Origin of the sequence: Sedimentitalea sediminis (assembly GCF_042687825.1) — a bacterium.
GTDB lineage: Bacteria > Pseudomonadota > Alphaproteobacteria > Rhodobacterales > Rhodobacteraceae > Sedimentitalea.
Genome location: NZ_JBHUQE010000013.1, coordinates 1 through 93,757 on the forward strand (window position 1 = coordinate 1; position 93,757 = coordinate 93,757).

Annotated in this window: 92 protein-coding genes, 1 tRNA gene and 2 pseudogenes; 58 read left to right on the forward strand and 37 right to left on the reverse strand. The window is 61.7% G+C overall.

Translation table 11 applies throughout. The features are described from left to right. Window positions 1-64 precede the first annotated feature (64 nt). The 8 genes from lpdA to mdh all read right to left on the reverse strand — a co-directional run bounded on the left by lpdA (window position 65) and on the right by mdh (window position 11,668). Window positions 65-1,453 carry a dihydrolipoyl dehydrogenase gene (lpdA, locus tag ACFMPD_RS11660; protein ID WP_380994362.1) on the reverse strand — a complete coding sequence of 463 codons (1,389 nt, stop codon included), beginning with the start codon at window positions 1,451-1,453 and terminating at the stop codon, window positions 65-67. Between the two features lie 346 nt (window positions 1,454-1,799). Next, on the reverse strand, window positions 1,800-3,311 hold the full coding sequence (gene odhB, locus ACFMPD_RS11665; RefSeq protein ID WP_380994365.1) for a 2-oxoglutarate dehydrogenase complex dihydrolipoyllysine-residue succinyltransferase: 1,512 nt from the start codon (window positions 3,309-3,311) through the stop codon (window positions 1,800-1,802). 3 nt (window positions 3,312-3,314) lie between these two features. Next, window positions 3,315-6,275, reverse strand: coding sequence for a 2-oxoglutarate dehydrogenase E1 component (locus tag ACFMPD_RS11670; RefSeq protein WP_380994368.1), 2,961 nt, complete (start codon window positions 6,273-6,275; stop codon window positions 3,315-3,317). A gap of 168 nt (window positions 6,276-6,443) precedes the next feature. Beyond that, the gene (sucD, locus tag ACFMPD_RS11675) at window positions 6,444-7,325 is read right to left on the reverse strand and encodes a succinate--CoA ligase subunit alpha (protein ID WP_380994371.1); all 882 of its coding nucleotides are present in this window, start codon (window positions 7,323-7,325) and stop codon (window positions 6,444-6,446) included. Window positions 7,326-7,341: 16 nt separating this feature from the next. Continuing rightward, window positions 7,342-8,190: a glycosyltransferase family 25 protein gene (locus tag ACFMPD_RS11680; RefSeq protein ID WP_380994373.1), complete on the reverse strand. Its 849-nt coding sequence runs from the start codon at window positions 8,188-8,190 to the stop codon at window positions 7,342-7,344. A gap of 33 nt (window positions 8,191-8,223) precedes the next feature. Next, window positions 8,224-9,417, reverse strand: coding sequence for an ADP-forming succinate--CoA ligase subunit beta (gene sucC / locus ACFMPD_RS11685; RefSeq protein WP_380994375.1), 1,194 nt, complete (start codon window positions 9,415-9,417; stop codon window positions 8,224-8,226). Between the two features lie 273 nt (window positions 9,418-9,690). After that, window positions 9,691-10,434 carry a PEP-CTERM sorting domain-containing protein gene (locus ACFMPD_RS11690; protein WP_380994378.1) on the reverse strand — a complete coding sequence of 248 codons (744 nt, stop codon included), beginning with the start codon at window positions 10,432-10,434 and terminating at the stop codon, window positions 9,691-9,693. Between the two features lie 271 nt (window positions 10,435-10,705). After that, window positions 10,706-11,668, reverse strand: coding sequence for a malate dehydrogenase (mdh, locus tag ACFMPD_RS11695; protein ID WP_380994381.1), 963 nt, complete (start codon window positions 11,666-11,668; stop codon window positions 10,706-10,708). Window positions 11,669-11,828: 160 nt separating this feature from the next. Between mdh and ACFMPD_RS11700 the strand changes: the two genes are divergently transcribed. After that, window positions 11,829-12,584 carry a sulfite exporter TauE/SafE family protein gene (locus ACFMPD_RS11700; RefSeq protein WP_380994383.1) on the forward strand — a complete coding sequence of 252 codons (756 nt, stop codon included), beginning with the start codon at window positions 11,829-11,831 and terminating at the stop codon, window positions 12,582-12,584. 48 nt (window positions 12,585-12,632) lie between these two features. Here ACFMPD_RS11700 and ACFMPD_RS11705 read toward each other — a convergent pair whose 3' ends face one another. Then, on the reverse strand, window positions 12,633-12,950 hold the full coding sequence (locus tag ACFMPD_RS11705; protein ID WP_380994386.1) for a hypothetical protein: 318 nt from the start codon (window positions 12,948-12,950) through the stop codon (window positions 12,633-12,635). Between the two features lie 322 nt (window positions 12,951-13,272). Between ACFMPD_RS11705 and ACFMPD_RS11710 the strand changes: the two genes are divergently transcribed. The 14 genes from ACFMPD_RS11710 (at window position 13,273) to ACFMPD_RS11775 (ending at window position 24,108) form a co-directional block, all read left to right on the forward strand. After that, on the forward strand, window positions 13,273-14,130 hold the full coding sequence (locus ACFMPD_RS11710; RefSeq protein WP_380994389.1) for an HpcH/HpaI aldolase/citrate lyase family protein: 858 nt from the start codon (window positions 13,273-13,275) through the stop codon (window positions 14,128-14,130). 6 nt (window positions 14,131-14,136) lie between these two features. Beyond that, window positions 14,137-14,691 carry an NnrU family protein gene (locus tag ACFMPD_RS11715; RefSeq protein WP_380994391.1) on the forward strand — a complete coding sequence of 185 codons (555 nt, stop codon included), beginning with the start codon at window positions 14,137-14,139 and terminating at the stop codon, window positions 14,689-14,691. A gap of 10 nt (window positions 14,692-14,701) precedes the next feature. Then, on the forward strand, window positions 14,702-14,908 hold the full coding sequence (locus ACFMPD_RS11720; protein ID WP_380994394.1) for a DUF1737 domain-containing protein: 207 nt from the start codon (window positions 14,702-14,704) through the stop codon (window positions 14,906-14,908). Next, window positions 14,908-15,954: a MaoC family dehydratase gene (locus ACFMPD_RS11725; RefSeq protein ID WP_380994396.1), complete on the forward strand. Its 1,047-nt coding sequence runs from the start codon at window positions 14,908-14,910 to the stop codon at window positions 15,952-15,954. Before ACFMPD_RS11720 ends, ACFMPD_RS11725 begins: the two co-directional genes overlap by 1 nt. Window positions 15,955-16,057: 103 nt before the next feature. Continuing rightward, window positions 16,058-16,729, forward strand: a complete 672-nt coding sequence (locus ACFMPD_RS11730) for a DUF1194 domain-containing protein (RefSeq protein ID WP_380994398.1) — start codon at window positions 16,058-16,060, stop codon at window positions 16,727-16,729. A 163-nt stretch (window positions 16,730-16,892) separates the two neighbouring features. Further along, entirely contained in the window at window positions 16,893-17,279 is a 387-nt protein-coding gene (sdhC, locus tag ACFMPD_RS11735; RefSeq protein WP_380994400.1) for a succinate dehydrogenase, cytochrome b556 subunit, read from the forward strand. A 12-nt stretch (window positions 17,280-17,291) separates the two neighbouring features. After that, the gene (gene sdhD / locus ACFMPD_RS11740; protein WP_380994403.1) at window positions 17,292-17,663 is read left to right on the forward strand and encodes a succinate dehydrogenase, hydrophobic membrane anchor protein; all 372 of its coding nucleotides are present in this window, start codon (window positions 17,292-17,294) and stop codon (window positions 17,661-17,663) included. A gap of 24 nt (window positions 17,664-17,687) precedes the next feature. Continuing rightward, complete coding sequence (sdhA, locus tag ACFMPD_RS11745) at window positions 17,688-19,493, forward strand: succinate dehydrogenase flavoprotein subunit (protein ID WP_380994406.1); 1,806 nt, start codon at window positions 17,688-17,690, stop codon at window positions 19,491-19,493. A 20-nt stretch (window positions 19,494-19,513) separates the two neighbouring features. After that, a complete protein-coding gene (locus ACFMPD_RS11750; protein WP_380994409.1) occupies window positions 19,514-20,341 on the forward strand; it encodes a hypothetical protein in 828 nt (275 codons plus the stop codon). A gap of 67 nt (window positions 20,342-20,408) precedes the next feature. Next, complete coding sequence (locus ACFMPD_RS11755) at window positions 20,409-21,188, forward strand: succinate dehydrogenase iron-sulfur subunit (protein WP_380994411.1); 780 nt, start codon at window positions 20,409-20,411, stop codon at window positions 21,186-21,188. 197 nt (window positions 21,189-21,385) lie between these two features. Then, window positions 21,386-21,538: a hypothetical protein gene (locus tag ACFMPD_RS11760; protein WP_380994414.1), complete on the forward strand. Its 153-nt coding sequence runs from the start codon at window positions 21,386-21,388 to the stop codon at window positions 21,536-21,538. Between the two features lie 37 nt (window positions 21,539-21,575). Continuing rightward, window positions 21,576-21,791 carry a hypothetical protein gene (locus ACFMPD_RS11765; RefSeq protein ID WP_380994417.1) on the forward strand — a complete coding sequence of 72 codons (216 nt, stop codon included), beginning with the start codon at window positions 21,576-21,578 and terminating at the stop codon, window positions 21,789-21,791. A gap of 196 nt (window positions 21,792-21,987) precedes the next feature. Then, window positions 21,988-23,172: a type III PLP-dependent enzyme gene (locus ACFMPD_RS11770; protein ID WP_380994419.1), complete on the forward strand. Its 1,185-nt coding sequence runs from the start codon at window positions 21,988-21,990 to the stop codon at window positions 23,170-23,172. A gap of 87 nt (window positions 23,173-23,259) precedes the next feature. Beyond that, window positions 23,260-24,108 (forward strand): urea carboxylase-associated family protein, encoded by an 849-nt coding sequence (locus tag ACFMPD_RS11775; RefSeq protein WP_380994422.1) that lies wholly within the window; start codon window positions 23,260-23,262, stop codon window positions 24,106-24,108. Window positions 24,109-24,191: 83 nt separating this feature from the next. Here ACFMPD_RS11775 and deoD read toward each other — a convergent pair whose 3' ends face one another. The 3 genes from deoD to ACFMPD_RS11790 all read right to left on the reverse strand — a co-directional run bounded on the left by deoD (window position 24,192) and on the right by ACFMPD_RS11790 (window position 27,316). Further along, window positions 24,192-24,896 (reverse strand): purine-nucleoside phosphorylase, encoded by a 705-nt coding sequence (gene deoD, locus ACFMPD_RS11780; protein WP_380994425.1) that lies wholly within the window; start codon window positions 24,894-24,896, stop codon window positions 24,192-24,194. 18 nt (window positions 24,897-24,914) lie between these two features. After that, window positions 24,915-25,238 carry an H-NS histone family protein gene (locus ACFMPD_RS11785; RefSeq protein ID WP_380994427.1) on the reverse strand — a complete coding sequence of 108 codons (324 nt, stop codon included), beginning with the start codon at window positions 25,236-25,238 and terminating at the stop codon, window positions 24,915-24,917. 113 nt (window positions 25,239-25,351) lie between these two features. Beyond that, window positions 25,352-27,316 (reverse strand): protein meaA, encoded by a 1,965-nt coding sequence (locus ACFMPD_RS11790; protein ID WP_380994430.1) that lies wholly within the window; start codon window positions 27,314-27,316, stop codon window positions 25,352-25,354. Between the two features lie 148 nt (window positions 27,317-27,464). Here ACFMPD_RS11790 and ACFMPD_RS11795 point away from each other — a divergent pair, with 148 nt between their 5' ends. From ACFMPD_RS11795 to ACFMPD_RS11825, 7 genes are all read left to right on the forward strand, one after another. Beyond that, entirely contained in the window at window positions 27,465-28,877 is a 1,413-nt protein-coding gene (locus tag ACFMPD_RS11795) for a 1-acyl-sn-glycerol-3-phosphate acyltransferase (protein ID WP_380994432.1), read from the forward strand. 109 nt (window positions 28,878-28,986) lie between these two features. After that, window positions 28,987-30,276 carry a crotonyl-CoA carboxylase/reductase gene (ccrA, locus tag ACFMPD_RS11800; RefSeq protein ID WP_380994435.1) on the forward strand — a complete coding sequence of 430 codons (1,290 nt, stop codon included), beginning with the start codon at window positions 28,987-28,989 and terminating at the stop codon, window positions 30,274-30,276. Between the two features lie 214 nt (window positions 30,277-30,490). Beyond that, entirely contained in the window at window positions 30,491-30,709 is a 219-nt protein-coding gene (locus ACFMPD_RS11805) for a hypothetical protein (protein WP_380994438.1), read from the forward strand. After that, a complete protein-coding gene (locus tag ACFMPD_RS11810) occupies window positions 30,648-31,367 on the forward strand; it encodes a helix-turn-helix transcriptional regulator (RefSeq protein WP_380994440.1) in 720 nt (239 codons plus the stop codon). The genes ACFMPD_RS11805 and ACFMPD_RS11810 overlap by 62 nt, the downstream gene beginning before the upstream one ends. A gap of 82 nt (window positions 31,368-31,449) precedes the next feature. Continuing rightward, window positions 31,450-32,088: an acyl-homoserine-lactone synthase gene (locus tag ACFMPD_RS11815; protein WP_380994443.1), complete on the forward strand. Its 639-nt coding sequence runs from the start codon at window positions 31,450-31,452 to the stop codon at window positions 32,086-32,088. Between the two features lie 59 nt (window positions 32,089-32,147). Further along, window positions 32,148-33,677, forward strand: a complete 1,530-nt coding sequence (locus ACFMPD_RS11820) for an ATP-dependent DNA helicase (protein WP_380994446.1) — start codon at window positions 32,148-32,150, stop codon at window positions 33,675-33,677. Beyond that, window positions 33,674-34,408, forward strand: coding sequence for an SDR family oxidoreductase (locus tag ACFMPD_RS11825; protein ID WP_380994448.1), 735 nt, complete (start codon window positions 33,674-33,676; stop codon window positions 34,406-34,408). Before ACFMPD_RS11820 ends, ACFMPD_RS11825 begins: the two co-directional genes overlap by 4 nt. 28 nt (window positions 34,409-34,436) lie before the next feature. On the opposite strand, the gene ACFMPD_RS11830 is transcribed toward ACFMPD_RS11825, so the two are convergent. The 10 genes from ACFMPD_RS11830 to ACFMPD_RS11875 all read right to left on the reverse strand — a co-directional run bounded on the left by ACFMPD_RS11830 (window position 34,437) and on the right by ACFMPD_RS11875 (window position 43,332). Continuing rightward, window positions 34,437-35,195 carry a TIGR02186 family protein gene (locus ACFMPD_RS11830; protein ID WP_380994451.1) on the reverse strand — a complete coding sequence of 253 codons (759 nt, stop codon included), beginning with the start codon at window positions 35,193-35,195 and terminating at the stop codon, window positions 34,437-34,439. 2 nt (window positions 35,196-35,197) lie between these two features. After that, complete coding sequence (locus ACFMPD_RS11835) at window positions 35,198-36,121, reverse strand: sulfite exporter TauE/SafE family protein (protein WP_380994454.1); 924 nt, start codon at window positions 36,119-36,121, stop codon at window positions 35,198-35,200. Between the two features lie 96 nt (window positions 36,122-36,217). Then, on the reverse strand, window positions 36,218-37,357 hold the full coding sequence (locus tag ACFMPD_RS11840; protein WP_380994457.1) for an ABC transporter permease: 1,140 nt from the start codon (window positions 37,355-37,357) through the stop codon (window positions 36,218-36,220). Beyond that, a complete protein-coding gene (locus ACFMPD_RS11845) occupies window positions 37,357-38,451 on the reverse strand; it encodes an ABC transporter permease (RefSeq protein WP_380994460.1) in 1,095 nt (364 codons plus the stop codon). Before ACFMPD_RS11845 ends, ACFMPD_RS11840 begins: the two co-directional genes overlap by 1 nt. Before the next feature lies 1 nt (window position 38,452). Further along, a complete protein-coding gene (locus ACFMPD_RS11850) occupies window positions 38,453-40,015 on the reverse strand; it encodes an ABC transporter ATP-binding protein (RefSeq protein WP_380994463.1) in 1,563 nt (520 codons plus the stop codon). Between the two features lie 2 nt (window positions 40,016-40,017). After that, complete coding sequence (locus ACFMPD_RS11855; protein WP_380994465.1) at window positions 40,018-41,016, reverse strand: BMP family lipoprotein; 999 nt, start codon at window positions 41,014-41,016, stop codon at window positions 40,018-40,020. 150 nt (window positions 41,017-41,166) lie between these two features. Beyond that, the gene (locus ACFMPD_RS11860; protein ID WP_380994468.1) at window positions 41,167-41,586 is read right to left on the reverse strand and encodes a GNAT family N-acetyltransferase; all 420 of its coding nucleotides are present in this window, start codon (window positions 41,584-41,586) and stop codon (window positions 41,167-41,169) included. Next, complete coding sequence (gene tsaB / locus ACFMPD_RS11865) at window positions 41,583-42,185, reverse strand: tRNA (adenosine(37)-N6)-threonylcarbamoyltransferase complex dimerization subunit type 1 TsaB (protein WP_380994471.1); 603 nt, start codon at window positions 42,183-42,185, stop codon at window positions 41,583-41,585. Before tsaB ends, ACFMPD_RS11860 begins: the two co-directional genes overlap by 4 nt. Window positions 42,186-42,205: 20 nt before the next feature. Beyond that, complete coding sequence (locus ACFMPD_RS11870; RefSeq protein WP_380994474.1) at window positions 42,206-42,769, reverse strand: NifU family protein; 564 nt, start codon at window positions 42,767-42,769, stop codon at window positions 42,206-42,208. A gap of 107 nt (window positions 42,770-42,876) precedes the next feature. Beyond that, a complete protein-coding gene (locus tag ACFMPD_RS11875) occupies window positions 42,877-43,332 on the reverse strand; it encodes a universal stress protein (RefSeq protein ID WP_380994476.1) in 456 nt (151 codons plus the stop codon). Window positions 43,333-43,544: 212 nt separating this feature from the next. On the opposite strand from ACFMPD_RS11875, the gene ACFMPD_RS11880 reads away from it, so the two are divergent. From ACFMPD_RS11880 to ACFMPD_RS11960, 17 genes are all read left to right on the forward strand, one after another. Further along, window positions 43,545-44,390, forward strand: a complete 846-nt coding sequence (locus tag ACFMPD_RS11880) for an FkbM family methyltransferase (protein WP_380994479.1) — start codon at window positions 43,545-43,547, stop codon at window positions 44,388-44,390. A 144-nt stretch (window positions 44,391-44,534) separates the two neighbouring features. Further along, window positions 44,535-45,008, forward strand: coding sequence for a 50S ribosomal protein L15 (gene rplO / locus ACFMPD_RS11885; protein WP_380994482.1), 474 nt, complete (start codon window positions 44,535-44,537; stop codon window positions 45,006-45,008). A gap of 110 nt (window positions 45,009-45,118) precedes the next feature. Beyond that, on the forward strand, window positions 45,119-46,483 hold the full coding sequence (gene secY, locus ACFMPD_RS11890; protein WP_380994484.1) for a preprotein translocase subunit SecY: 1,365 nt from the start codon (window positions 45,119-45,121) through the stop codon (window positions 46,481-46,483). Window positions 46,484-46,957: 474 nt separating this feature from the next. Further along, window positions 46,958-47,326 (forward strand): 30S ribosomal protein S13, encoded by a 369-nt coding sequence (gene rpsM / locus ACFMPD_RS11895; protein WP_380994486.1) that lies wholly within the window; start codon window positions 46,958-46,960, stop codon window positions 47,324-47,326. Window positions 47,327-47,338: 12 nt separating this feature from the next. Continuing rightward, the gene (rpsK, locus tag ACFMPD_RS11900) at window positions 47,339-47,728 is read left to right on the forward strand and encodes a 30S ribosomal protein S11 (RefSeq protein WP_380994488.1); all 390 of its coding nucleotides are present in this window, start codon (window positions 47,339-47,341) and stop codon (window positions 47,726-47,728) included. Between the two features lie 115 nt (window positions 47,729-47,843). Beyond that, complete coding sequence (locus tag ACFMPD_RS11905; RefSeq protein WP_380994490.1) at window positions 47,844-48,860, forward strand: DNA-directed RNA polymerase subunit alpha; 1,017 nt, start codon at window positions 47,844-47,846, stop codon at window positions 48,858-48,860. A gap of 180 nt (window positions 48,861-49,040) precedes the next feature. Next, on the forward strand, window positions 49,041-49,463 hold the full coding sequence (rplQ, locus tag ACFMPD_RS11910) for a 50S ribosomal protein L17 (protein ID WP_380994493.1): 423 nt from the start codon (window positions 49,041-49,043) through the stop codon (window positions 49,461-49,463). A 140-nt stretch (window positions 49,464-49,603) separates the two neighbouring features. After that, a complete protein-coding gene (locus ACFMPD_RS11915; RefSeq protein ID WP_380994496.1) occupies window positions 49,604-50,998 on the forward strand; it encodes a trypsin-like peptidase domain-containing protein in 1,395 nt (464 codons plus the stop codon). Window positions 50,999-51,000: 2 nt separating this feature from the next. Then, window positions 51,001-52,308: a replication-associated recombination protein A gene (locus tag ACFMPD_RS11920; RefSeq protein WP_380994498.1), complete on the forward strand. Its 1,308-nt coding sequence runs from the start codon at window positions 51,001-51,003 to the stop codon at window positions 52,306-52,308. Between the two features lie 161 nt (window positions 52,309-52,469). Further along, window positions 52,470-52,850, forward strand: a complete 381-nt coding sequence (crcB, locus tag ACFMPD_RS11925; protein ID WP_380994501.1) for a fluoride efflux transporter CrcB — start codon at window positions 52,470-52,472, stop codon at window positions 52,848-52,850. Further along, window positions 52,847-53,890, forward strand: coding sequence for an RluA family pseudouridine synthase (locus tag ACFMPD_RS11930; protein ID WP_380994504.1), 1,044 nt, complete (start codon window positions 52,847-52,849; stop codon window positions 53,888-53,890). The genes crcB and ACFMPD_RS11930 overlap by 4 nt, the downstream gene beginning before the upstream one ends. Beyond that, window positions 53,887-54,573 (forward strand): HAD-IA family hydrolase, encoded by a 687-nt coding sequence (locus ACFMPD_RS11935; RefSeq protein WP_380994506.1) that lies wholly within the window; start codon window positions 53,887-53,889, stop codon window positions 54,571-54,573. Before ACFMPD_RS11930 ends, ACFMPD_RS11935 begins: the two co-directional genes overlap by 4 nt. Further along, window positions 54,570-55,274, forward strand: coding sequence for an ATP12 family chaperone protein (locus tag ACFMPD_RS11940; RefSeq protein ID WP_380994508.1), 705 nt, complete (start codon window positions 54,570-54,572; stop codon window positions 55,272-55,274). Before ACFMPD_RS11935 ends, ACFMPD_RS11940 begins: the two co-directional genes overlap by 4 nt. 211 nt (window positions 55,275-55,485) lie before the next feature. Then, on the forward strand, window positions 55,486-56,502 hold the full coding sequence (locus ACFMPD_RS11945; RefSeq protein ID WP_380994511.1) for an amino acid ABC transporter substrate-binding protein: 1,017 nt from the start codon (window positions 55,486-55,488) through the stop codon (window positions 56,500-56,502). Between the two features lie 134 nt (window positions 56,503-56,636). After that, complete coding sequence (locus ACFMPD_RS11950; protein WP_380994513.1) at window positions 56,637-57,905, forward strand: amino acid ABC transporter permease; 1,269 nt, start codon at window positions 56,637-56,639, stop codon at window positions 57,903-57,905. A 1-nt stretch (window position 57,906) separates the two neighbouring features. Beyond that, window positions 57,907-59,277 carry an amino acid ABC transporter permease gene (locus ACFMPD_RS11955; protein ID WP_380994516.1) on the forward strand — a complete coding sequence of 457 codons (1,371 nt, stop codon included), beginning with the start codon at window positions 57,907-57,909 and terminating at the stop codon, window positions 59,275-59,277. Window positions 59,278-59,289: 12 nt separating this feature from the next. Further along, complete coding sequence (locus tag ACFMPD_RS11960; RefSeq protein WP_380994518.1) at window positions 59,290-60,081, forward strand: amino acid ABC transporter ATP-binding protein; 792 nt, start codon at window positions 59,290-59,292, stop codon at window positions 60,079-60,081. 76 nt (window positions 60,082-60,157) lie between these two features. Here the strand turns inward: ACFMPD_RS11960 and ACFMPD_RS11965 are convergent, their stop codons facing one another. Continuing rightward, window positions 60,158-60,856 carry a cyclic nucleotide-binding domain-containing protein gene (locus tag ACFMPD_RS11965; RefSeq protein WP_380994521.1) on the reverse strand — a complete coding sequence of 233 codons (699 nt, stop codon included), beginning with the start codon at window positions 60,854-60,856 and terminating at the stop codon, window positions 60,158-60,160. Between the two features lie 256 nt (window positions 60,857-61,112). Between ACFMPD_RS11965 and ACFMPD_RS11970 the strand changes: the two genes are divergently transcribed. The 10 genes from ACFMPD_RS11970 (at window position 61,113) to ACFMPD_RS12015 (ending at window position 74,124) form a co-directional block, all read left to right on the forward strand. After that, complete coding sequence (locus ACFMPD_RS11970) at window positions 61,113-62,480, forward strand: MFS transporter (RefSeq protein WP_380994524.1); 1,368 nt, start codon at window positions 61,113-61,115, stop codon at window positions 62,478-62,480. 68 nt (window positions 62,481-62,548) lie between these two features. After that, window positions 62,549-63,946 carry a NarK family nitrate/nitrite MFS transporter gene (locus ACFMPD_RS11975; protein ID WP_380994527.1) on the forward strand — a complete coding sequence of 466 codons (1,398 nt, stop codon included), beginning with the start codon at window positions 62,549-62,551 and terminating at the stop codon, window positions 63,944-63,946. Between the two features lie 57 nt (window positions 63,947-64,003). Beyond that, window positions 64,004-67,735 carry a nitrate reductase subunit alpha gene (locus tag ACFMPD_RS11980; protein ID WP_380994530.1) on the forward strand — a complete coding sequence of 1,244 codons (3,732 nt, stop codon included), beginning with the start codon at window positions 64,004-64,006 and terminating at the stop codon, window positions 67,733-67,735. Beyond that, a complete protein-coding gene (narH, locus tag ACFMPD_RS11985; protein ID WP_380994533.1) occupies window positions 67,732-69,255 on the forward strand; it encodes a nitrate reductase subunit beta in 1,524 nt (507 codons plus the stop codon). Before ACFMPD_RS11980 ends, narH begins: the two co-directional genes overlap by 4 nt. After that, window positions 69,255-69,965, forward strand: coding sequence for a nitrate reductase molybdenum cofactor assembly chaperone (gene narJ / locus ACFMPD_RS11990; protein ID WP_380994536.1), 711 nt, complete (start codon window positions 69,255-69,257; stop codon window positions 69,963-69,965). Before narH ends, narJ begins: the two co-directional genes overlap by 1 nt. 11 nt (window positions 69,966-69,976) lie before the next feature. Further along, window positions 69,977-70,747 (forward strand): respiratory nitrate reductase subunit gamma, encoded by a 771-nt coding sequence (gene narI, locus ACFMPD_RS11995; protein WP_380994539.1) that lies wholly within the window; start codon window positions 69,977-69,979, stop codon window positions 70,745-70,747. Window positions 70,748-70,752: 5 nt separating this feature from the next. After that, complete coding sequence (locus tag ACFMPD_RS12000) at window positions 70,753-71,550, forward strand: peptidylprolyl isomerase (RefSeq protein ID WP_380994542.1); 798 nt, start codon at window positions 70,753-70,755, stop codon at window positions 71,548-71,550. Between the two features lie 138 nt (window positions 71,551-71,688). Beyond that, window positions 71,689-72,306, forward strand: a complete 618-nt coding sequence (locus ACFMPD_RS12005) for a carbonic anhydrase (protein WP_380994545.1) — start codon at window positions 71,689-71,691, stop codon at window positions 72,304-72,306. Further along, complete coding sequence (locus ACFMPD_RS12010; protein ID WP_380994548.1) at window positions 72,303-73,589, forward strand: molybdopterin molybdotransferase MoeA; 1,287 nt, start codon at window positions 72,303-72,305, stop codon at window positions 73,587-73,589. Before ACFMPD_RS12005 ends, ACFMPD_RS12010 begins: the two co-directional genes overlap by 4 nt. A 13-nt stretch (window positions 73,590-73,602) precedes the next feature. Further along, window positions 73,603-74,124: a DUF2478 domain-containing protein gene (locus ACFMPD_RS12015; protein WP_380994551.1), complete on the forward strand. Its 522-nt coding sequence runs from the start codon at window positions 73,603-73,605 to the stop codon at window positions 74,122-74,124. Window positions 74,125-74,192: 68 nt separating this feature from the next. Here the strand turns inward: ACFMPD_RS12015 and ACFMPD_RS12020 are convergent, their stop codons facing one another. Then, window positions 74,193-74,687 carry a SixA phosphatase family protein gene (locus tag ACFMPD_RS12020; RefSeq protein WP_380994554.1) on the reverse strand — a complete coding sequence of 165 codons (495 nt, stop codon included), beginning with the start codon at window positions 74,685-74,687 and terminating at the stop codon, window positions 74,193-74,195. Between the two features lie 5 nt (window positions 74,688-74,692). Between ACFMPD_RS12020 and ACFMPD_RS12025 the strand changes: the two genes are divergently transcribed. Then, window positions 74,693-75,133 (forward strand): hypothetical protein, encoded by a 441-nt coding sequence (locus ACFMPD_RS12025; protein WP_380994557.1) that lies wholly within the window; start codon window positions 74,693-74,695, stop codon window positions 75,131-75,133. A 275-nt stretch (window positions 75,134-75,408) separates the two neighbouring features. Here the strand turns inward: ACFMPD_RS12025 and ACFMPD_RS12030 are convergent. Then, a pseudogene (locus ACFMPD_RS12030) lies at window positions 75,409-75,501 on the reverse strand (IS5/IS1182 family transposase); the annotation flags it as partial. Between the two features lie 219 nt (window positions 75,502-75,720). Then, window positions 75,721-76,146, reverse strand: a complete 426-nt coding sequence (locus ACFMPD_RS12035; protein WP_380994559.1) for an ArsR family transcriptional regulator — start codon at window positions 76,144-76,146, stop codon at window positions 75,721-75,723. Window positions 76,147-76,317: 171 nt separating this feature from the next. On the opposite strand from ACFMPD_RS12035, the gene ACFMPD_RS12040 reads away from it, so the two are divergent. The 3 genes from ACFMPD_RS12040 to ACFMPD_RS12050 are packed head-to-tail and all read left to right on the forward strand — an operon-like array spanning window position 76,318 to window position 78,411. Beyond that, window positions 76,318-77,508, forward strand: coding sequence for an NAD(P)/FAD-dependent oxidoreductase (locus ACFMPD_RS12040; protein ID WP_380994561.1), 1,191 nt, complete (start codon window positions 76,318-76,320; stop codon window positions 77,506-77,508). Window positions 77,509-77,536: 28 nt separating this feature from the next. Next, window positions 77,537-77,968, forward strand: coding sequence for a DUF1641 domain-containing protein (locus ACFMPD_RS12045; RefSeq protein ID WP_380994563.1), 432 nt, complete (start codon window positions 77,537-77,539; stop codon window positions 77,966-77,968). A gap of 2 nt (window positions 77,969-77,970) precedes the next feature. Continuing rightward, window positions 77,971-78,411: an iron-sulfur cluster assembly scaffold protein gene (locus ACFMPD_RS12050; RefSeq protein ID WP_380994565.1), complete on the forward strand. Its 441-nt coding sequence runs from the start codon at window positions 77,971-77,973 to the stop codon at window positions 78,409-78,411. 530 nt (window positions 78,412-78,941) lie between these two features. Here the strand turns inward: ACFMPD_RS12050 and argB are convergent. The 10 genes from argB to rpmH form a co-directional block, all read right to left on the reverse strand. Next, window positions 78,942-79,805, reverse strand: a complete 864-nt coding sequence (gene argB, locus ACFMPD_RS12055; RefSeq protein WP_380994567.1) for an acetylglutamate kinase — start codon at window positions 79,803-79,805, stop codon at window positions 78,942-78,944. 58 nt (window positions 79,806-79,863) lie between these two features. Further along, on the reverse strand, window positions 79,864-80,514 hold the full coding sequence (gene yihA, locus ACFMPD_RS12060) for a ribosome biogenesis GTP-binding protein YihA/YsxC (protein WP_380994569.1): 651 nt from the start codon (window positions 80,512-80,514) through the stop codon (window positions 79,864-79,866). A gap of 205 nt (window positions 80,515-80,719) precedes the next feature. After that, window positions 80,720-82,537, reverse strand: a complete 1,818-nt coding sequence (gene yidC / locus ACFMPD_RS12065; RefSeq protein WP_380994571.1) for a membrane protein insertase YidC — start codon at window positions 82,535-82,537, stop codon at window positions 80,720-80,722. A gap of 125 nt (window positions 82,538-82,662) precedes the next feature. Then, window positions 82,663-84,210, reverse strand: coding sequence for a putative bifunctional diguanylate cyclase/phosphodiesterase (locus ACFMPD_RS12070; protein ID WP_380994574.1), 1,548 nt, complete (start codon window positions 84,208-84,210; stop codon window positions 82,663-82,665). A 68-nt stretch (window positions 84,211-84,278) separates the two neighbouring features. Next, complete coding sequence (gene ttcA, locus ACFMPD_RS12075; protein WP_380994577.1) at window positions 84,279-85,169, reverse strand: tRNA 2-thiocytidine(32) synthetase TtcA; 891 nt, start codon at window positions 85,167-85,169, stop codon at window positions 84,279-84,281. A 117-nt stretch (window positions 85,170-85,286) separates the two neighbouring features. Further along, on the reverse strand, window positions 85,287-86,492 hold the full coding sequence (trpB, locus tag ACFMPD_RS12080) for a tryptophan synthase subunit beta (protein ID WP_380994579.1): 1,206 nt from the start codon (window positions 86,490-86,492) through the stop codon (window positions 85,287-85,289). Window positions 86,493-86,640: 148 nt separating this feature from the next. Further along, window positions 86,641-87,522 carry a glutathione-dependent disulfide-bond oxidoreductase gene (gene yghU / locus ACFMPD_RS12085; RefSeq protein WP_380994582.1) on the reverse strand — a complete coding sequence of 294 codons (882 nt, stop codon included), beginning with the start codon at window positions 87,520-87,522 and terminating at the stop codon, window positions 86,641-86,643. Window positions 87,523-87,654: 132 nt separating this feature from the next. Then, complete coding sequence (gene yidD / locus ACFMPD_RS12090) at window positions 87,655-87,903, reverse strand: membrane protein insertion efficiency factor YidD (RefSeq protein WP_380994585.1); 249 nt, start codon at window positions 87,901-87,903, stop codon at window positions 87,655-87,657. Continuing rightward, a complete protein-coding gene (rnpA, locus tag ACFMPD_RS12095) occupies window positions 87,900-88,322 on the reverse strand; it encodes a ribonuclease P protein component (protein WP_380994588.1) in 423 nt (140 codons plus the stop codon). The genes yidD and rnpA overlap by 4 nt, the downstream gene beginning before the upstream one ends. 23 nt (window positions 88,323-88,345) lie before the next feature. Then, a complete protein-coding gene (gene rpmH, locus ACFMPD_RS12100) occupies window positions 88,346-88,480 on the reverse strand; it encodes a 50S ribosomal protein L34 (RefSeq protein ID WP_072775959.1) in 135 nt (44 codons plus the stop codon). A gap of 296 nt (window positions 88,481-88,776) precedes the next feature. On the opposite strand from rpmH, the gene ACFMPD_RS12105 reads away from it, so the two are divergent. From ACFMPD_RS12105 to ACFMPD_RS12125, 5 genes are all read left to right on the forward strand, one after another. Continuing rightward, window positions 88,777-89,508 (forward strand): TVP38/TMEM64 family protein, encoded by a 732-nt coding sequence (locus ACFMPD_RS12105; protein ID WP_380994595.1) that lies wholly within the window; start codon window positions 88,777-88,779, stop codon window positions 89,506-89,508. Between the two features lie 5 nt (window positions 89,509-89,513). Next, complete coding sequence (locus ACFMPD_RS12110) at window positions 89,514-90,932, forward strand: dihydrolipoyl dehydrogenase family protein (RefSeq protein WP_380994590.1); 1,419 nt, start codon at window positions 89,514-89,516, stop codon at window positions 90,930-90,932. A gap of 66 nt (window positions 90,933-90,998) precedes the next feature. Continuing rightward, window positions 90,999-92,345: a sensor histidine kinase gene (locus ACFMPD_RS12115; RefSeq protein WP_380994597.1), complete on the forward strand. Its 1,347-nt coding sequence runs from the start codon at window positions 90,999-91,001 to the stop codon at window positions 92,343-92,345. A gap of 96 nt (window positions 92,346-92,441) precedes the next feature. Beyond that, window positions 92,442-92,518, forward strand: a tRNA-Arg gene (locus ACFMPD_RS12120). A gap of 596 nt (window positions 92,519-93,114) precedes the next feature. After that, on the forward strand, window positions 93,115-93,465 hold the full coding sequence (locus ACFMPD_RS12125; protein WP_380994592.1) for a hypothetical protein: 351 nt from the start codon (window positions 93,115-93,117) through the stop codon (window positions 93,463-93,465). Window positions 93,466-93,468: 3 nt separating this feature from the next. Here the strand turns inward: ACFMPD_RS12125 and ACFMPD_RS12130 are convergent. Beyond that, window positions 93,469-93,757, reverse strand: a pseudogene (locus tag ACFMPD_RS12130) (transposase); the annotation flags it as partial.

Here is a 93,757-nt window from a genome sequence, read left to right on the forward strand (position 1 = left end):
ATACCAGATAAATAACGCGCAGCGCCGCAGAACCGCCGTCCCCGACATACCGGGTGTCGGAATGTCACGAGTGGATGGCACCGTCGCCACAGGCTAGCGCGGCTTCGCGCACGGCTTCGGAATAGGTCGGGTGCGCGTGGCAGGTCATGGCCAGATCCTGAGCAGCGGCACCGAATTCCATCGCGACGCAGACCTCGTGGATCAGATCGCCGGCACCAGGGCCGATGATATGCGCGCCCAGAATGCGGTCGCTGTCCTTGTCGGCCAGGATCTTCACGAACCCGTCGGCGGCGAAATTCGCCTTGGCCCGGCCATTGCCCATGAACATGAACTTGCCGACCTTATAGGCGCGTCCGGCCTCTTTCAGGGTCTCTTCGGTCTCGCCGACATTGGCGACCTCGGGATGGGTGTAGATCACGCCGGGAATGACGCCGTAATTGACATGGCCATGCTTGCCCGCGACCACTTCGGCGGCGGCCATGCCCTCGTCCTCGGCCTTGTGCGCCAGCATCGGGCCGTCGATCGCATCGCCAATGGCATAGATGCCCGGCACGTTGGTCTGCCATTGGGCGTTGGTCTTGATCTGACCGCGCGGCGACATCTCGACCCCCAGCGCATCCAGCCCGAGACCGTCCGTATAGGGCTTGCGCCCGGTCGCGACCAGCACCACGTCGGCGTCCAGTTCGTGTTCGCTGTCATCCTTGCGCAGCTTGTAGGTGACCTTGGCCTTGGTCTTGCTCGCCTCGGTTTTCTGCACCGCCGCGCCCATGATAAAGTCCAGCCCCTGTTTTTTTAGGATGCGCTGAAAGCTCTTTTGCACTTCGCCATCCATGCCCGGGGTGATCGCGTCGAGGAACTCGACCACGGTGACCTCGGCTCCGAGGCGGGAATAGACGCTGCCCAGCTCCAGACCGATCACGCCGGCGCCGATCACCACCATCTTTTTCGGCACCTTGCCCAGTTCCAGCGCGCCGGTCGAGGTGACGACGACCTTTTCGTCGATCTCGACACCGGGCAGCGACGAGGGTTCAGAGCCCGAGGCGATGATGATGTTCTTGGCCTCATGCACCTCGTCGCCGACCTTGACCTTGCCGGCCTCGGGGATCGAGCCCCAGCCCTTGAGCCAGTCGACCTTGTTCTTTTTGAACAGGAACTCGATGCCCTTGGTGTTGCCTTCGATCACGTCGTTCTTGTAGGCCTGCATCTGTTTCCAGTCGACCGAGGGGCTTTTGCCCTTGAGGCCCATCTTGGCAAAATTGTGCTGCGCCTCGTGCAGCGAGTGGCTGGCGTGCAGCAGTGCCTTGGACGGGATGCAGCCGACGTTCAGGCAGGTGCCGCCCAGGGTATCGCGCCCTTCGACGCAGGCGGTTTTCAGGCCCAGCTGGGCGCAGCGGATGGCGCAGACATAGCCGCCGGGACCCGAGCCGATGATGATGACGTCATAATTTGCCATGAAGGATGTCCTTTGTTGTGAGCCGGGACGGGCGTGGCCTCTGTCGCATGTGCGCGACGATCCCGGGATTGTGCGACCTTTAGAAAGCCAGCGTTTGTGCCGGGGCGATCTTTCCAGACAGGGTGCGGAGGGACAGGCGATGCGATGAATGCGCATCCGGAATGGGCTTCCGTCTGTCCCCTTGGGGGTCCATCGGTGGACCCTGTGCCCGGCCGGCGCATTTGGTGCGGCCGTGTTGTTCCGCCTGCAGCGCTGGATAGTCTCCCCGATTTTCCGATCATTTGGCGTGGTTGCGCTCCGGTGCCCCCGCGCCAACAGAACGCGCGGGGGCTACCGGGGTTTCAGATTACAGGTCCATCAGCAGGCGGCGGGGGTCTTCCAGCGCCTCTTTCACACGCACCAGGAAGGTCACGGCGCCCTTGCCGTCGACGATCCGGTGGTCATAGGACAGCGCCAGGTACATCATCGGGCGGATCTTGATCTCGCCGTTGATGACCATCGGCCGGTCCTGGATCTTGTGCATGCCCAGGATACCCGACTGCGGCGGGTTCAGGATGGGCGAGGACATCAGCGAGCCATAGACACCACCGTTGGAGATCGTGAAGGTGCCGCCCTGCATCTCGGCCATGGACAGTTTGCCGTCGCGGGCGCGCTTACCCTTTTCGCCGATCGCCTTTTCGATCTCGGCAAAGGACATCTTGTCGGCGTCCCGGATCACCGGCACCACCAGACCCTGCGGTGTGCCCGCGGCGATGCCCATATGCACGAAGTTCTTATAGACGATGTCGGTGCCGTCGATCTCGGCATTGACTTCGGGCACCTCTTTCAACGCGTGGCAGCAAGCCTTTGTGAAGAAGGACATGAAGCCCAGGCGCACGCCGTGTTTCTTTTCGAACTGGTCCTTGTACTGGCTGCGCAGGGCCATCGCCTCGGTCATGTCCACCTCGTTATAGGTGGTCAGGATCGCGGCGGTGTTCTGCGCGTCCTTGAGGCGTTTCGCGATGGTCTGGCGCAGGCGGGTCATCTTGACCCGCTCTTCGCGCGCCGCATCGTCGGCCGGCACGGGTGCCCGCGGAGCGGCGGCCGCGGCCGGGCTGGCCGGGGCGGGGGCGGCGGTCAGGGTCCGGGCGACGTCGTCCTTCATGATGCGGCCATCGCGTCCGGTGCCGGTTACCGCATCGCGGGACAGACCGGCCTCGGCCATGGCCTTTTTCGCCGAGGGTGCATCCTCGACATCGCGGCCGCTGCCGCCGGCGGCGGGGGCCGCCGCGGGTGCGGCGCTGGCGGGCGATGCTGCAGCCGCCGCGCCGGCGGCGCCGCCGATCACGCCCAGCTTGGCGCTGGCGTCCACGGTGGTGCCTTCGGGGGCGGTGATTTCAGCCAGTACCCCCGCGGCGGGTGCGGGGACCTCGACGCTGACCTTGTCGGTCTCCAGCTCGCACAGCATTTCATCCTGCGCGACAGAGTCGCCGACCGCCTTGAACCAGGTGCTGACCGTGGCCTCGGTCACGGATTCGCCCAAGGTCGGCACCATGACGTCGACGCTGGCCGGTGCATCGCCGGATGCCGGGGCACTGGCGGCGGCGGGGGCGGCAGCCGCCGGGGCGGCGGCGGCACCGGCGCCCTCGCTGAGTGTCGCCAGAAGGGCATCGACGCCGACGGTGTCGCCTTCGGCCGCGACGATCTCGGCCATTGTGCCGGCCGCGGGGCTGGGGACTTCGACGGTCACCTTGTCGGTTTCCAGTTCGCACAGCATTTCATCGACGGCCACAGCATCGCCGGGTTGCTTGAACCAGGTGGCAACGGTGGCTTCGGTGACGGATTCGCCCAGAGTCGGAACGCGGATTTCGGTGGTCATTGATTAATTTCCTTCAATCGTAAGCGCTTCGTTCACCAGCGCGTCTTGTTGGGCTTTGTGTTGGCTGGCCAGTCCGGTGGCCGGAGAGGCCGACGTGGCGCGACCGGCATAGACCGGGCGCTTGTGCTTGGCCTTGATCCGGTTCAGCACCCATTCGATGTTGGGTTCGATAAAGGACCAGGCCCCCTGATTTTTGGGTTCCTCCTGGCACCAGACCATTTCCGCCCCCTTGAAGCGTTCCAGTTCCTTGACCACCGACATTGCCGGGAAGGGGTAAAACTGTTCGACGCGCATCAGATAAACGTCGTCGATGCCGCGCTTGTCGCGCTCTTCCAGCAGGTCATAATAGACCTTGCCGGAACACATCACCACGCGTTTGATCTTTTTGTCCTCGACCAGCTTTGTGTCCGAGTTGCCCTTTTGCGCGTCGTCCCAAAGCACCCGGTGAAAGCTGGACCCGGTGGTGAAATCGGCTGCGTCCGAGATCGCCAGCTTGTGACGCAGCAGCGATTTCGGTGTGACCAGGATCAGCGGCTTGCGGAAACTTCGGTGCAACTGACGGCGCAGGATGTGGAAATAGTTGGCCGGCGTGGTGCAGTTGGCGACGATCCAGTTGTCCTGTCCGCACATCTGCAGGAACCGTTCCAGACGGGCCGAGCTGTGTTCCGGCCCCTGTCCTTCGAACCCGTGCGGCAGCAGCGTCACCAGGCCCGACATGCGCAGCCATTTGCTTTCGCCCGAACTGATGAACTGGTCGAACATGATCTGCGCGCCGTTGGCGAAATCGCCGAACTGCGCCTCCCACAGAACCAGCGCGTTGGGTTCGGCCAGCGAATAGCCGTACTCAAAGCCCAGGACCGCATATTCGCTGAGCATCGAGTCGATGACCTCGTATTGCGACTGGCCGCTTCGGATGTGATTCAGCGGGTAATAGCGCTCTTCGGTCTCCTGGTTAACAAGACCGGAGTGCCGCTGGCTGAAGGTGCCGCGCGTTGCGTCCTGGCCGGCCAGGCGCACCGGATAGCCCTCGGTCAAGAGCGAGCCGAATGCCAGTGCCTCGCCGGTGGCCCAGTCAAACCCCTTGCCGGTCTTGAACATCTCTTTCTTGGTTTCCAGCAGGCGGGCCACCGTCTTGTGCAACGGGAACCCGTCAGGAGCGGCGGTCAGGGCCTTGCCGACCTCGGCAAAGGTCTTCTTGGTGATCGCGGTCTTGCCGCGGACATATTCGTCCTTGTTCTTGTCCAGATGCGACCAGCGCCCGTCCAGCCAGTCGGCCTTGTTCGGCTTAAAATCCTTGCCGGCCTCGAACTCTTCGTTCAGATGCGCCTGAAAGGCGGCCTTCATGTCCTCGATCTCGCCTTCGGGGATCAGCCCGTCGGCCACCAACCGTTCGGTATAGAGGCTGAGCGTCGTCTTGTGGGTCTTGATCCGCTTGTACATGATCGGGTTGGTGAACATGGGCTCGTCGCCCTCGTTGTGCCCGAACCGGCGATAGCAGAATATGTCGATCACCACGTCCTTGTGGAACTTCTGGCGGAATTCGGTGGCCACCTTGGCGGCGTGCACGACCGCTTCGGGATCGTCGCCATTGACGTGGAAGATCGGCGCCTCGACCATCAGCGCGATATCCGTCGGATAGGGCGAGCTGCGGCTGAAATGCGGCGCGGTGGTAAAGCCGATCTGGTTGTTCACCACGATATGCATCGTGCCGCCGGTCCGGTGCCCCTTGAGCCCCGAGAGGCCAAAGCCCTCGGCCACGACACCCTGTCCGGCAAAGGCCGCATCGCCATGCAGCAGGATCGGCAGGACCGTGGTGCGTTCATGGTCGTTGTTCTGGTCCTGCTTGGCGCGGGCCTTGCCCAGCACCACCGGGTTCACCGCTTCGAGGTGGCTGGGGTTGGCGGTCAGCGACAGGTGCACGGTGTTGCCGTCAAATTCGCGGTCCGAGCTGGCGCCCAGGTGGTATTTCACGTCCCCGGAACCGTCGACATCCTCGGGCTTGAAACTGCCGCCCTGGAATTCGTTGAAAATGGCGCGATAGGGTTTCGCCATCACGTTGGCCAGCACCGACAGGCGGCCGCGGTGCGGCATGCCGATGATGATGTCCCTGACCCCCAGCGCACCGCCGCGCTTGATGATCTGTTCCATTGCCGGGATCAGGCTTTCGCCGCCGTCCAGGCCGAACCGTTTGGTTCCCATGTATTTCACATGCAGGAATTTCTCAAAGCCCTCGGCTTCGACCATCTTGTTCAGGATCGCCTTGCGGCCTTCGCGGGTGAACTGGATTTCCTTGCCGAAGCCTTCGATCCGTTCCTTGAGCCAGCCGGCTTCCTCGGGGTTCGAGATATGCATGTATTGCAGCGCGAACGTGCCGCAATAGGTGCGTTTGACGATTTCGACGATCTGGCGCATCGAGGCCATCTGCAGGCCGAGCACATTGTCGATGAAGATCGGGCGGTCCATGTCCGCCTCGGCGAACCCATAGGTCTTGGGATCGAGCTCGGGATGCGGGGTCTGGTCGCGCATGCCCAGGGGGTCGAGATCGGCCACCAGATGGCCCCGGATGCGATAGGCCCGGATCAGCATCAGCGCCCGGATGCTGTCGAGCACGGCGCGCTTGATCTGCTCATCCGTGACTTCGACACCGGTCGCGGCGGCCTTGTCGGCGATCTTCTTGCCAGCGGCCTTGGCTTCGGCGGGGGCGGCCCATTCTCCCGTAAGGGCCGCGGTCAGATCATCGGTGGGTTGCGGCGGCCAGTCTGCGCGCGCCCAGCTGGGGCCCTTGGCCTCGGCTTTGACATCCAGCTCCGCATCGCCCAGCTGGCGGAAAAACTCCGCCCAGGCAGCATCGACCGCGTTCGGGTCGTTGGCGTATTGGGCATAGAGCTGCTCCAGATACGCGGCGTTGTGACCCTGCATGAACGAAGATGCGTGAAAAACGTCGTTTGGACTGTGTTCGGTCATGTCATTACCTCTCATGGGCTGAACCGGTTCGGGCGTGACAGTCGCCTTGGAACCGGGAGCGGAGAATTGGTCCGCAGGACAAACCTGTGCCCGGGGCGCATGGCGCGCCCCGGGCGAAGCGATCTTGGTGGCTATTCAAGCCCGTGTGCAACGGGAAAAGCCAAGGGATCAGCCGATGGCTTCCAGCACGGCTTCTCCCAGCCCCGCTGGGCTTTCGGCAACCACGATACCGGCGGCTTTCATGGCTTCGATCTTGTCTTCGGCACCGCCCTTGCCGCCGGCGACGATGGCACCGGCATGGCCCATGCGGCGGCCCGGAGGCGCGGTGCGGCCGGCGATGAACCCGGCAGTCGGCTTCCAGCGGCCCTTTTTCTTTTCGTCGGCCAGGAACTGGGCGGCTTCTTCCTCGGCCGAGCCGCCGATTTCGCCGATCATGATGATGCTTTGGGTCTCGTCATCGGCCAGGAACCATTCCAGCACGTCGATATGCTCGGTGCCCTTGATCGGGTCGCCGCCGATGCCAACACAGGTGGACTGGCCCAGCCCCACATCGGTGGTCTGTTTGACCGCCTCATAGGTCAGGGTGCCCGAACGGCTGACCACGCCGCAGGAGCCGCGCTTGTGGATGTGGCCGGGCATGATGCCGATTTTGCAGGCATCCGGGGTGATCACGCCGGGACAGTTGGGGCCGACGAGGCGGCTGCTGGAGCCTTCCAGTGCCCGCTGAACGCGCATCATGTCCAGCACCGGAATGCCTTCGGTGATGGCGACGATGACTTCCATCTCGGCGTCGATCGCCTCGAGGATCGAGTCGGCGGCAAAAGGCGGCGGGACATAGATCACCGTTGCGTTGGCTTCGGTTACCGCCTTGGCCTCGTGCACCGAGTTGAAGACGGGCAGGCCGATATGCTCCATGCCGCCCTTGCCGGGGGTCACCCCGCCGACCATTTTCGTGCCATAGGCGATGGCCTGCTCGGTGTGAAAAGTGCCTTGGCTGCCGGTCAGACCCTGGCAGATGACTTTGGTATTCTCGTCGATAAGGACGGCCATTGTGTTCAACTCTCTCTTAGGTTGCTATCTGTTCGCCTTGTGCCGCGCCGGACGGAGACGCCGGATCAAAGCGGATGAGTGTGGGGCGCGCCCGTCCGCTGAGGACGCGCGCAATGACATGCGGTGGAAAGCGCAGTTCGTTCAGGCCGCGCCGAATCTTCTGGCGCCACAAGGCCCGGCCGGTCGGGCGCGGACGATGCAACCCCTGCGCCTGGCCGGGGTCGGGGTCGTTGCCCTGTTCGATCATTGCGGGCTGAACCTGGTGAATCGACATGTTTCGCGCCGCTGGCGAGGCCGCCGCATTGAACAGCAGTTGATCAATGCTGACGTCGAAAGGTTCCCGCGCCAGAAACGCCTTGGCTGCGGCACGGGTCAGCATATAGCCGGCCGAGCCGGAATGGCGCGAATACATCCGCCGGATCGTGCGTCCCCGATGGCAGACCGCCCGCCCGTCCAGGAGGACGTACAGCCCGTCGCTGCGCCAGCGTTCGAATTTCACGACATCGGCCCCTTTGGGCCACCAGCCGGTGTCAGACAGCCAACTGCCCAGATCCGTGGCGACAAAGACATCATCCTCAAGGATCAGAGCAAATTCCGCATCTGTATCCAGGAACTTCTGCCAGATTTGCGCATGGCTGAGCGTGCAGGCCATGTTCTGCAGCGTGAAAACGCCCCAGGGGCCTTCATCGCGGCAGCGTTTGCGCAGTTCGCCCTCGTCCACCTGACGCACGTCGATGGCATCGACAAACACCGCTGACACACCCGCCGCCAACAATTCGCGGGTCACAGCTCTGCGGCGCGCCGTGGCGCGCCGCAGGCTGATGACAGCCGCATAGACGTTGGGATGATGGTTTTGTACTGACATCAGGGGTCCGTGTGCCGCCGACCTGCCGCCGGCTCAGCCCTTGACGGCCTTGACGATCTTCTGGGCACCGTCCTTGAGGTTGTCGGCGGCAATCACGTCGACATCGGAGTTATTGATGATGTCCTTGCCCTTTTCGACGTTTGTGCCTTCCAGACGAACGACCAAAGGAACCTGCAGGCCGACCTCTTTCACCGCCGCGACAACGCCTTCGGCGATGACGTCACAGCGCATGATGCCACCGAAGATGTTGACCAGGATGCCTTTTACCTGCGGATCGCTGGTGATGATCTTGAACGCTTCGGTCACCTTTTCCTTGGTGGCCCCGCCGCCGACGTCGAGGAAGTTGGCCGGTTCCGCGCCGTAAAGCTTGATGATGTCCATCGTCGCCATCGCCAGGCCTGCGCCGTTGACCATGCAGCCGATTTCGCCATCCAGCGCGATATAGTTCAGGTCGAACTTGCTGGCTTCCAGTTCTTTGGGATCTTCTTCGGTCGTGTCGCGCAGCTCGGCGATGTCGGGATGGCGATAGACCGCGTTGCTGTCAAAGCCCATCTTTGCGTCCAGACATTTCAGATCACCGCTGTCGGTCACGATCAGCGGGTTGATCTCGAGCATCTCCATGTCTTTCTCGACGAACATCCGATACAGCGTGCCCATCAGCGCGACGCATTGCTTGACCTGCTTGCCGCTGAGATTCAGATTAAAGGCGATGCGACGGCCGTGGAACGGCTGATAGCCGGTGGCCGGATCGACACTGAACGACAGGATCTTTTCGGGGGTCTTGGCGGCGACCTCTTCGATGTCCATGCCGCCCTCGGTCGAGCAGACAAAGCTGATGCGGCTGGTCTGGCGGTCCACCAGCAGGGCCAGGTACATCTCGGTTTCGATGCCGCTGCCGTCTTCGATGTAGATGCGGTTGACCTGCTTGCCGGCAGGACCGCTCTGATGCGTGACCAGAGTGCGGCCGAGCATCTTCTTGGCTTCTTCAGCGGCCTCTTCGACCGATTTGGTCAGGCGCACACCGCCTTTTTCGCCGGCATCGGCCTCTTTGAATTTACCCTTGCCGCGGCCACCCGCGTGGATCTGTGCCTTGACCACCCACAATGGGCCGTCCATTTCTCCGGCGGCGGTCTTGGCTTCTTCGGCCCGAAGTACAACGCGGCCATCTGAAACCGGCGCACCGTAGCTGCGGAGAAGGGCCTTGGCCTGATATTCGTGGATGTTCATAAAACTGTCCCGTCTGACTGTGATCAAAGGCGGTATACGCAACCCGAATGCAGGCAGTTAAACGATATTTTGACGCAGGGGCGGGTTTTTCGCAAAAAAGCGACATTTGTGATCACGTGAGAAAAACGTGTGATCACAAATATAGCCGGGGCGTCAGTACGACCAACCACGCGGGGGGGCGGATCGCGATTCGGGCACACAATGAAACACACAATGAAAAACGCCGCCCGGTGCAGGCGGCGTCATCTACAGTTGCGACGATTCCGAGGGCTGTCAGGATGGTTTGCGACGTCGCGCTGCCCACCCCATCAGGCCGAGTCCGCCAACCAAAAGGGGCAGGGATGCCGGGACCGGCACCTGGGCAGTTACGGACAGTACCGAGAGATAGATTTCCTTGCCCGGTGACGTGCCGTTGCTGGTGAACAGAAAAGAGCCCCCCGCGCCCAGGCCGGTCAGGATAACCTGACCATTTGCACCCGTATCATAGGCGACGCCGTTGATCAGAATGGCATCGGTCGTATTGCTGATCAGGTTGTGGTCTGCATCGCGAATCTGCAGGCCGGTCAGTTCCACGCCCAGATTGAAGCTCAGTTTCAGTTCCTCGGGGCTGACCAGATTGTCATCACCCGGATTGCTGCCGATGCGGCTGGAGCACTGGCTTTTGCCGGCATCCGCACCTGATCCGATCAGGCCGCTGGAGCAGACACCCAGACCGGCAAAGGGACCGCGCGAATCCATGAACGGGTCGGCTGCCGCCCCTGTGGCTTTTGTCGCAGATGCGGTCACGGTGATCCCGTCCTTGGAATTGCCACCCAGCGTGCCGGCCGCCGTTGCAGTGGAATTCCCGTCAACTGTCGAAATGCCATACACTTGATCGAAAGTGCCTTCGTATCTGCTGTCGGAAGCGTTGGCGAACCAAAAGGCGTTCGCATCGGCTCCGAAATCAAATGTGGCTGCGCCTGCGGTGGTTCCGGCAAGGCACGCGGCGAAGGCCGTGGCGGTCAGTTTCTTGAGCATGGTTTACCCCTTAAAAAATGCTTTTTCATCTATTTTATCTATCGCTGGGCGTGGGGCGCCAAAACACTTGGGCAAGCACGCCGTACGTCCGAGATTCGTTTCCATTTGAAAAGATAGTGCAAAAAAATTGATGCGATTCAACAAGATTACCAAATGGTTAATGTCACCCTTGATTGAAGCACGGCATGGTTGCAAAAGCCGCGGTGATATCCAGGCAAGAAAAAGCCGGCCAACTGCAAGAGCTGACCGGCAATAGGCGTGGCTGCAAGGCTTAGCTCAGCGAGCTGTCGATACCCTTGCAGGCGTCAACCAGGCCTTTGACCGCGTTGACAGAATTGTCGAACATCGCCTGCTCGTCCTTGGTCATCTGGATGTCGATGACCTTTTCGATGCCTCCGGCACCAATGACGGTCGGCACGCCGACATACATGCCTTTCAATCCCAGGGCGCCATCGACATAGGCAGCACAGGGCAGGACGCGTTTCTGGTCCTTCAGATAGGCTTCGGCCATTTCGATGGCGGACGTCGCGGGCGCGTAGAACGCGCTTCCGGTTTTCAGCAGGCCGACGATCTCGGCGCCGCCATCCCGGGTGCGCTGCACGATGCCATCCAGTTTCTCCTGCGTGGTCCAGCCCATCTTGACCAGATCCGGCAGCGGAATACCGGCAACGGTGGAATACCGGGTCAGCGGAACCATGGTATCGCCGTGACCACCCAGGACAAATGCCGTGACGTCCTTCATCGACACGCCGAACTCGTCCGCCAGGAAGTGACGGAACCGCGCGCTGTCCAGCACACCGGCCATGCCGCAGACTTTTTCGCGGGGCAGACCGCTGAATTCGCGCAGCGCCCAGACCATGGCGTCCAACGGGTTGGTGATGCAGATCACAAAGGCGTTCGGCGCGTGATCGCGGATGCCTTCGCCGACCGATTTCATGACTTTCAGGTTGATGCCCAGCAGATCGTCGCGACTCATGCCCGGCTTGCGCGGCACACCGGCGGTGACGATGCAGACATCCGCACCGGCGATGTCGGCATAGGACTGGGTGCCGGACAGGGCGGCGTCGAAACCTTCGGAGGGACCGGATTCCGCGATGTCGAGCGCCTTGCCTTCGGGTGTGCCCTCGGCGATGTCGAACAAAACGACGTCGCCCAGTTCCTTCAGGGCTGCAAGGTGGGCGAGCGTACCGCCGATCTGTCCGGCGCCGATCAGCGCGATCTTGGGTCTGGCCATAGGAAGAGTTCTCCGATCCGATGAAAATTGCCGGTTGCCTAGTGCTTTATCCACCGCCGCGCAAGTCTTGCGCGCTGCGGCGCGAGCGCGCGGCAAAGCTGGCGAAACGCGATGCGATCGGGTAAAACGCTGAAATCGGAACGGCTTAGGGGGCTTGCGAATGCTGGAACTGGATGCCGGGTTTTTTGCCCTGGCCGGACCGGCCGTGCTGCTTGCGGGGATATCCAAAGCCGGCTTCGGTTCGGGGGCTGCCTTTGCGTCGGCCACGATTCTGGCCCTGTCACTGCAGCCGGCGATGGCGCTGGGCATTATGCTGCCGTTGTTGATGCTGATCGATCTGGCATCACTGCCGCCCTATTGGCGGCAATGGAGTTGGCCCGAGGCAAAGGTATTGATTCTGGGCGGAATTCCGGGAGTCGCATTGGGCGCCTGGCTGTTTCGGCAGGCCGATGACGACGTGCTGCGCCTGTTGATCGGCAGTATCGCTCTGGCATTTGTCGCTTGGCAGGTGGCCCAGCAAAAAGGATGGTTGCGCCCGAATGCCAGCAAAATGCCGACTGCCATTGGCCTGCTGGCCGGTCTGGTGACGGGATTTACCAGCTTTGTCAGCCATGCCGGTGGCCCGCCTGCCGCGATCTATCTGTTGTCGCAGCGGCTGTCCAAAACCGGGTTTCAAGGGACCACGGTTCTGGTGTTCTGGGCGATCAACATCGCCAAGGCCATTCCCTATTCGTTTCTCGGAATGTTCACAGTGCAGACGGCAAAGGCAGATCTGTTGCTGGTGCCGTTTGCTTTGTTGGGTACTTGGCTTGGCGTGCGCGCCCATCGCTTTGTGCCCGAGCTTCTGTTCTTTCGGATCACCCATGTTCTGCTGGTATTGACCGGCAGCAAGCTGATCTGGGATGCGCTGACCTGAGCTGGGCTTGCCGCCTTGCGGCGACCGGCCCAGTGTCCGCGTTGCAGGTCAGGCGTCGTTGCCCTGGGCGGGCAGGGCTTCGGCCAGTTCTTCGAAGGATTGGCCAGAGGCCACCAGGCATGTCATGCCCGTGGGCATGGTCACGGTGATCGTCCAGGTTCCGGTGTCTTCCGAAGCGAACACCTCAACCACGGTGCCTTGCGCTCCCAGTCCGATGCTTTGGCGGGTCTCGCCATAGCCGGTGGCCAGTCGGTCGACAACGGTTTCCCGCGGCGCGCAATTGCGCGTCTGTTGCGCCGCGACATGCTGTGCTGCAAGAGTCATCAGGCCCAGCCCGATCGTCATGTTCAACAGTGTCTTCTTCATGGGTTCTTGCCCTTTCGCCTGCGGCCTGCCCGCCCGGCTTGGCCCGCCGGTTCCCCGGTGTGCCGCGCTGGCCAGCCCAGAATACGTCCGCTGCCGGCCCGGTTGCCTGAAGGTCGGCGGCCTTGCCGACATGGCCCTCCTTGATCCGAGCTGACATTCGAAACACTGGCAAATGAGTGCTGAAAAGTGGTTAACACCGCGCGCGGTGCCGACCGCGCATTGAACGAGCGGGTCATTATGCTGCGTCGCGGCGATTTTCCGCTTGAACTTTCTGATTAAAAATGCCCCTTTCCGCGCAACAAAATGTCTTATGGAGAGACCCATGGTGTCCGCAGCACGTCCCTATCGTTCCGTCCTCTATATTCCCGCCTCAAAGGAACGGGCGTTGGACAAAGCCAGATCCCTGCCGGTGGATGCCATCATATTTGATCTCGAGGACGCCGTCGCCGCCGAAGAGAAAGTCAACGCGCGGGCGCTCTTGAGCGACACGCTGGCGGCGGGCGGCTATGGCAACCGCACCCGACTGGTGCGGATCAACGGGCTGGACACGGAATGGGGGCGCGACGATGCCATCGCGGCGCGCGACATGGATGCGGATGCGATCCTGATGCCCAAGGTTGGCAGCGCAGCGGATGTCGACGCCCTGGCCGAAATCACCGGGGATCGGCCGATCTGGGCGATGATGGAAACGCCGCGCGGCATGTTGAACGCGGTCGAGATCGCGGCACATCCGCTGATGGCCGGATTTGTCATGGGCACCAATGATCTGGCCAAGGAACTGAATACGCGGTTCCGGGCAGACCGGGTTCCGATGCTGACATCGCTGGGTCTGTGCCTGCTGGCGGCCAAGGCCGAGGGCGTGATTATCGTCGACGGTGTCTACAATGCCTTCAAGGACGCGGATGGCCTGCTGGCCGAGTGCGAACAGGGCCGCGACATGGGCTTTGATGGAAAATCGCTGATTCACCCGGCGCAGGTCGAAATCACCAACCGCGCCTTTGCGCCTTCGCCCGAAGAACTGGATCTGGCGCGGCGCCAGATCGCCGCTTTTGAAGAGTCCGAAGCCAAGGGGCAGGGTGTGGCCGTGGTCGATGGCAAGATCGTGGAAAATCTGCACGTTGCCACCGCACGCGAATTGCTGGCAAAAGCGGAAATGATCGAAAGTTTGCAAGCGGGGTAGTCCGACATGGGCTGGGGTCTTCTTATTCTGGGCTTGGCATTGTGGTGGGCCGCCCATCTGTTCAAGCGAATCATGCCGACGCAACGGGCCGCGATGGGCAACGCTGGCCGGGGCGCGGTGGCGCTGGCTTTGATTGCGTCGATCATGCTGATGGTGCTTGGGTTCCGCGCGGCGCCTTATGTTGAAATCTGGTCGCCGCCGGCTTTCATGGTGCATATCAACAACCTGCTGATGTTGACCGCGATCTGGATGATGAGTCCGGCCGGGCAGAAGGGGCGCGTGCTGAACAAGGTCCGGCATCCGATGCTGGCGGGGTTCCGCGCCTTTACGGTGGCGCATCTGTTGGTCAATGGCGATCTTGCCTCGATCATCCTGTTCGGCGGTCTGTTCGTCTGGGGGCTGGTCGAAGTGATCGTGATCAACCGGTCCGAACCGGACTGGACGCCCGGACCCGCAGGCACCCTGGCCAAGGACGGGATGTTCCTGGTGGCCTCGCTGGTGTTGATGGTGGTGATCGGTCATATCCACAACTGGCTGGGATACTGGCCGTTCCCGGCGTGAGGACAACAATTTGAGTACGCTTTACCGTTTCCTTTCCGAAGAGGACACATCGGCCTTTTGCCACAAGGTCAGCGCGGCGCTGGCCAAGGGCTGGGTGCTGCACGGGTCGCCGACCCAGACTTTCGATGCGGCCAGCGGCGTGATGCGCTGCGGACAGGCGGTGACCAAAGAAGTCGCGGCAGAATATGCGCCCGACATGAAACTGGGAGAACAGTGATGGCCACAGACCGAGTCGCCAAAACAAATCCGGGCCGGTTTTTCGAGGATTACGCTGTCGGGGATACGCTGACACATGCCGTTCCGCGCACCGTGTCCGGCGGTGAGCGCGCTCTGTATCATGCGCTGTATCCGGCCCGGCATGCGCTGTATTCCTCGGATGCTTTCGCGCAATCCTGCGGATTGCCGGCCAGTCCGCTGGACGATATCGCCGCTTTTCACGTGGTGTTCGGCAAGACTGTGCCGGACGTGTCGCTGAACGCCGTGGCCAATCTGGGCTATGGCGAGGGCCGCTGGCTGCGGCCGGTCTATGCCGGTGACACGCTGCGCTCGGTGTCCGAGGTGATGGGCATAAAGCAGAACTCGAACGGCAAGACCGGCGTTGTCTATGTGCGCACGCGCGGCATGAATCAGCGCGACGAGGCGGTTCTGGAATATGTCCGCTGGGTGATGGTGCGCAAGCGCGATGTCAGTGCCGATGCGCCGACCCCGGTGGTGCCGGAACTGGCCAAGGTTGTGGCTCCGGAAACACTGGTCATCCCGGAGGGGCTGGATTTCAGTGGCTATGATTTCGCCCTTGCAGGCGAGCCGCATCGCTGGGGCGACTACGAGATTGGTGAACAGATCGACCATGTCGATGGCGTCACCATCGAAGAAGCCGAGCACATGCTGGCCACGCGCCTGTGGCAGAACACCGCCAAGGTGCATTTTGACGTCAACGCCCGGCCCGACGGATCGCGTCTGATCTATGGCGGTCATGTCATTTCCATGGCGCGGGCCTTGTCGTTCAACGGTCTGGCAAATGCGCAGATGGTCGTGGGGCTGAATGCCGGCGCCCATGCCAATCCTTGCCTCAGCGGCGACACGGTCTATGCCTGGTCCGAGGTGCTGGACAGGGCGGAAACCGCTGCGCCCGGTGTCGGGGCGATCCGCCTGCGGCTGGTCGCCACAAAGGGGCACGCGCCTTTCGATCTGCGCGGCGACAACGGCAAGTACCAGCCGCAGGTGTTGTTGGATCTGGACTATTGGGCGCTGATGCCCGTCTAGGCCGGTTTCTGCAATCGGGATAGGCGGGGCCTGTCGCGGTTGCTAGACTGCTGCAATGTCTGATTGGCGTGCTTGGCCTCTGCTTGTGTTGGCGACGTTGACGATGTTCGCGTCGCTGCCGGCGCGGGCCTGCGATCTGGCCCTGATCCTGGCTGTGGATGTCTCTGGGTCGGTGGATGCCGGCGAATATCGCATCCAGATGGACGGGTTGGCCGAGGCCTTGCGCGACGGGGTGGTATCCGAGGCCCTGGTGCGCGGTCAGGCCGAGTTGATGTTGATGCAATGGACCGGCTCGTCGCGTCAGCAAATCACCATTCCCTGGGTGCGGATCGACAGTTTCGCAACGCTGGACCGTCTGGCCGACCGCATTGCCGCGGATCAGAGGGTCTGGCGCAACTATTCCACCGCGATTGGCGAGGCGCTGACCTTTGCCCTGCCAGCCTTTGGCCAGGTTGCGCATTGCACCCGGCACATTATCGATGTCTCGGGCGACGGGCCCTCGAACGAAGGGATCGCCCCGCGCGAGGCGCATGCGCTGGTCAGGCAGGCCGGGGTCACCGTGAACGCGATCGCCATCGAGGAAAGCGAGCCGGACCTCACGGCCTATTTCTTTGAAAACGTGATTGTTGGCGAAGGAGCATTTGTGGTTTCGGCCCGCGGTTTTGCCGACTATCCTGATCGCATTCGCAAAAAACTGCTGCGCGAGGTGTCCCGGCAAACGGCGGGCAATGCGGCCACGGCGGTCGACGGGCCACAGCCGCAGCCGCTTCGCTGATTCGGCATCAGGCTTGTGATCACAGGCGTGCGCACCGTGATCACAGATGGCCGGTTTTGTGCCAAACCGCGCCAAATAACCGCGCCTAAAGTCGGATGGCGCAGGTGACAGCCAAAATAAATCCTATAAAAACGAGCCAGCGCACAACGCAAAAGGAGTTGTCATGTCTGATGTGAACCGGGGCTCGCGCCCGCTTTCGCCACATCTCACGATCTACCGCCCACAGTTGACCTCGATCACCTCGATCTTGACGCGGATCACTGGCAATGCCATGATTTTGGCCGCCCTGATGATTGTCTGGTGGTTCCTCGCGGCGGCCACCTCGCCCGAAACTTTCGCCTCGGTGGATGGGGTCGTAACGTCCTTTCTCGGCGATCTGATCATGACGCTGTCTCTCTGGGCGCTGTGGTATCACCTGCTGGCGGGTGTTCGCCACCTGATCTGGGACAATGCCATCGGGCTGGACATCGAAACCGCCTACAAGCTGGGTTATGTCGTGGTTGGCGGCTCGGTCGTCCTGACCATCCTGACCCTGATCATCATCGCGTAAGGAGCCGCCAGGATGCAATTTCTCACCGACCGCAAGCGCGCCGTAGGCACGGGATCGGCAAAAACCGGAACCGCGCATTTCTGGGCGATGAAAGTCAGCTCGGTTGCCCTGCTGATCCTCATACCGCTGTTCATTTTCACCTTTGGCCCGATGCTGGGCGAGCCGCACGACCAGGTGGTCGCCTATTATTCGCGCCCGTTCCCGGCCATCGTTGCCGCACTGACCATTACCGTCGGTTTCATGCACTTCAAGGATGGCGCCCAGGTGCTGATCGAGGATTATGTGCACGGATTGGCGCAAAAAGTGCTGATCATCGGCGTCATCTGCCTGTCCTATGCCGCAGCGGCGACCGGCCTTTTTGCCATCGCGCGCATCGCGCTTTAACTTCGAACGAAAGACGCTGACATCATGGCTGCTTACGAATACGAAACACATGAATATGACGTTGTGGTCGTCGGTGCCGGCGGCGCCGGACTGCGGGCGACGTTGGGAATGGCGGAACAGGGATTGCGCACCGCCTGCGTGACCAAGGTGTTCCCGACGCGCAGCCACACTGTGGCCGCGCAGGGCGGTATCGCCGCATCGCTGTCGAACATGGGCCCCGACAACTGGCAGTGGCACATGTTCGATACTGTCAAAGGCAGCGACTGGCTGGGCGATACCGACGCGATGGAATATCTGGCCCGCGAGGCACCCAAGGCGGTATACGAGCTGGAACATTATGGCGTGCCGTTTTCCCGCACCGAAGAGGGCAAAATCTATCAGCGCCCCTTTGGCGGTCACACAACCGAGTTCGGTGACGGCCCGCCGGTGCAGCGTACCTGTGCCGCCGCGGACCGGACCGGCCACGCCATCCTGCACACGCTCTATGGTCAAAGCCTGAAGAACAACGCCGAGTTTTATGTCGAATATTTCGCCATCGACCTGATCATGTCCGAGGACGGGCAATGTCAGGGTGTCGTCTGCTGGAAGCTGGACGACGGCACGATGCATGTGTTCAACGCCAAGATGGTCGTGCTGGCCACCGGCGGCTATGGCCGCGCCTATTTCAGCGCCACCAGCGCGCATACCTGTACCGGCGACGGCGGCGGCATGGTTGCCCGGGCCGGACTGGCCTTGCAGGACATGGAATTTGTCCAGTTCCACCCGACCGGTATCTATGGTTCCGGCTGTCTGATCACCGAGGGCGCGCGCGGCGAAGGCGGCTATCTGACCAATTCCGAAGGCGAGCGGTTCATGGAGCGCTATGCGCCCAACTACAAGGACCTGGCGCCTCGGGATTATGTCAGCCGCTCGATGACGATGGAAATCCGCGAGGGCCGGGGGGTCGGCGCCGAGGGCGACCATATCCACCTGAACCTGTCGCATTTGCCGCCCGAGGCCCTGCACGAGCGCCTGCCGGGCATCTCGGAAAGCGCCAAGATTTTTGCCGGTGTCGACGTCACCAAGGAACCCATCCCGGTTCTGCCCACGGTGCACTACAACATGGGCGGGGTGCCGACAAACTATTGGGGCGAGGTTCTGAACCCGACCGAAGACGATCAGAATGCCGTGGTTCCGGGCCTGATGGCCGTGGGCGAGGCCGGATGTGCCTCGGTGCATGGTGCCAACCGTCTGGGTTCGAACTCGCTGATCGACCTGGTCGTGTTCGGCCGCGCCGCCGCCATTCGCGCCGGCAAGGTGGTGGACGCGGATGCGCCGAACCCCGTGTTGAACCAGGCCTCGGTCGATGCTGCCTTTGACCGGTTCGATGGGCTGCGCAACGCCAATGGCGCGGTTCCGACCGCCGATCTGAGGTTGGAAATGCAGAAATGCATGCAGGCCGACGCGGCGGTGTTCCGCACCAGCAAGACGCTGGCCGAAGGCGTTCAGAAGATGGATGTCATCGCTGCCAAGCTGGACGATCTCAAGGTCACCGACCGCAGTCTGGTCTGGAACAGTGATCTGATGGAGACGCTGGAGCTGACCAACCTGATGCCCAGCGCCCTGGCAACGATCACCGGCGCCGAAGCCCGTCACGAAAGCCGCGGCGCGCACGCGCACGAGGATTTTGCTACGCGCGACGACGAGAACTGGCGCGTACACACGATCAGCCGGGTCGACGGCAGGAAGGTCTCGCTCAGCTATCGTCCGGTCGTGGTCGATCCGCTGACAACCCAGGCCGAGGGTGGCATCGATCTGAAAAAGATCGCGCCCAAGGCGCGGACCTTTTAGGGCGCGCCGGGACGGTCATCGTGACATCGGAACCGGACATAACCCCGGACAGACGGCTGATCGTTCATTGCGGTCTGCAAAAGACGGGTTCGACGTCTTTGCACCATTTCGTCGGGCGCAACCGCGCGGCTCTGGCCGGTCGGATGGCGGTTCTGACGCCCGAGAAAGGGTCGCTGACGCGGGAACTGGGGCGTGCCGCTGTACGTTTCAGCCTGAACCCCGCGTCGCGTCAGCGGGAGGCGCTGGCCGATCTGGCACGGCAGATGTCGGCCAGAATCAAAGGCAGTGCGCCGACGGTTCTGATCAGCCATGAAAACCTGCTGGGCGCGATGCTAGGCAATGGTCCCACGGTCACGCTGTATCCGCAGTTGGAGGCGATCATTGCCATCCTGGGCGAGACGTTTGCACCGCTGCAGCCGGAATTCGTGGTCTATACGCGCGACATGTCCGACTGGAAGCACAGCGTCTATGGCCAGGCAGTCCGGTCGGACCGCTACGCCAAAAGCCGCGCTGCGTTTCTGCAAGAAACCGCGGACTGCGGCGACTGGACGGACCTCTATAAGCGCTTTGTCGCGCAGGTCGGGTCCGGAAGTGTGCGGTTCTTTCGGCTTGAGGACGAGGCCGACCCGCGCCGTCCGGCGCAGCAATTGTTGCGCTCCGCCGGTCTTAGCAACGATGAGATTGCCGCGCTCAGCCCGGTACAGGGGCGCAGCAATCCAGGCCTGAATGCCGGTGCGCTCGAGTTCATGTGGCGCCTGAACGGTCTTGGCCTGGATCGGCCGGTCCGGCGCCGCATCGCTGATCTGGTGGTTGCCCAGCAATCGCTATTCGTGTCGGAGCCCGCGTGATGCGGTCGCCGGCAGTCCTGTTCCCGCCCCTGGTCACAGGGGCCGCCATTCTTCTGGAGGCAACAATATGGTCCAACTGACTCTGCCGAAAAACTCGCGGATCACCACCGGCAAGACCTGGCCAAAACCCCAGGGCGGAAACAACATTCGCCAGTTTCAGATCTATCGCTGGAACCCGGATGACGGTCAGAACCCGCGCGTAGATACTTATTTTCTGGATATGGACAAGTGCGGACCGATGGTTCTGGACGCGCTGATCAAGATCAAGAACGAGATCGACCCGACGCTGACCTTTCGCCGGTCCTGCCGCGAGGGTATCTGCGGCTCGTGCGCCATGAACATCGATGGCATCAACACGCTGGCCTGTATCTACGGGCTGGACGAGATCAAGGGCGATGTAAAGATTTACCCCCTGCCGCATATGGAAGTGGTCAAGGACCTGATCCCGGATCTGACCCATTTCTATGCCCAGCACGCCAGCATCATGCCGTGGCTGGAGACCAAGACGAACCGTCCGGCGAAGGAATGGAAACAGTCGATCGAAGACCGCAAGAAGCTGGACGGTCTCTATGAATGCGTGATGTGCGCGTCCTGCTCGACGTCCTGCCCGTCCTATTGGTGGAACAGCGACCGCTATCTCGGCCCTGCGGCACTGCTGCACGCCTATCGCTGGATCATCGACAGCCGCGACGAGGCGACGGGTGAGCGGCTGGATGAACTGGAGGATCCGTTCAAGCTGTACCGCTGCCACACCATCATGAACTGCGCGCGGACCTGTCCCAAGGGACTGAACCCGGCGCTGGCGATCGCCGAGATCAAGAAGATGATGGTCGAACGTACGGTGTGATCCCTGTGCGGGCCGCACTGGCCGGCCCGCGCGGCGGTGTTTCCACCGAGGATCGGCGCGCGGCGCCTGAAGCCTGCCCGCATCGGTGCGCGATGCGGCGTTGTCTGCATGGCGGGTCTGAAGATTTTTTGGGTTTACGCGACGCCCGACCGGTTTAGATTGTGATCAGGGAGGTTTCTGAAACCTCGGAGAAGACCATGAAGACCCTGGTTCCGTTGACACCCGCCAAAGCACGCGTCGCACTTGCAATTCTGGAACAGGCCTATGCCTACTACATGCCTGAAACCTTGGTCGGGGCCGCTCCAAGACCCGTGGGCGAAGACCTGTTCGCCTATTTCGCCGCATCGTAACCGGTCGGTTGCCGCGACCAGCAGCAGGACAGCCTGAATGCCGGTCCTGCTGCTGGTTCTGCTGTTGGGTGTTTTGGCCTATCTCTACTGGAAACACCGCACCTCGACCCTGTCCCGCAACTGCCGTTGGCGCGCGGACCGCACAGAAGGTGGGGATGCCTATCGCTGTGTCAGTTGCGGCGGACGTACCAGAACCGAAGACGGCAGACCGCCGCGATATTGTATTGCGCAACTGCCTCGCGATCTGGGCTAGAAACGGGAAAGCGAAAAATCCGCCACGCCGGTGCATTTTTTTCTTGATCGAAATCGCTATTGTCCCCAAATGCGCAATCAAGACGCCAACGCACGCGCCTCTGCCTCCAGGGTTCACCCCCATGGTTACGTAGCGACGGTAACGTCTCTGAATGGAAGTGAGCGGTCATATATGGCCGGGTCTATTGGAGATGACCATGAGCGCTATCGTAACCGATTTGTCGGCCGCCGTTCCTGTTGCGCCCGCCGTTGCCCCGCCCAGCCGCATCGAAACCTTTCTGCAGACTGCCCGGTTCGAGCGTCCGACCCTGGTTCTGGACATAGAAGCCGTTGCCCGTCAGTATCGCGCCCTCAAGGCCGGACTGGGCCGCGCGCTTATCCACTATGCAGTCAAGGCCAACCCTCAGCGCGAGATCATCGAAGCGCTGGTCAACCTCGGTTCGGGGTTTGACGCAGCGTCGCGTGCCGAAATCGAACTGTGCTTGTCGCAAGGCGCTGCTCCCGCGAACATCTCGTTCGGAAACACCGTCAAACGCGCCAGCGACATTGCTTTTGCGTATCACGCCGGAGTTGACCTGTTCGCTGCGGATGCCGAAGAAGAACTGGAAAAGATTGCCGAGCATGCGCCTGGCTCCCGGGTCTATATCCGCCTGATCGTCGACGCGTCAGAGGCCGATTGGCCGCTCAGCCGCAAATTTGGTTGTGCCCGTGACAAGGCGATCAAGCTGCTGGACATGGCCATCGAACTGGGCCTGACCCCGGTCGGTTTTTCGTTCCATGTTGGCAGCCAGACCCGCCGTGCCGAAATGTGGACCGCGACCCTGGATCAGGTGGCGCAGATCTGGCACGACGCAAGAGCAACCGGTCACGACCTGACCCTTTTGAACATCGGTGGCGGTTTTCCGGCTTTTTATGGCGAAGAGGTCGAGGCGCCGACCCCCTATGCAGCGCGCGTTGTCGATCTGATCTCCGAGCGGTTCGGCGACGTGCCGCAGATCATGGCCGAGCCGGGTCGCGGTCTGGTCGCCGAGGCCGGGATGATTGCCGCCGAGGTTCTGCTGGTCTCCAGGAAATCGGACAGCGACATGTTCCGCTGGGTCTATCTGGACATCGGTAAATTCTCGGGGCTGGCAGAAACCATGGACGAGGCGATCCGCTATCAGTTTCTGACCGACCGGGATCACGAGGATACCGGCCCCTGCATTCTGGCCGGGCCGTCCTGTGACAGTGCCGATGTGCTGTATGAAAAGCGACCTGTCGCGTTGCCGCTGGGACTGCGGTCGGGCGATCGGTTCATCATCCGCAATTGCGGCGCCTACACCTCGACCTATGCGTCGATAGGTTTCAACGGCTTTCCGCCGCTGGACATCGTGGTGATCTGAGCTTTCCGAACACAAGGGATCGGGCAGGGGTTTCCCTGTCCCACGATCTGGCGCACTGTTTTGGGCGATACCCATGGAGCGCGCCAGATGCCCTTTGATCCTCCCGCTGACGCCGAAATGCGACGTCAAGTCGCGCCGGTGGTCTGTTACCCGACAGAAACCCTGCCACAGGCTGACCTGGCGCTGTATCGCACCGCGCGCCTCGGCGCGGAGAAAACCGGAGAAATTTTGGTTCCGCCCCGCGAAGCCCGCTGCTTCGAGGTGCCTGCCGGACAGTTTTTCCGCATTGCATCGGTCGAGGGGCCACAGGTCGGCGACCTGAACCTGTGGAGTTTAACCGACCTGTCCGAGCGGTTCTATTCCGGCAAGACCCGCGCCCTGCATGGCACGCATGTGACGACAGGGCATCGATTGTGGAGCGGCTTTCCGCATCTGCGCCCGATGGCGACCATCGTCGCCGACACGCTGGACTGGTACGGCAAGGATCAATTTGGCGGTTCAGTGCATGATGTGATCGGCACCCGGTGTGACCCCTATACCGGAAACCTGCTGACGGGCGGACAGTATCATCATTGCTGCCATTCCAACCTGACCCGCGCCCTGGCCGACCATCTGGGAATGTCGCTTGCACAGGCCGAGCCGCATGTGCACGATGTCCTGAACGTGTTCATGTGCACCGGGTTCACCCGCGACCGAGGGCAGTATTTCATGAAAGCCAGCCCTGTGCGGCCCGGAGATTATCTGGAAATCTTTGCTGAAATTGATCTTCTGGGGGCGCTGAGCGCCTGCCCGGGGGGAGATTGCAGTTCCGAGCATTCAAGTGACAAGGCGGCCTGTCATCCGTTGAAGGTGGAGTTTTTCACGCCGCAGCCCACGGATCTGTCCGGATGGTCCTCGCCCGCGCGCAACGGCTATGATCGGTCGCATGGGCGCTAGGGTCGTCGATTCTCCGGGGGCTGGTACAGGGGCACAGAGGATTTCCATTATACCGCAAAAGCCGGCGCCAGTACCGCCGCGGGTCAGGAAAAGGCGGCGGTCAGAGCGATCTCGACCATGTCGCCGAAACTGGTTTCGCGCTGATCCGAGGGCAATGCCTCGCCAGTAATCAAGTGGTCCGAGACCGTGAGCACGGCCAATGCGCGGCGTTTGTAGCGGGCTGCCAAAGTATACAGTTCGGCAGCCTCCATTTCGACACCCAGAATGCCGTGCCGAACCATCTGTTCGTTCAGATCCGAGCGCTCGTCGTAAAAAACATCTGATGAATAGATGCCACCGACATGGGCAATTGTGCCTTTTTCTGCTGACGCCGCTGCGGCGGCTCGCAATAAATCCCAATCGGCACAGGGGGCAAAGGACAACTCGCGAAAAATGCTGCTGGACGGGCTGGTCACCGTGCTGGCTGTCATGGCGAGGATCACGTCGCGTATTGCGACGTGATCCTGCATGCCTCCGCATGATCCTATGCGAATCAATGTTTTGGCGTCGTAGTCCCGTATCAGTTCGTTCACGTAGATCGACAGGGAAGGCATTCCCATACCGGTCCCTTGAATGGATACAGGATGGCCTTTCCATGTTCCGGTAAAACCCAGCATTCCACGGACCTCGTTGACCCGTTCCACATCGGTCAAAAAGGTTTCCGCGGCCCATTTCGCGCGATAGGGATCGCCCGGCAACAAGACGGTTTCGGCAATACTGCCGGGTTCGGCTCCGATATGTATGGTCATGAAAAGGTCAGGCCGAAACTAGATTTCGAATTCCGAAACATCGACGCCCTTTTCCAGCGCATCGTGAATCCATTGCGGTTTTCGCCCGCGCCCAGACCAGGTTTGTTCCGGGTTTTCGGGATTCCGGTATTTCGGTTTCGACTTTGCGGCTTGTCCGCCGCCCTTTTTCTTGACGTCTCCGGACAATTCGTTCAGCGAATAGCCGAATTCCGCGGCAGCCTTTTCAGCAGCCTTCAGGGCTTCGCGGCGCTCGCGTTGTTCCGCATCCACAAGCGCCTTTTCGACATCCCTTTTCAGTTGATTCAGTTCCTTACGCGACATGGCTTTGAGATTGATCGCCATTTAATGCTCCTGTTGAGTGGTCATGGCGAATGGTGTCCGCCACTGGCGGACACCTTAACGGTTTTATTCTGATCTTTCAGCGTCAATCCGAAAAAACTTTATCTGCCAGCAAATTATTGCGCAGCAACCGCCTTTGGATCGACCAGGGTCACGATATCCATCATGATCGTGTTCAATTCGAAATCCTTGGGCGTATAAACCTTGGCAACGCCCATGTTGTTCAACCTGACCGCGTCTTCATCCGGAATAATGCCCCCAACGATTACGGGGATATGTGACAATCCGGCTTCTTTCATCCGGTTTATCAGATCTTCGACCAGAGGAATGTGGCTGCCTGAGAGTATCGACAGTCCGACGACATGCGCGTTTTGGTCGATGGCTGCGGTCACGATTTCTTCGGGAGTTAGGCGAATTCCGTCATAGGAAATGTCCATGCCACAATCGCGAGCCCGGAATGCGATCTGTTCCGCCCCGTTGGAATGCCCGTCCAGACCCGGCTTTCCGACTAGGAATTTCAGGCGCCGGCCCAGCCGGTCGCTGACCGCGTTGACAGCATCGCGAATGTGATCCAGACCCTCGGTCTTGTTCGAGGGCGATCCCGAAACGCCTGTCGGCCCACGGTAGGTGCCAAAAGTCTGGCGCATCTGTTCGGCCCATTCGCCCGTGGTCGCCCCGGCCTTGGCGGCGGCAATCGAGGGCTCCATCACATTGGCACCGCTGGCCGCCGCTTGGCGCAGGGCGGCAAGGGCCGCCTGAACCGCCGCCTCGTCCCGTTGAGCGCGCCAGGCGACCAGCCTGTCGATCTGCTCCTGTTCGACGGCCGGGTCGACCACCATGATGCCACCGTCCTCGCTCATCAGGGGCGACGGTTCGGTTGCCGTGAACTTGTTGACACCGACCACCGTCGTCTCGCCGGCCTCGATCCGGTTCAGCCGCTCGGCGTTGGACTCGACGAGCCGCGATTTCATGTATTCGATCGCCTGGATCGCACCGCCCATGCTGTCCAGATTGGCAAGCTCGGCGCGGGCGCCGGTCTTGAGCGCTTCGACCTTGGCATCGACGGCCGGGTTGCCGTCAAACAGATCGTCGAATTCCAGCAGATCGGTTTCAAAGGCCAGGATCTGCTGCATGCGCATTGACCATTGCTGGTCCCAGGGGCGGGGCAGTCCCAACGCTTCGTTCCAGGCCGGCAATTGCACGGCACGGGCGCGGGCCTTTTTGGACATTGTCACCGCCAGCATCTCAATGAGAATGCGATAGACGTTGTTTTCCGGCTGCTGTTCGGTCAGACCCAGTGAATTGACCTGAACCCCATAGCGAAAGCGGCGCATCTTTGGGTCGGCGATGCCATAGCGGGTTTCGCAGATCTCGTCCCAGAGATCGACAAAAGCGCGCATCTTGCACATCTCGGTGACAAAGCGGATGCCGGCATTGACAAAGAACGAGATCCGCCCGACCAGAGCCGGGAAATCCGCCGCGGGAACACGGGGACGCAATTCATCCAGAACCGCGATCGCGGTGGCCAGTGCAAAGGCCAGCTCCTGTTCCGGCGTCGCCCCGGCCTCTTGCAGATGATAGGAACACACGTTCATCGGGTTCCATTTCGGCACGTTGGAATAACAGTATTCGGCCACATCCGCGATCATCTTCAGCGATGGCTTGGGGGGGCAGACATAGGTGCCGCGGCTGAGATACTCCTTGATCAGGTCGTTCTGCACCGTTCCTTGCAACTTGCTGACATCCGCGCCCTGTTCTTCGGCGACGGCAATATAAAGCGCCAGCAACCATGGTGCCGTGGCGTTGATCGTCATCGAGGTGTTCATCTGTTCCAGCGGAATCTGATCGAACAGCGCGCGCATGTCGCCCAGATGCGCCACCGGAACACCCACCTTGCCGACTTCGCCGCGTGCAAGGACATGATCGCTGTCATAGCCGGTCTGGGTTGGCAGATCGAAGGCCACGGACAAACCGGTCTGCCCTTTAGCCAGATTTCCGCGATACAGCGCGTTCGAGGCTTGCGCGGTGGAGTGTCCGGCATATGTCCGGATCAGCCAGGGGCGGTCTTTCTGCGTCTGCATTCTATGGGCCTCGCGAGTCACTACGGAAATAATATTGCGTTGAAGATGTCTAAACAGAAATTTTCGGCATATGTCAATTCGCTGCATCGCGGCATGTTTCGCGATGGTCCGGATTGTGAGTGCAGTGATTTGATGTCAGGCTGTCGGCATGATGCAACAGGTCCAGATGCCGGTATGGCTGCTTGTACTGATCTTGGGGTTCGCCCTTATCGCGGCCTTGGACAAGGTGATGATTCCATCTGTCAGGTGGTTCTTTCGGCGTCGGCTCGAACGGGTCGTGGCGCGGTTGAACCAGCGGCTTGAAAGGCCGATCCAGCCGTTTAAGCTGGCCCGTCGGTTCGACATGATCCAGCGCTTGATCTACGATCCTCAGGTCAGCCAGGCCGTTTCGGACCATGCTCGCACAAAGGGCATACCGGAAAGCGTCGCTTTTGAAGAGGCCCGGCGCTATGCGCGCGAAATCGTGCCGTCGTTTTCGGCATCGGCTTATTTCGGTTTCGCCATCCGCGCCGCGCGCTTTCTGTCGAACGCGCTTTATCGCGTGCGTCTGGGGCATCATGACGAAGAGAGTCTGAAAGCGATCGACCCCGAGGCGACCGTGGTCTTTGTCATGAACCACCGCAGCAACATGGATTACGTTTTGGTGACCTATCTTGCGGCGGAACGCTCGGCGCTTTCCTATGCGGTCGGCGAATGGGCACAGGTCTGGCCGCTCAGCGGGCTGATCCGCGCGATGGGGGCCTATTTCATTCGCCGCAAGTCGCGTAATGAACTCTATCGCAGGGTGCTGGCACGCTATGTCACGCTGGCGACGCAGGCCGGAGTCACGCAGGCCATGTTTCCCGAAGGTGGACTGAGCCAGACCGGTGCGCTGATGCCGCCCAAGCTGGGTTTGTTGAAATACATCGTGGACGGATTCGACCCCGACGGGCGGGATGTCGTGTTTGTTCCGGTGGCTCTGAATTATGACCGGGTGCTCGAGGATCGCATCCTGCTGGCCGCTGCCAAAGACAAAAAGGGGCGGTTCAGGGCCCGTATCGGCGTGATCGCGGGCAAGGCGGTCAAACAATTGTGGCTGCGGATGATCGGGCGCTATCACCGATTTGGCTATGCTGCCGTCAGCTTTGGTCGGCCTGTGTCGTTGAAAGACGTTGTCAGCCACCATGACCGCGACCCGACGGTTCCGCTGGCGCGTCTGTTGTCTGCCGAGATCGGTTCGATCGTTCCAATCGTTCCGGTGCCTCTGGTCGCGTGGCTGGTGCTGCGGCACGGCCCGATGACCCATGACGAGATCGTGGCGGGTTTCGAGAACACCCTGATTCGACATCCGGCGGCGCATGTTCATCTGCCGCGACACGACTTGAACTATGCCACTGAGGTGGGCCTGCGCCAGCTGACCAAGCGCAGGGTTCTGAGTTTGGTGGGCGGCCACTATTGCCCAGCTCCGGATCAGGTCGAAATTCTGACATATTATGCAAACTCGATCCGCCATCTCATGATCGAACCCGAAGAGGGTGATTCTGCGGCCGCAAAGGGACTTTCTGCACCTGCGGGGTCATAAAGTTACCAAAATAGATCATTTGGTGTTGCATTATTGCGCGGCCGTCCATATCCCCATTTTGGCAAACGCGATTCTGCGTTGCGGCAAACCCAAGCAACAGGAGGCCAGCATGGCTTTGGACACACACAGCGACATTGCTCCATATGAGGCGCCTGAAAAGGACCTTTACGAAATCGGAGAGATCCCTCCGCTGGGCTATGTCCCCAAGCAGATGTACGCATGGGCCATCCGCAAGGAGCGCCACGGTGAACCCGACACAGCCATGCTGGAAGAGGTCGTCGACGTGCCCGAACTGGACAGCCACGAGGTGCTGGTTCTGGTGATGGCCGCCGGTGTCAACTATAATGGCGTCTGGGCATCGCTGGGCAAACCGATCAGCCCGTTTGACGGTCACAAGGCCCCCTATCACATCGCGGGCTCGGACGCTGCCGGCATCGTCTGGGCAGTTGGCGACAAGGTCAAGCGCTGGAAGGTCGGCGACGAGGTCGTGATTCACTGCAACCAGGACGATGGCGACGACGAGGAATGCAACGGCGGCGACCCGATGTATTCTCCCAGCCAGCGGATTTGGGGATACGAGACGCCGGATGGTTCTTTTGCCCAGTTCACCAATGTGCAGGCACAGCAATTGATGCCGCGTCCCAAGCACCTGACCTGGGAAGAGGCGGCCTGCTACACGCTGACGCTGGCGACCGCCTATCGAATGCTGTTCGGTCACGAGCCGCATGACCTGAAGCCCGGCCAGAACGTTCTGGTCTGGGGGGCGTCGGGCGGATTGGGCTCCTATGCCATCCAGTTGATCAATACAGCGGGCGCAAATGCCATCGGTGTGATCTCGGACGAAAGCAAACGCGATTTCGTGATGGAATTGGGTGCCAAGGGCGTCATCAATCGGCGCGATTTCGATTGCTGGGGGCAGCTGCCTACGGTGAATACGCCGGAATACAATGCGTGGCTGAAGGAAGCGCGCAAATTCGGCAAGGCGATCTGGGAGATCACCGGCAAGGGCGTCAACGTTGACATGGTCTTTGAACATCCCGGCGAGGCGACGTTCCCGGTTTCGACCCTGGTCGTCAAGAAAGGCGGCATGGTCGTCATCTGCGCCGGTACCTCGGGTTTCAACCTGACCTTTGACGTGCGGTACATGTGGATGCACCAAAAGCGTCTGCAGGGCAGCCACTTTGCCCACCTCAAGCAGGCCAGCGCAGCCAACAAGCTGATGCTCGAACGGCGTCTCGATCCCTGCATGTCCGAGGTCTTTTCCTGGGCCGACCTGCCGCAGGCACATATGAAGATGATGCGTAACGAACACAAACCGGGCAACATGTCGGTGCTGGTGCAGTCGCCTGTAACCGGTCTGCGCACCCTCGAAGAGGTGCTGGAAGCAGGGAAGGATTAAGGTCCACCCGACACAAGATATCTAAATTAAGCGCCCGCGAATCACATGGCCGTGACGCGGGCGTTTTGCTGTCCAGAGCCAGAATCAGGGAACTCAGAGGCTTGTATATTGCGCCCTCGCCATTTCTGGGGAGATGAAACCGGCGAATTTCCTAACAATGCCCCTCGTGCTACAGTTGTGTTAATCTTTCGTTAACTACTGCGGGGCGATTCTGATGACGCATAATGACTGGATACTGGACGTTTTGGCGGACCTCAAATCATTTGCTTCCGCAAATGGTCTGAGTGCCTTGGCTGAACAGCTGGACGACACGACGTTGATCGCCGCTGCCGAAATCGCGTCCCAGAAAGAAGAGGCGCCCGCGCAACCGAATGTCGAGCACGGTCAACTTGGATCAAATATTGCAGGACTTGGACGCCACCAGCGCGCTTGAGGGTCTGCAGGACATCATCGTGGCGTTGCGAGACGCCTTCAAAGTCGATCATATCGTATATCACTGGGTGGACAGCGCGGGCGATCAATATGGCTGCGGAACCTACTCGGATGAATGGAGGGACAGATATCTCGTCCAGAACTACCATCGCATCGATCCGGTTATCATCGGATGTTTTCAGCGGTTTCATCCGGTAGACTGGAAACGACTGGACTGGTCCAGCAAGGCGGCGCGGCACTTTCTGTCAGAAGCGCTGGCATACGGTGTCGGAAACCAAGGGTTTTCAATTCCGATCCGGGGGCCGAACGGACAGTTCGCCCTCTTCACCGTCAGCCACAATTGCGATGATGCAGTTTGGGCGGACTTTACCGAAACGCATAGCCGCGACCTGATCCTGATCGCGCATTTCTTCAACCGAAAGGCACTGGAATTCGAGAAGGGCCGGCAACCCGAACAATCCCGAGCGCTGTCCCCGCGCGAAGTGGATGCGATGACGTTGCTGGCCATGGGCTACAGCCGGGCACAGGTTGCCGACACGCTGTCGATCTCGGAACACACGCTGAGGGTCTATATCGAGAGCGCCCGGTTCAAGTTGGGTGCCCTGAATACCACCCATGCCGTTGCCCGGGCCATGAGCCGCGGGTTAATCGTGGTTTGACGCGCCGCGCGTGGCGCTGACATGATCTTAACCACCCTTGTCGTAAACCTGTTTTCAGCCAGGACGACAAGGGGACATGATCATGCTGCGCTATATCTACGCGAAAGACCTTCACAACTATCCGAAACTGGCCCAGTCCATGTTCGAGGATCGGGCCGACCAGTTCAAGACGCGACTGGGCTGGGATGTTGACATCGATCATCTGGGGCGGGAACGCGACAGCTATGATCGGCTGAACCCGCTCTATGTGATTTGGGAGGAACCCGATGGCACCCATGGCGGTTCCATGCGCTTCCTGCCGACAACCGGGGCGGTGATGGTGAATGACGTATTCGGTCATCTGACCGGTGGAACCACAATCTCGAGCCCGCTGATTTGGGAATGCACACGCTTCTGCCTTTCCCGCAGTGCCAAGTCGAACGTGGCCGCGGCGCTGATGCTGGCGGGCGGTGAAATCATGACCGGGTTCGGCATTCGCCACTTTGTCGGTGTGTTTGACGCCCGAATGGTGCGCATCTACCGAATGATCGGTTCGTCGCCCGATGTATTGGGCAGCGACGGTGAAGGACGCGACAAGATCAGTGTCGGTCTGTGGGCGTTTTCGCCCGAAGCCAAGGCCCAGATTGCCCGCCGTGCCGGAATTTCGCCCGAACTGTCAAAGATGTGGTTTGACTGTGCCTTTGGTCCCGACGCATCCTGCCAGTTGGCAATGTCGGCCTAAAGGCGGTAAAAATCCCGAGGTATCTGGCGAACCAGAAGGTGCGACTGTAGGGTCGCGTCATGACCGCAACGCCGCTGACCTTTTCGGATGACCAGGCCACCGCCTATGACAATATCGCCGATCTGTTGAGTTCGGCCGGGATTGATCTGAACGACAGCCTGCTCACGCCGCCGAACGATGGCGGGGCTGGTGTCATGGCGGTGATCGGCAAGGCCGGATCCGGCAAGACGCTGTTGCTGGCCGAACTCTATCGGGCGTTGCAGGACGCCGGGGTCGAAATCGTATCGGGTGACTACGAGAACCGGAGACGCAAGGACAGAAGGACGCTGGCAATTCTGGCGCCGACCAACAAGGCCGCAAGTGTGCTGCGCCTGCGCGGCGTTCCGGCCACGACGATCCATCGGATTCTCTATACACCAGTCTACGATCCGGAATACGAGCGTATCGCGGATTGGCTGGCGAATGGCGGCGAGCGGCCGGAAATCGAGGGTCTCAGCGAACTGGCGCTGGACCGGGCCGCGGCGTTTTATGCCAACAACAAATCGATTCCGGGTGCGCTGGCGGCAGCGGGGTTGCGCGGATCGGATTTCATCACCGGGTGGAAACGCCGCGAAGACCCGCTGGACATCGGCTTTGTCGATGAGTCTTCGATGCTGGACGACCGCCAGTTTTCCGATCTGAAAGAGATCTTTCCGACGCTGTTGTTGTTTGGCGATCCGGCACAGCTGGCGCCGGTGAATCAGTCGGGCAGCATGGTGTTTGACGGTCTGCCGGATGCGCGCAAGCTGGAGTTGAGCCGGGTGCACCGGCAGCGGGCGGACAACCCGATCTTGGATCTGGCACATGCGCTGGGCGACCCACAGCTGGATTTTCACGATTTCGAACAAATGGTGGAAGACGTGGCCCGGCGCGACGAGCGTGTGGTCTGGGGGCAGCGGGTCGAGGTCGATCTGATGGCGCGCAGTCCGGTTCTGGTTTGGCGCAATGCCACTCGTATCCGATTGATCAGCGCTTTTCGTACGGTGCATGGAGCGCCCGAAGATGCTCTGCTGGAAGGTGAGCCGCTGATCTGCGACGGCATCGAATTGCCGCTGAAGCACCGAAAAAAGCGCTTGGATCTCGAAGCGCGCGGGCTGATCAAGGGAGCCCAGGTCGTGTATCTGGGACCCGGCAAGCGACCCGGTTTCTCGCGTTTGCATGTCATCGGCGCGGAAGACCCGCAGGTCAGCGCGGCTTCCATTGTCAAGATCGAGAAAGCCGATGAAGAAGAGCCGTTCATCCCTTTTGCCGCCCGCATGGGGGCAACCTTTCTGCATGGCGCGGCCGTCACCATCCATAAGGCGCAGGGCTCGCAATGGGAAACCGTTCAGGTTTTTGCCCCCGATCTGTTCGTGGCCGCCCGGATGGGGCGGATTGAGGCCGGCCAGCCCCTGTGGAAGCGACTGGCCTATGTCGCGATTACCCGGGCGCAGGACAGGTTGATCTGGGTGGTGCGAAATCGCTTGTCCAAGCCGACGAGAGCCCTGCCCGTGGATGACCTGCGCGCTGCACCGGCGGCGCCGTTGACGTTGGAGGCCGAGGCGGAATGAAGTCCATCCTGATCACGGGCGCCAGTTCGGGCATCGGTCATGCAACGGCCGAACTGTTTCTGCAGAACGACTGGCGCGTCGGTCTGTTGGCGCGCCGGGCACAGCCGCTGACCCGTCTGGCCGAAACCTATCCGGCCGCAGTGCCGCTGGTCGCCGACGTCACCGATCCCGAGGCCGTGACCGGTGCCTTTGCGGTCTTTGCCGATGCCGCCGGGCGGCTGGATGTGCTGTTTAACAACGCGGGTATCTTCACGCCTGCCGGCACAATCGATGAAATTGCGCTGGACGACTGGTACGCCTCGGTGAATGTCAATCTCAACGGTATGTTTCTGTGCGCGCGCGCGGCATTCGCGACCATGCGGGCGCAGAACCCGCGCGGCGGTCGGATCATCAATAACGGGTCCATCGCAGCGCATGTCCCGCGCCCCGGATCGACGCCCTATTCGACGACGAAACATGCGATCACCGGATTGACCCGCAGCCTGTCTCTGGATGGGCGGCCCTTTGACATCGCTTGCGGGCAGATCGATATCGGCAATGCCAGCACGCCGATGGTCGCGGAATTGAACCGCAAGATCGTGCAGGCGGATCCGCTGGCAGAACCGGACCCGACAATGGCAGTAGAGGACGCCGCCGCATCTGTCCTGCACATGGCCAGCCTGCCGCTTGGCGCAAATGTCCAGTTCATGACGGTGATGGCGACCAAGATGGCCTATATCGGGCGCGGCTGAATTTCCGCGCAGCGACAGTCGCTCGCGCTCAGTTGCGCAACAGTCGGAAAGCCGTCGAAGCTCCCCAACCTGCGGCGATGGCGATCGCCAGGGACATAAGCCCGTACAGCAAAGGCTGTTCGCGGGACAGGGTGAACAGCCACCGCTCCAGCCCGACCTTACGCACGTCGATTGAGGTTTCATATTGCGACACGATCCGGCCGTTTCGCGTCAGAAAGATGCGTGTGGCATAGTCGCCTTCGGTCAGGTTGGCGGGCATCTCTATCGCGGTCCGAAACAGGGTCTGCTGATCCAGCGCCACCTGGCCTTCGAGATGCTGGTACAGGCCGGAATTGCGGCGAATGCGAATGATGGCGTCGGTAAAGCTGCTGGCATCCGAGACGTTGGCGGGGGCTCCGACCGACCGGATCGCCTTGTCGACGGTGATTTTGTGGCGCAGATCCTCGGTGTTGCTCAGCACCTGTTCCAGCGGCCCGGTTGAAGCGACCGAATAGAAACTGGGTGCGCGATCAACCTCAACCGCTTCGGTGTTGACCCAGATGCCAAACACGTTCGACTTGCGCCGCACGGTGATCGGTTGCGACGGTCCGGCCACGGTGATCACGACATGCAGCGGGCCATCCGTCGGGATCGGTTTCTCGCGTTTGACCGCCCCAAAGATCAGGATCTCCGAGCCGTCGAAGCTGGTGGTGATGGCCACTTTGTCCTTGCTGAGCCCCAGCACCACCTCTTCGGCGGCTGACAGGCAGGGAATCAACAGCAGGGAAAGGCAGATCAGCAGGCGCATGATCAATGCCCCCCGGGGGCACCCAGCGAGTACAGCTCGCCGGGTTGCAGCAGCAGATCCAGGGCCAGTTTGCCGCAGACGGCCAGCACCATCAGAGCCAGCAGGATGCGCAACTGTTCGGCCTTCATCTTGACGCCGATGCGTGTGCCAATCTGCGCGCCGACGACACCGCCAATCAAGAGAAGCACCGCAAGCACCACATCGACCGTGTAGTTCGTCGTGGCGTGCAGCATGGTGGTAAAGCCGGTGACAAAGATGATCTGGAACAGCGACGTTCCGACCACCACCTTTGTCGGCATACCCAGGATATAGATCATGGCCGGCACCATGACGAAACCGCCGCCCACGCCCATGATCGCCGCCAGGATGCCGACAAGAACGCCGACGATGACCGGCGGAATGACCGAAATATACAGGCCCGAGGTTCGGAACCGCATCTTGAGCGGCAAGGCGTGAACCCAGGTCCGCTGCCGCCGGACTACGGGCGGTTTTCCCCCGGCCTTGCGGGACTTCTGTATGGCGTTCAGGCTTTCGATGAACATCAGCCCGCCGACCACGCCCAAAAACAGCACATAGCAGAGCCGCACCAGCAGATCGACCTGGCCGACGCTCTTGAGATAGTTGAACACGACCACGCCGAGCGCGGCGCCGATCAGGCCGCCCACCAGCAGGACCGTTCCCATTTTCAGATCGACGGTCTTGCGCCTGAAATGCGCCAGGACACCGGAAAAGGACGAGGCGACGATCTGGTTCGCTTCGGTGGCCACCGCGACCGCCGGCGGGATGCCGATAAAGAACAGCAGCGGAGTCATCAGGAACCCGCCGCCGACGCCGAACATTCCCGATAGTATTCCCACCATTCCGCCCAATCCCAGAAGGAGAAAGGCGTTGACCGAGACCTCGGCGATGGGAAGGTAGATCTGCATGATCCTTGTTAGACTGCTATTTGTTGCAAAATCAACCACGGATGCTGCCGCGCAGCGACAAGGGGCCGGTGCAAAGGGTCCCATGCCGGCAAAACGCTATCGTTCCTTGACATAGGGTTCGCCCCCGGCGCGCGGTGGCACCGCCTTGCCGACGAAACCGGCCAGGATCACCACGGTCAGGACATAAGGCAGGGCATCCATCGCCTGCACCGGGATCCGAATGCGAAAATCCAGTACCGGAACGTTTCGCACCATCACAGCCACCGCAAACAGCGCCGCCGCTGTCTTTATCGCTGTCAGAACCGTCTTGAACCCGGTGCGCCGGGCCGCCGAAATCAAGGCCGCTACAATAGCAAAGGTCAGCGCCAGCAGGCACATAAAGGCCAGCAGATAGGCGAATGTCGTGTCGATGTTCTGATACCGCAGCGCCACCGCCTGCAGCAGACCGAACAGCAGGCAGGACCACATCGCGGCCCAGGGCCTCCACTTGGCAAAGATCAGTGCGGCCAGCGCGATGAATCCGCGTCCGGCGGTCATTTCCTTGACGAAACCGGCCTGCAGCGCGGTGGCCAGATAGGCCCCGGCAATGCCGCATAGCACACCGCAGATGGCCACTGCGGCATAGCGCAATCCGACCACGGACACACCGGCCGTGTCGACCGCTGCAGGGTTCTCGCCGACCGCACGCAGGCGCAGACCGAACCGCGTGCGATACAGAACCCACCATGTGGCCGGAACCGCCGCCAGCGCGGCATAGACCAGGATGGAATGGCCGGACAGCAACTCGGAATAGACCGGTCCCAGCATTGGTACGTCGCGCAGACTGTCTGCAAAGGGCAAGGTAATCGGCCCAAAGCGCGCCCCGCCCATCAATGAAGGCGTGCGCCCGCCCTGGCTGAACCAGTCCTGCGCGATCAGAACCGTCATGCCGGCGGCAAGAAAGTTGATCGCGACTCCGGAAATCAGCTGATTTCCCCGAAAGGTGATCGACGCCAGCCCGTGCAGCATCGCCAGCACCATCGACGCGGCGATCCCGGCCAGCAGGCCCAGCCAGACCGAGCCCGACAGCGCCGCAACGGCGGCGGAAAAGAACGCCGCCGCCAGCATCTTGCCCTCGAGCCCGATGTCAAAAATCCCGGCGCGTTCCGAGAACAGCCCGGCCAAACAGGCCAGCAGCAAGGGTGTCGCCAGCCGGATCGTGCTGTCCAGAACCTGGATGATCGTCAGAAAATCCATCACGCGCGTCCCTTGCGCAGGCGCAGGAACAGACGTTCCAGCGGCATTCGCACCATGTTGTCCAGCGCACCGGTGAACAGGATGACCAGCGCCTGAATCACCACGATCAGTTCGCGCGGAATGGACGTCCACAGTGCCAGTTCCGCGCCGCCCTGATAGAGAAACCCGAACAATATTGCCGCCAGAAACACGCCGAACGGGTGGCTGCGCCCCATCAGCGCCACCGCGATGCCGATGAAACCGGCGCCTTCGGTGGCATTCAGAACCAGCCGCTCGGCCTCGCCCATGACGTTGTTGATCGCCATGCAACCGGCCAGCCCGCCCGATATCAGCATCGCGACCATGGTGATCCGAAAGGGCGAGATGCCGGCATAGAGCGCACCGGTTTCGGAATGGCCATAGGCGCGAATTTCGTATCCCAGACGGGTGCGCCAGATCAGCAGCCAGACCGCGACACAGGCCAAAAGCGCGACGAAAAAGGTGATATTGGCGGGGGCGCCGCGAAACAGCGTCGCCTCGGCGGTCGAGAACATCTGTTGGAACGACGGCAAATGCACCGCCTCGGGAAACCGCGCCGTGGCCGGATCCATCGCGCCTTGCGGGCGCAGGACGTTCACCAGCACATAGTTCAGCACCGCGGCGGCGATGAAATTGAACATGATCGTGGTGATCACGACATGGCTGCCGCGCCGGGCCTGCAGATAGGCCGGTATCGCGGCCCAGGCCGCGCCGAAAAGGGCGGCGGCAACGGCGGCCGCGATCAGAGCCAGCGACCAGTGCGGCCAGGGGATGTATAAGCAAGCGATGGCCACGCCCAGCCCGCCCAGCATCGCCTGACCCTCGCCGCCGATATTGAACAGCCGGGCATGAAAGGCCACCGAAACTGCCAACCCGGTGAACATGAAATTCGTGGCATAATACAGCGTATAGCCCCAGCCATAGGTCGAACCCAGCGCGCCCTCGACCATCGTTCTCATGGCCGAGACCGGGTCTTCGCCGATGCCCAGGATCACCAGGGCGGACAGGATCGCGGCCAGGATCAGGCTGATCAGCGGGATCAGCACCACGTCGGCCCATTTCGGCATCACATCCATATCACACGGCCTCCTCTGTGATGCCGGCCATCAGCAGTCCCAGTTCCTTTTCGTCAGTCTGACCGGGCAGGCGTTCCCCCATGATCCGGCCGTCGAACATCACTGCGATGCGGTCGGCCAGGCCAAAGATTTCCTCCAGTTCGACGCTGACCAACAGCACCGCCTTGCCCTGATCACGCAGGGCAACGATCTGCTTGTGAATGAATTCGATGGCGCCGATATCGACGCCGCGCGTCGGCTGACCGACCAGCAGCAGGTCGGGGTTGCGCTCGATCTCGCGCGCCACGACGATCTTTTGCTGGTTGCCGCCACTGAAATTTTTCGCGGCCAGCCAGGGGTCCGCGGGGCGGACGTCGAATTTCTCGATCTTGGCCACGGTATCGGCGCGCAGGGCGGCATTGTTCATCAGGAAACCGCTGCGATAGGCGTCGTCGCGGTGATAGCCAAAGGCGACGTTCTCCCAGGCGTGGAAGTCCATGATCAACCCTTCGCGCTGGCGATCCTCGGGCACGTGGGCGATGTGGCGGGCGCGGCGGGCCTGGCCGTCTGAGTCGGCTCCGGACAGGGCCAGCGGCACGCCGTTCAGCCGGATGTTGCCGGTACCAGGACGCATGCCGCCCAGCACTTCCAGCAGTTCCGACTGGCCATTGCCGGCGACCCCGGCGATGCCCAGTATCTCGCCGGCCCGAATGGTCAGATCAATGCCCTTGACACGTTCGACACCCTTGTCGTCGACCACATGCAGGTTCTCGATCTGCAGCACCGGCTTGCCGACGCGCGCCGGGGCCTTGTCGACCCGCAACAGCACCTTGCGGCCGACCATCAGTTCGGCCAGGTGCTCGGGACTGGTGTCGCTGGTTTTGACCGTGGCCGTCATCTCGCCGCGCCGCATCACGCTGACAGTGTCGGTGATGTCCATGATTTCACGCAGCTTGTGGGTGATCAGGATGATGGTTTTGCCCTCTTGGCGCAGCCGGTGCAGGATGCGGAACAGCTGATCGGCCTCGGACGGTGTCAGCACTCCGGTCGGTTCGTCCAGGATCAGGATGTCGGCCTTGCGATACAGCGCCTTGAGGATCTCGACGCGCTGCTGCATGCCGACGCCGATATCTTCGATCCGCGCGTCCGGATCGACATTCAGCCCGTATTCCTCGGCCAGCTCGATCAGGCTGGCCCGGGCCTTGGCCAAGCTGGGTTTCAGCCGCCGGCCATCTTCGGCGCCCAGGATGATGTTTTCCAGAACGGTGAAGTTCTCGACCAGCTTGAAATGCTGGAACACCATGCCGATGCCCGATGCAATGGCGGTCTGGCTGTCTGGGATCTCGGTCCTGCGACCGGCGATATGGATTTCACCACTGTCGGCCCGGTAAAAGCCGTAGAGGATCGACATCAGTGTCGATTTGCCGGCGCCGTTCTCGCCGATGATGCCATGGATCGTGCCGGGCGCGACCGCGATCGAGATATTCTTGTTGGCCTGCACGGGGCCAAAGGCCTTGGAAATGCCGCGCAGTTCAATCGCCGGAGCGGCGGACGTCCGCCGCTCCGCAACGTTGTGAGCAGCCACCGTCAGAAGCTCAGATCCGGGCAGCTGTCATTGTCGTAATAGCTGACCACATTGGTCTCGCCGTCGATGATGCTCTGGCGCGCGGCTGCGACGGCGGTTTTCATTTCCTCTGTCAGCAAGGCTTCGTTGTTTTCATCTACTGCGTACCCGACGCCATCTTCGGCCAGACCCAGAACGAAAACACCGGTTTCCACGTCCTCGCCGGCTTTCATGGCGTCATAGACCGCAACATCGACGCGTTTCAGCATAGAGGTCAGTACCTTGCCCGGATGCAGGTGGTTCTGGTTGCTGTCCACACCGATCGACAGGATGCCTTCGTCCGCGGCGGTCTGCAGAACGCCCACGCCGGTTCCGCCGGCGGCGGCATAGATGACATCGGCCCCCTGGCTGATCTGCGCCTTGGTCAGTTCCGAGCCTTTCACCGGGTCGTTCCATGCCGCGGGCGTGGTGCCGGTCATGTTGGCGATGATCGTTGCTTCCGGGTTCGCGGCCTTGACGCCCTGGGCAAACCCACAGCCAAAGTGGCGGATCAGCGGTACATCCATGCCGCCGATAAAGCCGACCGTGCCGGATTTGCTGGCCATTGCCGCCAGTATGCCGACCAGATAGCTGCCTTCGTGTTCGGCAAATCCGACCTGACGGATGTTCGGCGCATCCAGCCAGGTCACGTCAATCACGACGAACTTTGTATCCGGATAGTCCGGCGCCACCGAACTGAGCGGATCGGCCATGGCAAAGCCCATCGTGATCACCGGGTTTGCCCCGGCCTCGGCAAAGCGCCGCAGCGCCTGTTCGCGCTGGGCTTCGGATTGCATTTCGATCTCGCGGAACGTGCCGCCGGTTTCCTCGGCCCAGCGTTGCGCTCCATTGAACGCCGCTTCGTTGAACGACTTGTCGAACTTACCGCCCAGATCAAAGATCAGGGCCGGCTCGGCCATGGCGGTACCTGCGGCCAGCGCAAGGCTGGCAACGGCACCCATCAGGGGTTTCATAACGGACATCTGGACTCTCCCGGTTGTTTTTCTTTGGAGCCGCCGAGAAGCTTCCCGTTGGCCCGATCATGCGTACATATCTGCCGTGACAGGCCAAATAAGCACGCAGGCGGCGCTGCCGGTCAACATGTTTCGTGTTGTGAGAGCGGTATTTGCGGGTTATCCGGGCGTCAACTCGCAGCACATCAGCACCGCATCGACGGCGCTGCCATCGCGGCGCGGATAATAGCCAGGGCGCAGTCCGCTGCGTCGATAGCCGCACGCCGTGTACAGCGCCAGCGCCGGCCTGTTATCTGCCGCAACGTCAAGAAATCCGCGCGCCGCGCCCAGACCGCGCGCGGTCTGGTGCCAGGTCCGCATGCAGGCTCTGGCCAGGCCACGCCGCTGCATGTGCGGGTGGGTGGCGATGGTCAGCAATTCCGCCTCATCGGCGATCACGCGGATCAGCGCGAAACAATCGCGGTCGCCGATGGCATGGCAGAACCGCTGCGACAGCAGGTCAGCGAATTCGCTCGCCGTCCAGGGCCGGGCCTGTCGAAAGGCGGCAGCGTGGGTGGCCGCCATGTCTTGCGGTGTCATCCGTCCAACAGCGCCGGTGGCGTGTCCCGAGACGGCGCCGCATCTGCGGCGCGGGCATAGAGCGGCGCAGGTGGCACAGTGGTGTCGCGCCAGTTGGCGGCCGCAATGCGGGCGATTGCCTCGGCCAGACCCGGCGGGCTGGGGTCGGTCAATAGCGCATGACGGGCGATACTCGCAGCCTCGCTGCGGGGCAACAGCCGGGGCGCGGCGCGAAGATCGCCGGGGTCGCACAGATAGACCTGATCGCGGGGCGCCGGGATGGCCGGCACGCGATCCGGATCCAGCCAGGCGCGCGCCTGGCAGCCGGAGACGCCGACCGCCGGGATGTTCAGCGCCAGCGCCAGTCCGCGCGCTGCCGAAACGGCGATGCGGATTCCGGTGAAATTGCCCGGCCCGATCCCGACGCCAAGTGCCGTCAGATCGCGCCACGATGCGCCGCCTTCACTCAGAATTTCTTCCAGCAGCGGGATCAACCGTTCCGCCTGTCCGCGGGTCATGTCCTCGCGGCGATCCGCCAGCAGACGATCGCCGGACAGCAAAGCGGCCGCGCAATGCGCGGCCGATGTGTCAAAAGCCAGGATCAGCGCCTCGGACGTCATCGGATGCTCGGCGCCGGCGCTCAGACGGCGACCGGGCGCACCTCGGTCACTTCGGGAATGTAATGGCGCAACAGGTTCTCGATGCCCATTTTCAGGGTCAGGGTCGAGGACGGGCAACCGGCGCAGGCCCCCTGCATATGCAGATAGACGACGCCGCGCTCAAAGCCGTGAAAGGTGATGTCGCCGCCGTCCTGAGCCACGGCTGGGCGCACGCGACTGTCCAGCAATTCCTTGATCTGGTTGACGATCTCGGCATCCTCGCCGCTGTGTTCGGCATGGCCCGACGCGGATTGCTGACCGCTGTCGATCACCGGTTGGCCGGATTGGTAATGCTCCATCACCGCGCCCAGGATCGCCGGTTTCAGGTGGTCCCATTCGACATCGTCCGATTTCGTGACGGTGACGAAATCGTTGCCGAAAAACACACCCGAAACGCCCTGAACGGCAAAGATGCGCTGTGCCAGTGGCGATTTCTGCGCCGCGTCTGCCGTCGGGAAATCCGCCGTTCCCGCTTCGAGAACGGTCTGACCGGGCAGGAACTTGAGAGTCGCGGGGTTGGGTGTGGACTCGGTCTGGATGAACATGGCGTGACTCCGGTTGCTTGCTCTGGATATGCGCCCGCGTCAGGGACAAGTCAAGGTTTGGAACGGTTCTAAACTATGCGCCGCGATCCGGCGCTCCGCAACCGGCGTCAGGTAATCGCCTCAAGCTTTTCCTTGCTCAGATCGCCGGGCACGATGGTGATCGGGATCGGCAGCGATCCCGAGGCCCGGGTCAGTTGCGAAACCAGCGGTCCGGGCCCTTTCTTGTCGGTGCCGGCCCCCAGAACCAGAACGCCGATCTCGGGGTCTTCCTTGATCTGGGCGATGATCTCGGGCACCGCCTCGCCTTCGCGGATCACCAGTTCCGGATCGACGCCCTGACGGTCGCGCATCCATTTCGCAAAGACCTCGAAATGCGCGTGGATGCGCTCGCGGGCTTCTTCGCGCATGACTTCGGCGACACCGATCCAGTGGTTGAACTCGTCGGGCGGAATGATCGACAGGATCGCCACTGCGCCGTCGGTATGGGCGGCCCGCATGGCCGCGAAGCGCATGGCGTTCAGGCATTCGCGGCTGTCATCCAGGACGACAAGAAACTTGCGCATGGCGGTATTCCCCTTTGCGCCGCGATCATGCCGCAGCGGCCGGGCGCTGGCAATGACCTAGACACAGAGAATCCGGCGGCGCGGGCAGGGGGAGGGCGCTGGCGGTTTCCCGCAATCGCGCATCGGACCGGTTCGCCACGTTGACTGTACGGGAATGACATGGGCTAAGGCGGGATCGAGGATGGGACGAAACCGGCGGCAGCGCGGGCGGCATGGGGCTGAGAAGTGTTCTGGCGAAACTGGTGGCAGACCGGGTGATGGCCGGCACGCGGACCCGGCGCGCCGTGATGGACCGTCTTGCCGGTGACGGCATCCGGTTTCTCAAGGAGGCGCCTGACCATACCGTCGCGTTCTTTCCCAGCGACGTGATCGGGCGCCAGATTCTTGAAACCGGCGAGTTTTTGCGCCAGGCCGTTCGCGACCTGCGGGCGCATCTAGAGCAGAACCGGTGTTTTCGGCCCGGGATGACGGTGCTGGAAATCGGTGCAAATATCGGCACGCAGACGATCTATTTCTTTCGGGATTTGGATTGCGCCCGGCTGATTGCGTTAGAACCCGACCCAGACAATCTGCGCGTACTGACGCATAACATGGCGCTGAACGGTCTGACGGACAGGATCGAGCCGTTGGCCCTGGCTGCCTCGGACCGCGCCGGCCAGGCGCAGTTCACCCGCAACCTGCTGAACCGGGGCGGCTCGGGGCTGGGCGACGGCACCCGGCGCGGCACGGACAGCGAATCGTTTTCGGTCGACGTGGTGGGCATCGACGATCTGCTGCGCGCCCGTGGACAGGGCCCCGAGACGATCGATCTGGTCTGGATGGATGTGGAAGGACATGAACTGGCCGCGCTCCGGGGAATGACCCAGCTGATGAAAACCGCCCGTCCGCCGGTCTTTCTGGAATACACCCCGTCGGCGGACCCGGAACGCGCCCGCGCCATGCGAGATCTGTTGTTCGGCACCTACGGACAGGTTTGCCTCTACGATGTCGCGTTTCGCCCTCTGTCAAAAAAAGACTTTGCCGCATTGTCCCGTCAGGTCGATCTGCTGGCGATCTGACGGAACAAGACACCCTTGATCCAACCGGCCACGCCGTCTATACGCGCCCGGTGGACCCGTGGGGTCCGCACGACTCACTGTATATAACGCCGCGTCTGACCGCTCCCGTCGCTGGGGGTCATTTCCGGCAGAAGGAGAAGCGACATGAAATTGCATGAACTGCGCGACAACGACGGTGCAACCAAAAAACGCAAGCGTATCGGCCGTGGTCCCGGCTCGGGCACCGGCAAGACCGGCGGCCGTGGCATCAAGGGCCAGAAGTCGCGTTCGGGTGTGGCCATCAACGGCTATGAGGGCGGCCAGATGCCGCTGTACCAGCGCCTGCCAAAGCGCGGCTTCAACAAGCCCAACCGCAAGTCCTTTGCCGTCGTGAACCTGGGTCTGATCCAGAAATTCATCGACGCCAAGAAACTGGACGCGGGTTCGGCCATCACCGAGGACGCGCTGGTCGCCTCCGGTCTGGTGCGGCGCAAGCTGGACGGTGTTCGGGTTCTGGCCAAGGGCGACATCACCTCCAAGGTGGACCTGCAGGTCACCGGCGCCAGCAAATCGGCCGTTGCCGCGGTCGAGAAAGCGGGCGGCTCACTGACGGTCACAACTGCGACCGCAGCAGAATAACGGGTTGTGAGCGGCTGCCATGCCGCTTACATATCCCCAAGTTTTCCCATGACGCCGCCCGAGCCGGAAAACGGTTCCGGGCGGCGCTCGCATAAAAGAGACCGCATTTCATGGTATCAGCAGCAGAACAAATGGCGGCGAACACAAGCTGGTCTTCGCTGGGCAAAGCGACCGACCTGCGCAATCGCATCCTGTTCACCCTCGGGCTATTGATCGTCTATCGCCTTGGCACTTTCATTCCGGTGCCGGGCATTGACGGCGTCGCCCTGCGCGAATTCATGGAACAGGCGGGGCAGGGCATCGGCGGCATGGTCAGCATGTTCACTGGCGGCGCGCTGGGCCGGATGGGCATCTTTGCCCTGGGCATCATGCCCTATATCAGCGCCTCGATCATCGTGCAGCTGCTGACCTCGATGGTGCCGGCGCTGGAGCAGCTCAAGAAAGAGGGCGAACAGGGCCGCAAGAAGATCAACCAGTATACCCGGTTCGGCACCGTGGCGCTGGCCACAGTGCAGGCCTATGGGTTGGCGGTCAGTCTGGAATCGGGCGATCTGGCAACCGATCCCGGCATGTTCTTCCGTATGTCCACCATGATCACCCTGGTCGGGGGCACCATGTTCCTGATGTGGCTGGGCGAGCAGATCACCGCGCGCGGCATCGGCAACGGCATCTCGCTGATCATCTTTGTCGGCATCATCGCCGAAGTTCCGGCCGCCATCGCGCAGTTCCTGGCCAGCGGTCGTTCCGGCGCGGTCAGCCCGGCGGTGATCATTGGTGTCATCGTGATGGTGATCGCCACGATCACCTTCGTGGTGTTCATGGAGCGCGCCCTGCGCAAGATCCACATCCAGTATCCGCGCCGCCAGGTCGGGATGAAAGTCTATGACGGCGGCTCCAGCCACCTGCCGGTCAAGGTCAACCCCGCGGGCGTCATCCCGGCGATCTTCGCCAGTTCGCTGCTGCTGTTGCCGGTGACGATCTCGACCTTTTCGTCCGGCACGGCGACGGGGCCAATCATGTCCTGGCTGTTGGCCAATTTCGGCCCGGGCCAGCCGCTCTATCTGCTGTTCTTTGTTAGCATGATCGTGTTCTTTGCCTATTTCTATACCTTCAACGTGTCGTTCAAACCGGACGAGGTGGCAGACAACCTGAAGAACCAGAACGGGTTCGTGCCGGGTATCCGGCCGGGCAAGAAGACCGCGGAATACCTGGAATACGTGGTCAACCGTGTGCTGGTGCTGGGGGCGGCCTATCTGGCGGCCGTGTGCCTGCTGCCGGAAATTCTGCGCGGTCAGTTCGCCATTCCGTTCTATTTCGGCGGCACCTCGGTGCTGATCGTGGTCAGCGTGACGATGGACACGATCCAGCAAGCCCAGAGCCATCTGCTGGCGCATCAGTACGAAGGCCTGATCGAGAAATCGCAGCTGCGCGGCAAAAGCAAGAAACGCGGTCGACGCGGACCCGCCAGGCGCTGAGCGCCGGTGCATCGGGACCTTGGCCTGTACAGGTGGTCCCGCAACCGGGTCCGACGGATTGTACCGGTCCGCCCGTGCTGTTCGGTTTGAACCCGTCGGGTTGAACCTGTCGAACCGGTCCGCTGGCGTCCCCCGAAGTGCAGGGGGGGGACGACGATTTGGGGCGGTGGTTGTTTTTCGGACCGCCGCAGCCCGGTGCCGCAGGGTTCGATCCGCGCTTTCCGAGGGGTGCTTTCTGACGCTTTACGTATGGTAAATGCCGCACTGCCGCGTGAGGCGGTGAATCGGGGGTTGACGCGGTTTGGGATTACTCCTACCTACCGCCATCTCTGCAAGAGAATCAATCATGCCGTGCGGATCGCAACCGCCCTGCAAACATGGACAATGCGAAGGCCCGGCGGCATCCGCCTCGGGCCTGATGTTGTGAAAAAAGGTTCCGGAACTACGGAACCGCAACGAAAAGGAAAGTGACACGTGGCACGTATTGCCGGCGTAAACATCCCGACTGCCAAGCGGGTCCCCATCGCCCTCACCTATATCACCGGAATTGGCAACGCGACCGCCAAATCCATCTGCGAAGCCGTGGGCATCGAGCCCTCGCGCCGCGTCAACGAACTGAGCGACAGCGAAGTTCTGCAGATCCGCGAACATATCGACGCCAATTGCAACGTCGAGGGCGACCTGCGCCGCGAAACCCAGATGAACATCAAACGTCTGATGGATCTTGGCTGCTATCGTGGCCTGCGGCATCGCCGCAATCTGCCGGTACGCGGTCAGCGGACCCACACCAATGCCCGTACACGCAAAGGCCCCGCAAAGGCCATTGCCGGCAAGAAGAAATAAGGGGGCGGATCGATGGCACGCGACAAGACACGCACCAAGCGCAAAGAGCGCAAGAACATTGCCGCCGGTGTGGCGCATGTGAACAGCAGCTTCAACAATACCAAGATCCTGATCTCGGACGTTCAGGGCAACGCGATCAGTTGGTCTTCGGCCGGCACGATGGGGTTCAAGGGATCGCGCAAGTCGACCCCCTATGCCGCCCAGATGGCCGCCGAAGACGCCGGCAAGAAGGCACAGGAACACGGCGTGAAAACGCTGGAAGTCGAAGTGCAGGGACCCGGATCGGGCCGCGAAAGCGCGCTGCGTGCGTTGGCAGCCGTTGGCTTCAATATCACGTCGATCCGCGACGTCACGCCGATTGCCCACAACGGTTGCCGTCCGCCGAAACGCCGCCGCGTTTAAGGACCGAATTCTGGACTGGGGTCGCGTGTTTTCGCACGACCCCAGTTTGTCGTTTTGAAACCTCGGGCGCTTGCATCTGACAGGTCATGGGATGCGGGCAGGAATGGAGGGACACATGATCCACAAGAATTGGGCAGAGCTGATCAAACCGACTCAGCTGGACGTGAAACCCGGCAATGATCCGGCGCGCCAGGCGACCGTCGTGGCCGAGCCGCTGGAACGGGGTTTCGGCCTGACGCTGGGCAATGCCCTGCGCCGCATCCTGATGAGCAGCCTGCAGGGCGGTGCGATCACCAGTGTTCAGATCGACAATGTGCTGCACGAGTTCTCGTCGGTGGCCGGCGTGCGCGAGGACGTGACCGACATCGTCCTGAACCTCAAGGGCGTCAGCCTGCGCATGGAAGTCGAAGGCCCCAAGCGCCTGTCGATCCAGGCCAAGGGTCCTGCCGTGGTGACTGCCGGGGATATCAGCGAAAGCGCCGGGATCGAGATCCTGAACCGTGATCACGTGATCTGTCATCTGGATGACGGTGCTGATTTGTTCGTGGAGCTGACAGTCAACACCGGCAAGGGCTATGTCTCGGCAGAAAAGAACAAGCCCGAGGATGCGCCCATCGGTCTGATTCCGATCGATGCGATCTATTCGCCGGTCAAGAAGGTCAGCTATGACGTGCAGCCGACCCGCGAAGGCCAGGTGCTGGATTATGACAAGCTGACCATGAAGATCGAGACCGATGGGTCGATCACGCCGGATGACGCGGTGGCCTTTGCCGCGCGCATCCTGCAGGATCAGTTGTCGATCTTTGTCAATTTCGACGAACCGGAAAGCGCCAGCCGTCAGGATGACGATGATGGTCTCGAGTTCAACCCGCTGCTGCTTAAGAAGGTGGACGAACTGGAACTGTCGGTGCGCTCGGCGAACTGTCTGAAGAACGACAACATCGTCTATATCGGCGATCTGATCCAGAAAACCGAAGCCGAGATGCTGCGCACGCCGAATTTTGGCCGCAAGTCGCTGAACGAGATCAAAGAGGTTTTGTCCGGCATGGGGCTGCACCTCGGTATGGATGTCGAGGACTGGCCGCCCGACAATATCGAGGATCTGGCAAAGAAATTCGAAGACGCCTTCTGAAGGCGTCGGCGACCCCGGACCTGATCCGGGGTCTCTGGGCCCGCAAGGCCCCGGGTCAAGCCCGGGGCGGGGGGCAAGAAAATGCCCGGACCGCCGGGGAATGACTGGGCAGATTGCCCCAAGGAGAGGGCTCCGCACGCATGGGGCTCCAGACAAAGTATAAATCGAAGGAGAAGTGAAATGCGTCACGCACGTGGATACCGCCGCCTGAACCGCACCCATGAGCACCGCAAGGCATTGTTTGCCAACATGGCCGGCTCGCTGATTGAACATGAGCAGATCAAGACCACCCTGCCCAAGGCCAAGGAACTGCGCCCGATCATCGAAAAGATGATCACGCTTGCCAAGCGCGGCGATCTGCACGCCCGCCGTCAGGCCGCGGCCAAATTGAAGGAAGACAAGGACGTCGCCAAGCTGTTTGACGTTTTGGGTCCGCGCTACAAGGATCGTCAGGGCGGTTATGTCCGGGTTCTCAAGGCCGGTTTCCGTTATGGCGACATGGCGCCGATGGCGATCATCGAATTCGTCGATCGCGACCGCGACGCCAAGGGTGCCGCCGACAAGAGCCGACTGGCAGCTGAAGAAGCGGCTGCAGAAGAATAAGGCCTCCGAAAACGGATCGGACGTCACGCCCCCCGCCTGCACAGGCGGGGGTTTTTTGCTTTTTCGGCAGATGTTCCGGCATGTCTTGCAATCGCCTGCGCCGGGTCGCATATCGACCCACAACAGGAAGGAAGACGCATATGATCCGCATGACCGTGGCCGCTCTGGCGCTTGTGCTGGCGCCCCTGTCCGTCGGCATGGCCGGTGCCGAAACCAGAATCCCGCAGTCGCGGACCGAAGTCTCGCTGGGTTTTGCGCCGCTGGTCAAGCAGGCTGCGCCGGCGGTCGTGAACATCTATGCCCGCCGCATCGTCGAGGCACGGCAGAGCCCTTTCATAAACGATCCGTTCTTTCAGGACTTTTTCCGCAGTTTCGCCAATCCGCAACCGCGGGTACAGAATTCGCTGGGCTCAGGGGTGATCCTGTCGGCCGACGGAATCGTGGTGTCGAATTTTCACGTCGTGGGGATGGCCACCGATATTCGCGTGGTACTGACGGACCGGCGTGAATATTCCGCCCGGGTGTTGCTGGGTGACCAGGAGAGCGATCTGGCGATCCTGCAATTGCAAGAGGCCGAGGACCTGCCCTTTCTGTCGCTGCGCGATTCCGATCAGGTCGAGGTCGGCGAACTGGTGATGGCGATCGGCAACCCCTTTGGCGTCGGACAGACCGTCACCAGCGGCATCGTCTCGGGCCTGGCCCGTTCCGGCGCGGCCACAGGGCAGGCGCGCGGCTATTTCATTCAGACAGACGCGGCGATCAACCCGGGCAATTCGGGTGGAGCGCTGATCGACGTCAATGGCGATCTGATCGGCATCAACACCTCGATCCTCAGCCGGTCCGGCGGTTCCAACGGCATCGGCTTTGCTATCCCGGCCAATCTGGTCGGGGAATTCGTGCATCAGGCACGGCTGGGTCATGACCGGTTCCAGCGTCCCTGGGCGGGCATGTCGGGTCAGCCGGTGAACTCCGATCTGGCCGAGTCGCTGGGTTTGGCAGTGCCCGATGGCATCGTGATTTCCGAATTGCACCCGGCCAGCCCCTTTGCCAGGGCCGGCATGGCGGTCGGGGACGTCATCACACATGTCGGCAGTCAGCCGGTGAATTCGCCGCAGGAGATGCTGTTCCGCATGACAGTGGCGGGCACCGGTGAAACCACCCAGGTGATCTGGATGCGCGATTCCGAACAGCGCGAAAGCACGGTCAGGATGCTGCCGCCGCCCGATGAGCCGCCAGCGCAGGAACGGACATTGGGCAAACGCACCGTGCTGCCCGACATGACCGTGGCACGGGCCAATCCGGCAGTGATCGCGCGGTTCGGATTGCCGCTGACGACGACGGGGGTTCTGGTCACCGATCCCGGCCCGCTGGGTGCCCGTGTGGGCCTCAAGACCGGCGATGTGATCCGCGCAATCAACGGGCGCGATGTCGAAACCAGCGACGATGTCGAAACGGCGCTGACCCGGCCGGGGCGGACAGTGCTTCTGGACCTGCTGCGGCGCGGACAGCGCCTGGGTCTGCGGTTCCGGCTCTAGGCATGGCGGATCTGTTCGATACCGGCGTCGCGCAACCGGCCCGCAACCGGCCGCTGGCCGACCGGTTGCGGCCGCAATCTCTGGCCGATGTGATCGGACAGGACCAGGTACTGGGTCCCGAAGGGCCGCTGGGGGCGATGCTGGCGGCGGGCAGCCTTGGCAGCCTGGTTTTCTGGGGGCCGCCCGGTGTTGGAAAGACCACCATCGCGCGGCTGCTGGCGGATGTCAGCGATCTGCATTTCGTGCAGATCAGCGCCATATTCACCGGCGTGCCGGACCTGAAAAAAGTGTTCGAGGCGGCGCGTATCCGGCGCCAGAACGGTCAGGGAACGCTGCTGTTCGTCGACGAGATCCACCGGTTCAACAAGGCCCAGCAGGACGGGTTCCTGCCACATATGGAGGACGGCACGATCCTGCTGGTGGGGGCGACGACCGAAAACCCCAGCTTTGAATTGAATGCCGCATTGCTGAGTCGGGCGCAGGTGCTGGTGCTGCAGCGGCTGGACCTGGCCGATCTAGAGCGGCTGACCCAGCGCGCGGAAAGGGAACTGGACCGCAAGCTGCCCCTGACGCCGGCGGCGCGCGCCGCGTTGCAGGACATGGCCGATGGCGACGGGCGCGCGTTGCTGAACCTGATCGAGCAGGTTGCGGCGTGGAAGGCCGACACCGAACTGGACACCGAGACGCTGGCAAACCGGCTGATGCGCCGGGCGACGAAATACGACAAGTCGGGGGATGAACATTACAACCTGATCTCGGCACTGCACAAATCGGTGCGCGGTTCGGACCCGGACGCCGCCCTGTACTGGTTCGCGCGCATGCTGACTGGCGGAGAGGACCCGCGCTATCTGGCACGGCGGATCATCCGCATGGCGGTCGAGGATATCGGCCTGGCCGATCCGCAGGCCCAGACGGTCTGCCTGCATGCCTGGGAAACCTACGAGCGCCTGGGCAGTCCCGAGGGCGAGTTGGCGTTGGCGCAGGCGGTCACCTATCTGGCGCTGGCACCGAAATCCAACGCCGGATATGCCGGGTTCAAGGCGGCGATGCGTTTGGCAAAACAGACCGGCAGCACGCCGCCGCCAAAACACATCCTGAACGCACCCACGGGGTTGATGAAGGATCAGGGCTATGGTGCCGGCTATGCCTATGATCACGACGCCGAAGACGGGTTTTCAGGCCAGAACTATTTCCCCGACGATGTGAAACGCCCGGTTCTGTATGCTCCGGTCGAGCGCGGGTTCGAACGCGAGTTGAAAAAGCGGCTGGACTATTTCGCCCGGCTGCGCGTCCAGCGCAACGCAGACTAGGGCGGTCGTCGCCAATCCCGGTTTGGGCGATACCGCACGTGGCTGGACCCTCTGTTTTGCGTCCCGTCGTCGCAGGGTGCCGGGTGCCCCCGGTCACCCCCGGGGGCGGACGCGTCCCGCGACTGCTTGACTCCGCGCGCGTCCCGCGCGACATCCCGCGCATGATTTCATCACTCTCTCTCGTAGCGCTTGGCGGCGCGATCGGCGCGTCCTTGCGCTATCTGGCCGGTATCGGCGTTGTGCGCCTGCTGGGCCATCAGGAATTTCCGCTGGCGATCATCACCGTCAACGTGATCGGGTCATTTCTGATGGGGGTCTTTGTGGTCGCCGCCGCACAGCGCGGGCTGACCGACTACAGCCCCTTCGTGATGACCGGTCTGCTGGGCGGCTTTACCACCTTTTCGGCGTTTTCACTGGAAACAATGACCTTGTTTACCCGCGGCGCGCATGGGCAGGCCGCGCTCTATGTGCTGTTGTCGGTCGGGCTGTCGGTCGGTGCTCTGGCGCTGGGGCTGGCCGCAGCCCGGGGAGCCCTGACATGAGCGGTGTGCAGTTGATCACGGTGCAGGCGGCGGATGGCGATCAGCGTCTGGACCGCTGGCTGCGCCGGATGTTCCCGCATGTCAGCCAAGGGCGCATCGAAAAGATGTGCCGCAAGGGCGAACTGCGCGTTGATGGCGGGCGGGTCAAGGCCGCAAGCCGGGTGATGGCCGGCCAGCAGGTTCGGGTGCCCCCCTTGCCGGACAGCGAACACCGCCCGGCACCGGCGCCCAGCCGGGTGTCCGAGGCGGACGCAAAGATGATCCGCGATTGCGTGATCTACCGCGACGATCATGTGCTGGCGCTGAACAAGCCCGCCGGATTGGCCGTGCAGGGCGGCAGTGGCCAGTCGCGCCATGTCGACGGGCTGTCCCCGGCGCTGCGCTTCGGTTCAGAGGAAAACCCGCGCCTGGTGCATCGTCTGGACAAGGACACATCGGGCGTATTGCTGCTGGCGCGGACCCGGCAGGCTGCCAAGGGGCTGACCGCTGCGTTCCGCCATCGCAGCACGCGCAAGATTTACTGGGCGCTGGTCGCCGGTGTGCCGACACCCTATCTGGGCGAGATCAAGACCGGCCTGGTCAAGGCCCCGGGCCACGGGCGTCAGGGCGAGGGCGAAAAGATGATTGCCGTGCACCCCGCCGAGGTGGACGACACCCCCGGCGCCAAGCGCGCGCACACGGTGTATGCCACGCTGTACCGGGTCGCCGGCCGAGCCGCCTGGGTAGCGATGGAACCGGTCACCGGGCGCACCCATCAGCTGCGCGCGCATATGGCTGCGATCGGGCATCCGATCGTGGGCGACGGCAAATATGGCGGCTCGGGTCAGGAAAATCAGGGTGACGGCTGGGGCGCGCAATTGGGCGGGGTCATCAGTAAGAAACTGCATTTGCATGCAAGGCGGCTGTCCTTTGAGCACCCCGAAACGAAAAAGCCGATAACGGTGACCGCGCCGTTGCCGCCCCACATGCAGGACAGTTGGTCCACGTTCGGCTGGACCGAGGATCTGGCCGCGGACGACCCGTTCGAGGAACTGCAATGAGCTGCCCGCCGCTGCGGCTGGTGATCTTCGATGTGGACGGCACCCTGGTGGACAGCCAGGGGGCAATTGTCGACGCGATGGCGGTGGCCTTTCGGACGATGGGCCTGCCGGTTCCGGCTCGGGCGGCGATCCTGTCCATCGTCGGTTTGTCGCTGGAACGCGCGATGGCGCATCTGGCACCAAACGAAGATGCGGAGACATGCCAGGGTCTGGTCGAGGCCTACAAGCGGGCCTATCAGACCGGGCGCGAAGCCGCCGGGGCGACGCAGATTTCACCATTGTATCCCGGGGCTCGCCGGACCATCGCGGCGCTGACCGCGGTACCGGACATCCTGTTGGGAGTCGCGACCGGCAAGTCGCAGCGCGGGCTTGCGGCGCTGCTGGACGGGCACGGGCTGGACGGCGTCTTCGTCACCCGGCAGGTGGCCGACCATCACCCCTCAAAGCCGCATCCGTCGATGATACATGCGGCGATGGCGGAAGCCGGGGTGCGGCCCCAGGACACGGTCATGATCGGCGATACCAGTTTTGACATGGAGATGGCCGCCGCTGCCGGGGTGGCCGGCATCGGGGTGACCTGGGGCTATCACCCGCCCGAGCGCCTGGGTGCGGCGCGATGTCTGATCGACGGTTTTGACCAGTTGCATACGACCCTGAGCGACATCTGGAAAGTGACGGCATGAGCGAATGGAAGCGGAAAAGGTTCTGGAAGACGGCCCGCGTGGCCGACGGGCCCGAGGGGTTCTCCGTCGAGTTGGACGGGCGCCCGGTGCGGACGCCGGGAAAGGCGCCGCTGGCCTTGCCGACCCGCGCCATGGCCGAAGCCATGGCCGCAGAATGGCAGGCCCAGGACGAGGTAATCAACCCGCTCAGCATGCCGGTCACGCGCTCGGCCAACAGCGCCATCGACAAGGTGCGCCCGCAGCATGCCGAAGTTGCGGACATGCTGGCAGACTATGGCGACAGCGACCTGCTGTGCTATCGCGCCGAAGCGCCGGCCGCCCTGATCCAACGACAGAGCGCGCAATGGGATCCGGCGCTGGACTGGGCGGCTGAAACCCTTGGCGTGCGCCTCCAGGCGCGGTGCGGGGTCATGCATCGGCCACAAGATTGCGGCGACCTGTCGGAGCTGCGCCGGCGGGTGCATGCGATGACCGATTTTCAGCTGGCCGGGTTTCACGATCTGGTCTCGCTGTCGGGGTCGCTGGTTCTGGGATTCGCCGCAGCGCTGGACTGGCGCGGCGCGCAGGAGATCTGGACCTTGTCGCGGCTGGACGAGCTTTGGCAACAAGAGCAATGGGGCGCCGACGAGGACGCCGAAGAAATGGCGGAAACCAAGCGTCTTGCGTTTTTGCACGCTAAGCGGTTCTATGATTTTTCTTAAGCAAGGGTGCGGCGATTTCCAGCGGGATTACTGCGGGGAAGTCGGCGGGTTGGCCCCCCGAATAGTTTGAACGATCCCTTGACGTTTGGGGATGAATCCGCCCAAACTTGGCCCCACAGAAGGGGATATCCCCTTTTCGCTGTTTAATCCGGCATGACTGGTGCCGGGTAGACCGCCTTTCAGCGTGGCGGAAAATCAGGAAGAGGTAAAAATGAAAAACTCCGTACTATTTGGCGCACTTACGGTCGCCGGACTGGCAGCGGGCGCTGCCGCCGCGGGCACGTTGGATGACGTCAAGGCACGTGGCAAGCTAAACTGTGGCGTGGTGACCGGCCTGGCGGGCTTTGGTGCACCGGACGCGAACGGCGAATGGAAGGGCTTTGACGTGTCCGTATGCCGCGCCGTGGCCGCCGCTGTGTTGAACGATGCCTCTGCCGTCGAATTTGTTCCGACCACGCCCAAGACGCGCTTTACCGCACTGGCGTCTGGTGAAATCGATATGCTGGCGCGGAACACCACCTGGACCTTTTCGCGCGATGTCGACCTCAAGTTCGATTTCGTCGGCGTGAACTATTATGACGGTCAGGGCTTTCTGGTACCCAAGGAACTGGGCGTCAGCTCGGCCAAGGAACTGGACGGCGCTACGGTCTGCATTCAGACCGGCACCACGACCGAACTGAATCTGGCGGACTTTTTCCGCAGCAACAACATCAGCTACGAGCCGGTTCCGATCGAAACCAACGCCGAAGCGCAGCAGCAGTATCTGGCAGGGGCATGCGACGTCTATACGACAGATGCGTCCGGGCTGGCTGCGACACGCGCCACGTTCGAAGATCCGTCCGCGCATGTTCTGCTGCCCGAAATCATCTCGAAGGAACCGCTGGGTCCGCTGGTCCGCCATGGCGACAACGAATGGGGCGACGTGGTCCGCTGGACCCTGAACGCGTTGATCACGGCCGAAGAGTTGGGCGTCACCTCGGCAAACATCAACGAGATCGGCGAAAGCTCGGACAACCCTGAGATCAAGCGTCTGCTGGGCATCGAGGGCACGCTGGGCGAGATGCTGGGGCTGGACGCGGACTGGGCCAAGCGCGCCATTCTGGTGGGCGGCAACTATGGCGAGATCTTTGCCAAGAACATCGGCGAGACCACGCCGATCGGGCTGGCGCGCGGCCTGAACGCGCAATGGACCGACGGCGGCCTGCTGTATTCGCCACCGTTCCGCTGAACATCATCCGGGAAAAGGGCGCAGGTTATCCTGCGCCCTTTTTCGTAAGACAGTACTGATAACAAATCCGGTTCTGCGTGAGTGGGGAAAACCCCGCCGAGAGACAGGACCGGAAAACAACAGGGGGCGACTTCATGTCCGCACTCAGCGATCCAGAAGATCAGCGATTCCGGCTGTCGATGCTTCTCTATGACACCCGGTACCGCTCGGCCACGATTCAGGTCATTGCCATGTTCGCCTTCATGCTGATGGCGGCATGGGTCATCAACAACGCGATCCAGAACTTGGATGCCTTGGGCAAGCCTGTCGAATTCACCTATTTTTCCGAGGTGGCCGGGTATGACATCAATCAGCGTCTGCTGGACTATAATTCCCGCGACACCCATCTGCGCGCGTCGCTGATCGGATTGCTGAACACGCTGATCGTGGCCTTTCTGGGGTGTATCTTGGCGACGATCATCGGCATCCTGGTGGGGGTGCTGCGCCTGTCCAACAACTGGCTGGTGTCGCGTCTGATGACGGTCTATGTCGAAACCTTTCGCAACGTGCCGGTGCTGTTGTGGATCGTCTTCGCCATGGCGATCCTGATCGAAGGCCTGCCCAGTCCGCGCGATTTTCGCGGCGACACTCCGGCCGCGTCGCTGGATCTGTTCGGCTCGGTCGCCATTACCAACCGTGGTGTCTATATCCCCGAACCACTGTTCTCGCGTTCGTTGGGAAATATCCACTTCTTTGGCGACAGCAGCCTGCGGTTCGACGTGTCGTTGGATCTGATCGCCATCCTGGCAGTGCTGGCCGTCAGCATCTTTGCCATGCGCAAGGTTGCGGTCCGGGCCGCGCGCATCCAGGAGGAAACCGGAATTCGTCCCACCATCTGGTATGTCGAACTGGGCATTCTTGTGGTTCCGATGCTGGCCCTGCTGGTGGCTCTGGGCTTTCATCTTGGTTATCCTGAACTCAAAGGGTTCAATTTCAGCGGCGGCACCCATATGCGCAACTCGCTGATCGCGCTGTGGCTGGCCCTGTCCTTGTACACGGCCGCCTTTATCGCCGAGATCGTGCGTGGTGGCATCCTGGCCATATCCAAGGGACAGACCGAGGCCGCGGCCGCTCTGGGCCTGCGGCCGGGCAAGATCATGAGGCTGGTGATCCTGCCCCAGGCCTTGCGGGTCATCATCCCGCCGCTGATCTCGAACTATCTGAACCTGACCAAGAACAGTTCGCTGGCGATTGCCGTGGGGTACATGGATATCACCGGCACGCTGGGCGGCATCACAATGAACCAGACCGGACGAGAACTGGAATGCGTTCTGCTGCTGATGCTGGTCTATCTCGCGATCTCGTTGTCCATTTCCGGGGTGATGAACTGGTACAACAAGCGCGTCAAACTGGTGGAGCGGTAAGATGTCAGAAGTTCATGCACATACTGTCGGCTATGTCCGCGAAACCATGTTGCCGCAACAGGCGCCGCCGGCAACCACCGTGGGCTTTATCGGATGGGTCCGCCAGAATCTGTTTTCCGGAGCGCTGAACAGCATTCTGACGCTGTTGGCGATCGGGTTCATCTATTACATCCTGTCCGGTGTTCTGCCGTGGACGTTTCAGTCGGTGTGGGATGCGAATTCACTGACCGAGTGCCGCGAGATCATGATGGCGACCTGGGGCGACACCCATGGCCATGCCTGCTGGGGGGTGATCAAGGACCGCTGGTTGCAACTGCTATACGGCTTCTACCCGCCCTATCCGGCCCATCCTGACGCCAATTTCGGCGCTGCACCTGACGGGCATTGGTGGCCGGCCTATATCCGGCCCAACTTGACCCTGATCCTGTTGCTGGTGGCACTGGCGCCTGTGCTGTTCACGGGCGCGCCACGCAAGCTGTTATACGTCACGGCGGCCTATCCGTTTCTCCTGCCCTGGCTGATGTGGGGCGGCAGCATATGGGTGCCGATCACCGCCGCCGCCGGTTTTGTCATCGGCTATCTGGCGTTTCACTTTGGCGAACGCACTCTGGGCACGCTGGGCGGCATGATTGCCGGAGCGGCGTTGCCGATCGTATGGTGGCTGTTCCTTGCGGCGCCGGTGGTGGACGGCTTGACATCGGTCCTCGATATCGGCCTCCCGTCGGTGCAAAGCCGCGACTTTGGCGGCTATATGCTGGCGCTTGTGTTGGGCGTGGTCGCGATCGGGGTGTCGCTGCCCATCGGAGTCGTTCTGGCGCTGGGGCGTCAGTCGGACCTGATGATCGTGAAATACCTCTGCGTCGGCTTTATCGAGTTCATACGCGGTGTGCCGCTGATCACGCTGCTGTTCGTGGCGTCGCTGCTGTTGAACCTGTTCCTGCCGCCGGGCACCAATTTTGACATCATCCTGCGGGTCATGATCATGATGACGCTGTTCGCCGCGGCCTATATGGCCGAGGTGATCCGCGGCGGCCTGGCCGCGCTGCCAAAGGGGCAATACGAAGGTGCCGACAGTCTGGGTCTGAATTATTGGCAGGCGCAGCGGCTGATCATCATGCCGCAGGCGCTGAAGATTTCTATCCCGGGCATCGTCAGCACCTTTATCGGGATCTTCAAGGATACAACGCTGGTGTCGATCATCGGCCTGTTCGATGTCATCGGCCTGGCCAGCGCGATCCGCGCCGATACCTCCTGGAACGGCGTCTATTGGGAACTGTTTGCCTTTATCGGCTTTCTGTTCTTCGTCGTCTGCTTCTCCATGTCCCGTTATTCCATGTATCTGGAGCGCAAGCTTCAGACCGGCCACAAATAAGGAAACTGCAACATGTCTGAACTGGCAATCGACCGTCAAATCGACCGTTCCAAGATGCAGGTCAGCGACCAGGTCGCCATCGAGATCACCAACATGAACAAATGGTACGGCGCGTTTCACGTGCTGCGCGACATCAACCTGACGGTGATGCAGGGCGAACGGATCGTGATCGCCGGGCCTTCGGGCTCCGGCAAATCCACGCTGATCCGCTGTCTGAACGCGCTGGAGGAACACCAGCAGGGCAGGATCGAAGTCGACGGGACCGTGCTGTCCAACGACCTCAAGAATATCGACAAGATCCGGTCCGAGGTCGGCATGGTGTTCCAGCATTTCAACCTGTTTCCGCATCTGACAATTCTGGAGAACTGCACGCTGGCGCCGATCTGGGTGCGCAAGACACCGCGCAAGGAGGCCGAGGAACGCGCCATGCATTTCCTGCACAAGGTCAAGATCCCCGAGCAGGCCGACAAATACCCCGGCCAGCTGTCCGGCGGCCAGCAGCAGCGGGTCGCCATCGCCCGGTCCCTGTGCATGATGCCGCGGATCATGCTGTTTGACGAACCCACCTCGGCGCTGGATCCCGAGATGATCAAAGAGGTGCTGGACACCATGATCGAGCTGGCCGAAGAGGGCATGACCATGCTGTGCGTGACCCACGAGATGGGCTTTGCCCGCCAGGTCGCGAACCGGGTGATCTTTATGGACGAGGGTCAGATCGTCGAACAGAACGAGCCCGAAGAATTCTTTAACAACCCAAAGAGCGAGCGGACCAAGCTGTTCCTGAGCCAGATTCTGGGGCACTGACAACGCCCCCGCGGCCCCGGCGAAAATGGCCCCTGTGCCCATGCTGTGCCGGGCAGGGGCCTGCGCGCTGCGGGCGTCAGGTCGAGGCGTCGTCGATCAGCGGATTGGGTCCGGCAAAGGCCACCAGCTTTTGCTGGTCGGTGATCGTAACCTGTTGACCCTGAACGTGAACCCCGTGTTTGCGCAGCCCCTTTAACGCCCGGCTCAGGTTTTCCGGTGTCATTCCCAGAAACGAGGCCAGCCTGCGTTTCTCGGTCTGCAATTCGAACTGTGTGGCGTTTTTCGCGTATCTTTGGTGCCGCAACAGATAGTTTCCCAGCCGCTCGTGCGATGTGCGCAGCTTGAGGTCCTTGGTGTTCTTGACCACGGCGCGATAACACTGCGCCAGTTCTGTAACGATGGCGCGGGCAAATTTCGGGTCGACATCGAAGACTGCCCGCACATCCTGGCTGGGCAGCAGCGCGACGCGGCATTTCTCCAGCGTCCGGGCCGACATGAGATAGGGCGCGTCCTTGATCGTGGCCGCCAGAATAAAGGTCGAGACCGGCCGCACCGTCGCCATGCTGGTCTCGCGACCGTTCCACTGCGAATACAGATCGACCGATCCGGACAGCAGGACATGCAGGAAGGTGCTGGGATCGCCTTCGCCGATCAGCTCCATCTGGGCGGGAAAATTCTGTACATAAGACCCCCGCATCAAGGCCAGGAAGTGAGCCTCTTCCATGTCGCAAAACAGATCGAGTCGTCGGATCTCGGGCGAATCCGACTCAGGCATTCCCAGATACACGTCAACCTCCGCTTTGATACATGTCGGCTTGTTGCTTGATAAATGTCAATGGGCAAATTGACGCCTATAGATTTCTCTCTTGACCTAGGTACGTTCCGATCATGACATTTTTCGGTAAGCCGTTAATATTTATCGGTTTTCGCGGATCTCTGATGCAGATCAAGTCGCGACGGGGCGGATTCTTCTCAATTCAGCGCAAGTCGGCATCCAGCCGATCATCACACCAAATACGCGGAGAAACAGAATGCGTACATTGGAAGGCGTCACGCGTACGGACCAGTACCGCGCGCTGGGACTGAGTACTTTTGCTTTTACGGTCTGCTTTGCTGTGTGGACCATCTTTTCCATCATCGGTGTCAAGATCAAACAGGAACTCGGGCTGAGCGATACTCAGTTCGGCCTGCTGGTTGCGACGCCGGTTCTGACCGGTTCGATCAGCCGAATCTTTCTGGGGGTCTGGACCGAGCAGTTCGGCGGACGGATCATGTTTCCGCTGCAGATGCTGATCACCTCGGTATGTGTCTGGCTTTTGACATCGGTGCAGACCTACGAGATCTTTCTCATCGCCGCGCTGGGCCTGGGCCTGGCGGGCGGGTCGTTCATCGTCGGCGTGGCCTATACCTCGCGCTGGTTCGAAAAGGAACGTCAGGGCACCGCGCTGGGCATTTTCGGCGCCGGTAACGTCGGTGCAGCCGTCACCAACTTTGCGGCACCGTTCCTGGTCGTCGCGCTGGGCTGGCAGGGCACCGCACAGGTCTATTCGGTCGTTCTGGCGATCACCGCTGTCCTGTTCTTTGTCTTTGCCAAGACCGACCCGGTTCAGATCGAACGCAAGAAAACCGGCGAAGGCCCGGTTTCGGCAGGCTCGCAGTTGGAACCGCTGAAAGACATGCAGGTCTGGCGCTTTGCCACCTACTATTTCTTCGTCTTCGGTGCCTTTGTCGCGCTGGCCAGCTTTTTGCCGCGCTACTATGTCGGCGCCTATGGTCTGGAGCTGACCACGGCGGGTGTCTTTGCTGGCCTCTATTCGCTGCCCGGTTCGGTGTTCCGCGCCCTGGGTGGCTGGATGTCGGACAAATGGGGTGCCCGTCTGGTGATGTACGTGACCTTTATCGTGTCGCTGATCGTGCTCTTCGTGATGAGCTATCCAAAGACCAGCTATATCGTTTCGGGCATCGACGGTCCGATCGAGTTCAACTTTGGTCTGAGCGTCGGCTTTTTCGTGGCGATGACCGTGATCCTGGGCTTTGTCATGAGCCTGGGCAAGGCAGCGGTCTACAAGCATATCCCGGTCTACTATCCGCACCATGTCGGATCTGTCGGCGGTCTCGTGGGCATGATCGGGGGGCTTGGTGGTTTCTTCCTGCCGATCTCGTTCGGCGTGCTGCTGGACTATACCGGTGTCTGGACCGCGCCGTTCATGCTGTTGTTCGTGATCGTGGCGATCTCGACGATCTGGATGCATGTCGCCATCCGCCGCATGGAGCGTGCCCGCCATCCTGGCCTGGTCGACGAGAAATACCTGTCGGATGTGCCGGATGCGCCGCTGCCAAAGCCTGACGCGCAGGCGCCTCGCCCCTCTGAAACCGCGGCCGCCCGACCGGCTGGCTGAACTGAAACGCGGACGGGCCACCGCCCCGGGCGGCCCGCATACCCAACACGCCTGAAAGGACTGATCTTATGGCGATGACTGACGCAAATGCCGGACAACAGGGCCACACCCTGATCGACTGGCGTCCCGAAGACGAAAAATTCTGGAAGGAGAGGGGGCAATCCATTGCAACCCGCAACCTCTGGATTTCGATCCCCAACCTGCTGCTGGCCTTTTCGGTCTGGATGGTCTGGTCGGTGGTCGTGGCCAAACTTCCGGCAATCGGTTTCAACTATTCCACCGGCCAGCTGTTCTGGCTGGCGGCGCTGCCGGGCCTGTCCGGCGCCACGCTGCGGATTTTCTACAGCTTCATGATCCCGATCTTTGGCGGCCGTAAATGGACCGCGATCTCGACAGCGTCCCTGCTGTTGCCCGCGCTGGGTATCGGGTTCTCGGTACAAAACCCCGAGACCCCCTATATCGTCTTTCTGGCGCTGGCGCTGATGTGCGGTTTCGGCGGCGGTAATTTTGCCTCGTCGATGGCCAATATCGCCTATTTCTACCCGAAAAAGACCAAGGGCAACGCGCTGGCGCTGAATGCCGGTCTGGGCAACCTGGGCGTGTCGGTCATGCAGTTCGTCGTGCCGCTGGTCATCACGGCGGGCGTGTTCGGCGCCCTTGGTGGGGACTCGGTGCAACTGGCGGATGGCAGCGAGCTCTGGATCCAGAATGCCGGTTTCATCTGGGTGCCGTTCATCCTGGTGTCGGCCATTGCCGCCTGGTTCGGAATGAATGACATTGCCGATGCCAAGGCGTCGTTCAAAGAACAGTCGATCATCTTTTCGCGCAAGCACAACTGGATCATGTGCATTCTCTACACCGGCACCTTTGGCAGCTTTATCGGCTATGCCGCCGGCTTCCCGCTGCTGATGAAAACCCAGTTCCCCGAAGTCAACGTGCTGCAATACGCCTTTCTCGGTCCCCTCGTCGGGGCGCTGAGCCGCGCCGCGACCGGCTGGATCTCGGACAAGTTCGGCGGTGGCCGCGTGACCTTCTGGACCTTCCTCGGCATGATCGTGGCGGTCTGGGGCGTGCTGCAGTTCCTGCCGTCCGAAGCCAACCCGGCGGGCAATTTCTGGGGCTTCTTCGCCTGTTTCATGGCGCTGTTCTTCCTGACAGGTGTCGGCAACGCCTCGACCTTCCAGATGATCCCGTCGATCATGCGCCAGGAAATCCCGCGCCTGATGCCGGACCTGGACCAGGCCGCGACGCTCAAGCAATCCGAACGCGAAAGTGCCGCGATCATCGCCTTTACCAGTGCCATCGCCGCCTATGGGGCCTTCTTCATTCCCAAGGCTTACGGCACATCGATCAGCATGACCGGAGCCCCCAATGGCGCGCTCTGGGCCTTTCTGATCTTCTACGTGATCTGCGTTGCGATCACCTGGGTTTTCTACAGCCGCAAAAACGCGCCGGTGCCCTGCTGAGCATATGACATTCCGGTCGCGGGCCGCCCCGCGACCGGCAGCCAATAGGAGAAAAACATGAGCCACCTGCTCGACAGACTGAACTTCCTCCAGTCCAAGGAATTGGAAACCTTCTCGAACGGCCACGGTCAGGTCACCCGCGAGAACCGCGACTGGGAGGACACCTACCGAAACCGGTGGCGACACGACAAGATTGTCAGATCGACCCATGGGGTGAACTGCACCGGGTCCTGTTCCTGGAAAATCTATGTCAAATCCGGGATCGTGACCTGGGAGACGCAACAGACCGACTATCCGCGTACCCGGCCCGATCTGCCCAACCATGAACCGCGCGGCTGTGCGCGCGGCGCCAGCTACAGCTGGTATCTCTATTCCGCGAACCGGGTGAAAAACCCGCTGGTGCGCGGCCGTCTGATGAAGGTCTGGCGCAAGATGCGCGAGACGATGTCCCCGATCCAGGCCTGGACCAAGCTGCAGAACGATCCGGTTCTGCGCGCCTCGTATGTCGAGACCCGCGGCAAGGGCGGGTTCGTGCGCGCCACCTGGGACGAGGCGACCGAGATCACCGCCGCCGCCAACGCTTATACTGCAAAGACCTATGGCCCGGACCGGGTCTTCGGCTTTTCGCCGATTCCGGCCATGTCGATGGTCTCTTACGCCGCCGGTTCGCGCTATCTCAGCCTGCTGGGCGGTGTCTGCATGTCGTTCTACGACTGGTACTGCGACCTGCCGCCGGCATCGCCGCAAGTTTGGGGCGAGCAGACCGACGTGCCCGAAAGTGCCGACTGGTACAATGCCGGCTATCTGCTGCTCTGGGGCTCGAACGTGCCGCAGACGCGGACGCCGGATGCGCATTTCTATACCGAGGCCCGGTATCGCGGCACCAAATCCGCGGTGATCTGCCCGGACTATTCCGAAGCGGCGAAATTCGGCGATGTCTGGCTGAACGTCAAACAGGGCACCGACGCGGCCCTGGCCATGGCCTTTGGTCACGTCATCCTGCGCGAATTCCACCTGAACAAGCAGGTCGACTATTTCCAGGAATACTGCCGCAAATATTCCGACTTTCCGATGCTGGTCAGCCTGGATGAAAAGGACGGCAAACTGGTGCCGGGCCGGTTCCTGCGGGCCGATGATCTGGACGGCAAGCTGGGCGAAGACAACAACCCGGAATGGAAGACCGTGGCCTATGACGAGACCAGCAAGGGTCTGGTCGCGCCGAACGGTTCGGTCGGCTATCGCTGGGGCGAGGATGGCGAATGGAACCTTGAGGAGCGCGCCGGCAAGGCCGATACCCATCTCAAGATGACGCTGGTCGACAAAGGCGATCACGACGATGTGGTCGGCGTCGATTTCCCCTATTTCGGCGGCGAGACCACCGAACATTTCGCCACCGATGCCAAGCATCCCAACGTGATGACGCGCAACATTCCGGTCAAAAAGGTCAAGACTGCCAATGGCGAAAAGCTGGTGGCGACGGTCTTTGACCTGTTCTGTGCCAATTACGGTCTGGATCGCGGTCTGGGTGGCGACTGGGTGACCAGCGACTACACCTCGGACATGCCGGGGACCCCGGCCTGGGCGGAAAAGATCACCGGTGTTTCCGCCGACAAGATCATTCACGTGGCGCGCGAATTCGCCCAGAACGCCGAGACCACCCAGGGCAAGTCCATGGTGATCATCGGGGCGGCGATGAACCACTGGTACCACATGGACATGAACTATCGCGGTGTCATCAACATGCTGGTGATGTGCGGTTGCGTCGGTCAGTCCGGCGGCGGCTGGGCGCATTACGTGGGCCAGGAAAAGCTGCGTCCGCAGACCGGCTGGCAGCCGCTGGCCTTTGGTCTGGACTGGTCGCGCCCGCCGCGGCACATGAATTCGACCAGTGCCTGGTACGCACATACCGACCAGTGGCGCTATGAGACGCTGACATCCAACGAGATCCTGTCCCCGACCGCCCCCGAAGGCGACTGGAACATCTCGCTGATCGACTACAACATCCGCGCCGAACGCATGGGTTGGCTGCCCTCGGCGCCACAGCTCAAGACCAATCCGCTGGAAGTGTCCAAGGCGGCCAAGGCGGCCGGCAAGGAAATTCCGGCCTATGTTGCGGAACAGCTGAAATCGGGCGATCTGGAAATGTCCTGTCAGGACCCGGACAACCCGGCGAACTGGCCGCGCAACCTGTATGTCTGGCGTTCGAACCTGCTGGGGTCTTCGGGCAAGGGGCACGAGTACTTCCTCAAGCACCTGCTGGGTACCGATCACGGCGTGATGGGCAAGGATCTGGGCGAGGATGGCCGGCAAAAGCCGAAAGAGGCGGTCTGGCACAAGGACGCCCCGCGCGGCAAGCTGGACCTGCTGGTGACCATCGATTTCCGGATGAGCACCACGGCGGTCTATTCCGACATCGTGCTGCCGACCGCGTCCTGGTACGAAAAGAACGATCTCAACACCAGCGACATGCACCCGTTCATCCATCCGCTGCAGGCCGCGGTGGATCCGGCCTATGAATCCAAATCGGACTGGGAGATCTTCAAGTCGATCGCCAAAAAGTTCGAAGAGGTCGCGCCGGAAATCCTGGGGGTCGAAACCGACATCGTGGCGCTGCCGATCCTGCACGACACGCCGGCGGAAATCGCACAGGACCAGGTCAAGGACTGGAAAAAGGACGAATGCGACCTGATCCCCGGCAAGACCGCGCCGAACTATATCGCGGTCGAGCGGGACTATCCCAACCTGCACAAGAAGTTCACCTCGGTCGGGCCGCTTTTGGAAAAGCTCGGCAATGGTGGCAAGGGCATCAACTGGGACACCAAGAGCGAGGTGCAGCAGTTGCGCGACCTGAACGGTGTCGTGCTGGACGAGGGTGTCGCCCAGGGACAGCCCAGGCTGAACACCGCCATCGACGCAGCAGAGATGCTGCTGATGCTGGCGCCCGAGACCAACGGTCAGGTGGCCGTCAAGGCCTGGGATCAGCTGTCGACGGCAACCGGGATCGACCACACCCATCTGGCGAAACCCAAGGAAGAGGAGAAAATCCGTTTCCGCGACATCGCCGCACAACCGCGCAAGATCATCAGCTCGCCCACCTGGTCGGGTCTGGAGGACGAGCATGTCTGCTATAATGCCGGCTATACCAACGTGCACGAGTTGATCCCGTGGCGCACCCTGACCGGTCGTCAGCAGCTGTATCAGGATCACCTGTGGATGCGCGCATTCGGCGAAGGTCTGATGAGCTATCGCCCGCCGGTCGATCTGAAGACGATCACCAGCGAGGTGCAGGACGACGGCGACAACCTGGTCCTGAACTTCATCACGCCACACCAGAAATGGGGCATCCACTCGACCTATACCGACAACCTGCTGATGCTGACGTTGAACCGGGGCGGACCCTGTGTCTGGATTTCGGAAGTGGACGCCAGAAAGGCCGGGCTGGTCGATAACGACTGGATCGAGGTCTACAACACCAACGGTGCCCTGACGGCGCGGGCGGTGGTCTCGCAGCGGGTGAAAGAGGGCATGTGCCTGATGTATCACGCGCAGGAAAAGATCGTGAACACGCCCGGATCTGAAAAGACCGGCAATCGCGGCGGCATCCACAACTCGGTGACCCGTACGGTGCTGAAACCGACGCATATGATCGGGGGCTATGCCCAGCAATCCTATGGTTTCAACTATTACGGAACCGTGGGCTGCAACCGGGATGAATTCGTCGTGGTTCGGAAAATGAAAAAGGTCGACTGGCTCGACCAAGAAGCGACCAGCAAGGAGGCCGCGGAATGAGAGTACGTGCTCAAATCGGAATGGTGCTGAACCTGGACAAGTGTATCGGGTGCCACACCTGCTCTGTTACCTGCAAGAACGTGTGGACCAGCCGCGAAGGTGTCGAATACGCGTGGTTCAACAATGTCGAAACCAAGCCCGGCACCGGCTATCCCACCGACTGGGAAAACCAGGAACGCTGGAACGGCGGCTGGACGCGCACCCGCAATGGCAAGATCCAGCCCAAGCAGGGATCGAAATGGCGCATCCTGGCGAACATTTTCGGCAACCCGGATCTGCCCGAAATCGACGATTACTATGAACCGTTCGATTTCGACTATGACCACCTGAAATCGGCGCCGGAGATGAAGGCGTTCCCGACCGCGCGCCCGCGTTCGAAAATATCGGGCGAGCGTATGGAGAAGATCAACAAGGGTCCCAACTGGGAGGAAATCCTGGGCGGCGAATTCTCGAAGCGGTCGCAGGACTACAACTTTGAGGGCATCCAGAAAGAGATCTACGGGGAATACGAGAATACATTCATGATGTATCTGCCCCGCCTCTGCGAACACTGCCTGAACCCGGCCTGTGCGGCGTCCTGCCCGTCCGGCGCGATCTATAAGCGCGAAGAAGACGGTATCGTGCTGATCGACCAGGAAAAATGTCGCGGCTGGCGGATGTGTGTTTCGGGCTGCCCTTACAAGAAGGTCTATTATAACTGGTCGACCGGCAAATCCGAGAAATGCACCCTGTGCTATCCGCGGATCGAAAGCGGCAACCCGACGGTCTGTTCGGAAACCTGCGTCGGCCGCATCCGCTATCTGGGCGTGATGCTTTATGACGCCGACAAGATCGAAGAGGCGGCCAGTGCGGCTGACAAGACCGATCTTTACGATGCACAGCTGGACGTGTTCCTGGATCCGCACGACCCGGTGGTGATCGAAACTGCCCGCGCCGACGGCATCCCCGAAGACTGGATCAAGGGCGCGCAGGAAAGCCCGGTCTGGAAGATGGCGATGGAGTGGAAAGTGGCGTTCCCGCTGCACCCGGAATACCGGACACTGCCGATGGTGTGGTACATCCCGCCGCTCAGCCCGATCCAGAACGCCGCCGAAGCCGGTGCCATCGGCATGGACGGCGCAATGCCGGACGTGCGCAACCTGCGCATCCCGGTCCGCTATCTGGCCAACATGCTGACCGCGGGCGACGAAGCCCCGGTGGTGCAGGCGCTGGAACGGATGCTGGCGATGCGGTCCTATATGCGGTCCAAGACCGTCGAAGGGGTGATCGACGAGGCGATCGCCGCCCGCGTCGGACTGTCGGGTCGGGTCATCGAGGACATGTACAAGATCATGGCCCTGGCCGATTACGAGGACCGCTATGTCATCCCGACCACGCACCGCGAACATGTCGAAGAGGCGTTCGATTTGCGCGGCGGCTGCGGCTTTACCGATGGCAATGGCTGTTCGACCGGTGTCAGCGAGGGATCGTTGTTCGGCGGACGCAAGAAACCGCTGAAAATGCCGTCGGAGGTGCAATGATGGACCGTTCAATCAAGGCGCTGTCGCTGATCCTCAGCTATCCGACGCGCGAGTTGCAGGCCGCCATGCCGGAAATCGGGGGCGTTCTCGCCTCCGATACCCGCCTGACGGCGGCGGCGCGGCGGGCGCTGCGCCCGCTGGTGGACGATCTGACCAGTCTGGACATCTATGAACTGCAAGAGCGGTTCGTCATGCTGTTTGACCGCTCGCGCACCCTGTCGCTGAACCTGTTCGAGCATGTGCATGGCGAAAGCCGGGACCGGGGCGGTGCGATGGTGTCGCTGCTGGAAACCTATCGCGATGGCGGGTTCGAACCGGCGACCTCGGAACTGCCCGACCACCTGCCGGTGTTGCTGGAATACCTGTCGACCCGGCCCTTTGACGAGGTGCAGGACATACTGGCGGATGCGGCGCATATCTTTGAGGCGCTGAACGCCCGGCTGGCCCGGCGCGAAAGCCCCTATGGCGCGGTGTTCGCGGCGCTGCTGCAACTGTCCGGTGCTCAGGCCGATCAGGCCGCGGTCGCGGAACTGCTGGAGCAGCCCGAAGACGATCCTAACGATCTCGAGGCGCTGGACGAGGTCTGGGAGGAAAGCGAAGTCCTCTTTGGCCCGGACCCCAATGCCGGCTGCCCGCAGGTGCGGGACATGCTGGCGAAAATGGATACCCCGATCAACCCCGCGCCGGATGGCCGGCAAGCGGCAGAGTAGCGGAGGCTCAGATGCACAACTTCTTCTTTGGAATATACCCCTATATCGCCTTGACGGTGATGATCGTCGGCTCGATCGCCCGATACGAGCGCGATCCCTTCACCTGGAAAAGCTCGTCCAGCCAGCTGTTGCGGCGCAAGCAGCTGATCCTGGGATCAACCCTGTTTCACGTCGGCGTGCTGATCATCTTTTTCGGGCACCTGTTCGGTCTACTGACACCGATCTGGTTCTTTGACCTGGTCGGCATCAGTCACGGGGCGAAACAGGTCCTGGCGGTCGTGGTGGGCGGCGTTGCCGGCCTGATGGCTCTGGTCGGGGGCGGCATGCTCTTTCACCGCCGCTGGACAGACCCGCGTATCCGGCGGACGTCAAGCCCGGCCGATATCGGCATCCTAGCGTTGCTGCTGGCGCAGCTGGTGCTGGGCATCGCCACGATCTTTGTGTCGCTGCAGCACCTGGACGGTCATGAAATGACCAAGTTCATGGCGTGGGCGCAGATGATCCTGACCTTCCGCGGAGTCAGCGCGGCGCAGATGATTGTCGACGTGTCGCCGATCTTCAAGCTGCACCTGTTCCTGGGATTGACGATCTTTCTGTTGTTCCCGTTCACGCGTCTGGTTCACATCCTTTCCGCCCCGGTGCGCTATCTGGCGCGGCCCGGCTATCAGGTGGTGCGGTCGCGTCGCAGAATGCCGCGCCCGTCCCAGGGTGACGCGGCCAGCGCTTCGTCCGATGCCGCACAGTCGCCGGTGACGGCGACGACGGCGAAACCGGCGGAGTGACGGACATGGCAGCCACGCTTTTTCCCGACCTCGTCATCAATGACGAAACCATTCCGCACAGCGTGGTTGCCGCCGAGGCGCAGAATCATTCTGCGCCCCGCGGCAAGCCGGGCCTGGCCTGGCGTGCTGCCGCGAATGCGATTGCGGTGCGCACTCTGCTGTTGCAGGACGCGCGCCGCAGAACCCTGACGCCCGAACCGCAGCAGGTTGCGCCGGGCAAGTTTGAAACCGACGAAGAGGCGTTGATCCGGCAGGTACTGGAAGAGGCGGTGCAGGTGACACCGCCCGGAGAAGACGAACTGAGGGCCGAATGGGAGAAAAATCCGGACCGGTTCCGTTCACCGCCGCTGTGGGAGGTGTCGCACATCCTGTGCGGTTGTGATCCGCGCGACGAGGACGCGCGCGTAAAGGCCGAGCAGCGGGCAATAGCCCTGGCGAAACTGGCCATCGACACGCCCAGAGGGTTTGCCGCCCTGGCCGCGCAGGAGAGCGATTGCGACTCCAAGAAATCGGGCGGCACGCTGGGTCAACTCGGCCCCGGCGACACTGTGCCCGAGTTCGAAGAGGCTGTACGGCGGCTGGACGAGGGTGAAATCACCGCCGAGCCGGTCCTGTCGCGGCATGGCTATCACATCATCCGGTTGGATGCGGTCGCGCGGGGACAGGTTCTGCCCTATTCGGCGGTCCGGCAAAAGATTTCAGATGCGATCGAACGGGCGGCCTGGGTACGGGCCTCGCGGGACTATGTCCAGAAATTGGTTGCGGCGGCCGAGATTTCCGGCGCCGATCTCAAGGCCGGCTGACCCGAAATCGACGGGCGGCATTGGTGCGGGCTGTGCGTCAGCGCCCTGCGGGGCCTGGCCCTGCGCGCGGCAGGCGGCAGCCCCGCCCTGACGCCGCGGGCGATGTCGGGCGGCCCGGACCCAGAACGGAGGTGACAGGTGCTGAGTGATCTGCTGCAACGCAACGCGGAATGGTCGGCGGCGCGCAATGCCGACGAGCCCGGCTATTTCGGCCGGCTGGCCACACGCCAGTCGCCCGAGTTCTTCTGGATCGGCTGTTCCGACAGCCGGGTGCCCGCCAATGTCGTGGCAGGGCTGGACCCGGGCGAAGTCTTTGTGCACCGCAACGTCGCCAATGTCGTGCATTCGTCGGACCTGAACCTGCTCTCGGCGCTGGAATTCGCCGTCGGCGCCCTGAATATTCGCGAAATTATCGTCTGCGGCCATTTCGGCTGCGGGGGTGTCAAGGCCGCGACCGAGGCGATGCAAAACGGTCTAGCCGACCACTGGCTGGAACCGATCCGCCGCCTGGCCCGGGCCTGTGCCGCCGACCTGTCGCGGATCGACGATACCGAGGCCCGGCGGGACAAACTGGCTGAACTGAACGTGGTCGAGGGCGTGCGCCGTGTCGCCGATACCCCGATCATCCAGCGCGCCTGGTCGCGCGGGGCAGCAATCCGGATACACGGCCTGATCTATGGCCTTAAGGACGGCCTGCTGCGCGATCTGAACTGTACGGTCGCGGGCGGGCACGCGAGAACGGAGATGACGGAATGACGATTCAGGACTTGGGCGCGCCCGGCGGGTTGGAATGCGGATGCGATGCGCTGGACACGGCACCCGACCTGCTGACGATCGACCAGGCATTGCTGGCGATCGATGCGGCTGTGCCGGCAATCGCGGATATTGTCGACATCCCATTAGAACAGGCGGCCGGGCGGGTTCTGGCCCGGGCGGTCGCCGCCGAAACGACGTCGCCGCCTTTCGACAATTCGGCAATGGACGGCTTTGCCCTGCGCTGTGCGGACCTGAGCGGCGACGGCCCCTGGATTCTGCCTGTCGCCGGTCGTCAACTGGCCGGGGCGGACAGTGTCGGCGCCTTGCAGCGGGGCGTTGCGGCGCAGGTTCTGACCGGCGCGCTGTTGCCCGAAGGCGCCGATGCGGTGGTCATGCAGGAATATGCCGAGTTTGACGGCTCCCGTATCGTTCTCAACGCCCGGCCTGCGGCGGGTGCCCATATCCGACGGGCTGGCGAGGACATGCAGCCGGGCGACGTGATCGTTCCGGCCGGCCGGTGCGTCGGCCCGCGCGATATCGCTGCGATCGCTGCGACGGGGCGGGGGACGGTCCAGGTCAGGCGCCCTGTCCGGATCGGCCTGCTGACCACCGGCGACGAGGTGCGCGCAGCGGGTCAAAGCCTGGCACAGGCGCAGATCTGGGATGTGAATTCGCCGATGCTGATCGCCGCGATGCAACAGCCGGGCGTCGAATTGATCCATGCCACGCATGGCGGCGATACGCGTGAAAAGCTGCGCGAGACCCTGACCGATCTCGCCGCGCGCGCCGATCTGATCGTGACCACAGGTGGCATTTCGGTCGGGGTCGCCGACCATGTCAAACCGGCGCTGGGCGAGGCCGGCGGCCGGATCACCCTGTCGGGCGTTGCGATCAAGCCCGGGAAACCCGTCTCGGTGGGGCATCTGAACGGTGCCGTCTGGCTGGGCCTGCCCGGCAACCCGGTCTCGGCCTTTGTGACCTGGACAATTTTTGGACAGCGGATTCTGCAGCGCCTGACCGGGCACCGGCAGCAAGGCACCCATCGCCGTCCGGTTCTGACCGCCGCGCCAATCCGGCACCGGCCGGGACGCTGCGAATTGCGGCTGGCCACGCTGACCGGCCTCGACAGCGAAGGCCGCGAACGTGTCACCTTTCCGGAACAGACCCAGTCGGCGCGGGTCTCGCGCCTGCCGCGTGCGGACGGGCTGATATTGATTCCGGCGGATGCCGATCACATTCCCACAGGCGGGATGGTCGAGTTTCTGCCATTTCCGATGAACTGATGAAAGCAGTGCCATGACAATAGCTTACACGATGTCCAAGGGACCTGGCGATACTGACATGCTGCTGGCGGGTCTGGCCGACGAGCTGCAGCAGCGAGGGATCAGAACCTGTGGAACGGTGCAGATCAACACAGACAATCCGACCGGCGGGCGCTGCGACATGGACGTCCGTGTGCTGCCCGAAGGGCCGGTCATCCGGATCTCGCAGTCCCTTGGGGCGGGCGCGCGCGGCTGCCGGCTGGATTCCGCGGCGCTGGAGGGGGCGGTCGGACATGCAAAGGCCGAGCTGGACAAGGGGGCCGATCTGCTGATTATCAACAAGTTCGGCAAACAAGAGGCCGAGGGCGGCGGGTTTCGCGATGTCATCGCCCAGGCCTTTGCCCGGGGGATTCCGGTGCTGGTTGGGCTGAACGCGTTGAATCGGGCGGCGTTCCTGGACTTTGCCGGCGATCTGGCCCGGCCCGTGGCCGCGACCCGTGCCGATCTGGCGGATTGGGCGCAGGGCGCGCTGGGCACGGCGCTGCAGGCCGCCTGACCGGACGCTGCCCCGCGCGGACCCGTTGCCCCTGGGGTGGCAAACCGCGGGCTGCGGGTCAGCCGCGGCTAGTCGGGCAATTCACGCGGGATGACAAAATCCAGCACCCGGCCAGTGCCCGGGTCGATCTGCGACCAGTGATCGATGTCAAATTCAACGATCACGGTAGCCCCGGTCGGAAAATCGCGAAAGCGTGGGTGGTCGGGCGGTTGCGCCACCATTTCGGCGGCAAAGATGCTGATGCCGGGATTGTGGCCGATCATCAATACCGTGTCGCCCTGTGCCATTTCCAGAACCATCTGCATCGCGGCGGAATCCGCGTGATACAGCGACGGGGTAAAGTCGGCGGGCAGGGACAGGTCCAGACCGGCATAGGTCTGGCGGGTGCGCACCGCAGAAGAAACCAGGGCCTGGTCCGGCTGCCACGGTTGCGCGGCCAGCCATTTTCCCAATGATCTGGCAGCGCGTTGTCCCCGGCTGTTCAGGGGGCGGTCGTGATCAGACAATGTGGGGTGGTCCCAGCTGGACTTTGCGTGGCGCATCAGGATCAGGGTTCGGGTCATGAGGGATGGAACGCTTTCATATGCAGGGCGGATTGGGCGGGGCGACGTTTGGCAGCCGGGCTGACGGGACAGGCGCGGCGCGCGGCGCAACCGTTCCGCATGCAATCCCGGCCCGCCTCGATGTCCAGATAAGCATGACAGGCGGCAACATCATAGGGTCCATTGCCGGAGCGTGTGAAATCCTATGCTTGGCGAGATCCGTCTTTTGCGCCGTTCGCGGCGAACCCACCGAGGAAGCCCAGCATTTCCATAGCGCAAGGGTCGCCTTGTCGGGCAACAGAAAGTCTATGATTGAAAAGCACGGTCGGTATTCAACAGAAAGTAATTCAATCTTCTTTAAAAGAGCCGACGAAACGTTCGGGGGATCGTTTTTTGAGTTGATCATCTTTAAAATGATTCTATCTAATTCAGACCTTTGGGTTCATGCGTCCAAATACGGGAACTGACGCGCTCCGTTTTTCAATTTTCGATCCAGATTGGCGATGCAGTGAACCAATTGGTGTTCCTTGACAGAGAACGTCGAAAACGCCCGCCAATTCCCGGCGATCGAAACCCGGTCCGCGTCCTGTGCATCGACGTATACGTATTGCGGATCAGGTCTCACAATAATTTCCAAATCTTCGTGTCTGTACCTGAAAATTCTGGCTCCAGACTCGTTGATTTACAGCCGGAACAAGGCGGTGGAAGCGATCGCAATTCCTGACAGGAACACCTTTGGGCATCGGTCCCCGACGCGTGGCTTGCCGTGGCTCTCTGGAAACCAGGGCCGGAGCCACGCCATCTGCTCGTCCGTCAGCCACAGTAGATTGCTCATCGCGTCTCGTGAAATCCAGAAACTTGAATCAGCACCGTGCGGCGTCTGCAAACAAATCAATGGGTCTGGAACCTAACAGGGCCTTGTACTTGTGGAACGCTGCGTCGCTGATGCCCTACTTCCTGCGCCGTGGCACCCGCTACGCACTCTTTGACCATTCCGGTGATCTGTTGGTCCGAAAATCTGCGTTTTGTTATCCATCCTTTGTCTGGACGGACTCTACTGAAAAATGGAGGAGGAAACGGATTTTAGGTCAAAATCGATATCGCCTTTGTAAAGGCGGCGTAATGTCGCGACCATGGTTTCGAATGATTTATCCAATGCGATCTTTGTTCTGTCTGTCGGGGAAATATAGACGGATTTGCCCCTGGGTTCGCGCACCAGAAAACCATTATTTACCAAAAATCCGATTTTCCGGTGAAGAGTGCTGATGGGAAGATCTAGAACATCGGAAAGGGCGGAAATGTCATATAGTTTTCCCTGAATTTTGCCCTGCACCACCGTTCGTATTATCAAGCAATCAACCGGACTGCCCCACATTCCAGTTTCCATGGCATAAAACCGGTTTAGGCATTCTATGATTTGCGCCTGCACTTCAGCCCGCATAGCGTCGGATCGCTGATCGTCTTCATCCTCCATCACCATTTCTCTGGCGTCCTTATCAAGGTTTACACCCCTCTGAGTTTCCAGTTTGGAAAGGTCTGAGCTTGGAAAAGATGAATATTTAGGCACAATTCCCCTCTGAGATCAAGCGCGGCTGAAGGAAGGGTCTTGTGGCTTCCCGCGGGGATTCTTGGAAAAGGAGGAGGGGTTATCATGCAGAAACACATACTCGTCGTCGGCGGCGGTATCGGCGGAACAATGACGGCGAACAGCATTGTCAACAAGATGTATCCCGAGGTTTCGTCCGGGAAGGTCAAAGTAACCTTGCTGTCGGACAGCCCGTGGCACTACTACAAACCGGCCTTCATGTATGTCGCTTTCGATATGTTTTTTAAGGGTGAACTGCGCCGGCAGCAACACACCCTGTTGCGCCCGGAGATCGACTTTCAGGTCGATAGGGTGGATTCCTTCGACTTTGCCGGTTCAAAAGTAAAAACCGCGAGTGGCAAGACTGTTGGATACGACTATATCGTGGTTTCGACCGGCTGTATCCCGGCCCCTGAACGGATCGAAGGGCTGAAGGAAGCAGGAGACTACTTTTACCAGTATGACCCCGCGCGCCAGCTATCGGAAAAGTTGCGTAAGCTGGAAAAGGGGCGTGTGTTCATCACCGTGAACTTCCCCGAGACGCCCAACGTGCCGCACCAATGCGGGATCGCGCCGTTGGAAACCACGCTGATGCTTGATGAGTATCTGCGCCGCAAGGGAGTGCGCGATCAGGTCGAGATCGTCTATACCTATCCGACGGTTTCGCAGCTGCTGCGCAACTGCCTGTTCCTTCAGGAAGAGGTCTGCAACGTTCTGCCGCCTATCTTTGAAGAGCGCGGGATCAAATTTGAACGTGGCTTTACTCTGGCCAAGGTGGACGCTGAACGAAAGGTCGCAATCTCGGCAGAAGGCGAGGAACAGGATTTCGACATCCTCATGTCCACTCCGCCAATCCGCGCCGTTGATGCCGTCCTGCAAAGTGGCGTGTCGCAGGCACCAAACAATGAGGGCTGGTTGCCAACTGACCGCCAAACCCTGCAACTGGAAGGGTACCCCAACGCTTACATAATGGGCGATACGGTTGATCTTCCGATTTCGAAGGCGGGTGGATCGTGCCACAACCAATCACCGGTGATTGCGAATAACATTGCTGGGGACATCCGGTTAGGCCAGACCGTCGACGTCTATGACGGCAAGGTGCAGGCTATTGCCCAGATGGGCCTCGAGGCAGGCATGCCGCTTTGGTATGACTATGACGAAGACGTACACCCTACTCCCCCAACAAAGGTCGGTGGGCTTATGCGCAAGGCCTTTAACCGTGGGATTTATTGGTCTGTAGCGCGCGGTATCGTCTAAAATCTCAAACTTTTTTAAGGAGGCCGTCATGGCAAATCCCACCAAAACCGGAGCGGACGCGCCGCTTCTCGAACGGCTGAGCCAAGAAAGCGCTTTTGCAGATCAAGCGACCGAAGCCGGCTTGATCGATCTCGCAAACAAAGTAGCGCCATTAATCCAAGGGCGCCGTTTTCATAATGTCGTGGATTTACTCTCGCTTGCGGCGGACGGTGTGGACATGGCGGACGATGCCATGATCCAAAAAATGATGGCAGGCTATGAGGATTTTATCAGTAATGCCTGGATGCTCTCTAACGCTGCCCGCTATGCGACAAACCAGGCAGCCCGAATGCCGGTGCCCTCCCGTATGGGACTGCTACGTGCAGCAGGGGACGAAGATGTGCGCCGTGGGCTGCATTTAGCGATACAGTTTCTTGCGGTGCTCGGGCGTCAGACCGCACGAGGTGCAGAAGAAGACTGAGCATGCCTCGCTCCGAAGCAGCACTGACCACACTTTACCAACCACGCATCCGAGAATATGCGGCTCGGGTGCGCAATGACCAGCGGTTGGATAAACCCGATGTGTGCGTGACCTGTCGCAGCCCAGTCTGCGGCAGCATGATGACTTTGGACTTAAGAATTCATAATGGAATCTTGACGGAAATCGGTTGGAAAGGACGAGCTTGCACCCTTGGAATGGCCTCGCTGGGGATCATCATACGCGCGGGCATCGGACAAACGGAAAGTCAGATTGCGGAAGCTGGGCATAGGCTTTCAGGTTTGCTGAGGGGGGAAAACAAAGACTTTCCTCTGGCTTGGGCCGAGCTATCGGTCTTCTGCGCCGCGCGAGAATTCCCGGCGCGGTTTGGTTCCATTGAGCTTCCATTTGAAGCTATTGCAAAAGGATATGCAAAGGCTGGTTAGCTCGATCCCAAGGCGGTCCGGGGGGCGAGAAGCCGGGATGTGGCAGTGAGGGCTGCATGCGGCATGCGCACGCCGAATGATTATCGGCGTCTCTGTCACGGCCTATGTCCAGATTGTGGTGCCCAGATCATGCTGGGTTCCTTTAAGCTGTTGATCCGGGCGGTATCCATTCGCATCTGGCGGATTACCGCGGCCATACAGATCTCCGGTATGTCGATTCCCAAGTGCCGATCCGAATGCTGCTGGTAGCCCTTTTTGGGGTCGGCTCCGGCTGAATGCATGACCAGCAGTCTTGGCTGCCCGCCCGGCGCTGGCTGAACTGGTCCCCCCCTTTCGACCGGACACCTCGGTTTGACCAAGCACGCTTTGTGATAGCCTCAAGCACATGCTTGTATCTGAGATTGAAATTGACCTGCTCCCCTGAAACATCCTGCCATAAAGCGGCAAGGAGCGGCTCCGTTAACGGTGCAACAAGCTCGACACAGTCGCGGGAAGCCGGGTAATCAGCCTCCGGAGAAAACCGGGGCGGGTCAGTCGGGCCGGATCAGAGAGCCGGCACCGTGTTCGGTGAACAGCTCCAGCAGGCACGCATTTGGCGCGCGCCCGTCCAGGATGACCACGGCGCGCACGCCGCTGCCGATTGCATCCAGCGCCGTCTCGGTCTTGGGAATCATGCCGCCGGCGATGACGCCGTCTCGCGTCATCTGGCGAATTTGTTCGGCCTTCAGCTCGGTGACGACCTGACCCTCGGCGTTCTTGACACCCGAGACATCGGTCAGCAATAGCAGGCGGTCGGCCTTGAGCGCGCCGGCGATGGCCCCGGCGGCGGTGTCGCCATTGACGTTAAAGGTTTCGCCATTCCGTCCCGCCCCCAATGGTGCGATCACCGGGATCATGTCATGTTCGAACAGCCGGTGCAGCAGTTGCGGATCCATCAGCGCCGGCGTGCCGACGAACCCCAGAGCGGGATCGGTCTGGTCGCAGACCATCAGGTTGGCATCCTTACCCGACAGTCCGACGGCACGTCCGCCCTGGCGGTTGATTGCCTGCACGATACGCTTGTTCACCAGGCCCGACAGCACCATCTCGACGACTTCCACCGTGGCTTGATCGGTGACACGTTTGCCGTTGACGAAATCGGACTTGATGTCCAGCTTGTCCAGCAGAGCATTGATCATCGGGCCACCGCCATGCACGATGACGGGGTTCACCCCGACCTGCTGCATCAGCACGATGTCGCGGGCAAAGGTGTCCATGGCCTCGTCGCTGCCCATGGCATGGCCACCCAGCTTGATCACGACGATCGCGTCGGTATAGCGCTGCAGATAGGGCAGGGCGCTTGACAGCGTGGCCGCCGTGGCAATCCAGTCGCGGTTCATGTTCTGTGTCTTCATTCTGGTCATCCGATGCTTTTGGAGATGTCACGGATTGCGCTGTGCCTGCAAGGGCCGGCTAGATCAGCCCTGCGATGATCGCGCGCAGCGTTGTGATTCCGTCACCTTTTTCCGACGATGTCATCACGATCTCGGGAAAGGCTGCCGGGTGCCTGGCCAGCGCGGTGCGCACCTGGTCCAGGACCCGGGCGCGGTCGGCCGCCTTGACCTTGTCGGCCTTGGTCAGCACGCATTGAAACGTGACCGCCGCACTGTCCAGCAATGCCAGTATCTCCTCGTCCACCGCCTTTATCCCGTGCCGCGCGTCGATCAGCACAAAGGCGCGGCGCAGCGTCGCCCGACCGGACAGGTATTGTCTCAGCAATTTCTGCCATTTCTCGACCACCGGGCGCGGCGCGTTGGCATATCCATAGCCGGGCAGATCCACCAGATAGAGCGCGTCGCCCTGCGTGAAATAGTTGATCTCTTGCGTGCGTCCGGGCGTGTTCGAGGCCCGGGCCAGCGCTTTGGTGCCGGTCAGCGCATTGATCAGTGTGGACTTGCCGACATTGCTGCGTCCGGCGAAACAGATCTCGACCCGATCCGCCGGCGGCAGGCCCGACATGGCGACGACGCCCTTGATGAATTCGGATTGGCGGGCAAATAGCAGTCTGCCCCGTTCTGTGGTGGCGGCATCCGGGGTCTCCGCCTCGGTAAAGCGCATTTTCATCCCCGAACCTCAACCCTGTCGCAAACGTCGGTCCGCCGGGGGAACAGGCACGCAGCACCGAGGCTGAATTTGCCCGGATCCCGACGCTGCGCATCCCGCGGCCGATTACCGGACAGGAGCTGCCCGGCAATCGATTTGGCGGTCCGCAGCGGATCGCGTCCGGGGCGCTGGATCGGATACCGCCAGAGGTTGGTGAAAGCGCCGGTCATTTCTTTTCCGTCTTGGCCTTTCTGTTGAAGCCAGACTTGATGTTGCCGAACACGTCGGGCTTGTAGCCCTGGCTGCGCATGATCAGGTATTGCTGGGTAAAGGTGATCGTGTTGTTGGCAATCCAGTAGACCACCAGACCGCTGGCAAAGCTGCCCAGCATGAACATGAAGACCCAGGGCATCCAGGCAAAGATCATTTGCTGCGTGGGGTCCGAGGGGGCCGGATTCAGCTTTTGCTGCAGCCACATCGAGATGCCCAGCAGCAGGGGCAGAATCCCGATAAAGACCGTTGCCATCAGGGAGCCGGGTTCGGGACCGGCATTGGGCAGCAGACCGAACAGGTTCATGATCGAGGTCGGGTCGGGCGCCGACAGGTCCTGGAACGGGCCGAACCACGGGGCCTGGCGCAATTCGATTGTGACAAAGATCACCTTGTACAGCGAAAAGAAGATTGGGATTTGCAGCAGGATCGGCAAACAGCCGGCGGCGGGGTTCACCTTTTCCCGCTTGTACAGTTCCATCATGCCCTGCTGCATCTTCTGACGGTCGTCGCCGGCCTTCTCCTTCAGCGCCTCCATCTGCGGCTGCAGTTCCTTCATTTTGGCCATCGAAACGTAGGATTTGAACGCCAGCGGGAAGAGCAGCGCCTTGATGATCAGGGTCAGGCCGATGATCGACCAGCCCATGTTGCCGATCATCTGGTTGAGGTTGTGCAGCAGCCAGAAAATCGGTTTGGTCAGGAAAAAGAACCATCCCCAGTCGATGCTGTCGATAAAGTTCTGGATACCTGCGCTTTCGTAAGCCCGCAGGGTTTCCCATTCTTTTGCCCCGGCAAACAGCCGGGTCGTGACTGTCACGGTCTGGCCGGAATTGACGGTTTCGGTCGGCAGCACGGCCTCGGTCTGATAGATGTCCCGTCGCTCGTCATATTTGGCCACGGATTTGAACGCGCTGCCGGGGGCCGGGATCAGCGTGGACATCCAGAAATGGTCCGTGAAGCCGATCCAGCCATTGTTGCTGACCTGGACCACCTCGGCGCGGGCGCCTTCGCGGGCGTCAACAGTGAAATCGGTCATGTCGTCATAGTCGGTTTCGGTCAGGGTGGCGTCGGCCATCGAGACCACGCCCTCGTGCAGAATGAAGAAATTCTTCATCTCCTGGGGTTCGCCATGGCGGGCCAGGATGCCGTAGGGGGCCAGGCTTGCGCTGCTGTCCGAACCGTTCTCGACCGACTGCGTCACGGTGAACATGTAATCGTCGTCGATCGCCAGTTCTCGGCGAAAGGTCATGCCCTTGTCATTGCGCCAGACCAGAGTTACCGGGCGGCCGACGCCCAGCGTATCGCCGCGCTGGACGGCCCATTCGGTGTTGGCGCCGGGCACATCCTCTGGTGCCAGCCCCGCGCCAGGGGCCCACCCGTAAAGGGCGTAATAGGCCGCCGGCGTGCCGACCGGAGACAACAGCGTGACGATGGGCGATCCGGGATCGCGGGTCTCGCGGTAATCCTTCAGCGACAGGTCGTCGATGCGGCCGCCCAGCAGCGAGATGCTGCCGGTCAGACGCGGCGTGTCGATCTTCACGCGCGGAGCCTCGCTCAGGCCCGTCTGTGTCGCGGCCACCTGCGCGGTTCCGGTGGCGGGTGCCTGGGCGGGGGTCGGCGCGGTGGCCAGTGTGTCTTCGGCGATGACCTGTCCCGTGGTTTCGGTTTCCGGAGCCGGGGTCGGTTCGGGCGGCGGAAAGAGCACGAACCACACCAGGATCACGACAAAGCTGAGAGCGGTTGCGAGGATGAGGTTCTTGTTCTGATCGTCCATAGGGGACTGCCACCTTGTGCTGCGAAGACAGGGTGGGTTCAACAGAGAGAAGCCCCAAAGGTCAAGCGGATTCGCCCGGAAAACCGCCGGACCGGGCCGGCATTCGCCTTTCGGAAGAGTATGGGTTAGCCCACGTCGCGGCCAATCTTGGGGGCATCCTGCAATTTCGCCTGATGCGCGGTGATCCAGTCCAGAGTCTGATCAAAGGGCATGGGGCGGGCGATTCCGAACCCCTGCACATGGTCGCACCCCAGCTGCGCCAGCAGCGCGTGTTCGCCGACGGTCTCCACACCCTCGGCCAGGGTTTCCAGTTCCAGCCGTTCCGCCATGGTCAGAACGGCGCCGATCAGGCGTTGCTGTTCGGGATCTCGGTCGGCCTTCATCACAAAGGAGCGGTCGATCTTGATCCGCGAAATCGCGAAACGGCGGATCGAGGCGATAGAGGCATGTCCGGTGCCGAAGTCGTCTAGATCAATGCGACAGCCCATGGCCGCCAGCCCGGCGATGTTGCGCGTGACGCAGTCATCCGGACTGTCGGTGACAACGGTTTCCAGAATCTCGACCGACAGGCGTTCCGGGGCCAGTTCGAACCGGTCCAGTTCCCAACGGACCTTGTCCACCAGACCCGGATTGCGCAATTCATCGGACGCGAAATTCACCCCCACGCGCGGAACGTCGACACCGGCGCTGTCCCAGGCCTTTAGGGCCGTCAGCGCGTGGTACAGCATGACCTGACCGAGACGTTCCAGCAAACCGGCCTCTTCCATCGCTGGCAGGAACATGTCGGGCGCGATCATGCCATGCACTGGGTGGGTCCAGCGCGCCAGCGCCTCGAACCCGGTGACCTTGCCTGTATCGGTGGAAATCTGCGGTTGATACCAGGGCTGGATCTGGCCGTTTTCCAGCGCTGCGGCGGCATCGTCGCGCAAATCGCTGCGGGCCTTGGTCTTGCGATGAATTTCGGCCGAATAGGCGCGGATCGCCGAAGGTGCGGCCTGGCGGGCATCGATCAGTGCCGCCGTCGCGGCCTCGAGCCAGTCCTGGCCCGACGTGCCTGGCGCCCGGCTGCGCAGGCAGAAACCGATGGAGCAGGACACGTAGACCGAGACCCCGTCCAGCGACACCGGTTCCTCGATGGCGGTCTGCATGCGTCCCGCCAGTTGGATGCACAATTCCAAATCCATCTGGCGCACCGCCATCAGGCAGATGGCAAAACGGCTATCGCCGATCCGGGCCACAGTGTCGCCGTCGCGCAGCACCGAGATGATGCGTTCGCCGCAGCGCTGAACCACGGTATCGGCGGCGGACTGGCCATGGCGTTCCACGACCTCGGAATAGTCATCCAGCTCCAGCACGAAACAGGCCGAGCGTAGGCCCGATGTTTCGGTATCCTCGTAAACCTGCCCGATCACGGCATCAAAACCGTCACGCATCAACAGCCCCGTCACACTGTCGCGCGGCACGCCGGTCCTGTTGGTCCAGCCGCCAAAGACCCCGACAACCGCGAACAGCAGCGGCAGCGTCAGCGAGGCCACGACCAGGGCCTTTTCACCGCCCAGCCAGAAGGCGCCCAGCGTGATCGCAGGCAGGAAAGCCAGGATCGGAGGTCCGGTCAGAACCGGAATGAACCGATTTTGAAGTCGGGTCAGCTTGCCGGACTGCGGGTGTTTCATACGGTGGACCTTTCGCTTGCTGGCACGGGGCGCCGGGCGAAGGTAGGCAGTGCGGTCTGACCTTGGGGTTAACGCAAATGCGGAATTTCGTGCAGATTGTTCCTATTTTGTCCCGACCCGCGCATCAGCCCGGCAAAGTCGAACAAACGCGGGTCCAAAAGATGGCTGGGGCGGGCGTTCATCAGGGCCCGGAAAATCACCTGCCGTCGTCCGGGGCTGTTCGCCTCCCAGTCGTCGAGAATGCGCTTGACCTGCTGGCGCTGCAGACCGTCCTGGCTGCCGCAGAGATCGCAGGGAATGATCGGATAGTTCATCGCGGCCGCGAAACGCGCGCAATCGGCCTCGGCGACATGGGCCAGCGGGCGATAGACGAACAGATCGCCTTCTTCGTTCACCAGCTTGGGTGGCATCGTCGCCAGCCGTCCACCATGAAACAGGTTCATGAAAAAGGTTTCCAGAATGTCGTCGCGATGATGGCCCAGAACCACCGCGGAACAGCCTTCTTCGCGGGCGATTCTATAGAGGTTTCCGCGCCGCAGCCGCGAACACAGGGCGCAATAGGTACGCCCCTGCGGGACCTTGTCCATGACGATGGAATAGGTGTCCTGATATTCGATCCGATGCGGTACACGCATCTTTTCCAGAAACGCGGGCAGGACCGTGGCGGGAAACCCCGGCTGCCCCTGATCCAGATTGCAGGCCAGGATATCGACCGGCAGCAACCCGCGCCATTGCAGTTCGTGCAGCACCGCCAGCAGGGTATAGCTGTCCTTGCCACCGGACAAGCAGACCAGCCAGCGGGCCCGCGGCGCGTCAGGATCGTGCGCGTCGGGTTCGACCATGCCATATTGCTCGATCGCCTCGCGCGTGTGGCGGACGATGCGCTTGCGCAGCTTTTTGAACTCGGTGGTCGATGGTGCCCCGGCAAAAAGAGGATGTATGTCGTGCTGATCCAGCATCCCTGTGCTTTAGTGGACTTGCTGCGCACCGGCAAGGGCCGCGCGGTCATATGCCGGAGGCGCGCGGCCCCTGGTCAGGGCGGCGAAACCGCCGCCCGCAGGCCAGGTCAAAAGGGCCTATTCATCCCCGAAACCAAAGGTTTCCGTCACGTATTCGATATCCTTGTCGCCGCGGCCGGACAGGTTGATCAGGATCGACTTGCCGGGATTTTCCTTGGCCGCGCGCATGGCAAAGGCCACCGCGTGTGCGCTTTCCAGCGCCGGGATGATACCCTCGTGACGCGACAGCGCGTAGAACGCCGCCAGCGCGTCTTTGTCGTTGCAGGCGGTGTAATTGGCCTTGCCGGTGCGATAGAGATGCGCGTGTTCCGGCCCGACGCCGGGATAGTCCAGCCCCGAGGCTACGGTGTGAACAGGTGCCGGCTCGCCCTGGTCATCCTTCAGCACCATGGTGCGGAACCCGTGAATGTCGCCATCCTCGCCATAGGTGATGGTGGCGGCGTGATCGCCCAGCTTGGACGAGGTGCCCAGGGGTTCGACGCCGTAGAGCGCCACGTCCTCATCCTCGATGAAACCGGCAAAGATGCCCATCGCGTTGCTGCCGCCGCCGACACAGGCTGCGACGATGTCGGGCAGCCCGCCGGTCATCTCGAGGAACTGTTCGCGGGCCTCGATGCCGACCACGTGCTGGAAGTTGCGCACCATCATCGGAAACGGATGCGGTCCAACCACCGAGCCGATGGCAAAAAGCGCCTTGTCGGCCTGCGGGACATAGGCCTGAAAGGCGCTGTCCACGGCCTCTTTCAACGATCGTCCGCCAAACCCTACAGGCACGACGGTTGCGCCCAGCAGCTTCATCCGCGTGACATTCGGGGCCTCTTTCTCGATATCGATCTCGCCCATGTGGATTTCGCATTCCATGCCGAAATAGGCCGCCGCCGTGGCCAGGGCCACGCCGTGCTGGCCAGCACCGGTTTCCGCCATCAGCTTTGTCTTGCCCATGTGTTTGGCCAGCAGCGCCTCGGCCATGCAATGGTTCAGCTTGTGGGCGCCGGTGTGGTTCAGATCCTCGCGTTTGGCATAGATCTGCGCCCCGCCGGACAGGCCGGACAGGTTCTTGAGATACGAGATCGGCGTCGGGCGGCCCTGGAAATGCTTGCGGATATAGCGCAGATCGCGAATGAACTCGGCCGATTGCGAGATCCGGTCATAGGCGTCGCGGATCTCGGCAAAATGCGGTTCCAGCGGTGGCGGCAGCATCGCCCCGCCATATTGTCCGAAATAGCCATCGCGGTTGGGAGTCGTTTTCAAATAGGTTGCCATACCCTCATGTCCTTTACGCTGTTTGTCGCGCATAGGGCATGCAGGGTCGGGGATTGGCAATTCCCATTTTGCCATCCCGGAGATGGAAATCGGCAAAAATGCCCGTGACAACTGCTGGGAACGCGCCGTATCCCGGTTTGCCGTCGGGTCAGCCCTGGGCCGGTTCGCCGATCTTGTCCTGGGTCCTCATGTCGAAATCGGAGGCGTCATGGCGTTCGTGCAGTTGGGTTTCGGGCGCGCCAAAGGTGCGGTTGACCATGCGCCCGCGCTGAACGGCGGGACGGGCGTCGATGGTCTCGGCCCAGCGCATCACATTGCGATAGCTGGCCACGTCCAGGAACTGGGCCGCGCTATAGAGCCGGCCCAGCGCCAACTGCCCATACCACGCCCAGACGGCGATGTCGGCGATCGTGTATTCGGCGCCGGCCAGATAATCGTGATCCGCCAGATGCCGGTCCAGCACGTCAAGCTGACGTTTGACCTCCATGGCAAAGCGGTTGATCGGGTATTCCATCTTGTCGGGCGCATAGGAATAGAAATGCCCGAATCCGCCGCCCAGATAGGGGGCGCTGCCCATCTGCCAGAACAGCCAGGACAACATTTCGGGGCGCTTGGCCGGGTCAGCGGGCAGAAATGCCCCGAATTTCTCGGCCAGGTACAACAGGATCGCGCCGGATTCAAAAACCCGCGTCGGCGGCGTGGTGGTGCGATCCATCAGTGCGGGGATCTTGCTGTTGGGGTTCACCGACACAAAGCCGCTGGAGAATTGGTCGCCTTCGCCAATATCGATCAGCCAGGCGTCATATTCCGCCTCGGCAACGCCCAGGGCCAGCAATTCCTCGAACATCACCGTGACCTTGACCCCGTTGGGCGTCGCCAGCGAATACAGCTGGAACGGATGCTTGCCTACCGGCAGGTCCTTGTCGTGGGTCGGTCCGGCGATCGGGCGGTTGATGCTGGCAAAGGTGCCGCCGCTTTCGCTCTCCCAGGTCCAGACTTCGGGCGGGGTATATTCGGTCTGATCGGCCATCGCGGATTTCCTGCTGACTGAGATGTGAGGGCACAGTTACGCCCGGATTTCCGATTGTCCACCTGGCGTCACGGAAATTTGCGCCGGCTGTTGAAAGGGGGGCGGACCCGGGCAGGGTCGGCCGGTGCCGGGCTAAGGGGACGGTTCCTCGGGATTGTCGGCCCCCGGTACCGGGTCATAGCCCGACCGGCCAAAGGGATGACAGCGGGCGATGCGGCGCGCGGCCAGCCAGCTGCCCTTTAGCGCGCCATGCCGCTCCAGAGCTTCGAGCGCATAGGCGGAACAGGTGGGTTGATAGCGGCAGTTGTGACCGACCCAAGGCGAGAAGACCAGGCGATAGGCGCGCACGGGCAGGGCCAGAATATGTGCGACAGGTGTCATTTCCCGCCGTGTACGCGACGCAGCGCATAGCGCAGATCGTCCAGCAACAGATCAAAGGGGCGCGCAGCGGTGGCCTTGGCCCGGCCGATCAGCACATAATCCCAGCTGCAGCGCCCGTCTGCCGGCAGGACCAGACGCGCGGCTTCGCGCAGCCGGCGTTTGGCGCGGTTGCGGGCAACGGCATTGCCAACCTTTTTCGAACAGGTGAACCCGACGCGGATGCCTTCGGCCTCGCCGGGGCTGCGTTCGCGTCCCTGCAGCATCATGCTGGCGGTGCCTTGGCGTTGGGCGCGGGCCGCGCGCAGGAAATCAGCGCGCTTTCTCAGGGTTGCGATGGGGATCGGCGCGCAAACGGACACCGCCGGGGGCCTGTTCCCCTGGGCGGCGTTGCCATCCATGGGGGCCTCCGGCGGTGACATGTCCGTCAGAACTGGGGCTGCGCTTATGCGCTCAGCGACTTGCGGCCACGCGCACGGCGCGCGTTCAGGATCTTGCGGCCCGCCTTGGTGGCCATGCGCGAACGAAAGCCATGGCGGCGCTTGCGAACCAGGTTCGAGGGTTGAAAGGTGCGTTTCATCGCTCCGTCTCCAGTCTTGCGGTCGGGTTCGGCGCGGAATCGCCCCCGGGTGTCATCTGTGAAGCCCGTCCTCTAAAGCGGCTTGCCCGGTAAGTCAAACCCGTTGCGCCCGGATTTGCCGCCGCATTGCAACATTTTGCACAGATGATCTGGCCAAATGTTTCAGGCATCTCCCCTGCGGGCGCGATTTTCACGAAACCGGTCCCGGCAATCAAGGCAGCGTGATGGCCCTGTCGTTTTACCGGCGGGCAACGCATGTTGGATACCACGAATTTCGATCTATTGGACAGGACCACATGTGCGCCTCTGATTCGACGCCGAAACGCGGCCCGGCCCGCTATATCCCGCTGCTGGTGATCCTCTGCGTTGCTCTGGTCGGCGGTTTCGTCTTTCGCGACTGGCTGACCTTCGAGACCCTGCGTCAGAATCGCGAAACCCTGTTGGCGTTCCGGGATCAGAATTTTGTCGGGCTGGCCGCCGGTTTCGTCGCCGTCTATGTCGGGATCGTCGCGTTTTCGCTGCCGGGGGCCGCGGTGACGTCGATGACCGGTGGTTTTCTGTTTGGGCTGATCGCCGGCACGGCGCTGAACGTGACCGCGGCCACCATCGGCGCCTGCGCCATCTTTCTGGCGGCCCGTTGGGGGTTGGGCGCGTATCTGACCGCGCGGCTCGAAGCCTCGGAAGGGCGGGTCAAGCGCCTGAAGGAGGGGCTGCGCGAGAACGAGATCAGCGTGCTGTTCCTGCTGCGGCTGGTGCCGGCGGTGCCGTTCTTTGTCGCCAATCTGCTGCCGGCGCTGGTGGGAGTGAAATTCCGCAACTTTGTCCTGACCACGGCGCTGGGCATCATCCCCGGCGCGATTGTCTATACCTGGATCGGTGTTGGGCTGGGCGAAGTCTTTGATCGGGGCGGCACGCCGGACCTGTCGCTGCTGCGCGAACCGCATGTCCTGGGTCCCATCCTGGGCCTGTGTATCCTGGCAGCGCTGCCGATCGTCATCAATACCCTGCGGGGGCGGAAAGGATTTTGAACGCCATGCAGCGCATCAAGACGGATATTCTGGTAATCGGGGCCGGATCGGGCGGCCTCTCGGTGGCCGCAGGGGCCAGCCAGATGGGCGCCGATGTGGTGCTGCTGGAAGGCCACAAGATGGGCGGCGACTGCCTGAATTATGGCTGCGTGCCGTCAAAGGCGCTGATCGCGGCAGCCAAGGCGGCGCATGGCACGGCACAGGGCGGCGCATTTGGTGTGATCGCTCCGGCGCCGCAGGTGGACTATGCTGCGGTGATGCAGCACGTGGCCGATGTCATTGCCCGGATCGCGCCGGTGGACAGCCAACAGCGGTTCGAGGGGCTGGGCGTGCGGGTGATCCGCGAATATGGCAGCTTTCTGTCACCGACCGAAGTGCAGGCCGGAGATCACGTGATCACGGCGCGGCGGATCGTGATCGCCACCGGATCGTCGCCGCTGGTGCCGCCGATACCGGGTCTGGACACCGTGCCCTATCTGACCAACGAGACCCTGTTCGACCTGCGCGACCGGCCCAAGCATCTGCTGATTGTCGGCGGTGGGCCGATCGGCATTGAAATGGCGCAGGCGCACGTGCGCCTGGGCAGCAAGGTCACGGTGATCGAGGGGTTCAAGGCCCTGGGCCCAGCGGATCCCGAGGCGGCCGGTGTCGTAATGCAAGCGCTGCGCGACGAGGGGGTGGATATCGCCGAGGATGCGATGGCGGCGGAAATCCGCGGACGCGCCGGGGCGATCGAGATCGAGGCCAGGGACGGGCGGGTCTTTTCCGGGTCGCATCTGCTGATGGCCGTTGGCCGGGTCGCCAATACCGAACGGCTGAACCTCGCGGCCGCCGGGATCGCAACCGACGGCGGCGGCATCAAGGTGGATGCCGGACTGCGCACCAGCAACCGTCGGGTCTATGCCATCGGCGACATTGCGGGGGGGCTGCAGTTTACCCATGTCGCCGGGTATCACGCCGGAATCGTCATCCGCTCGATACTGTTCGGCTTGCCCAGCCGGGCCGCAACCGCCCATATTCCATGGGCGATCTACACGGATCCCGAGTTGGCACAGGTGGGGCTGACCGAAGCGCAGGCGCGCCAGCGGCATGGCGCGCGTGTCGAGGTCGTGCGCTTTGCCTTTGACGAAAACGACCGGGCCGTTGCCGAGCGCCGGACCGCAGGTCAAATCAAGCTGATGGTGCTGCGCGGCCGTCCGATTGGTGCGACCATCGTCGGGCACGGGGCGGGCGAATTGATCGGCCTTTGGGCGCTGGTACTGGCCAACAACCTGAAAATGCGCAAGGTCGCTGGAATGATCGCCCCTTACCCGACCTATGGCGAGATCAACAAACGTGCCGTCGGGGCCTATTTCTCGCCCAGACTGTTTGATAATCCTGTACTCAAACAAGTGGTCGGGTTGGTCCAGAAGTGGGTTCCCTGACTGGGAAGGGACGCCAATTTGAACACGCTTTCGGGCCGGTTTCTGATTCTCACCGTGGTCTTCGTGATGCTGGCCGAGGTGCTGATCTTTGTGCCCTCGGTGGCGCGTTTTCGCGAGGATTATTTACTCAATCGGCTCGAGCGTGGCCAGATCGCCTCGCTGGCGCTGGAAGCCGACGACATGCTCTCGACCGAGCTCGAGGCCGAACTGCTGCAGACGGCCGGGGTGTTCAACGTCGTGTTGCGCCGGGATGAAATCCGCCAACTCATGCTGAGCTCGCCGATGCCGCAGCCCGTCGCCCGGACCTTTGATCTGCGCGATCCGGGAGCGGTGGTGTTGATCCGCGATGCGATGGCGCGGCTGTTCACGCCAGGCAACAGCATCATTCGGGTGATCGGTGCTCCGGTGCGTCAGGCCGGGCTGCTGATCGAGGTCACGATCGAGACCGCGCCGCTGCGGATGGCGATGATCGACTATGGACTGCGGGTTCTGGCCCTGTCGGCCGTGATCTCGGGGATCACGGCCTTGCTGCTGTTCGGGGCCGTGCGGGTTCTGCTGGTGCGTCCGATCCGGGGCGTCGTCGGGTATATGCAGCGCTATGCCGCGGCACCCGAAGATGCCCGCGGCATCATCCAGCCCGGCGCCGGTGTGACCGAACTGCGCGAGGCCGAGGAGGCGTTGCAAAAGCTGCAGACCGAACTGACCCAGGCGCTGAAGCAGAAAGAACGGCTGGCGCAGCTGGGCGGGGCGGTGGCCAAGGTCAGCCATGATCTGCGCAACATCCTGACCAGTGCCCAGCTGTTCACCGACCGGATCGAGACCTCGGACGACCCGCTGGTGCGCCGGTTGGCTCCGAAACTGGTCAACTCGATCTCGCGCGCGGTCTCGTTGTGTGAAAGCACACTGGCCTTCGGCCGCGCCGAGGAACCGGCGCCGACCCTGGCCATGATCCGGCTTGCGGATGTGGTCACGGATGTGATCGACAGCGAAAGGCTGGTGGCCGGAAACGAGGCGATCAGCTTGGTGTCCGAGGTGCCGCCGATGCTGACGCTGCGTGCAGATGGCGAGCAATTGTACAGGGTGTTGCTGAACCTGGTACGCAACGCGCGCCAGGCGATCACCAGCACCGGGCGCGCCGGCCGGGTCTTGGTCACGGCGGGCGAGGTGGATGACGCCTGGTGGATCGCCGTCAGCGACACCGGACCCGGCTTGGCGCCGCGCGCGGTCGAACACCTGTTCACGCCGTTTCAGGGCGGCGCCCGCAAGGGCGGCTCGGGGCTGGGACTGGCGATCTCGGCCGAGTTGGTGCGCGGTCACGGCGGAACACTCGCTTTGAAAGAGACCGGCGAAACCGGTACCATTTTCGAGATCCGCCTGCCGCGCGGAGATGGGTTGTCGGCGCTGACCACCTGACGCGGCGGTTGGCAAAAGCAAGGCGAGCTGTTTTTTGCCCGGCCGGGCGCTTTCCCCTTGCAAACACGCGCCGCGCATTCTACATCGCGCTCCAGTGGACCGATAGCTCAGCTGGATAGAGTACTTGACTACGAATCAAGGGGTCGGGGGTTCGAATCCTCCTCGGTCCGCCACCTCACGCCTGTAAGACGTCAGAGATGTTTGACTTTTCCGTCACAACATTGATCCAAGCGCCATTTTGAATTCAATTGGGCTTGGGCTGGCCGCTTCATCTTGGCGACTAATACTACGCTGGGCTTTGTGAATAGGGCGTATCTCAAGCCCTTAATTGGACAAAGCGGTCCTTGAATACGGGCGCTTTTCGGGGTGCTCGAGAATGCCAGAGTTTCCCTATGCCGAGTGCAGCGCGATACATGCTTTCAGTCATTAATGGCGCCGCCGCTTCCGGCCCATTGCTGCCCTTGGACGTCTGGTCTGGATGCTGCGCCGCGGCCCGCCAGACCGGTCATTCGCTGCAGACGCAAAATCTGTATCAGATCGACCTCACCAAACGCGGACGAAGCTGCCGTCCCCTATACGGGTAGTCGTGTCCGCTTCCGACCCGTTCAAGTCATTTTCAGTCGACACTTGGATGGCCGCTTAAATTAAAGTCGGTTATTCGGCCATAGTTTGGCAGCCGAACGGCTAAACGCCTATTATTAGATCGTGACAGAAGTCGTTGCAAAGGTATGTTGGCAACAGTCTTTGGCACCATGTTGTACTGGAATAGATGGCAAACGTCTGCACCTCCGGATCCCACCCGCTTACCGACGAGATCAGCGCGGCAATGCTTCACAATTCCGGGCTCTTCCTCAAAAAAGCGGCCGAGGAGATTGCCGGCCACAAAGACGCCTATGACAAGGCATTCGATATTGACCGCGCCACGCTGATTACCGTCTTCATGCAGGTCGCGGTCGAACTTGCATCGACCGCCTTAGTGCTCAAGCATGAGGGTTTCGCCGGCGTTACCAGACCGAAAGACTGTCCTCCCAGCGATGCGGACGCCAAAGCACTCTGGGAATCGGGCAGAATCCGAACGCTGAATTTCGAGGACATCAAGCCTAGGGTCTGGCCTCATTGAGTTTCAAAGCCAGTAGATGACGATGGCCGCGAGGGCGATTGCTGAGAGGAAGACCTTTGGGCACCGATCGTATCGGGTTGCAACGCGCCGCCAATCCTTGAGCCTGCCGAACATGATCTCGATCACTGCCCGGCAGGGCATTGCGCAGCCATGTCACGAGAGGGGCGATTGCGACGTTTATAGCGGCGCTTGTCGTATTTCACGGTATTCTTGCGCTGCTTTCGACCGGGGATGCATGCGCGTATCCCTTTGTCTTTCAATGCTTCTCTGAACCAGTCGGCGTCATAGCCAC

What these genes read in the sequence shown, in the direction of transcription:
- ACFMPD_RS11860 (WP_380994468.1), bottom strand. Translation starts at nt 41,586, where the DNA reads ATGACACCGCAAGACATGGCGGCCACCCACGCTGCCGCCTTTCGACAG.
- ACFMPD_RS11765 (WP_380994417.1), top strand. Translation starts at nt 21,576, where the DNA reads ATGCCGGTCCTGCTGCTGGTTCTGCTGTTGGGTGTTTTGGCCTATCTC.
- ACFMPD_RS12015 (WP_380994551.1), top strand. Translation starts at nt 73,603, where the DNA reads ATGACAATAGCTTACACGATGTCCAAGGGACCTGGCGATACTGACATG.
- ACFMPD_RS11815 (WP_380994443.1), top strand. Translation starts at nt 31,450, where the DNA reads ATGCTGCGCTATATCTACGCGAAAGACCTTCACAACTATCCGAAACTG.
- ttcA (WP_380994577.1), bottom strand. Translation starts at nt 85,169, where the DNA reads ATGCTGGATCAGCACGACATACATCCTCTTTTTGCCGGGGCACCATCG.
- ACFMPD_RS11915 (WP_380994496.1), top strand. Translation starts at nt 49,604, where the DNA reads ATGATCCGCATGACCGTGGCCGCTCTGGCGCTTGTGCTGGCGCCCCTG.
- rpsK (WP_380994488.1), top strand. Translation starts at nt 47,339, where the DNA reads ATGGCACGCGACAAGACACGCACCAAGCGCAAAGAGCGCAAGAACATT.
- ACFMPD_RS11835 (WP_380994454.1), bottom strand. Translation starts at nt 36,121, where the DNA reads ATGCAGATCTACCTTCCCATCGCCGAGGTCTCGGTCAACGCCTTTCTC.
- ACFMPD_RS12035 (WP_380994559.1), bottom strand. Translation starts at nt 76,146, where the DNA reads ATGGTGATGGAGGATGAAGACGATCAGCGATCCGACGCTATGCGGGCT.
- ACFMPD_RS11760 (WP_380994414.1), top strand. Translation starts at nt 21,386, where the DNA reads ATGAAGACCCTGGTTCCGTTGACACCCGCCAAAGCACGCGTCGCACTT.
- ACFMPD_RS11755 (WP_380994411.1), top strand. Translation starts at nt 20,409, where the DNA reads ATGGTCCAACTGACTCTGCCGAAAAACTCGCGGATCACCACCGGCAAG.
- crcB (WP_380994501.1), top strand. Translation starts at nt 52,470, where the DNA reads ATGATTTCATCACTCTCTCTCGTAGCGCTTGGCGGCGCGATCGGCGCG.
- ACFMPD_RS11790 (WP_380994430.1), bottom strand. Translation starts at nt 27,316, where the DNA reads ATGCAGACGCAGAAAGACCGCCCCTGGCTGATCCGGACATATGCCGGA.
- ACFMPD_RS11775 (WP_380994422.1), top strand. Translation starts at nt 23,260, where the DNA reads ATGCCCTTTGATCCTCCCGCTGACGCCGAAATGCGACGTCAAGTCGCG.
- ACFMPD_RS11730 (WP_380994398.1), top strand. Translation starts at nt 16,058, where the DNA reads ATGTTCGCGTCGCTGCCGGCGCGGGCCTGCGATCTGGCCCTGATCCTG.
- ACFMPD_RS11880 (WP_380994479.1), top strand. Translation starts at nt 43,545, where the DNA reads ATGGGGCTGAGAAGTGTTCTGGCGAAACTGGTGGCAGACCGGGTGATG.
- rplO (WP_380994482.1), top strand. Translation starts at nt 44,535, where the DNA reads ATGAAATTGCATGAACTGCGCGACAACGACGGTGCAACCAAAAAACGC.
- ACFMPD_RS11795 (WP_380994432.1), top strand. Translation starts at nt 27,465, where the DNA reads ATGATGCAACAGGTCCAGATGCCGGTATGGCTGCTTGTACTGATCTTG.
- narI (WP_380994539.1), top strand. Translation starts at nt 69,977, where the DNA reads ATGCACAACTTCTTCTTTGGAATATACCCCTATATCGCCTTGACGGTG.
- sucC (WP_380994375.1), bottom strand. Translation starts at nt 9,417, where the DNA reads ATGAACATCCACGAATATCAGGCCAAGGCCCTTCTCCGCAGCTACGGT.
- ACFMPD_RS11920 (WP_380994498.1), top strand. Translation starts at nt 51,001, where the DNA reads ATGGCGGATCTGTTCGATACCGGCGTCGCGCAACCGGCCCGCAACCGG.
- ACFMPD_RS11930 (WP_380994504.1), top strand. Translation starts at nt 52,847, where the DNA reads ATGAGCGGTGTGCAGTTGATCACGGTGCAGGCGGCGGATGGCGATCAG.
- ACFMPD_RS12000 (WP_380994542.1), top strand. Translation starts at nt 70,753, where the DNA reads ATGGCAGCCACGCTTTTTCCCGACCTCGTCATCAATGACGAAACCATT.
- ACFMPD_RS12125 (WP_380994592.1), top strand. Translation starts at nt 93,115, where the DNA reads ATGGCAAACGTCTGCACCTCCGGATCCCACCCGCTTACCGACGAGATC.
- secY (WP_380994484.1), top strand. Translation starts at nt 45,119, where the DNA reads ATGGTATCAGCAGCAGAACAAATGGCGGCGAACACAAGCTGGTCTTCG.
- ACFMPD_RS11705 (WP_380994386.1), bottom strand. Translation starts at nt 12,950, where the DNA reads ATGAAGAAGACACTGTTGAACATGACGATCGGGCTGGGCCTGATGACT.
- ACFMPD_RS12025 (WP_380994557.1), top strand. Translation starts at nt 74,693, where the DNA reads ATGGAACGCTTTCATATGCAGGGCGGATTGGGCGGGGCGACGTTTGGC.
- ACFMPD_RS11670 (WP_380994368.1), bottom strand. Translation starts at nt 6,275, where the DNA reads ATGACCGAACACAGTCCAAACGACGTTTTTCACGCATCTTCGTTCATG.
- ACFMPD_RS11870 (WP_380994474.1), bottom strand. Translation starts at nt 42,769, where the DNA reads ATGTTCATCCAGACCGAGTCCACACCCAACCCCGCGACTCTCAAGTTC.
- deoD (WP_380994425.1), bottom strand. Translation starts at nt 24,896, where the DNA reads ATGACCATACATATCGGAGCCGAACCCGGCAGTATTGCCGAAACCGTC.
- ACFMPD_RS11690 (WP_380994378.1), bottom strand. Translation starts at nt 10,434, where the DNA reads ATGCTCAAGAAACTGACCGCCACGGCCTTCGCCGCGTGCCTTGCCGGA.
- rpmH (WP_072775959.1), bottom strand. Translation starts at nt 88,480, where the DNA reads ATGAAACGCACCTTTCAACCCTCGAACCTGGTTCGCAAGCGCCGCCAT.
- ACFMPD_RS11940 (WP_380994508.1), top strand. Translation starts at nt 54,570, where the DNA reads ATGAGCGAATGGAAGCGGAAAAGGTTCTGGAAGACGGCCCGCGTGGCC.
- ACFMPD_RS11840 (WP_380994457.1), bottom strand. Translation starts at nt 37,357, where the DNA reads ATGGATTTTCTGACGATCATCCAGGTTCTGGACAGCACGATCCGGCTG.
- yidD (WP_380994585.1), bottom strand. Translation starts at nt 87,903, where the DNA reads ATGACACCTGTCGCACATATTCTGGCCCTGCCCGTGCGCGCCTATCGC.
- ccrA (WP_380994435.1), top strand. Translation starts at nt 28,987, where the DNA reads ATGGCTTTGGACACACACAGCGACATTGCTCCATATGAGGCGCCTGAA.
- ACFMPD_RS11855 (WP_380994465.1), bottom strand. Translation starts at nt 41,016, where the DNA reads ATGTCCGTTATGAAACCCCTGATGGGTGCCGTTGCCAGCCTTGCGCTG.
- lpdA (WP_380994362.1), bottom strand. Translation starts at nt 1,453, where the DNA reads ATGGCAAATTATGACGTCATCATCATCGGCTCGGGTCCCGGCGGCTAT.
- ACFMPD_RS11700 (WP_380994383.1), top strand. Translation starts at nt 11,829, where the DNA reads ATGCTGGAACTGGATGCCGGGTTTTTTGCCCTGGCCGGACCGGCCGTG.
- tsaB (WP_380994471.1), bottom strand. Translation starts at nt 42,185, where the DNA reads ATGACGTCCGAGGCGCTGATCCTGGCTTTTGACACATCGGCCGCGCAT.
- ACFMPD_RS11955 (WP_380994516.1), top strand. Translation starts at nt 57,907, where the DNA reads ATGTCAGAAGTTCATGCACATACTGTCGGCTATGTCCGCGAAACCATG.
- sdhC (WP_380994400.1), top strand. Translation starts at nt 16,893, where the DNA reads ATGTCTGATGTGAACCGGGGCTCGCGCCCGCTTTCGCCACATCTCACG.
- ACFMPD_RS11905 (WP_380994490.1), top strand. Translation starts at nt 47,844, where the DNA reads ATGATCCACAAGAATTGGGCAGAGCTGATCAAACCGACTCAGCTGGAC.
- odhB (WP_380994365.1), bottom strand. Translation starts at nt 3,311, where the DNA reads ATGACCACCGAAATCCGCGTTCCGACTCTGGGCGAATCCGTCACCGAA.
- yghU (WP_380994582.1), bottom strand. Translation starts at nt 87,522, where the DNA reads ATGGCCGATCAGACCGAATATACCCCGCCCGAAGTCTGGACCTGGGAG.
- sucD (WP_380994371.1), bottom strand. Translation starts at nt 7,325, where the DNA reads ATGGCCGTCCTTATCGACGAGAATACCAAAGTCATCTGCCAGGGTCTG.
- ACFMPD_RS11970 (WP_380994524.1), top strand. Translation starts at nt 61,113, where the DNA reads ATGCGTACATTGGAAGGCGTCACGCGTACGGACCAGTACCGCGCGCTG.
- argB (WP_380994567.1), bottom strand. Translation starts at nt 79,805, where the DNA reads ATGAAGACACAGAACATGAACCGCGACTGGATTGCCACGGCGGCCACG.
- ACFMPD_RS11785 (WP_380994427.1), bottom strand. Translation starts at nt 25,238, where the DNA reads ATGGCGATCAATCTCAAAGCCATGTCGCGTAAGGAACTGAATCAACTG.
- trpB (WP_380994579.1), bottom strand. Translation starts at nt 86,492, where the DNA reads ATGGCAACCTATTTGAAAACGACTCCCAACCGCGATGGCTATTTCGGA.
- ACFMPD_RS11960 (WP_380994518.1), top strand. Translation starts at nt 59,290, where the DNA reads ATGTCTGAACTGGCAATCGACCGTCAAATCGACCGTTCCAAGATGCAG.
- ACFMPD_RS11825 (WP_380994448.1), top strand. Translation starts at nt 33,674, where the DNA reads ATGAAGTCCATCCTGATCACGGGCGCCAGTTCGGGCATCGGTCATGCA.
- ACFMPD_RS12020 (WP_380994554.1), bottom strand. Translation starts at nt 74,687, where the DNA reads ATGACCCGAACCCTGATCCTGATGCGCCACGCAAAGTCCAGCTGGGAC.
- ACFMPD_RS11950 (WP_380994513.1), top strand. Translation starts at nt 56,637, where the DNA reads ATGTCCGCACTCAGCGATCCAGAAGATCAGCGATTCCGGCTGTCGATG.
- mdh (WP_380994381.1), bottom strand. Translation starts at nt 11,668, where the DNA reads ATGGCCAGACCCAAGATCGCGCTGATCGGCGCCGGACAGATCGGCGGT.
- ACFMPD_RS11820 (WP_380994446.1), top strand. Translation starts at nt 32,148, where the DNA reads ATGACCGCAACGCCGCTGACCTTTTCGGATGACCAGGCCACCGCCTAT.
- narJ (WP_380994536.1), top strand. Translation starts at nt 69,255, where the DNA reads ATGGACCGTTCAATCAAGGCGCTGTCGCTGATCCTCAGCTATCCGACG.
- sdhD (WP_380994403.1), top strand. Translation starts at nt 17,292, where the DNA reads ATGCAATTTCTCACCGACCGCAAGCGCGCCGTAGGCACGGGATCGGCA.
- ACFMPD_RS12050 (WP_380994565.1), top strand. Translation starts at nt 77,971, where the DNA reads ATGCCTCGCTCCGAAGCAGCACTGACCACACTTTACCAACCACGCATC.
- rnpA (WP_380994588.1), bottom strand. Translation starts at nt 88,322, where the DNA reads ATGTCACCGCCGGAGGCCCCCATGGATGGCAACGCCGCCCAGGGGAAC.
- yihA (WP_380994569.1), bottom strand. Translation starts at nt 80,514, where the DNA reads ATGAAAATGCGCTTTACCGAGGCGGAGACCCCGGATGCCGCCACCACA.
- ACFMPD_RS12045 (WP_380994563.1), top strand. Translation starts at nt 77,537, where the DNA reads ATGGCAAATCCCACCAAAACCGGAGCGGACGCGCCGCTTCTCGAACGG.
- ACFMPD_RS12040 (WP_380994561.1), top strand. Translation starts at nt 76,318, where the DNA reads ATGCAGAAACACATACTCGTCGTCGGCGGCGGTATCGGCGGAACAATG.
- ACFMPD_RS11875 (WP_380994476.1), bottom strand. Translation starts at nt 43,332, where the DNA reads ATGCGCAAGTTTCTTGTCGTCCTGGATGACAGCCGCGAATGCCTGAAC.
- rplQ (WP_380994493.1), top strand. Translation starts at nt 49,041, where the DNA reads ATGCGTCACGCACGTGGATACCGCCGCCTGAACCGCACCCATGAGCAC.
- yidC (WP_380994571.1), bottom strand. Translation starts at nt 82,537, where the DNA reads ATGGACGATCAGAACAAGAACCTCATCCTCGCAACCGCTCTCAGCTTT.
- ACFMPD_RS11980 (WP_380994530.1), top strand. Translation starts at nt 64,004, where the DNA reads ATGAGCCACCTGCTCGACAGACTGAACTTCCTCCAGTCCAAGGAATTG.
- ACFMPD_RS12010 (WP_380994548.1), top strand. Translation starts at nt 72,303, where the DNA reads ATGACGATTCAGGACTTGGGCGCGCCCGGCGGGTTGGAATGCGGATGC.
- ACFMPD_RS11830 (WP_380994451.1), bottom strand. Translation starts at nt 35,195, where the DNA reads ATGCGCCTGCTGATCTGCCTTTCCCTGCTGTTGATTCCCTGCCTGTCA.
- ACFMPD_RS11965 (WP_380994521.1), bottom strand. Translation starts at nt 60,856, where the DNA reads ATGCCTGAGTCGGATTCGCCCGAGATCCGACGACTCGATCTGTTTTGC.
- ACFMPD_RS11945 (WP_380994511.1), top strand. Translation starts at nt 55,486, where the DNA reads ATGAAAAACTCCGTACTATTTGGCGCACTTACGGTCGCCGGACTGGCA.
- ACFMPD_RS12115 (WP_380994597.1), top strand. Translation starts at nt 90,999, where the DNA reads ATGCTGGCCGAGGTGCTGATCTTTGTGCCCTCGGTGGCGCGTTTTCGC.
- narH (WP_380994533.1), top strand. Translation starts at nt 67,732, where the DNA reads ATGAGAGTACGTGCTCAAATCGGAATGGTGCTGAACCTGGACAAGTGT.
- ACFMPD_RS11710 (WP_380994389.1), top strand. Translation starts at nt 13,273, where the DNA reads ATGGTGTCCGCAGCACGTCCCTATCGTTCCGTCCTCTATATTCCCGCC.
- ACFMPD_RS12105 (WP_380994595.1), top strand. Translation starts at nt 88,777, where the DNA reads ATGTGCGCCTCTGATTCGACGCCGAAACGCGGCCCGGCCCGCTATATC.
- ACFMPD_RS11845 (WP_380994460.1), bottom strand. Translation starts at nt 38,451, where the DNA reads ATGGATGTGATGCCGAAATGGGCCGACGTGGTGCTGATCCCGCTGATC.
- ACFMPD_RS11725 (WP_380994396.1), top strand. Translation starts at nt 14,908, where the DNA reads ATGGCCACAGACCGAGTCGCCAAAACAAATCCGGGCCGGTTTTTCGAG.
- ACFMPD_RS11715 (WP_380994391.1), top strand. Translation starts at nt 14,137, where the DNA reads ATGGGCTGGGGTCTTCTTATTCTGGGCTTGGCATTGTGGTGGGCCGCC.
- ACFMPD_RS11975 (WP_380994527.1), top strand. Translation starts at nt 62,549, where the DNA reads ATGGCGATGACTGACGCAAATGCCGGACAACAGGGCCACACCCTGATC.
- ACFMPD_RS11770 (WP_380994419.1), top strand. Translation starts at nt 21,988, where the DNA reads ATGAGCGCTATCGTAACCGATTTGTCGGCCGCCGTTCCTGTTGCGCCC.
- ACFMPD_RS11810 (WP_380994440.1), top strand. Translation starts at nt 30,648, where the DNA reads ATGTCGAGCACGGTCAACTTGGATCAAATATTGCAGGACTTGGACGCC.
- sdhA (WP_380994406.1), top strand. Translation starts at nt 17,688, where the DNA reads ATGGCTGCTTACGAATACGAAACACATGAATATGACGTTGTGGTCGTC.
- ACFMPD_RS11805 (WP_380994438.1), top strand. Translation starts at nt 30,491, where the DNA reads ATGACGCATAATGACTGGATACTGGACGTTTTGGCGGACCTCAAATCA.
- ACFMPD_RS12110 (WP_380994590.1), top strand. Translation starts at nt 89,514, where the DNA reads ATGCAGCGCATCAAGACGGATATTCTGGTAATCGGGGCCGGATCGGGC.
- ACFMPD_RS11680 (WP_380994373.1), bottom strand. Translation starts at nt 8,190, where the DNA reads ATGTCAGTACAAAACCATCATCCCAACGTCTATGCGGCTGTCATCAGC.
- ACFMPD_RS11935 (WP_380994506.1), top strand. Translation starts at nt 53,887, where the DNA reads ATGAGCTGCCCGCCGCTGCGGCTGGTGATCTTCGATGTGGACGGCACC.
- ACFMPD_RS12070 (WP_380994574.1), bottom strand. Translation starts at nt 84,210, where the DNA reads ATGAAACACCCGCAGTCCGGCAAGCTGACCCGACTTCAAAATCGGTTC.